Below are 94,132 nucleotides of genomic sequence, written 5' to 3'. Positions count from 1 at the left end.
GCAAGCTGCGGGCCCACAGGTGCTGCTCTTTGACAGCGCACAGATCACGAACCCGCACCGCAGCGCGACGCTCCCCCGTCACCCGACCCTCCCGCGTCATGGCCGGCCCTGTGCCGGCCATCCCGATCAGAAAAGCGCGGCTCCTCAAGCAATCGAGATCACCGGGACACGCCCGGTGATGACCGGGAGAGGGGATCGGGGCGGGCCCATCCCGATACGAAAAGGCGCGGCGCCCTACAGAAGCGGGATCACCGGGACAAGCCCGGTGATGACGCGGAGAGGATCAAGGTGGGCCATTCCGATCCGGTGAGGCGCGGCGCTCCACACATTGAGATCACCGGCACGAGGCCGGTGATGACCGTGAGGGGGCCAGGTCCCGCCATCCCGATCCGGATCAGTACAGAGTCTCACAGCAGCGGCAGCGCCGAGACACGCCGGGTGACGACGATGGAGGCCTCGCGGGCCATCGCTAGGGCTGAGTGACGCCGTCCGACGAGTGCGTGCCCAGCCGCCGGCGCAGGTCCGTCAGGACGAAGACCCGGATCGCCGAGGAAAGGTTCTGGTCGCCCCGGTCGGCATCGATGCGCCCGATCAGGGACTGGATGGACATTCTGTCCCGTTCGGCGATCTCCCTCAGCCCTTCCCAGAAGGGCTGCTCGAGGGAGATGCTCGTCCGGTGGCCGGCAATGGAGACGGATCGTTTGACGATGCCGAAGCCCATTCACGCCTTCTCGGGGTCGTCGCGCTGATGCGCATCGAGGCGGCTCTTCGCCAGATCCCGCTCGGCCTTGGTCAGGTTCTTCTCGGCCTTGGTGCGGCCGAACGCGATGCGGTTCTGGTCGGCGCGGACCTCTTTCTCGGCCCGCGCCTTGTGCTTGCGCGCCCGGCGCAGATTGATGATCTCTGCCATGGCGCGAGTGTAGCCTATTCGCCCGGCTGAAGCATCGTCTCGGGGCGCACGACGGCGTGGAAATGGTCTTCCGCGACGCCGGCCTTGAGAGCCTCTTCCTTCAGGGTCGTGCCGTTCTTGTGCGCCGACTTGGCGATGGCGGCCGCCTTGTCGTAGCCGATGGACGGAGCGAGCGCCGTCACGAGCATCAGCGAGCGCTGCATGAGCTCGTTGAGGCGCTCCCGGTTCGGCTCGATGCCCACCACGCAATTGTCGGTGAAGCTGACCGCGCCGTCCGCGATGAGCCGGATCGACTGCAGCACCGCATTGACGATCACGGGCTTGAACACGTTGAGCTCGAAATGGCCCTGGCTGCCGGCGAAGGTCACCGTGGTCTGGTTGCCGGCCACCTGGCAGCACAGCATGGTCATGGCCTCGGCCTGGGTCGGATTGACCTTGCCGGGCATGATCGACGAGCCGGGCTCGTTCTCGGGCAGCGAGATCTCGCCGATGCCCGACCGGGGACCCGAGCCCATGAGACGGATGTCGTTGGCGATCTTGAACAGGCCGGCCGCGAGGCTCGCCAGCGCGCCGTGCGTGTAGACGAGGGCGTCGTTGGACGCGAGCGCCTCGAACTTGTTGTGCGCCGAGGTGAAGGGCAGGGCGGTGAGTTCCACCACCTTCGAGGCGAAGCGGTCGGCGAATTCCGGATGGGCGTTCAGGCCCGTGCCGACAGCCGTGCCGCCCTGCGCGAGGGCGTAGATGCCGGGAAGCGTCTGCTCGACACGCGCGATGCCGAGCTGCACCTGGGCGGCATAGCCGGAGAATTCCTGGCCGAGCGTCACCGGGGTCGCGTCCTGCAGGTGGGTGCGACCGATCTTGACGATGTCCTTGAAGGCCTCGGCCTTGTCGTTCAGGGCCTTGTGCAGGTGCTTGAGGGCAGGGATCAGCCGGTCATGGACCTCGCGGGCGACCGCGATGTGCATGGCCGTGGGGAACGAGTCGTTCGACGACTGGCCCATGTTCACGTGGTCGTTGGGGTGAACCGGCTTCTTGCTGCCGCGCTCGCCGCCGAGGCGCTCGATGGCGAGGTTCGAGAGAACCTCGTTCATGTTCATGTTCGACTGGGTGCCCGAGCCGGTCTGATAGACCACGAGCGGGAACTCGTCGTCGTACTTGCCCTGCACGACGTCGCCCGCGGCCGCCGCGATGGCATCGGCCAGGCGCGGCTCCAGCTTGCCCAGATCCTTGTTCACGAGGGCGGACGCCTGCTTCACGATGGCCAGCGCATGGACCAGGGGCAGCGGCATCCGGTCGGTCCCGATGCGGAAGTTCTGGAGCGAGCGCTGCGTCTGGGCGCCCCAGAACTTGTCGGCGGGAACGTCGATGGGGCCGAAGGTATCTGTTTCGATGCGGGTTGAGGGCGACATCCTGACCTCTTTCGATGGAGTTGCGTGTTCTTATCTCAATTGATGGCGCTCGCAACCGCGAACGCGCATGGAGGCCTTGTAAAATCGCATGAGCGACATCCTGGAAGCGCCCCTGTTCCGCCCGCCTCATCCGGCACCCCGCACCGAGCCGCTCGGGATGGTGGCCTTCCTGAGGGCAGTGCGCGAAAACCCTCTGAACACTTGGATGGAGGCCCATTTCGAGGAGCCGATCATCACCGGCGAGGGGGCGCTCGGCCGCATGACCGTGGTGAACGATCCCGCGGTCGTCCGGCACATCCTCCTGGACAACGCCGCCAACTACCGGAAGGACGATCTGCAGATCCGGATCCTGGCGCCCGGCCTGGGCCGAGGGCTCGTGACCGCGGAGGGCGACGAATGGCGGCTCCAGCGCCGCACCATCGCGCCGCTCTTCACACCACGCCATGTGGGCAGCTTCTTTCCCGCGATGGTCGCGGCGGCCGACCGCCTCGTGCGTCGCTGGCAGCGGCGCCCGGAGGGGCGCGTGGTCGATGCCTCCCTGGACATGACCCGCGTGACCCTGGACGTTCTGGAGCGGACGATCTTCACGCAAGGGGTGCCGAAGGATCCCGATGCGCTGGGCCGCGCCATCACGCGCTACTTCAACAGCCTGGGCAAGGTCGACCCGCTCGACATCTTCGGGTTTCCCGATTGGGTGCCCCGGATCGGCCGCCTGCGGGCACGGCCGTCGATCCGGTTCTTCGAGGAGACGGTCAACGCGCTGATCGATGCGCGGAAAGCCCTGCTCGCCCGCGGCGAGCCGGCGCCCCGCGACCTGCTGACCCTGCTCCTGGAGGCGGCGGACCCCGAGACCGGCAAGGGGCTGAGCGACATCGAGGTGCGCACCAACATCGTCACCTTCATCGGTGCCGGACACGAGACCACGGCCAACGCCCTGACCTGGTCGCTCTATCTGCTGTCCCAGGACGAGCGGGCTCGGATCCGCCTCGAGCAGGAGGTCGACGCGGTTCTGGGGGAGGGACCTGTGGAGCCTCATCATCTGGACGGGCTCGTCTACACCCGGGCGGTGATCGACGAGGCCGTGCGCCTCTATCCGCCGGCGCCCTACATGAGCCGCACGGCGATCAACGACGATCGGATCGGAGACCTGGAGATCCCGGCGGGCTCGATGGTGGTGGTCGCCCCGTACGTGCTGCATCGTCACAAGACGCTCTGGGACGAGCCGGACGCCTTCCGGCCGGAACGCTTCCTGCCCGAGAACCGCAGCCGGATCGACCGCTTCGCCTATCTGCCGTTCGGCGCCGGGCCGAGGGTCTGCATCGGGGCGAGCTTCTCCCTGCAGGAGGCCGTGATCGTCCTGGCGACCATCGCGCGCTCCATGCGGCTCGATCTGGTGGAGGGGCACGAGGTCGCGCCCGTGCAGCGGATCACCCTGAGACCGCGGGGCGGGCTGCCGATGCGCCTCACGCGGCGCGCTCCAAGGGAGGCGCCGGCAACGGCCCGATGACGCGGGGAGGTCGGACGTTCAGTTCTTCTTGCGAAACGCGTCGAGACTGACGACCTCCGCGCTGCCCGGCGCGCCGGCCTCGGGCGTCTCGGCCTTGTCGTCGGTCTCGGCTTTCGCCTCGGGCGCGGTCTCGAGGGCTGGTTTCGCGTCCGCCGCAGACAGGGGCTTGCGGGGCTGCTTCAGCTCGACCGGCTCGGATGAGCTGCCGCGGATGGGCTGCGGCGCGGCGGGAGCCTCTTCAGTGTCGTCCTCTTCATCCTCGTCCTGGCTGTCGAACTTGAGGCCGAACTGGACCGACGGATCGAAAAAGCCCGTCAAGGCATCGAAGGGGATGAGCAGCCGCTCCGGGATGCCCGAGAAGGACAGCCCGACCTCGAAGGTATGCTCAGTGACGATGAGATCCCAGAACTGGTGCTGGAGGACGATGGTCATCTCCTGAGGATACTTCTCGCGCAGCCGGTTCGAAAGGCGCACGCCGGGGAAATCCGTCTGGAAGGAGATGTAGAAGTGATGCTCGCCCGGCAGCCCGTCCTTGGCATCGATCAGAACCTTGCGCACGACGCCTTTCAACGCGTCCTGCACCAGAAGATCGTAGCGGATCAGGTCTTTACCACCGGCCATAAGCGAGCCCTTGCAGAAACAAAAGTGGAGGCTTCTGTTGCCAGGTGCCTCCGGACCCCGCCTTACGGTGCTACCCGCAAGGGCTTTGATTCGGCTTTAGGGACCGCTTACGCAGCCACTGCAACCGGAGCATAGTTGTCGTTGGCAACTATAGATTCGGCCCGATAACGGCGGAACCATGCCGAGCGAAAGTCCACCCTTTACGCCCTCGTCGATCCTATTTCGCCCCCGCCGAAACCCAAGCTGAGCCTGGGCTTTGGTGGAGGCGCCGGGTACCGCCCCCGGGTCCGATGGGTTTATTCCGATAGCCGTTTATCGCCATAGTCGGTCTCGCGACCGACAACCCCAATATAGGTGGCGCGATCCGATTTTGAAAGAGAGGGAACGGCCGAGTCGTCCATGAAAATGTGACAGAGACACCGCCGCGTCCTCCCGTTCCCTTGTGGCGTTCACGGGGTTAACCGATTCACAGGAATGGCGAAGTCCCGACTCGGCGGCCGCGCGCCGTTGCCCTATGATCGGGCGAGGAGCACCCCATGCAAGCCTATCTCGATCTCATCCGCCGCATCATGGACGAGGGCGTCCGCAAGGACGACCGGACCGGAACCGGGACGATCTCGGTCTTCGGCCACCAGATGCGCTTCGATCTCAGCCAGGGTTTTCCGCTCGTCACCACGAAGAAGCTGCATCTGCGCTCCATCGTCCACGAACTGCTGTGGTTCCTGAAGGGCGACACCAACATCCGCTATCTCAAGGAGAACGGCGTCTCGATCTGGGATGAATGGGCCGACGAGAACGGCGATCTCGGCCCCGTCTACGGCAAGCAGTGGCGCTCCTGGGCCAAGCCGGACGGCGGAACCGTCGACCAGATCCGCTGGGTGCTCGACGAGATCCGCCGCAATCCCGACAGTCGCCGCCTGATCGTCTCCGCCTGGAACCCGGCGGATCTGGACAAGATGGCGCTCGCACCCTGCCACTGCCTGTTCCAGTTCTACGTGGCGGAGGGGCGGCTCTCCTGCCAGCTCTACCAGCGTTCGGCGGACGTGTTCCTGGGCGTTCCGTTCAACATCGCGTCCTACGCGCTGCTCACGCACATGATGGCGCAGGCCACGGGCCTGCAGCCCGGCGACTTCGTCCATTCCTTCGGGGACGCGCATCTCTATCTGAACCATCTGGAGCAGGCCCGCCTCCAACTCTCCCGCGAGCCGAGGCCTCTGCCGAAGCTGCGCCTCAATCCCTCGGTGCGCTCGCTCTTCGATTTCGCCTATGATGACATTGCGATCGAGGATTACGACCCGCATCCGGCCATCAAGGCGCCCGTCGCGGTCTGACGCGGCATGAGCCGCCGCGAGGCCATCGAAAGCGCGGTCCGCATCCTGGCCCCGCGCATTCCGCGGCACGAGTTCGAGGCCGTGACCGACCATGCCCTGGGCAGCCGCGGCCTGCACGGCGCCGCTCCCGAGACGGCCGCCTGGCTGTCCCTCACGGCGTATATCCGGCACAGGCTCACCGACTACGACGACCTGCTGAACGACGGCTACGATCAGGAGAGCGCCCGCTTCTTCGTCCTCGACGACATGAACGCCATTCTGGAGGAATGGGGCTCTCCGCGCCGTGTTCAGGCGGACGACGAAGCCGAATAAGCTCGACAGCAGCGATCACTTGCGACACAACAGCCGCATGAGTCTCGTCATCCGCAAGGCCGAAGAGCGCGATGCTCCGGCGATCTTCAGCTTCATCCGCGACCTTGCCGAATACGAGCGGCTGGCCCACGAGGTCGACGCGACGCAGGCGGATATCGCGAAAGCTCTGTTCGGTCCCGACCCGCGGGTCTTCGCGGAGATCGCCGAATGGGACGGGGAGCCGGCCGGCTTCGCAATCTGGTTCTACAACTTCTCGACCTTTCGTGGCCGGCACGGGATCTATCTAGAGGATCTCTTCGTCCGCCCTGCCTTCCGGTCCCGTGGTATCGGGAGGGCGCTGCTGAGGCGTCTCGCCCGCCGCTGCGTCGACGAGGGCCTGGCGCGCCTCGAATGGTGGGTCCTGGACTGGAACGAGCCGGCCCTGCGGGTCTATCGCTCCATCGGGGCCGTTCCCATGGACGAATGGACCGTGCAGCGGGTGACGGGCGATGCCTTGAGACGTCTGGCGGAGGAGCCATGACCCTTCCCCTCATCCTTGTCGTCGCGGTCGCCGAGAACGGTGTGATCGGGCGGGACAATCATCTCCTCTGGCGCATCAAGACCGATCTCGCGCGCTTCCGGAGGCTCACCATGGGCAAGCCGATGATCATGGGTCGGAAAACTTTCCAGTCCATCGGCAAGCCCCTGCCAGGGCGCGAGACGATCGTGCTGACCCGCGATCCCGGCTTCTCCGCCGACGGCGTGCACGTGGTCCACACGTGGGAGGCGGCGGTCGACAAAGGCGCCGAGCTTGCCGTCAGGATGGAAGCCGGGTCCATCGCCGTGGTCGGGGGCGCTGAGATCTATGCGCTGGCCCTGCCGCACGTGCAGAGCATATTCCTGACGAGGGTGCATGCCGCCCCGGAAGGCGACGCCCTCTTCCCCGATTTCGACCGATCACGGTTCCGCGAGACGAGGCGGGAGGATCACCAGAAGGCACCTGACGACGAGCATCCGTTTACCTTTATTGATCTCGAAAGGCGTCCCTGACCTTGTCCAAGGTTGACGAAGTGCCCTGCAATCCCCAAGTCGCAGGCTTGACAGGCGGAAGAGGCAACACCCACAACCGTCTCGAGATCTCAACGGCTGTGTCGGCAGACCAATAATAAGTGAGGAAAGGCGTCCTATGCCTTGGAGTAACCAAAGCGGCGGCGGCGGCCCCTGGGGGCAACGCGGCGGATCGGGAGGCGGCAAGAGCCCTTGGGGCTCGGGGCCGCAAGGCAATGGAACGCCCCCGGACCTGGAAGACATCCTGCGCCGCAGCCAGGATCGCCTGAAAGACTTCATCCCCGGCGGCTCCATGGGGGGCAGGGGGCTGATCATCCTCGTTCTCGGCGTGATCGCCGTTTGGCTGCTCACCGGATTCTACACGGTGCGGCCCAACGAGGTCGGCATCAACATGATCTTCGGGAAGTATACACGGACTTCCGGCGAAGGTCTGCGCTACAACTTTCCCTATCCGATCGGCCGGGTGCTCAAGCCGAACGTCACCGCCCAGCAGCGGGTCGAGGTGGGCTACCGCTCCACGCCGACCGGGCAGGGGCGCGCCCGTGACGTGATCGAGGAAAGCCTGATGCTGACCGCCGACGAGAACATCGTCGACATCGATTTCGACGCGGTCTGGCAGATCAATCCCGCCCGTCCGCAGGACTACGTCTTCAACCTTCAGAATCCCGACGGAACCATCAAGTCCGTGGCCGAGAGCGCCATGCGCGAGGTCATCGGCCGGCGCAACATCCAGGCGATCCTGACCACCGAGCAGGCCAGCGTCGCCCAGGAAGTGCGCCAGATCATGCAGGAGGCCCTCGACGCCTATGGCGCCGGCGTCCTGATCAACGTGGTCCAGCTTCAGGCCGTCCAGCCTCCGTCCGAGGTGCGCCAGGCCTTCTTCGACGTGAACGCCGCCCAGCAGGATGCGGTGCGCGTCCAGAACGAGGCCGGAGCCTTCGCCAGCCGGGTCGTTCCCGAAGCGCGAGGTGAGGCCTCCCGCACGGTGCAGCAGGCCGAGGCTTATCGTGAGCAGTCGGTCGCCGATGCGACCGGTCAGGCGGCGCGCTTCCGCCAGGTCTATGAAGAGTACCGCAAGGCTCCGGACGTCAGCCGCGAGCGCATCTTCCTCGAGACCATGGAGCGCGTCTTCGGCGGGATCGAGAAGATCATCGTCGACCAGAACGGCCAGGGCGTCGTGCCCTTCCTGCCTCTTACCCAGCAACCCCAGCGCCCGCAGCAGCAGGGCAATGCCGCCACCCAGCAGGGAGCCACGCGATGAACGGTTCGACTCTTCGCACGGTCGCCCTGATCGGCCTGGTCCTCGTGGCCATCGTTCTCTACAGCGCGACCTTTATCGTGCAGCAGACCCAGTATGCCCTTGTGCTGCGCTTCGGTGCGGTCCAATCCGCCATTTCGGAGCCGGGCCTGAAGTTCAAGCTGCCGCTGGTCGACACGGTGACCTATTTCGAGAAGCGCGTGCTCGATCTCGACCTGCCGGTGCAGACCGTGCTGTCGGCCGACCGGCAGAACCTGGAGGTCGACGCCTTCACGCGCTACCGGATCGTCGACCCGCTGCGCTTCTACCAGGCCGTCGGCAACATCGCGCTGGCCAACCAGCGCCTGCAGAGCTTTACCAACTCGGCCATGCGCAACACCCTGGCGAGCGCTTCCCGGGACGCCATCGTGCGCACCGAGCGCGCGGATCTCATGAACCGCATCCAAGCGGACGTGAACCGGCAGGCGGCGAGCCTTGGCATCGAGATGATTGACGTGCGCCTCACCCGCGTCGATCTGCCCGCGGCGAACAGCCAGGCCGTCTACCAGCGCATGCGCACCGAGCGCGAACGCGAGGCGGCGGACCTGCGCGCCAACGGTCAGCAGCAGGCCCAGACCATCCGGGCCAAGGCCGAGCGTGAGGCGACGATCATCCGGGCCGAGGCCAATCAGAGGGCCGAGGAGCTGCGCGGCCAGGGTGATGCGGACCGCAACCGCATCCTGGCGGAGGCCTTCGGGCAGGATCCGGAGTTCTTCTCCTTCTACCGCTCGATGCAGGCCTATGAGGCGGGTCTGAAGTCGGGCGATACCCGGCTCGTGTTGAGCCCCGATTCCGACTTCTTCCGCTATTTCAACGACCCAGCCGGTCGACGGAACGGCGGAGGCGCCACGCAGACCGCTCCCGCGCCGGCCCAGCCGGCTCCAGCCCAATGATCCCTGATGATGGACTTGATTGCAGCCCTCGGCCTCGCTCTCGCGGTCGAGGGCATCTTGTTTGCAGCCTTTCCTGACGGCATGCGCCGGGCCATGTACGAGGCGGCCCATAGCCCGAGCGATCAGATGCGGATCGTCGGGATCATATCGGCGATCATCGGGCTCGGGGTGATCTGGCTGGTGCGGCAATTCAGCTGAACGCGCATGCTGAGGCCTCTGACGCCGGCGAAACGATGCACCTCGCTTCGCGTTGGGCATCGGTTTGATCCCGAAAGTGGAATCCACTTTCGGGTCCGAGGCTTGAGGCCAAGCTTCCGCCGCAATATCCGCTTGAATGGCGGGCCCAAGTACCAATCTATATGGCTATTCTCCGAGAGAGGGTTTTCGATGAACACAGCCACGAATGCGCTGGCGCCTTCCACGACAGCGCTGCCCCAGCGTCCCCTGCGCCGGTTGGCCGCGTCCTGCTTCGCGGTCTTCACGATTGTGGCAACGGCCGCCATGCCGCTGCCCGCCTATGCGCGCTCGGCGCCCGAATCCTTTGCTGATCTCGCCGATGAGGTCACTCCGGCCGTGGTCAACATCTCGGCCTCGACCACGGTCGAAGCCCGCAACCGGACCTTGCCTCAGCTGCCGCCCGGAACCCCCTTCGAGGATCTCTTCGAGGAATTCTTCAACCGCCGTGGACAGGGGGGCAATGGCGAGAGCAGTCCCTCGCGGCCGCGCAGCTCGAACTCGCTCGGCTCCGGATTCGTGATTGATCCGTCGGGCATCGTGGTGACGAACAACCATGTGATCGGCGATGCCAACGATATCAGCGTGATCTTCCCGGACGGCACGCGGCTCAAGGCCGAGATCGTCGGCAAGGATTCCAAGGTGGATCTTGCCGTTCTGAAGGTGAAGTCCGACAAGCCCCTGAAGGCGGTGAAGTTCGGCGACTCGGAGTCCATCCGCGCCGGCGACTGGGTGATGGCCATCGGCAATCCCTTCGGCCTCGGCGGTTCGGTGACGGCCGGCATCGTATCGGCCCGTGGCCGCAACATCGAGTCCGGTCCCTACGACAACTACATCCAGACCGACGCCTCCATCAACAAGGGCAATTCCGGCGGCCCGCTCTTCAACATGAACGGCGAGGTCATCGGCATCAACACGGCCATTCTCTCGCCGACCGGCGGCTCGGTCGGTATCGGCTTCGCGGTGCCCGCCTCCACGGCCGTTCCGGTCATCGATCAGCTGCGCCAGTTCGGGGAGACCCGCCGCGGCTGGCTCGGCGTGCGCATCCAGAACGTGGATGATGCGACCGCTGAGGCGTTGAACCTCGGCACGGCCCGCGGCGCCCTGATCGCCGGCATCGACGACAAGGGACCCGCCAAGCCGGCTGGCCTCGAGGTCGGCGACGTGATCGTTCGCTTCGACGGCAAGGAGGTCAAGGATTCCCGCGACCTGCCGCGGATCGTCGCCTCGACGCCGGTCGGCAAGGCCGTCGACGTGGCCATCGTCCGCAAGGGCCAGGAGATGTCCAAGCAGGTCACCCTGGGCCGGCTCGAGGATACCGAGAAGCAGGCCAGCCTGCAGCAGCCCTCGACCGAGCCGCCGACCGCGACCCGACAGGCGCTCGGCCTCAACATGTCCGGCATGACGGACGAGCTGCGCCGCCGGTTCAGCCTGAAGGACGACCTGAAGGGCGTGGTCATCACCCGGGTCGACCCGAACTCGAATGCGTCCGACAAGCGGATCCAGGCCGGCGAGGTCATCGTCGAGGTCAATCAGGAGCCGGTGACGAGCCCGGCCGACGTGACCAGGAAGATCGACGACCTCAAGGGGCAGGGCCGCAAGTCCGCCCTGCTCCTGGTGGCGAACGCCCAGGGCGAAGTGCGCTTCGTCGCCCTGTCGATCGAATAAGACGAGGCATCCGACTTGCGAAAAGGCGGCCCTGGAGGCCGCCTTTTCATTTTGCATGACAGACTTGTTCTGAATAAAGAACAATACGGTTGACTAAACGGTCTGCCAGGAGCATCTGACGGCGACTTTCCGCTTGCCCCTGCTCTTGCCGAGCCAGAGTTCCAGAGACCAAGCCTCCGATGAGCCAGCCCGTCTTCCCCGTTCCCGCCACCCTGAAGTCGACCGCCCATGTGGATGCGCCAGCATATCAGGATATGTACCGGCGCTCCCTCGACGATCCGGAGGGCTTCTGGCGCGACCAGGCGCAGATTCTCGATTGGGCGAAGCCCTTCACGAGCGTGAAGAACACGCGTTACTCGCCGGACGACGTCACCATCGAGTGGTTCGCCGACGGCAGGCTGAACGCGTCCTTCAATTGTCTCGACCGCCACGCCCGTGACCGCGGCGGTGACGCCGCCATCCTGTGGGAGGGAGATACCCCGGGTGACAGCCGGACGGTCACCTGGAACGACCTGAAGCAGGAGGTCTCCCGCCTCGCTAACGCCCTGAAGGCGCTCGGGGTCAGGAAGGGCGATTTCGTCAGCGTCTACCTTCCCGTGGTGCCGGAGGCCATCGCTGCCATGCTGGCCTGCGCCCGGATCGGCGCCGTACACTCCGTGGTGTTCAGCGGGTTCTCGGCGCAGGCGCTGGCCGGACGCATCGAGGATTGCCGCTCGCGGGTTCTGATCACGGCCGACGAAGGCTTGCGTGCCGGCAAGCATGTCCCGCTCAAGAAGAATGTGGACGTGGCGCTCGAAAGCCTTCCCGTCGTCGAGCATGTGCTCGTGGTGCGCCGAACCGGGTGCGAGGTTCCCATGACGGCCGGCCGCGACCGCTGGTACGATGAGGCTCTTGCCGAAGTGTCGGTGGATTCTCCCCCGGTCGAGGTCGGCGCCGAGGATCCGCTCTTCGTGCTCTATACCTCCGGCTCGACGGGCAAGCCGAAGGGCATGCTCCACACCACCGGCGGCTATCTCGTCCATGCAGCCGCGAGCTTCAGGGCGATGTTCGACTACCACCCCGGCGACGTCCACTTCTGCACGGCGGATGTGGGCTGGGTGACGGCGCATACCTACCTGATCTACGGGCCGCTCGCGAACGGCGCCACCATCGTGCTGTTCGAGGGCGTCCCGACCTGGCCGGACGCGTCTCGATGGTGGCAGATCATCGAGACCTATAAGGTCAATATCTTCTACACCGCGCCGACTGCGATCCGCTCCCTCATGCGCGACGGTGAAGGCCCAGTACGCAGGCACGACCTGTCGTCCCTGCGGATCATGGGCTCGGTGGGCGAGCCGATCAATCCGGAAGCCTGGATCTGGTACCACGAGGTCGTTGGAGGAGGGCGCTGCCCGATCATCGATACCTATTGGCAGACGGAGACCGGTGCCGTTCTCCTGTGCCCGCTGCCGGGCGCCATGGACCTGAAGCCGGGCTCGGCGGCGAAGCCCTTCTTCGGCGTACGGCCTGTGCTGCTCGCCGGCGACGGGACGATCGTCGAAGGCGAGGGGGCGGGCAATCTCTGCTTTGCCGATTCCTGGCCCGGACAGGCCCGCACAATCCTGGGCGACCGAGAACGTTTCCTGAAAACCTATTTCAGCACCTTCCTGGGCTATTACTTCACCGGCGACGGCGCCCGGCGCGATGAGGACGGCTATTACTGGATCACCGGCCGCCTGGATGATGTGATCAACGTCTCAGGCCACCGGCTCGGCACAGTCGAGGTCGAGTCCGCCCTGGCGTCTCACCCGTCCGTGGCCGAGGCCGCCGTGGTGGGCATGCCGCACGAGATCAAGGGGCAGGGCATCTTCGCCTTCGTCACTCTCAAGGACGGAGTCGCCGAAAGCGACAACCTCCGTCGCGACCTCGTCCAGGTCGTGCGCACGCGAATCGGCCCGATTGCGACACCGGACAGAATCGAATGGGCACCGCAATTGCCCAAGAACCGTTCCGGAAAGATCCTGCGCCGGATCCTCACGCGTATTGCCGCCGGCGATTACGAGAACCACGGCGATACCTCGACGGTCGCCGATCCGACCGTGGTGGCGGAGATCGTACGACGGGTCCAATTGCCTAAAAGCTAAGCGGCGTCCTTCCTTGTCATAAAGGGCCCACCTTGTCAGGATAACTTATGTGAAGAATCGCCGGAGACGTTCCATCCCCCCGGCGGTCGAGTTGAGTCTTCCCGTTCCAGTTTCAGTATCCCGCATCCGGTGTGTTGCAAACGACGAGGGGCCACAGTCGCCGGCATGCTGCCGTGCGTTCTGAACGAGCACCCCAATTCGGTGGGGCGTCAGGAGCAGGCCATGAGCACGATCAAGACGAGGGACGGCACCGAAATCTTCTACAAGGACTGGGGCTCCGGACAGCCCATCGTCTTCTCGCACGGGTGGCCGCTCGATGCGGATGCCTGGGATGCGCAGATGATGTTCTTCGGCGAACGCGGCTATCGTGTCGTCGCGCATGACCGGCGTGGGCACGGGCGCTCGACCCAGACCTGGACCGGCAACGACATGGATACGTATGCGGACGATCTCGCAGCCGTCATCGAGGAGCTCAACCTGCGGGACATCATTCTGATCGGGCACTCGACCGGCGGCGGCGAGGTCACCCGTTATATCGGCCGACATGGGACCCAGCGGGTCGCCAAGATCGTGCTGGTCGGGGCTATCCCGCCCCTGATGCTGAAGACGGAGGCCAATCCGAAGGGCCTGCCGATCGAGGTCTTCGACGACATCCGCAAGAACACCTACGAGAACCGCTCGCAGTTCTTCTACGATCTCAGCCTGCCGTTCTATGGCTACAATCGCGAGGGTGCTCAGATCTCGGAGGGCATCCGCATGAACTTCTGGCTGCAGGGCATGCTGGCCGGCATCAAGCCTGCCTACGATTGCATCAAGCAATTCTCGGAAACCGACCTGACCGAGGACCTGAAGAAGTTCGATGTGCCGACGCTCATCGTCCATGGGGATGATGATCAGATCGTTCCGATCGTCGCGTCAGCGATGCTCTCGTCAAAGATCGTGTCCAATGCGACCTTGAAGGTTTATCCCGGTGGGGCCCATGGTCTGGCACAGCTCGAGGCAGACCGGTTCAACAACGACGTTCTGACTTTCATCAAGGGCTGATCCGCTCCATCGCGGCGTCGCTTCCGCGGCTCGTCGGAAACCGCCTTTCCGTTCTCCTCGGTGGAGAGGACGGGAGACGATACCTCGTCGGGCTGCTCATAGGTGGAGCGGTTCGAATACGCAAAGATGTGAGAGCGAGCCGGCGAGGCTCGCTCTCACAAGGCACGATCCATTCCGGGAGCATGATCAGATGATCATGAAGTCCGTCGCTTTCAGGTCGAGGTCTGCCTTCAACAGGGCAATCTGAACCGCGGCCTTTGACCCGCTCCCGTCCGCATCATAGTAGAGCTTGCCGTTGTCAGCATTGTAGATGATGCGATCTGCGGCGGCATGCGCTTCCGAGCCGATCCAGAACGCGCCCTTGGACAGGATGCCTTTGGGACCGGCGGCTTTGAAGATCGTGCGCGCCAGATGGATCGTGTCGTCCTTCACCGAGAAGTCCGTGATACGATCGACGTTTCCTGCGCCGGGCTTCGTGTCGAAAACAAAGACGTCCTTTCCGGCTCCGCCCGTCAGAGTATCGGCACCCAGGCCGCCGGCGATGACATCCTTGCCTTTCCCACCGAACAGCCGGTCGTTGCCATCACCCCCACTTAGGGAGTCGTTACCGGCGCCGCCGGTCAGAATGTCGTCCCCAAGACCTCCGAAGAAGACGTCGTCACCCGCGCCGCCTACGATCGTATCGTTGCCATCGGATCCCTGCGTGGACTCGTCGTCCTCGTCCTCGACGTGAATGACGAACGACTTCACGAGGCTGAGACCGTGCGAGTCGGTCACGCGCATGGTCACGACATGAGATGCTTGGATCTCATAATCCAGCTTTGCGCCGTTCTTGACTACCAGTTCATCGCCAACGATCTCAAAGCGGCCACCGGCATCGTCAAGGAGCGAATAGGTCAGGCGTTCTCCGGCGTCTTCATCCTTGCCGATCAGAAGGCCTACGATCGTGCCGTTGTCGCTATTCTCGACAACTGTGTCGTCAGACAGAATGATGTCGATCGGAGCATGGTTGTCCGGTGGCGGCGGATTCTCGTTCACATCCTTGACGGCGATGGCGAAGGTCCGTGTGTCTGAAAGACCATGGCTGTCCGTCACGCGAACCCGCACGCTATGAGAGTGGCTCGCCTCATAGTCGAGGCGGCTGCCGTCCGCCACGACGATCACGTTGTTTTCGATCCTGAAACGGCCATCGCTGTTGTCGAGGAGTTCGTAGAAGAGGGGATCCCCGTCCGGATCATAGGCGCTCACGGTCCCGACGATCGTGCCGTTCTGGGCGTTCTCCACCACCACGGATCCCATCAGATCCTCGATGATCGGGGCGTGGCTGTTCGGCGGCGTATCGGGCCTGTCGCGGACATGGATGGTAAAGATCGCTTCCTTGACGCCGCCTCGTCCGTCGCTGACCTGAACGCGGATCGGATGCTCACGGGCCGTCTCGTAGTCGAGCTTCGTTCCGTCCGCGACGACAATCCGGTTGTACTCGATCTTGAACCGGCCGTCGGCATCGTCGAGCAGGCTGAAGGTCAGTGGATCACCGTCCGGATCGACGCCATGCAGATAGCCGACGACAGCGCCCGTGGGGGCGTTTTCCAGAACCTGAACCCCGTCCAGCATCAGCATGGTCGGGGCCTGATTTTCAGGAGGTGGATTCTGATCCTCGTTCACATCGATGACGGTGATCGTAAGCCGTTCGAGCGTCATGCCTCCCCGGTGGTCCGTCGCGCGCACCCAGATGTCGTGAGCCATGGCCGTTTCGTAATCGAGCTTGGATCCGTTGAGAACGAGCAGCCGGTGACCATCGAGAGTGAACCGACCGTCCGCATCGTCGACGAGCTCCAGTTGAACGAGGTCGCCGTCCGGATCCACGACATCGATGTTGCCGACATAACTTCCGGATGGCACGTTCTCCGGAACGTAGCCGCCGATCAGGACAACCTCCGGCGCATGGTTCTGCGGCGGAGTCTCAGGCATATCCTTGACTTTGATGTCGAAGCTCCGAGTCAGCGTTCCACCACGTCCGTCAGACGCTTCAATCGTCACGATCTGAACCGGGCGTGTTTCGTAATCGAGAACGGCGCCCTCGCGCAGAAAGATCTGGTTGCCTTTCAGAACGAACGGACTGTCCTGATTGACGATACGATAGCTGAGCTGATCCCCGTCCGGGTCGTAGCCGAGGACCTGACCGACGAAGTAACCGCCGAGCGCATTCTCCGGCACGTCCTCGGCCCACACGACGAGGTCATTCGGAGCGTGGTTCTGCGGCGGCGGCGGAGGATTTCCATTGCCGTCGAGAACCCGAATCGTGAACTCCTGCTCGACGGACCAACCATGGATATCCGTGACACGAACTTTCACCGTGTGGAAAGGATTAGTTTCGTGATCGAGCCGGCTGCCATCCTTCACCCGTAGATCGTCGCCGGTCAGATAGAAGCGTCCGCCCGCGTCGTCGATCAGCTCATAAGTGAGGGGATCGCCATCCTCATCCTTCGCTTGAACCACGCCGATGATGTAATGGTCGATCGCATGCTCCATGACGTAATCGGCGGTCAGGCGACCAATGACCGGTGCATGGTTGGTAGGATACGGCACGGCAGTGCTCCCTATGCGATAGGATCATCTACCTATTAATGGTACTTAATTACATTAGTCAAATGGAATCTTGGCTGGGTTCTTGGGGGAGTGCTTACACGGCGATTTCGCCTTCCCGATACCCTTGCACGTAAAGCAGGGCGGTCAGGTCCGCATGATCAATCCGTGCATGGGCCGCTGCCGCAACGGCTGGCTTGGCGTGGAAGGCGATGCCGAGCCCGGCTTCCTCCAGCATGGCGAGGTCGTTGGCGCCGTCCCCCACCGCCATGGCCTCGTGCGGCGCCAGGCCGAAGCGGGTGCGCAGCTCGATGAGCGTCGCGAGCTTCGCCTCCCGGCCCAGGATCGGCTCCTCGACAGTGCCGGCGAGCCTCTCGCCCTCCACGATGAGGCGGTTGGAGCGGTGTTCGTTGAAGCCGATCTTGGCCCCGATCGGACCGGTGAACAGGGTGAAGCCGCCGGAGACGAGACAGGTATAGGCCCCGTTGGCGCGCATGGTCTGGACGAGCGCCCGGCCGCCGGGCGTCAGGGTGATGCGTTTCTCGATGATCTCGTCGACCACCCCGACTGGAAGGTTCTTCAACAGAGCAACCCGCTCGCGCAGGGCCGGCTCGAAGGCGATCTCGCCGCGCATGGCGCGTTCGGTGATTTCGGAGACTTCCCTTTTCAACCCGACGTAATCGGCCAGCTCGTCGATGCATTCCTGGCCGATCATGGTGGAATCCATATCCGCCAGGAACAGGCGCTTGCGGCGAGTCGCCAAGGGCTGCACCACGATATCGACGGGCCGGTCGTCGAGAGCGCGGCGCAGGGCGGCCTCGACGGCTCTGGCCTCCGCTGGAGCCGGAACAATCAGATCCGCGGCGATTCCCCTTGCCAGGACGGAGCGTTCCGTCTCTTGTCCGAGCGACGTTGCGGCGAGCGCCAGGACCTTGTCCGTCAGAGCGGGCCGGGACGGATCGGCGATCAGGGTCGCAACGAGGGCATTCGGGGAAGACGCCATTGGGAGACCTGGCTGTGAGTGGGTTGAAGGTCGGCGCGGTTCTCATCGCAGGGCCGACCGCTTCAGGCAAGTCCGCATTGGGCATCAGACTGGCCCAAGAGCTCGACGGCGTGGTGATCAACGCCGATTCCATGCAGGTCTACGGGGATCTTCGGGTGATCACGGCCCGGCCCACGCCGGAGGAGGAGGCTCAGGCGCCCCATCGGCTCTATGGTCATGTGGATGCTGGCGTGAACTTTTCCGTCGGGCGCTACGTGGCCGACGCCGTTGCGGCTCTCCAGGAGCTCAAGGGTCGGAAGCTGCCGATCGTCGTGGGCGGGACCGGGCTCTACTTCAAGGCGCTGACCGAAGGCCTGTCCGACATGCCCGCCGTGCCCGACGCCGTGCGCGAGCAGGTGCGCCGGGACAGCGAAGGACTGGATACACCCGAGCTGCATAGCCTCCTGTCGGGCCGTGACCCCGAGACGGCCCGGACCTTGCACCCCTCCGACCGCCTGCGCGTCCAGCGGGCGCTCGAGGTCTTCGCTGCGACTGGTCGGCCGCTCGTGTCGTTCCACGGAGACCGCCAGCCGGGGCCACTGGCCGGCATGCCGATCGTCAAACTCTTTCTTGCCCCCGACCGGGACGAGCTGCGTCGGCGCATCGACACGCGTTTCCTCGCCATGATGGACCAGGGCGCGCTGGATGAAGTGGAGGCCCTGGGCGAGCGGAACCTCGACCCCATGCTGCCGGCCATGCGCGCTCACGGCGTTCCGGGCCTCCTCGCCCATCTGCGCGGCGAAATACCGCTCGACGAGGCCGTCGCCAGGGGTCAGGGCGACACGCGGCGCTATGCCAAGCGTCAGTTCACCTGGTTCCGCCACCAGTTGCCCGATTGGCAATGGGTCGAGCCGGAGCGGGGCTTCGAGGCCGTGATGGCCCGGATCAATGCCCCGGAGCGCCGGTCGCCATCTGATAGAAGGTAATGACGATCTCGAACACGATCAGGAGAACGATGATCAGTTCGAGACGCAAGGACCGTTCCGTATCGATGATGTCGGTCAGGGCCTGGGCGGTGTCGCCCAGCACTTCGAGCTTACGGTGGAGCGCCGTGGCGCGCTCCTTCAACTCGTATTCGTCCTCCAGACGGGCATAGAGGCGCTCCAGGTCCGGGCGGTCCCAGAGGACATCCGGCTTTTCCTCCACGGCCACGCCGCCCGACATGCGCTGCCGGACCAGGAGCGCTTGGCCGACCTGCTTGAGGATCCGACGGCGGTCCCTGGGCCGTCGGCCCCGCTCGGCGAGGTGCTGGACCGAGGGCTCCACCAGCTCGAAGGCGGCCGTGGCCTCCCGCTCGTCCCGGGCGAGGGTCGCGCTCTTGGACAGGGCATCGGCAATCACGATCAGGCGCTCGGTCGAGAGCTGCTTGATGTAGATCGGCCCGCCCGGCGGGATCTGGTCGTCGCGGTCCGGTGTGATCTCGATGATCGCGGTCTCTTCCTCGTGCCGGGCGAACTCGCCCCGGATGCGCTGACGCAGGCTGCGGATGACCTCGTCCTCCTCCAGGGGCGTCAGTCCAACCAGCACAGCGACGCCGTAGCGGAAGAGGGCCACGAAGCCGTCCTGTCCGGCCCGGAACGCGAGGGGCGTGGTGGAGAGCACGTCGCTCCGCTCGAGCCCGGCCACGTCGAGGCGGTCGCCCAGGAGCAGGGCGCGGGCGGTGAGGCGCAGGTTCGGCGTGGGCGCGCCGGTCGATGGGATAGGATCGGACATGGTCATACAACTAAAATAGGGGGCCTGGAGCAAAAGCTAAGCCGCTTCAAAGCAAGTCCCTCCCGCTTGACCGAATGAAACGGATCGTTTAGCGTCGGCGCAACTTTTGAACCGAGAGCTGCCCCCATGCGCAAGCTTATTCTCGTAGTACGAGCGCCATCGACGGAGCGGGATTGACCCGCAGGTCCGGCGATGGCGCACAGGCCCCCTCAGGGGCCTTTTTTATTGCCCAAATTCCAAGACAGTGATGCGAAAGACCCCAGGGAGCGAGTGAGATGAGCGAGACGATGACCGGAGCCGAAATGGTGATCCGAGCCCTGCAGGATCAGGGAGTTGAGCATATCTTCGGTTATCCGGGCGGTGCGGTGCTTCCCATTTACGATGCGCTCTTTCACCAGGACAGGGTTCGCCACGTCCTCGTGCGCCATGAGCAGGGGGCGGTGCATGCGGCCGAAGGCTATGCCCGCTCGTCCGGCAAGCCCGGCGTCGTGCTGGTGACGTCCGGTCCCGGTGCGACCAACGCAATCACGGGTCTGGCGGACGCCATGATGGACTCGATCCCCCTGGTCTGCATCACCGGTCAGGTTCCGACACATCTCATCGGCTCCGATGCCTTCCAGGAATGCGATACGGTCGGCATCACCCGCCATTGCACGAAGCACAACTATCTCGTCAAAAACATCGAGGATCTGCCGCGCGTCCTCCATGAGGCCTTCTACGTGGCCCAGAACGGACGGCCGGGACCGGTCGTGGTCGACCTGCCGAAGGACATTCAGTTCAAGACCGGCTCTTACGTGCGCCCCTTGAGCAACCAGCACAAGACCTATCGGCCGACCGTCAAGGGTGACCTGGACCATATCCGCGCGGCCGTGGAGCTGATGGCCAAGGCCAAGCGTCCGGTGTTCTATACGGGCGGCGGCGTGGTCAATTCGGGTCCTCACGCTTCCGCCCTGCTGCGTGAGCTCGTGCAACTCACGGGCTTTCCCATCACCTCGACCCTGATGGGGCTTGGCGCCTTTCCGGCCTCCGACCGCCGGTGGCTCGGCATGCTCGGCATGCACGGCACTTACGAAGCCAATCTCGCGATGCACGAATGCGACGTGATGATCAATATCGGTGCACGGTTCGACGATCGCATCACGGGCCGCCTCGATGCTTTCTCACCCTTCTCCAAGCGCATTCACGTGGACATCGATCCGTCCTCCATCAACAAGACCGTGAAGGTTGATATCCCGATCGTCGGCGATTGCGCGCATGTTCTGGAGGACATGCTGCGCCTGTGGCGGCAGAATGCCCATCAGCCGGACAAGGCCGCTCTCACGGAATGGTGGGGAAAGATCGACGGCTGGCGCGCCCGCAACTGTCTGGCCTTCCGCAACTCGACTGAAACCATCAAACCGCAATACGCGATCCAGCGCCTGTATGAATTGACTAGGGATCGCGAGACCTACGTCACGACGGAAGTGGGCCAGCACCAGATGTGGGCGGCGCAATACTTCAAGTTTGAGGAGCCGAACCGCTGGATGACCTCGGGCGGCCACGGCACGATGGGGTACGGATTGCCGGCGGCGGTCGGCGCTCAGCTGGCGCATCCCGATGCTCTCGTGATCGACATTGCCGGCGAAGCCTCGATCCAGATGATGCTGCAGGAGATGTCGACGGCTTTGCAGTACAACCTGCCGGTCAAGGTCTTCATCCTCAACAACGAGTACATGGGAATGGTGCGTCAGTGGCAGGAGCTGCTGCACGGCGGGCGATACTCCCACAGCTACTCGGAATCGCTGCCCGATTTCGTTAAGCTCGCGGAGGCCTATGGGGGCGTCGGCATCCGCTGCGACAAGCCCGGCGACCTCGACGCCAAGATCCTAGAGATGATCAACGTGAACCGCCCGGTCATCTTCGACTGCATCGTCGACAAGACCGAGAACTGCTTCCCGATGATTCCTTCGGGCAAGGCGCATAACGAGATGCTGCTCAACGACTATCTCGGCGAGACCGGAGCCGATATCGGCTCCGTGATCGACGAGAAGGGCAAGATGCTGGTGTGATGCGGGAAGTCGGAACCATGCCAACTCTCGTCATCGCCAACAAGTGCTACTCGTCCTGGTCGCTACGGCCCTGGCTGCTGATGAAGCAGCTCGGGGTTACCTTCGACGAGATCACCATCCCGCTCGACCTGCCGGACACGAAGGCGCAGGTCCTGAAGCATTCGCCCGCCGGCAAGGTGCCGATCCTGATCGACGGCGATGTGACCGTATGGGAGTCCATTGCCATCATGGAATATGTGGGTGACGCCTTCGGCGCGCCGGTGTGGCCGGACGATCGGAAGGCCCGCGCCATGGCGCGCTCGATCGCAGCCGAAATGCATGCAGGTTTTTCGGCCCTGCGCTCCGCATGCCCGATGAATCTCGGCAAGAAGTTCGCCAGGAAGGATCGGAGCGAGGCCGTCGCTCGTGATGTCGCGCGTTTCAGCGAGATCGTCCGTCAGTCGCGCGAGCGTTTTGGTGCCGGCGGCCTGTTCCTGTTCGGCGCATTCTCGGCGGCCGATGCCATGTATGCGCCGCTCGTGACGCGTCTCGACACCTACTCCATCGCGCTCGATGCCACCACGCAGGCTTATGTGGACGCGATCCTGTCGCTACCGGCCTTTCAGGAATGGCGCGCTGCCGCCATGACGGAGGAATGGGTCGTCACGGCCGACGAGATCGACGAGGAAGCCATCGAAAACTACCGCAGGGCGGCTTGAGGCCAATCAGAATTCGGGAAACCAAACCATGCTGCAGATGAAAACTCATTATCCCGATGCGACCCGCGTCGAACCCTCGAGCCGGCATACGCTCGCCATCGTGGTCGACAACGAACCCGGCGTGCTTGCGCGCATTGCCGGCCTGTTCTCCGGTCGCGGCTATAACATCGAGAGCCTGACCGTCACCGAGACGGAGCACGAGGCGCATATCTCGCGCATCACCATCGTGACCACGGGCACCGACAGCATCATTCAGCAGATCAAGAGCCAACTCGAGCGCCTCGTGCCCGTTCACCGGGTCGTGGACCTCACGCTCACCGGCGAGGCCGTCGAGCGCGAGCTTTGTCTCGTCAAGGTTGTCGGCAAGGGCGATCACCGGGTGGAGGCGATGCGTCTCGCCTCGGCGTTCGGCGCCCGTACGATGGACGCAACCCTGACCTCGTTCGTGTACGAGCTGACCGGCACGACCGACGAGGTCGAGCGCTTCATCAAGCTGATGACCGCAGTCGGACTGGTCGAGGTCTCCCGCACCGGCGTCGCCGCCATGGCGCGGGGCGCGGAAGGGATTAGCTGAGGCCTCACCCCCTGAAGTCGTTCTCCTGCAGGAACGCTTCCTCCTCGGGCGTCGTCTCGCGGCCGAGAATGGCATTGCGGTGAGGGAAACGGCCGAAGCGGGCAATGATGCCGTGATGGTGGCGCGCCCACTTGATGGAGTCCTCGCCGAGGGCTTCGTTCAGGGCCACCGAGCGCTCCTGATGCCTGAGGGACTCGGAGTGCATGAAGGGAAGGTAGAAAAACCGGCGGAACTCAGGTTCCACCCGATGGTCGAATCCGCGCTCGATGGCGCGGTCAGCGGCCATCAGGGCCACCGGGTCGGCTTTGTAGGTTTCGCGCTTTCCCCGGAACATGTTCCGGGGAAATTGGTCGAGGAGGAGAATGACGGCGAGCGCGCCCTCCGGGGTGAGTTCCCACTCGTTGAGATCGCCCCGGGCGGCAGCCTCATAGGTGGGCAGGAAACGGTCGCGGCAGACCTGGTCGAAGGCTTCGTCCTTCGAAAACCATTTGTCAGGACCGGCCTCGCGCCAGAACAAGATGACTTCGGCGGGAGTGGCAAGACGCTGCATGCGGCGTTGTCCTTCTCGGCAACGGGGATCAAGGCCAATCTAGAGCATTCGAGAGCCTTTTGAACTCTCCAGGCTCGGATCGTTTGTTGACAGAAAAGGCCGGCCTTGCGCTGGGTGCAGGCAGGGTCGGCAGTTTTGCTACAAACAACACCTTGTCAGCGCAGTTTTATTCGCTAAAAGCGGCGCCTGACAAAACAAATGTTGCGCAGATCCTAAGGATCGCGCGGCGGCTACGAGGACGGGGGAAAAGCCCCCCTTTGAACTAAGGGACCCGAGGACCATGCGTGTCTATTACGATCGCGACGCGGACATCAATCTGATCAAGGGCAAGAAGGTTGCCATCGTCGGCTACGGCAGCCAGGGCCACGCCCATACCCTGAACCTGCGCGATTCCGGCGTGAAGGACATCGTCGTGGCCCTGCGTAAGGGCTCGCCCTCCGTGGCCAAGGCCGAGAAGGCCGGGCTCAAGGTCATGGACGTTGCCGAGGCCGCCAAGTGGGCCGACGTGGTCATGATGCTGACCCCCGACGAGCTCCAGGCCGACATCTACCGCAACGAGCTTCACGACAACATGAAGCAGGGCGCGGCGCTGCTCTTCGCTCACGGCCTCAACGTCCACTTCAACCTCATCGAGCCCCGCAAGGATCTGGACGTGCTCATGGTCGCCCCGAAGGGGCCGGGCCATACGGTGCGTTCCGAATACCAGCGCGGTGGCGGCGTGCCGACCCTGATCGCGATCCATCAGGACGCCACGGGCAATGCTCATGACATCGCGCTCTCCTACGCCTCCGCCAATGGCGGCGGCCGCGCCGGCATCATCGAGACGACCTTCAAGGAGGAGTGCGAGACCGATCTCTTCGGCGAGCAGGTGGTGCTCTGCGGCGGTCTCGTCGAGCTGATCAAGGCGGGCTTCGAGACCCTGGTCGAAGCGGGCTACGCCCCCGAGATGGCCTATTTCGAGTGTCTCCACGAGGTGAAGCTGATCGTCGACCTGATCTACGAGGGCGGCATCGCCAACATGAACTACTCGATTTCCAACACGGCCGAGTACGGCGAGTACGTGACCGGCCCGCGCATCATCACGGCCGAGACCAAAGCCGAGATGAAGCGGGTCCTGGAGGATATCCAGAGCGGGAAGTTCACCCGCGACTGGATGCTCGAGAACAAGGTCAACCAGACCTCCTTCAAGGCGACCCGGGCCCGCAACGCCGCGCACCCGATCGAGGATGTCGGCGGCCGCCTGCGAGACATGATGCCGTGGATCAAGGAAAAGGCCCTGGTCGACAAGAGCCGGAACTGAGCCGTTTCCGGGCGGCGCGGTTCTCCCGCGCCGCCTGAGCGACTTCGCGCTACGCCAAAAGCGGATTTGTCAGGGCGGCGGATTCCCGCTAGTGGCACCGGAACGATAACGTTACGGAATTCCATGGGCGCGACGAACTTGCTTGAAGAACTGGCGGACTTTGACCTGCCTCTGTGGGCTGGAATCGACCCGGCTGCCCGTCTCGAACTTCAGTCCAAACTCCAGCGCATCGTGCTCCCTGGCGGTGAGGTCCTCTTCGAGGAGGGCGATCCGGCCGATGCGCTCTACATGCTCGTGTCCGGGGCCCTTGGGGTGTCGGTGCAGGGCAGTCACGGCGAGCAGCAGCGCATCGCACGCATTGCGCCGCCGGAGACCATCGGCGAGATGGCCCTCATCTCCCATGCGCCGCGCTCGGCGACCGTCACGGCCTTGCGGGACTCGGTCCTCCTGACCCTGGCCCGGACGGATTTCGAGGATCTCATCGAGCGCTGGCCCGCCGTCATGCTCTATCTCTCGAAGCTGCTGGCCGAGCGGCTTCGCGCGGCGACCCGCAGCAAGCCCAGGACGTTCACGCCCACAACCTTCGCCATTGTTCCGGTCACGCATGGCGTGGCGGTTTCGGACTTTGCCCAGGCGTTCCTGGCCGAGATGCGACAGAGCCACGGGGCCGGGGTCGATCTGGTCGCGGCAATGCCCGACGAGGAGGACGAGAACTGGCTGTACCGCTTCGAGGCGAGCCGCGAGAGGGTGATCTACGTCTCGCCCGAGCCATCCGGGGCCTGGATGGAGCGCTGCATCCGCCATGCCGACCATGTCGTGCTCCTGGCGCGGCCAGGCGAGCCGCTGACCTGTGAGGCTGAGGCGCTCAGGGCGGCCGCATCCGGATGGCGTCGGCACGACCTCGTCCTGCTGCAGAAGCCAGATGCCACCCGGCCGAAACCGGCGCATCCATCGCTTCAAGGGCTTCCCGTCGACCAGCGCCTTCATGTGCGGGAAAGGAGCCGGAGCGATCTCCAGCGGCTCATCCGCACGTCGAGCGGCAGGGCCGTCGGCCTGGTCCTGGCCGGGGGCGGAGCGCGCGGCTTTGCTCATCTCGGCGCGATCCAGGCTCTGCAGGAGTGCGGCTTTCCGATCGATCTCGCCGGCGGAACCAGCATCGGTGCAGTCATGGCGGCCGTCTGCGCTCTTCAGATCAACATTGACGAGGCGCGCGAGATCATGATGGAGGCCTTCGTCCGAAGCCCGCCGCTCAACGACTACACCCTGCCGCTGATCGCCTTGATCCGTGGTCTCAAGGTCGATGCCCGGCTGAGCCAACATTTCGGGCAGCGAAACATCGAGGATCTCTGGCTACCCTTCTTCTGCGTCTCGTCGAATCTGACGACCGGAACGACCCATGTTCATCGTCAGGGTACGCTCTGGCGGGCCTTGCGGGCGAGCCTCGCCATTCCCGGGCTGCTGCCGCCCATGGTCGAGCCCGAAGGGGTGCTCGTCGACGGCGCCATGATGAATAACCTGCCGGCCGACATCATGGCCGATTTCCAGAGGGGACCTGTGCTCGGCATCGATGTGGCGCGGGATGTGGCCTTCACGTCCGCGGGCGATGAGGAGAAGAAAGCGCCGCTCCTGCGCAGACTTCTCGGACTGCCGGCCGATGCTCCTGATATCGTCAATCTGCTCTATCGCTCGGCCACCATCTCGAGCGATGCCCAAACCTTGAAAGCGCGTGCCCATGCCACACTCGTGATCCATCCGCCTCTTGCCGACGTGCCGCTCCGTGGGTGGGAGCAGTTCGAGAGAGTGGTCGAGATCGGCTACCGGCATACGAAGGAGCGCATCGACGCGGGAGATCTCGATGCATTCAGGATGACCTGAGAACGGCGGGCGAGACCACGCGGCTTATAGGTGATGCAGCACCATGGCACCTGCCACCACCGAAAGGCCCAGAACGATGCCGAGCGTCTCATGGCGGTGCTTCCAGAACCGGTAAACGGCGTAGGAGCAGACGAGGGTCGCGAGCAGCGCGGCAAGGCTCTGCATCAGCTGATTTGCCTTGGTCGGACCTCTCAGCGGCTCGGCTTGCTCCCAACTCTCCATGAGCCAGAGGACTGAGAAAACCAGGGACGCAGCGGCTGAGACCGACGGCCACCAGATGGCTGGCAGTTCTGTTCCTAGCGGATCAGCCGCCTCCAGCGAGGGCGCAGCGGGGCTGACCTCTTCGTAAGAGGCGGGAGAAGGAAGGCTCACAACGAGGAAACCGTGATGTTACAGCAATACTGTTAACATCATGGAAGAGCGCTGCCACCTCCTGGAATAGAGGGGGGTGGCGGCTCGCCCTCGAGCGAGCCGCTACTGTTACTGCTGGTTGCTCTTCGTGTTCTGAGCCTTGTTGTTGTCCTGCTTCCCGGGATCGTTCCGGTTCTTCACGGTCCCACCCGAGCCGCGGATCTCATGGCCAGGATGCTTCTTGCTTTCGGCGGAGTTGTCGCCGTTCATCTTGCCTTTTCCCATCAGGGACCTCCTTCGGTGTGGGAGGTTAATGAACCCTGGGACGCCCGGTTCCCCGCTGTGCGGACCTACCACAGCCAATACTGCGCGAGCCCCGCGCCGGGTGCCAGGATGATGAAGGCCCAGACGGAGGCTGACGCCACGTTGGCAGCCTGGAACAGCACGACCGGCATCAGGAAGATCCCGGCGATCAGGGCGATCACGGCGCGGATCGGGCCGAAGAACCGCCCGAGGAACACGGCCCAAGGTCCGAAGCGCTGAAAGAAATCTTCTCCCCGCATGATGAGCTTGGGATTGCGCGACAGGGGCCACGTTTCATAGACCGCCTTCTTGTAGCGCTGGCCGATCGCAAAGGAGACCCAATTTCCGAGAAAGGCCCCGCACGCAGCCCCTGCCCAGACCTGCCAGAAGGGGATGTCGGCAGCGGCGATCACGAAACCGACCGCGATCATGATCGTCATGGTCGGCAGGAGCAGCGACACGAAGGCGAGCGATTCGGCAAAGGTCATGAGGCCGAGGACGAAGGGGGCATAGGCCTGATGGGTCTGCACGAATCCGACGATGCTGGTCTTCAAAAACCCGATGTCCATGATGCCTGAGGCCGCCCTTTCGCAGGAGGAGCTAAGATCAATACGGATTGTCGCGGAGAGAACCAACTGCCTTTGTGATGAGTGAGATCACATCAGGCGATTTGAAGCGCGACGGCCGTTGCGCTAACGGGTAAGCGAAAGGGGCCAGATCCATGAACGTTCTCTCAATTCAATCGCATGTCGCCTACGGTCATGTGGGTAACGCCTCGGCGGTGTTTCCGATGCAGCGCCTCGGCGTCGAGGTCTGGCCCATTCACACGGTTCAGTTCTCCAACCATACCGGATACGGTTCCTGGAAGGGGCGGGTTTTCGACGGCCCTGCCATCGAGGATCTCGTCGAGGGAATCGCCGAGCGAGGCGTGCTCACCCGGTGCGACGGGGTTCTCTCAGGCTATATGGGGTCAGCCGACATCGGCAATGCGATCCTTTCGGCGGTGGCGCGGGTGCGCGTGCTCAACCCGAAGGCTCTCTATTGCTGCGACCCGGTGATCGGCGACGTGGGCCGTGGCGTCTTCGTACGGCCGGGCATTCCGGAATTCATGCGCAAGCAGGCGGTTCCCTCCGCGGACATCATCACCCCGAACCAGTTCGAGCTGGATTACCTGTCAGGCCTCGCGACCCAGACCTTGGCCGATGTGAAACAGGCCGTCTCGATCGTGCAGGGACTAGGCCCGAGGGTCATTCTCGTGACCTCGGTCGAGACGAAGGAGACCCCGGCCGACAGCGTCGATCTCGTGGCCGGTGAGAGTGGGCGCTTCTGGTGCGTCCGGACGCCTAAGCTGTCGCTGTCCGTCAACGGGGCAGGGGACGCCATCGCGGCTCTCTTCTTCGTCCATTATGCCCGCTCGCGTTCGGCCCCAACGGCTCTGGCCGCGGCTTCGGCCTCCGTCTACGGCCTGCTCAAGCGCACCGAGGAGGCGGGATCGCGCGAGATCCTGACGATCGCCGCGCAGGACGAGTTCGTCTCGCCCAGTCATCGCTTCGAGGCGGTGGAGGTCTAGGCCGACCCGCTCTCTGGGTTATGGTTCGTCATGTCGCTGACGGCGGATAGGCCGAAGGGAGAAGCCGGCTTACCTTGCGATCCTTCCGGAGGCGGTCCTAGAATGCGCCCGAATATGGGACCATGAGGATCGGAATGGATCAGGCAACCTCCCTTGCGGCGGTGGCGCTCGACGATGTCGCCATCACGTTCGGGCCGAGAGTGGGTGGCTATACGGCCGTCAGGGGCATCGATCTTGCGGTTCGTCCCGGGGAGTTCGTGGCTATCGTCGGGCCAACGGGATCCGGCAAATCCACAATCCTGAACGCGGCCGCCGGCCTGCTGAAGCCCTCGGCCGGTCGGGTCACGATATTCGGCAGCGATCTCGCCAGCCTCAATCTACGTGCCGGCTACCTCTTCCAGCAGGATGCGCTGATGCCATGGAAAACGGCCCTCGACAACGTGGCAGTCGCCCTTGAATCGAAAGGTGTGTCCCGCAGCGACGCTGTCCAGCGCGCGAGGGATTGGCTCGGACGGGTGGGCCTTGCAGCCTTCGTCGACCGCTATCCGCACATGCTCTCCGGCGGGCAGCGTAAGCGCGTGGCCCTGGCCCAGGTCCTGATCCGTGATCCCGAGATCCTTCTGATGGATGAACCTTTCGGTCCCCTCGATGCCCAAACGCGGCAGATCATGGGCAACCTGCTCCTGAGCCTGTGGGCGGCGGACCGCAAGGCGGTCCTGTTCGTCACGCACGATCTGGAGGAGGCGATTGCGCTCGCCGATCGCGTGGTTCTGATGTCGGCAGGGCCGGCTGCCGGGATCATCGGCGACTTTCCGGTCGACTTGCCCCGGCCGCGCGACATCGCCGAGGTCCGTATGGAGCGGACCTTCCACCGCATCCACAAGGAGATCTGGGCGAGCCTTCGCGTCGAGGTTCAAAAGGCCTACAGCCAAGGGGAGAATGCGTGATGCCGCGTCTGAAACTCACGGTTCTTCAGATCGGCGTGGGCCTGATCTTCCTTTTGGCATGGCACGTGCTGACCGTATATCCGATCTCCGGCACGCCCAAGCAGGTGCAGTTCTTCTTCTCGACTCCGCTCGACGTCCTGAAACGCTGCTGGACTCTCTTCGCCAGCGGCGAGATCTGGGGGCATCTCTGGATCACGCTGGTGGAAACCATCCTGGCCTTCCTGATCGGCGCCGGTGGCGGCATCATCTTCGGATTCCTCTTCGCACGCAAGGAACTGCTGGCCGCGGTCTTCGACCCCTATATCAAGGCTGCGAATGCCCTCCCGCGCGTGGTGCTCGCACCGATCTTCGCCCTGTGGTTCGGCCTCGGCATCTGGTCGAAGGTGGCGCTTGGATTCACGCTCGTGTTCTTCATCGTATTTTTCAACGTGTATCAGGGGGTGCGTGAGGTGTCGCCGGTCGTGCTCGCCAATGCCCGCATGCTGGGCATGAACGAACGCCAGCTGCTCCGGCACGTCTATTGGCCGTCAGCGCTGACCTGGGTGTTCTCGTCGCTTCACACGTCCGTAGGTTTCGCGCTCGTCGGCGCGGTCGTCGGGGAGTATCTCGGGTCCTCCGCTGGCCTGGGCTATAAGATCCACGAGGCCGAGAGCGTCTTCGACGTGACCGGCGTCTTCGCCGGCATGCTGATCCTGTCCGTGTTCGTCATCCTCATCGACATGCTCGTGACGAGGATCGAGAACGCTTTCCTCGTCTGGCGGCCGCAAGCATCGCTGGCCGCGCGAACGTAAGAGCTCCACACCGACGCCATCACAACAGGGAGAGACGCGATGGAACGCCGTACATTCTTGAAGACCGCCGGAGCGCTCGGACTGACTGCAGCTTTGGGCCCGAAGGCATTCGCGCAGGGTGCGCCTGAGAAGGCGAAAGTGACGCTCGGCGTCGGTGGCAAGCCACTGCTCTACTACCTCCCGCTCACCATCGCCGAGCGCAAGGGCTTCTTCAAAGAGCAGGGGCTCGAGGTCGAGATCAACGATTTTGGCGGTGGCGCGAAGTCGCTCCAGGCGCTTATCGGCGGCTCCGTCGACGTGGTGACCGGCGCCTACGAACACACGATCCGCATGCAGGCCAAGGGACAGGACGTCGTAGCCGTTACGGAACTCGGCCGCTTCCCCGCCATCGTGATCGCGGTCAAGAAGGACAAGGCCGGGCAGATCAGGTCGGCGGCGGACTTCAAAGGTCTGAAGATCGGCGTTACCGCACCGGGATCATCGACTGCGCTCACCGCGCAATATGCGATGGTGAAGGCTGGTTTGAAGCCGTCCGATGCCGCCATCATCGGCGTCGGGTCCGGCGCCAGTGGCGTGGCTGCGATGAAGAAGGGCGAGATCGATGTGATCTCCCATCTCGATCCGGTCATCGCCAAGCTCGAAGCCGATGGAGACATTCAGATCCTGATCGATACCCGTACGGAAGCTGGAACCCGCGCGCTCTTCGGCGGCTCCAATCCCGCGGCGACGCTCTATACGAAGAAGGATTTCATTGAGCAGAACCCGCAGACCACGCAGCGTCTCGTCAACGCCTTCGTGAAGAGCCTGAAATGGCTCCAGAGCGCAAAGCCCGAGGATATCGCCGCGACGGTCCCGGAGGAATACTACCTGGGTGACAAGCCGCTTTACCTCAAGGCGGTGCAGAACTCGCTCGAGAGCTACTCGCGCGACGGCATCGTCCAGATGACCGGCATGCAGAGCGTGCTCGACATGCTGCGCCAGCTCGATCCGGAGCTGAAGGATGCCAAGGTGGATCTCTCCGCGACCTTCAACGACCGCTTCGTGCGGCAGGCGGCTATGTAAGCTGGCCGAAGGCGCAGAGGAGATTGCGCGTTGCTGCGACCGCACCATTGACGTCATGGACGTCTCCGGACTTGATCCGGGGCGGCCATGACGTTCTGTGCCGAGTCGGAGTTTTGTTGACAGGAGAACTCCCGGCGGTGCCTCATCTGGCGCCGAAGAATCGCCATTCCCGCCCCGTTGAAGGCTCCCGAAAAGGATCGATCCGTATGTCCCGTCGTTTCGTCACTCTCGATGTCTTCACGTCCGAGCGCTTTGCCGGAAACCCTCTCGCGGTTGTCCTGGAGGCCGAGGGACTGGACACCGCGGGCATGCAGAGGATCGCCAAGGAGTTCAATCTCTCGGAGACGGTCTTCGTCCTGCCCCCGTCCGAGCCGCGCCAGCGCGCCGACATCCGCATCTTCACGCCCGCCCGTGAACTGCCGTTCGCGGGACATCCCACCGTGGGAACGGCGGTGCTTTTGGCGCTTCTCGACCAGAACGGCGAACCGGGCGCCGCAGCCTTCGGGTTGAAGGAGCAGGTCGGCATCGTTCCCTGCGCCGTCGAGGTGCAGGGTGCCACGAGCGGCACGGCGCGGTTCCGTCTGCCGCGCCTGCCCTTCGTGTGGGGCGAGGGCAAGGATTCTGCGACATGCGCTTGGGCGCTCGGTCTCGATCCGACCGACATTGGTTTCGACCGGCACGTTCCGAGCCGCCATTCGGCAGGTGTCGCCTATGATCTCGTGCCGGTTTCGTCTCTCGAAGCGCTGGCGAAGTCCAAACCGCAAGGCGAGGCTTTCGACAAGGCCTTCGGCGACAGCGATCATCCGGCGCCGTATGTCTATGCTCGGATTCCTGAGGCTGACGGCCTGCGGTTCCGCGCCCGCATGTTTGGTCTGGGAATGGGCATCGCGGAAGACCCGGCGACAGGCTCCGCGGCGGCGGCCTTCGCGGGCGCGCTCATGCAATGCGAGCCCCTGGGCGACGGCGAGCACAACATCGTCATCGAGCAGGGCGTCGAGATGGGGCGCCCGAGCGAGATCGTCCTTCAGATGGTGATCAAGGACGGTGCCCTCGCGTCGGCCGAGATCGGCGGCTCGGCCGTGATGGTGAGCCGCGGCGAGATCCTGGCGTGAACCGAGAGCCTCAGATCCGGCGCGTCTCCCGCGTCGAGGCGTTCTGCCGCCCGTTCGATTGGACATGGCCCGGGCAGAACCGGGACTTCATCACGGAGAACTGGAAGCGCCGCACCGCGGGCAAGCCGCAGATGTTCAACGGGCGGGTGCTCCTGCTTCAGGACGTCCAGTTCGAGCAGGACCTGTGCCGCAACATCTATTTCGAGGTCGACTACGCCGATTTTGTTGCCTGGATCGACAGGGGTTATCCGGACCCCGCCATCGCCAACGGCTTCGCCATGGGAGCGCTGCGCGGTTCGGACGGGGCTTTCATCTGCGGGGTGATGGGGAACGGCACCACCAATGCGGGTCGTGTCTATTTCGCCGCCGGGACACCTGATCTATCCGACTTGAGGCCTGACGGCACGGTCGATCTCGCCACAAGTCTCACGCGCGAGCTGGCCGAGGAAACGGGCCTCGCCGATGGCGATTACCGCGTGGACGACGAATGGATCATCGTCCAGCGCTGGCCGACCATCGCTCTCCTGCGGATGGTGACGCTGCCGGTCACGGCGGAGGAGGGCGCGGCGACGATCCGAGCGAACATCGCGGCCCAGCCCGAGCCCGAGCTGCAGGATGTGCGCATCGTCCGCGGGCGGGCGGATATCGACCCCGAGCGGATGCCGCTCTTCCTGCAATCCTTCTTCGGCTGGGCCTTCGATCAGAGATAGCCGTGACGGGACTTCGTGGCACGGACCAGCCGGACAGCTTCCGCATCGCGCCCGCCGACGCAGGCGGATTCCGCCTGGCGGAGCTCCCGGTCGACTTGATTGTAAACCGACTGGTTCACGTGCCCCATGGCAAGATCGTTGCTCATGACAGCGCGGTAGCGGTCGATCTCGCCCGAGCAGCCCGATCCTTGCGGCATGTGGGAACTCGACGGCGTGAGGCTGGCGCTCGCTGGGGCAGGGGCCGAAGCCGTCTGGTTGCAGGCAGCCAGCGCTAGCAAGCCGGTCAGGGACAGAGCGTGGGTCACAGTTCTCATAAAAGCACTCCTGGATCGATGACAGTCCGAGACAAAAGCCAAGCTTCACCCGATCTAGGGCGTTTTGGCTGCCGACCAGTCCTTTACGGTCCGGCGCCATAACCCATACGTTGGTCGAGCTTAGTCTTTTCGTTTGTTTCAAAGGCTTGCCATAAGGACGAAGCCCCGTTACAAACAGGCCCGTTGTTCGCGGCTTCACGTCCGCGGCCGAGGAGGATTCGGGTAGCGATGATCATCGTCTCCCCCAGCGCATGGATGAACGGACCCGCTCCCGCGGCCGATCGCGCTCGTCTTCTTGGCCTCCTTCTCCTTAGCTGCCCCTGAGGGTCGGCTGGGCGTCGCCGCCTGGGCTCTCAGGGGTTCTGGACCAGCAGAAACAACCTTGAGCGCTGAAGGCTACTCGCAAGGCCTCGCTCCCTCCGAGAAGGACTATACATGATGACCGCTTCCGTATCCGGCTCCTCCAAGGACCGCGTTCTGATCTTCGACACGACCCTGCGCGACGGCGAGCAATGCCCGGGCGCCACCATGACCCTGGAGGAGAAGCTCGAGGTTGCGGAACTGCTCGATACAATGGGGGTCGATATCATCGAGGCGGGCTTCCCCATCGCGTCCAACGGCGATTTCGAGGCCGTCGCGCTCATTGCCAAGCAGGTGAAGCGGGCCTCCGTGGCCGGACTCGCCCGCGCCATCTCGGCTGATATCGCCCGCGCTGGCGAGGCTGTGCGCCACGCGGCCCGTCCGCGGATCCATACCTTCGTATCGACCTCGCCGATCCATCTGGCGCACCAGATGCGCAAGTCGGAAGAGGAGGTCCTGGAGATCATCTCCAAGACGGTGACCCAGGCGCGCAACTTGATCGAGGACATCGAGTGGTCGGCCATGGACGCCACCCGGACGCCCATCGACTATCTGTGCCGCTGCGTGGAAGCGGCCATCAAAGCCGGCGCCACCACCATCAACCTGCCCGACACGGTGGGTTATGCGACCCCGGACGAGTACCGGGCTATGTTCCGGGCCGTACGCGAACGCGTGCCGAGCGCCGACAAGGCCATCTTCTCCGCCCATTGCCACAATGATCTGGGCCTCGCGGTCGCCAATTCCCTGGCGGCCCTGGAGGGCGGCGCCCGGCAGATCGAATGCACCCTCAACGGCATCGGCGAGCGCGCCGGCAATGCGGCCCTCGAGGAGGTCGTTATGGCGATCAAGACTCGTGGCGACGTGCTCCCGTTTGAAACGGGCATCGAGGCCACCATGCTGATGCGCGCCTCGAAGCTGGCATCGGCCGCCACGTCCTTCCCGGTGCAGTACAACAAGGCCATCGTAGGCCGGAACGCCTTCGCCCATGAGAGCGGCATCCATCAGGACGGCATGCTCAAGAACGCCCAGACCTATGAGATCATGACGCCCGAGAGCGTCGGCGTGTCAAAGACGTCCCTGATCATGGGCAAGCATTCCGGCCGGGCGGCGTTCCGCAACAAGCTGGAGGAACTGGGCTACAGCCTATCCGATAACCAGTTCCAGGATGCCTTCGAGCGGTTCAAGGAACTCGCGGACCGCAAGAAGCACGTCTATGACGAGGACATCGAGGCCCTGGTCGACCAGAACATCGCCATGGCCCACGACCGCATCAAGCTGGTCTCTCTCCACATTGTGGCCGGAACCCGTGGTCCGCAGCGCGCCACCATGCGTCTCCAGGTCGACGATCGGATCGTGATCGAGGAGCAGGAGGGCAACGGACCCGTGGATGCCACCTTTAATGCCATCAAGGCCTTGGTGCCCCACGAAGCGGTGCTGGAACTCTACCAAGTGCATGCGGTGACCGAGGGAACGGACGCCCAAGCTGAGGTCTCGGTCCGTCTCTCGGCCGACAACCGCAGCGTGACCTCCCGCGCGGCCGACCCCGACACCCTGGTCGCCTCGGCCCAAGCCTATCTGGGCGCGCTCAACAAGCTCATGAGCCGGGGGGCGCGCCTGCACGCCCAGCACGCAGCGGAGTAACATTGCATACCTGTCGCGCATCCCGGTTCAAGCCGGGTTGCGCGCTTGCTTCCATCAGTGATGACGAGCACGGCCCTTGGCGATGCGCTCGACGAGAAAAGGGTGATTCACAGGATCGATTCTGTTGTGAATGACCTGTCACGACTGTCCGCTACGCCGTCAAACACGGTTCAGCGGCCCGTTCTGCGATTCTCGATCTTGAAAAGATTGGTGGGTGTGCAAGGATTCGAACCTTGGACCCGCTGATTAAGAGTCAGCTGCTCTACCAACTGAGCTACACACCCGTCGCCGAAGCGAATTCAGCGGCGCGATGTCCGCTGAAGAGGCCGTGCGTGTAACAAACCGCTCGCCCCCTGTCTAGCCCGTTTTCGGCCTCGCGCCGCAGATTTTCGCGGGGCCCCTTTCTGGTGACCATCCTGGAACTTTTCCGGCCGGTATCCGCTCGGCCGGAACGGTCAGGCTTTCCGAACATTGACATGGGTTGCAAGGATCGCCGGGCGTGAACGGCGGCCGGCGGGAGGCTGTCCCATGAATGATGAGCCGAAGATCGAACCTTACCCCGGGCCTGCAGGGGGGTGGGGGTCCCTTAGATCCGTGGAGACGATCCTGTCCAGGGAAGGCAGGCTCCTCAGCGGCAACGCGATTCTGCTCAAGCAGAACAAGCCGGACGGCTATGCCTGCGTGAGTTGCGCCTGGGCCAAGCCCGCCGAACCCCGCACCTTCGAGTATTGCGAGAACGGTGCCAAGGCCACGGCCTGGGAGCTGACCACCAAGCGGGTAACGCCTGAGTTCTTCGCCAAGCATACCCTTTCCGAATTGAGAACCTGGAGCGATCACGACCTCGAAGAGGCCGGACGCCTGACGCACCCCATGCGCTGGGATGCGGCGTCGGATACCTACAAGCCGGTGACTTGGGCGCACGCGTTCCGCGAGATCGGCCAGGAGCTGAAAGGCTTCGATCCGCGTCAGGTGGTGCTCTATGCCTCCGGCCGCGCTTCCCTCGAGACCTCCTACATGTGGGCGCTGTTCGCTCGGCTCTACGGCACCAATAACCTGCCGGATTCCTCCAACATGTGCCACGAGAGCACCTCAGTGGCGTTGCCCCAGAGCATCGGTGTTTCGGTGGGGACCGTCATTCTCGACGATTTCGAGAAAACCGACTGCATCTTGTTCTTCGGCCAGAACGTCGGGACGAACAGTCCGCGCATGCTCCATCCGCTCCAGGAAGCGGCGAAGCGCGGGGTGCCGATTATCACCTTCAATCCTCTGAAGGAGCGCGGGCTCGAACGTTTCACCAACCCTCAGGCGCCGACTGAAATGCTGACGGGCTCGGAAACGCGGATCTCGTCGCAGTATCATCAGGTGAAGATCGGCGGGGATATCGCGGCCCTCATGGGCATGGCCAAGATCCTGATCGAAGCCGACGATCGCGCCCGGGAGGTCGGCGGCAAGCCCGTGCTCGACCATGCCTTCATCGCCGAGCATACCCATGGCTTCGAGGAGTTCGCGCGCGCTGCACGCCAGGCGTCCTGGCCTGAACTGGAGCGCCAGTCCGGCCTGCCGCAGGCGACACTGGAAGCGGCCGCAGCCGCCTATGCTCAGGCGAACGCAGTCATCGGCATCTACGGCATGGGGCTGACCCAGCACAAGGCCGGGGTCGAGAACGTGCAGATGCTCGTCAATCTGCTCCTACTGCGCGGCAATATCGGCAGGCCGGGAGCCGGGATCTGCCCGGTGCGCGGCCATTCCAACGTGCAAGGACAGCGTACGGTCGGGATTGCGGAGAAACCCGAGCTGGTGCCCCTCGACAAGCTGAAGGAGCAATATGGGTTCGAGCCGCCGCGCTGGAAGGGAACCACGACGGTCGAGGCCTGTGAAGGCATTCTCAAAGGCGAGATGAAAGCCTTTGTGGCGCTCGGCGGAAACTTCGTGCGGGCTGCGCCGGAGACGGCAGCGTTGGAGAAGGCTTGGACGCGCTTGCGCCTGTCGGTGCAGATCTCGACGAAGCTCAACCGCAACCATCTCATCCCTGGTGAGATTTCCTACATTCTCCCATGTCTCGGGCGCATCGAGATCGATGAGCAGGAGACCGGGCCCCAAGCCGTTGCCGTCGAAGACTCGACGGCCTGCATCCACGGATCGAAGGGCGTGGCGAAGCCCGCAAGCTCCGATCTCCTGTCGGAGCCGCGCATCGTCGCGGAGATTGCAAAGGCGACGCTCCCGGTGAACGACAAGGTGCCCTGGGATGAATGGGTGGCCGATTATGCCCTCGTCCGCGACGCGATAGAGGAAACCTATCCGGAGGATTTCCGCGCTTTCAACAAGCGAATGTGGAAGCCGGGCGGATTCCACCGCCCCATCGCGGCGCGCGAGAGGCGCTGGAAGACGAAGACGGGCAAGGCCAACTTCATCGTCCCTCAGAGCCTGGAGGAGGATCTCGGGACCGCCGAAAAGGATCCCGACATCTTCAAGCTTATGACCGTACGCTCCAACGATCAGTTCAACACGACCGTCTACGGCTACTACGACAGGTTCAGAGGCGTCAGGGGCACCCGCATGGTGCTCTTCATGAATCCGAATGACGTCGCCAAGTTGAAATTAAATGAGGGCGACTTGGTCACTCTCACGACGGCCGTCGATGATGGCGTCGTGCGACAGGTGAGCGGATTGCGCGTGACTCCTTACGAGATCCCGGAAGGCTGCTGTGCCGCGTACTACCCTGAGTGCAATCCGCTGATACCGGTCTGGCACCATGCGGATCACAGCAAGGTGCCGGCGGCGAAATCGATTCCGATCCGTATCGCCCCGATGCAGGAACGGCAGCCGGAGGCAGCGGAATGACGTTACACCTGTCGCCAGTCATCCGCCTGCCGCGCATGAGCGTGGCGCAGGATGCCTCCTTCCCGGGCGAACGCGTGGTGCCGGAGGAAACGCCGGTTGCCCTGACCTATAACGGTTCGACGCATGCCGTGATGATGGCGAGTCCGTCCGATCTGGAGGATTTCGCTATCGGCTTCAGCTTGTCGGAAGGGATTATTCACGATCCCGCCGATCTCCTGTCGATGGAAATGGTCGAGCACGATCTCGGATGCGAGATCAGGATGTGGCTGTCAGACCGAAGTGGCAGCTCCTACCAGATGCGCCGACGCGCCTTGGCCGGTCCAGTCGGTTGCGGATTGTGCGGCGTGGAATCCCTGGCCGAGGCCACACGGCCGGTTCAGACGGTGACGGGCTCGCTTCGCGTGCATCCGGGGGCTGTCAAAATCGCCATGACCGATCTTTCCGATGCGCAACGCCTGAACAGGGAAGCCCGCGCCATCCATGCCGCAGCCTTCTGGCGACCAAGTGAGGGCGTGATCGCTATTCGGGAGGACGTCGGACGGCACAACGCGCTCGACAAGCTCGCCGGGGCTCTGGCCAGGGCATCGGAGCCTGGTTCCGATGGTCTCGTGCTGCTGACCAGCCGCGTATCCCTCGAAATGGTGCAGAAGACGGCTCGTATGGGCGCCTCAATCCTGGTCGCCGTCTCGGCGCCGACCGCCCTTGCCGTACGGGTCGCGGAAAGCTGCGGAATCACCCTCGTGGCCGTGGCCCGAGGCGATGCCTTCGAGGTTTTCACGCACCCTGATCGCATCGACTTCCATCCAGCATGAGGGAACGAAGCTGCGCCGAGCCGATTGTGTCAACAGCGAAGCTTTATTTCGGGCGCACGGCCTGATCCAGCAAAGGGTGCGCGGCACAGGCGATGGCGCAGCTCTTCACACCGGCGGCCACCACTCTGTTTCGGGTGGTGATCGTGCTCCTAGGTCTGAGCGCCGTAGCGGCCGGCTGCATAGCCTATGTCTGGGCACGCTCCGACAGCACCTGGAATGTCGGAAAGGCGGCGCCGCAGCCGGTGCCTTTCCGGCATGATCTCCACAGCGGTTCCCTCGGCATCGACTGCCGGTATTGCCACGCGACCGTGGAGCGCGCGGCGGATGCCGGCATGCCCTCCGCCCAGACCTGCATGTCGTGCCATTCGCAGGTATGGGTGGGAGCAAGCGTCCTCGAGCCGGTCCGATCGAGCTTCGTCCTCGGTCAGCCGATCGAATGGACGTCCGTTCATCGCCTGCCGGACTACGCCTATTTCCATCACGCCGCTCACGTGACCAAGGGTGTTGCCTGCGAGACCTGCCACGGCCGCGTGGATCAGATGCCGAAGACGGTGAAGTCCCAGACCATGTCCATGGGATGGTGCCTTGATTGCCATCGCGATCCCGTGCCGAATCTGCGGCCGCGCGAGGCGGTGTTCGCGACCGGATATGAGGCGCATGGCCAGAACCTGCCCGAGGACGTGCGTACATTCTATGAGGAGGCTTCGCGACGCCTCACCAGCTGCAACACCTGCCACCGGTAGAAGCGATGCGTGAGGAACCACCATTCGATGTCGATGCCGTGCGGGTCCGCCTTGCGACGGAGAAGGGACCCACGCTCTGGCGCAGCCTGGAGGAGCTCGCCGATCGGCCGGAGGTTCGCCGGCATATCGAGGCCGAGTTTCCCGACATCGTGCGGGCCTCCGCCATCGACCGGCGGACCCTGCTCCGGCTGATGAGCGCATCCTTGGCCTTGGGAGGCCTCGCGGCCTGCAATGGCAGTGGATCCGGCAGCAACGCACCGCTCCTGTCGCTGAGCCGCAACATGCCCGGTCATACGCCCGGGGTGCCGCTCACCGTAGCCACGTCGATGGCGCTCAACGGCCTTGGTCGGGGCGTCCTCGTCAAGACCCAGGAGGGGCGGCCGATCAAGATCGAGGGCAACCCCCTACATCCGGCAAGCCTCGGCGCGACGGATGTGTTCGCCCAGGCGGAGATTCTGTCCCTCTACGACCCGGATCGATCAGACACTCCGCTCCAGAACGGCTCTGCGAGAAGCTGGGAGGAGCTCACGGGCTTCATCCGACCTGTGCGCAACGATCTCGTCGTGTCGGAGGGAGGGGGATTGCACATCCTGATGCCGCCGACCTCGTCGCCGACCCTGCACCGGCTTATGGCACAAGCGCGGCAGCTCTTTCCATTTGCGAAGTTCCATGAGTTCTCACCCGTCGACGACGGCTGCCGGCGAGACGCCGCCATAGAGTCGTTCGGCCGGGATCTGGATTTCGTTTACGATCTGACCCGGGCCGACATCATCGTGACGCTCGGGGGCGATCTGTTCGCCGAGGAGCCGGGGCACCTGCGCTATGCCGCGGATTTCCAGGCACGGCGGCGGGTGCAGGAGCGCGCTCTGCCGCGTCTCTACGCCGTCGAGACGCGGTTGAGCCTCACCGGCGCTCGCGCGGAGGAGCGCCTTCCGGTTAGGCCGAGAGATTTCCAACCCTTCGTTCAAGCTCTTGCGGCTGCTCTGGAAATCGGCGTTGCGTCGACGTCCGAAATGCATCCGGCCATCCTGAAGCTGGCGGATGCGTTGCGCCAGGCGGGATCGCGCAGCCTCGTCGTGGCAGGGCGCGAGCAGCCGACCCGGATTCATGCTCTCGTGCATGCGATCAATGCCCGGCTCGGCGCGTTCGGCACCACGATCCGCGCCATCGAACCGGTCAGGCCGGCAATGGCCGAAATGCGGACGCTGCCCGATCTGGCGCAGGCCATCGAGGCCGGCGAAGTGTCCCGTCTCGTCATTCTTGGTGGAAATCCGGTCTATGCCGCTCCAGCGGACATCGACCTGGCCTCGCTGGTGAGGCGCGTTCCGCTGTCGCTTCATCTCGGCCCGCATTGCGACGAGACGGCGGCCGTCTGCCAGTGGCATATCCCCGAGGCGCATCCGCTCGAAAGCTGGGGCGACCTGCGGGCCTTCGATGGCACGGTCGGCTTGAGGCAGCCCGCAACGATGCCGCTCAAGCCGGGGCTGAGCCAGGAAGAGTTCCTCGGCCTCATGGCTGGTCAGAACCTGACCGGTCAGGCGCTGGTCCAGGCCACGTGGCGTGAGGCCTGGGGCGAGGGCTTCGAGGAACGCTGGGCCCGCGCGCTCGAAGACGGAATGATCGAGGGCTCGGCCGCCCCGACGGTCGCATTGACCGAACGGTTCGATCTGACAGCTGAAATGGCAGTTCCTTCCATATCCAGTGGGATCGACGTGGTGTTCGCTCCCGATCCGTCCGTCTGGGACGGCACCTACGCGAATAACGGCTGGCTGCAGGAGCTGCCGAAGCCCCTGACGAAGCAGGTCTGGGGCAATGCGGCGCTTCTCGCGCCCGAGACCGCGGCCGTCTTCGGCCTGTCCTCGGGCGATGCCGTCGATCTCGCAGTCGACGGGAGGACGATCCGGGTGCCGGTGTGGATCATGCCGGGCCATGCGCCCGGCGCGGTGACGCTGACCCTGGGCTACGGCCGCCAGCGCGCCGGCAGGATCGGCGACGGCATCGGGGTTGACGCCTATGCGGTACGCCCCTCCCGGCGCCCCTGGATCGCCACCGGCGAGATCAGGAAGGCCGGCGAGCGGATCCCGGTCATCTCGACCCAGCAGCACCATTCCCTGCAGGGCCGCGACATCGTGCGGGTGGTCGCCCCCGATCAGGCGCCGGCTCGGGAGCAGGAGGCGCAGCCCTCGCTTTATCCGGAATGGCCCTACGAGGGCCATGCCTGGGGGATGGCGATCGACCTCGATGCCTGCATCGGCTGCAACGCCTGCGTCATCGCCTGCCAGGCCGAGAACAACATCGCGGTCGTCGGGCCGGACGAGGTGGCGAAGGGGCGGGAGATGCACTGGCTGCGGGTCGACCGGTACCATGCGGGCGATCCCGCCAATCCCGCGACCTATTTCCAGCCCGTGCCCTGCATGCATTGCGAGAAGGCGCCCTGCGAGGTGGTCTGCCCGGTCAACGCCACGGTGCATTCGTCGGAGGGGCTCAACGACATGGTCTACAACCGCTGCATCGGCACGAGGACCTGCTCGAACAACTGCCCCTACAAAGTGCGGCGCTTCAACTTCCTCGATTATCGGGGCACGGACTACACGGCCTCGCCCGAGGCCATGAACCCGCAGGTGACGGTCCGCGACCGCGGCGTCATGGAGAAATGCACCTATTGCGTCCAGCGCATCGGGGCGGCCCGCGCCGATGCGCGGGTCGAGGACAGGCCCCTGCGCGACGGCGAGGTGGCGACGGCCTGCCAGCAGGCCTGCCCGACGCAAGCCATCGTGTTCGGGGACGTGAACGATCCCGCAAGCGCCGTGAGCCGCCTCAAGCGGAGCCCGCGCAATTATGCCCTGCTCGGCGAGCTCAACACCAAGCCGCGCACGACCTATCTCGCCCGCATCGAGCCCTCCAGCGAGAATGGGTAGCCCAATGAGCGGTAGAGCCCAGGCGGTGACGAGCACGGTCGCGGACGTTGCGCTGTCCCGCCGGTTCGGCTGGGTCTGGTGGATCGCGCTTCTCGCCTCGGGAGCGCTCGTGCTGCTGCTGGGCTACACGCTGATCTCGGTAGCGATCCTCGGAGTCGGCGTCTGGGGGGTGAACATTCCCTTCGTCTGGGGCTTCGACCTCATCAACTATGCCTGGTGGATCGGCATCGCCAACGGGGCGAGCCTGTTCGCAGCCATCCTGGTGCTGCGTCGCCACGGTCTGCGCACGGCCGTCAACCGCTTCGCCGAAGGCGTGGCGTTCTTCGCCGTCATCTGCGCGGGCATTTTCCCGATCGTCCATCTCGGGCGTCCCTGGCTGTTCTACTGGGTGTTTCCCTATCCGGCGACGTTCCAGGTCTGGCCGCAGTTCCGCAGCACCCTGACCTGGGACTTCTGGGCCATCAGCACCCATGCCATCGTGACGAGCCTGCTCTGGTATGTCGGCCTCATTCCCGACCTCGCGACCCTGCGCGACCGCGCCCGAACCCGGGCGGCGAAGCGGGTCTATGGCGTGTTCGCCCTCGGCTGGCGCGGCTCGGTCCGCCACTGGGCCTTTCATCAGCGCGCGTACCGCCTCGTGGCCATCCTGGTGCTGCCCCTGATCCTCATCATGCAGAGCACGGTGGCGTTCGAGTTCGCCGTGACCCTGGTGCCCGACTGGCACGAGACGCGCCAGCCGCTGCATTTCGTGGCCACCGGCCTGGCTCAAGGGTTGTCGATCGTGCTGCTCGTGGCGGTTCTGCTGCGCTGGGGGCTGCGGCTGGGACGCTACATTGACGAGGAGGACGTCGATCTCCTGGGCCGGCTCGTCCTCGCGAGCGCCCTCGTGTCCGGCTATCTCTATCTCGACGAGATCGCGTCCGCGCTTCTGGCCGAGCGCATCCCGCAGGAAGCCACCTTCAACCGCATCACCGGTGATTACGCGGGCCTCTACTGGACGTCCATCGTCTACAGCATCGTGATCCCGCAGCTTCTCTGGCTCAAGGCCGCGCGTCAGAGCACCGTCGCGGGGATCTTCGTCGGAATCTCCATCGGGGTCGGAATCTGGTTCGACCGCTTCTCGATCATCATCGGCGGCCTCCAGACGGACTACCTGCCCTCCATCTGGCGAACCTACGCGCCGACGCTTCCGGAAACAGGCCTGTTCCTCGGGACCCTGGGGTTGTTCGCGGCTCTCTTGCTGCTGTTCGTGCGCTTCCTCCCCGTGGTCTCCATGTTCGAGACCCGCCACGACGAGCACGAGGAGGCCTCCTCATGACGCAGGCTCCCTACGGCGTCATGGCCGAATTCAAGACGCCCGACGCCCTTCTGGCGGCCGTCAGATCCGCCAAGCGCGCCGGCTACACGCGGTTCGATGCCTACAGTCCGTTCCCGCTGCCGGATCTCGCCGAGGAGCTCGGCGTCCGCACCACCGTCATTCCCTGGATCGCCTTCGTGGCGGGCCTGATCGGCGCCGGCCTTCAATACGGCGCCCAGTACTGGATGAACGCCGTCGACTATCCCTTGAACGTCGGCGGCCGGCCGCTGGACAGCTGGCCGGCCTTCATCCCGGCGACGCTGATCGTGGCGATCCTCTGGGCCGGGGCCGCGACCCTGATCGGGCTGCTCCTGATTCTGCGGCTGCCGCGGCTCCATCATCCCGTCTTCGCCGTTCACGGTTTCGAGCGGGCGTCCAACGACCGCTTCTTCCTCTGCATTCTCGGCGACGATCCGCTCTTCGAGGACAACGAGACCCGCGGCTTCCTGGAGGCCCAGTCGCCGATGATCGTGCGGGAGGTTCCCGCATGCGGCTGATCTTGAGCCTCGTCGGCCTGGGTCTTCTCCTGGCCGCCTGCGATACCGGCACCGAGGAGCGGAATGCCGTCGCGTCCACGCGGACCGTTCAGAGACCCTACCAGGCGCTGCCGCCGGGCACCGTCGCCCGGGGAACGGCCGCCCGGCAGGCGGCCCTGGAACCGCCCGGGCCTGAACCGACGCCACAACTCCTCGCACGGGGCGAGGAGAGGTTCCGGGTGTTCTGCTCACCCTGCCACGGGATCAGCGGGCGCGGCGACGGAACCGTGGTCTCGCGCGGCTTTGCGCCGCCGCCCTCCTATCACGAGGAGAGGCTGCGCGGCCTGACGCCCGAGCAGATCGTCCAGGTGATCACCCACGGCAAGGGCCGGATGTTTCCTTACGCGGACCGCGTGCCGCCCGAGGAGCGCTGGGCCATAGCGCATCACGTGAAGCGGTTGCAGGAGCGGGACGCCGATGCACCCGAGGCTTCGGAGGCCGGAACCCCATGAGCCTCATCGACGCCTTCTACGTCGCGTTCATCGGCCTGTCGGGGTTCGCCATGGGCAGCCTCGCGGTACTGATGATCGGCCACGTCATGAGCGAGCACTGGCTCGCCCCGGTGCGAGCCGAGGTGGAGGCCGCCGCCCTCACGATGCCGCTCCTGATGCTCCTCGGCGTGCCGCTCGCCTTCGGCCTCGGGGAGATCTTTCCCTGGGTCGGCGGGCGAGCCGGCCTGCCGCCCCTTCGGGCCGCGTTCCTGAGCCCTAGCTTCTTCCTCCTGAGGAGCGCCGCCTATCTGACAGTCTGCGCCGGGCTGGCCCTCTGGCTGATCCGCGCCCGGAACGTGCGCCGGGCGAGCGCTGTCGGGCTCGCGCTCCTGACGCCGATCATGAGCTTTGCGGCCTATGACTGGGTTCTGTCCCGGGAGCCGCATTGGTGGTCGAGCCTCTTCGGCTTCGCCTTCGGGCTGAGCCAGGCCCTGGCCGCCCTCGCACTCGCGATCCTCGTCACGCTGCTCAGGCCGGAGCCTGCCTCGCCGGCGCGCATGAAGAGCCTGGAGCGCGCCTTACTGACATTGGCGCTTGTCACCCTGTGGACATGGTTCGCGCAGTTCATCATCGTCTGGCTGGCCAACCTGCCGGATGGCGCCGCGTGGTACATGAGGCGGTCGGATGCCGGGAGTCTCACCCTTCTCAAAGGAGCCTACGGGCTGATGCTGGCCGCCATCGTGGTGCTGGTGCCGTCCGGCGTCAGCCGGGCCGGCATGATCGCCGGAAGCGCGTTGGCGCTCCTCTACCACGGCGCCCACACACTCTGGATCCTCCAGCCCGAGAAGGATCCGTCATGGGCCGATCTCGGCGTGATCCTCGGGGCTGCGATCGTCTGGTTTGCGGCATTCGCGGCCGTGATGCGACTTCGTCCGACCTACGCCGAGGAAGCGGCGGCGGAACCCTAACTTTTGGCGCCAGAGCCGATGGGGGTATTCGGGATGAGGCGGCGCGTGCGCGGCTCCGTTTCCGACGGATCGGAGGCCGGCCGCGGCGGATCGATTATCGTGTCGTCCGGCTCGCGGAGCGGGAGCGGGGGATCGGGGGGATAGACCGGCGCCCGGTCGGCGCTGCGGCTGTAGAGATAGCTTGCGATGTGGCGGGCCTCCGCCTCCGTCACGCCTTGGGCCGGCATGCCGGTGCGGGGCTTCAGGGCGACGGGGTCGACGAGCCAGGCGATCAGGTTCGGCGGGGTGTTCGGCAGGAACCCGGCGAGAAGGTGCTGGCGGGCATAATCCTTCAGCTCGGGCCCGACCCGGCCTCTCGCCCCTCTGACGCCGTCGATCGCGTGACAGGTGCCGCAGCCATAGGATTGGATCAGGGCGCGTCCCCGTTCGGGTTCGCCATCGGCGATCTTCATGGCGGACCCATCCTGCGACTCGCTGCAGGCGGCGATCCCCGCAAGAATCGGGACGAGGGAGAGGCAGGTCAGTGCGCGCCGGATCATGGGCTCTGCTTGAGAAGTTTCGGTGAGGCAACCGGCGGGCGCATTCTCCGTTCCCGGCCCGGGGCCGTCACCAGCCGGAGCGCCATGATCAGGCCGGCCAGGAGATAGATGCCGCACATGGGAAGGGACATGATCGCGCCGGCCAATTGCTGATCCTCCAGGGCGCTCAGGCCGCAGGCGGCAGTGTCGGGCGAGTGATAGAGCGCCTCGCGGGCGAAGCTGAGGAGGGCGCTCAGGAGGCCGCTCTGCAGCAGCGTGACGAAGCACGCGATCAGGGCGGCAGCCGCCCCTTGGCGCCCCGACCGGGCCTTGATGATCGCGCGCCAGAACAGGAGCGCGGTGCCGAAGAAGAGAACATGCTCGAGCCAGTGAAGCCGGTCCGACGCGAGCGCGGCGTCGAAGAGCGCCGGGCTGTGCCAGATCCACAGGGTCGCCATGTGGATCATGGCGGCCGGGATCGGTTTCGCGCAGGGCGCGAGTAGGGCGAACGCCGCTCTCGTCGGTCCGTTGCGCGCCAGCCCGCGCCGCCAGGAAGCGGGCAGGGCCCAGAGCCAGGGCACCTCCGGCTTGCCGAGCACGAGGAGCGGCGGCGCGACCGCGATCAGGAGGATGTGCTGCACCATGTGGGCCGACAGGAGCGGCTTGGAGAGCCCCTCCAGCGGTGAGAGAAGCGCGACCGCCAGCACGAGGATTCCTGCGGCGAAGGAGAGGACCTGCGCCAGGCCGAATCCCGGCAGGAACCGGCCGAGCTGCGCGCGCAGGCGCCATGTGCCGAGGACGAACAGCAGGCTCGAAGCCGCGAGCGGAATCGTGACGAGAGGATCGACCGACCAGGAATGCCAGAGATCGCCCGGGCCGTGAGGAGCCGTGCCATGGGCGAGGGCCGGGCCGCCGGACAGGAGCGCGGCCGCAACCGCGAGGCGCGGCGCGGCTTTCGGCCATTTCCGACAGGACGTTTCGCGGGAACCAAGTCTCACGGCCAAGCTTATCCGTTCAGGGCATGCAGCACCCATGTAGGGCGGATGGATCTCGAAGCGACACGGCAGGGCCCTGCGGGGCGGCTGCGCACGGCGATGGCGCGTGCGGCCGTCGTCGCGTGCGCGCTCTCCCTCATGGGTTGCGACGGGGTTCAGTCGGCGCTCGATCCAGCCGGCGGCGACGCGCTTCGGATCTACCGGCTCACGCTCGTGATGACGATCGGCGGCAGTCTGATCTTTCTTCTCGTCACCGGGCTCCTGCTCTATGCGATCTTCGCCGCGCCGGAGCGCCGGGCCTGGCTCGGCAGCCGCAGGACGGTGATCATCGGCGGGCTCGCCTTTCCCATCGTGGTTCTGTCCGGTCTTCTGCCCTATGGGCTCATCGTCATGCGCGACACGGACGTCCCGAGGTCGGGCGCGCTCCCCGTCGAGGTGATCGGCGAGCAGTACTGGTGGCGTGTGAAATATCCGGCCGAGCAGGAGAGGGCCGAGTTCTCCACGGCGAACGAGCTCGTCGTTCCCGTCGGCCGGCCCGTGACGGTGTCGGTCACCGCCGCCGACGTGATCCACAGCTTCTGGATCCCGAATTTCGGCGGCAAGGTCGACATGATCCCGGGGCGCGTCAACCGCCTCAACTTCACGGCCGAGCGACCGGGAACCTATCGCGGCGTCTGCGCCGAGTTCTGCGGCGACCAGCATGCCCGCATGGCCTTCGACGTGGTGGCGCTGGAGCCCGATGCCTTCGCGGCCTGGCGCGATGAGCAGGCCAACCCCGCCCGGGAGCCGGACCTTCCCGACCGGGCGCGGGGCCGGGAGCTGTTCCGCGCCGGAGGATGCGGCTCGTGCCATGTGGTGCGCGGGACCGAGGCCGATGGGGCGTTCGGTCCGGATCTGACCCATGTGGGCAGCCGCCGCACCATCGGGGCCGGCCAGTTTCCGAACAATGTCGGCACGCTCGCCGGCTGGATCGCCAACACGCAGCACATCAAGCCGGGCGTCAGGATGCCGTCCTACGGGTCGTTCACGGGCGAGGACCTGCGGGCGCTGGCCGGGTATCTGGAGAGCTTGAAATGAATGTGTCCGAGCGCCCCGGATCCTTCGTCCCGCGGGAGCCCGATCTCCCCAATCCGCTGCCGCGCCCGGACGGCGAGTTCGAGGCGCTCGAGAGGGCCTGGAAGGCTCCGCGCGGCCTCAGCTTCATCACGGCCGTCAACAACACCTATGTGGGCCTGTGGTATGTCGGCACGGCGTTCCTGTTCTTCATCCTGGCGGGCATCCTCGCGCTGATCATGCGCGCGCAGCTCGCGGCCCCGGAAAGCGATCTCGTCGGACACGATCTCTACAACCAGCTCTTCACCATGCACGGCACGGTGATGATGTTCCTCTTCGCGGTGCCGGCCGTCGAGGCCGCGAGCGTCTATCTCCTGCCCAACATGCAGGCGGCGCGCGACCTGCCGTTCCCGCGTCTGTCGGCCTATGCCTTCTGGGCTTATTTCGTCGGCGGGCTCGTGTTCTTCGGCACGATCTTCTTCGGCCTGTCGCCCAATGGCGGCTGGTTCATGTATCCGCCGCTCACCGGCAGCAAGTACTCGCCGGCCGAGAACGCCGACTGGTGGCTGCTCGGCATCGGCTTCATCGAGATTTCGGCCGTCGCGGGCGCCATCGAGATCATCGTGGGCGTGATGAAGACCCGGGCGGTCGGCATGAGCCTCGACAAGCTGCCGGTCTATTCCTGGGCCATGCTCGTCTTCGCCGTGATGATCGTCATCGGGTTTCCGGCGATCATCCTGGGCACGCTGCTGCTCGAGATGGAGCGCGCCTTCGACTGGCCGTTCTTCATCGCCGAGAGGGGCGGGGATCCGCTGCTGTGGCAGCACCTGTTCTGGTTCTTCGGCCACCCGGAGGTCTACATCATCTTCCTGCCGGCGACCGGCATGGTGTCGATGATCGTGCCCGCCATGGCGCAGACGCCGCTGGTCGGCTACCGCCTGATCGTGCTGGCGCTCATCGCCACGGGGTTCCTCTCCTTCGGCCTGTGGGTGCACCACATGTTCGCCACCGGCCTGCCGAAGATGTCGCTGAGCTTCTTCTCGGCGGCCAGCACGGCCGTGGCGGTGCCGAGCGGCATCCAGGTCTTCGCGTGGATCGCCACCATCGCGTCCGGGCGCATGAAGCTCACCACGCCGTCGCTCTTCATCATCGGGTTCCTGTTCATCTTCACCCTCGGCGGCCTCACCGGCGTGATGGTCGCCATGGCGCCGTTCGACTGGCAGGCGCATGACAGCTACTTCGTCGTGGCGCACCTGCATTACGTGCTCATCGGCGGCATGGTGTTCCCGCTCTTCGCCGCCTTCTATTACTGGGTGCCGGTGGCGAGCAAACGCCCCCTGTCCGAGCGGCTCGGGCGCTGGGTGTTCGGCCTGATGTTCCTCGGCGTGAACGTCACGTTCCTGCCGATGCACGTCACCGGTCTCATCGGTATGCCGCGGCGCGTCTATACCTATCCGGTCGGCATGGGATGGGACGCGCTCAACCTGGTCTCGACCGTCGGGGCCTTCATGATCGCCGCGGGCGTCGCGGTCTTCCTCGTCGATTTGGCACGCAACTTCCGCTTCGCCGGCGAGGACAATGCCGGCAACATCTGGAACGCCAGCACCCTCGAATGGCTGCCGAACGGCAACTACAACACGCGCAGCATTCCCTCGGTCGTCAGCCGCGATCCGCTCTGGGATCAGCCCAACCTGTCGAAACACGTGGAGGACGGCCGCTACTACCTGCCCGGAACCGCCACGGGCGGGCGCGAGGCGCTGGTCACGAGCCCGTTCGATGCGACGCCGCAATACATCCTGCAGGTTCCCGGCCCCGGATGGCAGCCCGTGCTGGCGGCCGTGTTCACGGCGGCGTTCTTCCTGCTCCTGACGGTGAAGTTCGTGCTCACGTCCGTGGTCTGCGGCGTGATCGCGGTCGGCTGCGTGATCTGGTGGCTGTGGGAGACCGATCCCGGCCCCGTCCGCCCACCCGCCGATATCGGCGGCGGCATCGTGGTGCCGGTCTACGTCACCGGCCCGATGAACCATTCCTGGTGGGCGATGATCGTCCTCATGGTGGTGTGCGGCATGGTGTTCACCTGCCTGATCTTCTCCTACCTGTTCCTGTGGCTCGTGAATCCCGGCGCCTGGCCACCTCAGGGCATCGAGCCCCCGGAGCGTCTCTGGCCCCTCGTGTCGGCTGCGCTCTACATCGCCAGCGCGGCACTGATCGTCGTGGCCAGCCGCATCTTGAGGGGCGACGACCGCCGCAGCCCGCGCGCCGTGCCGATCCTCATCGCGGTGGCGCTCCTGCTCGTGTCCGGCGCGTCGGCGGCGGACCTGTGGGCGCAATGGCGGACGGGCTTGAGCCCCTCGGCCCATGCCTACGGGGCCGCCGTCTACGCCATCGTGTCCCTGCAGATCTTCTTCGTGCTGACGACGCTCGTCATGGGGCTCTACACCATCGCCCGCTGGCTCGCCGGCCGGCTCGACAGCATCCGCCGGACCACCTTCGACAATACGATGCTGTTCTGGTCCTACACGGTCGGCCAGGGCCTGGTCGGCCTGGCGGTCGCCCACGGCTTCCCGCGCCTGATCGGAGGGCCCTGAGCATGATCGGCAGGCGGACCGGACAGGTCGTGCTGATGCTGGCCGGGCTCCTCGCATGGGCGGTCCAGTTCACCATCATCTACGGGGCGACGTCGACCCTCTGCGGCCTCGACCGGGCGGACGCGACGCTCCTCGGGATCGGGAATGTTCAGGCCGTCGTCCTGGCGACGACGCTCGCGGCCTTCCTGGCCGCCGCCGGTGCGCTGGCTTGGTTGCTGTGGGCTCAGAAACGAACAAGCGACCAGGCGGCCCCGGCGGATCGCTTCATGACCCAGGCGGGAGTGCTGATCGGCGGCTTCTCGCTGATCGCGATCCTGTGGCAGGGACTTCCCGCCCTCATCCTTCCGGCTTGCGCGTGAGGCGCACCATGCACGAGGCTCGACCATGATCAACTGGCAGGAGATGTTCATCCCGGTTCACTCGATCCCCGAGATCATCCTGCGCGGGACGATGACCTACATCATGCTGTTCCTGATCCTGCGGTTCCTGCTCAAGCGGCAGACCGGCGTGATCGGGGTCGCGGATCTTCTCGTGATCGTCCTCATCGCCGACGCGGCGCAGAACGCCATGGCGAACGAGTACAAGTCGATCACCGAGGGCGGCCTTCTCGTTCTCACCATCGTGTTCTGGAACTACGCGATCGACTGGCTCGGCTTCCACTTCCCGGCCTTCCAGCGTTTCACCCGGCCGTCGCCGCTCCTGCTGATCGAGAACGGCAAGATGCTGCCGAAAAACATGCGGCAGGAGATGATCACCACGGAGGAGCTCGCCAGCCAGCTGCGGGAGCAGGGCGTCGAGCACTGCTCCGACGTGAAGAAGGCCTATATCGAGGGCGACGGGACGATCAGCGTCATCCGGAAGGACAAGGGCGAGACCGGCGGCAATGACGGGTCGCTGAAGGGGATCACCTGACCCCGTCAGACGATGCCCCCGCTGCCGCCGGCGACGGCCGGTCGTTCCTTGGCGACCGTCTGGCGGTAGCCGCTCGCCCGGTAGGCGGCGATCGGGTCGATGGCGCCGCCGGCCTGCAGGCGCGCCATGGCGAGGATCGGCTCGACGTCCGTCCGGTAGGCCGCCTTCAGGGTCTCGGACGCCATCAGGGCGTCGTTGTCGTCCTGGTAGCCCTCGAGGGCCTTCCGGTTCACGAGAAGCGCCTGGGCGTAGGCGCGGCGGATCTCGTTGGCGCTGCGGATCAGGCTTTCGATCGGATCGGTCACGTTGTGCGACTGGTCGATCATGTGGGCCGGGTGGAAGTCCTGCGCCCCGCGCTGCTCGGCATCCACCAGTTCGTTGAACACCAGGAAGAGGCGGTGAGGGTCGATCGCGCCCGCATCGAGGTCGTCGTCGCCGTATTTCGAATCGTTGAAGTGGAAGCCGCCGAGCTTCCTGAACTGGATCAGGCGCGCCACGATCATCTCGATGTTGACGTTCGGCGCATGGTGGCCGAGGTCGACGAGGCAAGAGGCCTTCTCGCCGAGTTCCGTCGCGATCAGGTAGTTGGTGCCCCAATCCTGCACGACGGTGGAGTAGAAGGCCGGCTCGTACATCTTGTGCTCGGAGAAGATGCGCCAATCCTCAGGCAGCTGCTGATAGATCGTCTTCATCGAGTCGAGATAGCGCTCGAAGCTCCCGGTGAAGTTCGTCTGGCCCGGGAAGTTCGAGCCGTCGCCGATCCACACGGTCAGGGCCCTGGAGCCGATCGTCCGGCCGATCTCGATGCACTCGATGTTGTGCTCGATGGCCTGTCGGCGCGTCGCGGCGTCCGTGTGGCTCAGGGAGCCGAACTTGTAGCTCTTCTCCTGGCCCGGCGCATCCGAGAAGGTGTTGGAGTTCATCGCGTCGAAGCCGAGACCCAGGGCGTCGCCATGGGTCTTGAGCCGCCGCGGATCGTCGACCTTGTCCCACGGGATGTGGAGCGACACGGTGGGGGTCGCCCGGGTGAGCTGTTGAATGACCGCGCAATCATCGAGCTTGTCGAAGATGTTGCGCGGCTCGCCGGTGCCGGGAAAGCGCGCGAACCGCGTGCCGCCCGTGCCGACGCCCCAGGAGGGAACCGCCACGAAGAACTGCGCGACCTTGCCGGTGACGGCGTCGATGTCGAGGCCGTCGCGGGCGAGCCGGGCGCCCAGCGCCTCGTAATCCGCCTTCAAGGCGCTCATGCGGGTCTCGTTGTCGGCCGAGACGGTCCCTTGCGCGATCCTGTATTCGGTCATGGCGTTCTCCCTGGAGCATCGGACCCAAGCGTGGATCCACCCTCGGGATCCGATCCAATGCTCGATTCCTTGAGCAGCGCATCGTGCGGAGCGGCCCTCCGGGGCGGCACGATGCGCTGGTGCGGATTCTATCGCGTGAACGACGTCGCGTTGCCCGCATCCACGTTGATGATGTTGCCGGTCGACTTCGCCGACAGGTCGGATGCGAGGAAGTAGATCGCCTCGGCAATGTCCTCCGGGAAGACGTTCAGCTTCAGCAGGGAGCGCTTGCGGTAATGCTCCTCCAGCTCGTCGACGGCGAGCTTCGACGAGGCGGCGCGCTGCTCGCGCCATTCGCCGGTCCAGATCTTGGAGCCGCGCAGCACGGCGTCGGGGTTGACCGTGTTCACGCGGATGCCGGCGTCTGCCCCCTCCAGGGCCAGGCAGCGGGCGAGGTGGATCTCCGCCGCCTTTGCGGTGCAATAGGCCGAGGCGTTGGGCGAGGAGGCGAGCCCGTTCTTCGACGAGACGAAGACCACGTTGCCGCCGAGCTTCTGGCGCCGGAACAGGCGGAAGGCCTCCCGCGAGACGAGGAAATAGCCCGTCGCCAGAATGTCGATGTTGCGGTTCCACATCGCCAGATCGGTGTCCTCGACGGGCGCCGAGGAGGCGATGCCGGCATTGGACACGAGGATGTCGATGCCGCCGAATTCGACGCTGGCCTCGATGAAGGAGGACAGGACCTCCGGCTCGCTCGTGACGTTGAGCTTCACGCCGCGCACGGAATCCTGCCCGTAACGCTTGGAGAAATCCTCCACCGTGCCGGTCAGCGAGTCCTGATCGATGTCTGCCAGCACCACGCAGGCGCCCTCGGTCACCAGACGCTCGGCCGTGGCGCGGCCGATGCCGCCGGCGCCGCCGGTGATGAAGGCCACGCGGCCCGCGAGGCTCTTGGGTTTGGGCATGCGCTGGAGCTTGGCTTCCTCGAGCAGCCAGTACTCGATGTCGAAGGCTTCCTGCTCGGGAAGACCCTGGTACTCGGACACCGAGGAGGCGCCGCGCATCACGTTGATGGCATTGACGTAGAACTCGCTCGCGATGCGCGCCGTCGCCTTGTCGCGGGCGAAGGACAGCATGCCGACGCCGGGGATCAGGAAGATCACCGGGTTGGGATCGCGCATCTTCGGGCTGTTCGGGTGCCTCGACTGCTCGTAGTAGCGGGTGTAATCGGCCCGGTAGGCTTCGAGCGCCGCATCGAGACCGGCGAGAACCGCGTCGACGTCCGGCGCCTTCGGGTCGAAGTCGAGGACGAGCGGGCGGATCTTCGTGCGCAGGAAGTGGTCGGGGCAGCTTGTGCCGAGCTGGGCCAGGGGCTTCAGGTCGGCCGAGTTGACGAATTCGAGCACCGCATCCTGGTCGTCGAAATGACCGAGCTTGCGCTCCGCCTGGCCGATCCTGCCGCGGATCTCCGGCATCAGGCGCGCGGCCACCTTACGGCGCTCGTCCCGCGAGAGGCTCGACGTCACGGCGCCGCCGAAGACCGGCTTGCCGGCCGTCTTTTCGGCGAACCACTGGTTGGCCCGGTTGATGATGCGCAGGGTCAGCGCGTAGCATTCCTTGGCATCGTCCGCCCAGGTGAAGAGGCCGTGGCTCTCGAGCACCACGCCCTTGGCGTCGGGATTAGCCCTGGCGAAAGCCTCCAGATCGAGGCCGAGCTGGAATCCGGGGCGGCGCCAGGGGAGCCAGCCGATCTCGTCGCCGAAGATCTCCCGGGTCAGCTCGCGCGAATTCCTGGACGCGGCGATCGCGATGATCGCATCGGGATGCATGTGATCCACATGCTTGTAGGGCAGGAAGCCGTGGAGCGGCGTGTCGATGGACGCCGCCCGCGTGTTGAGATTGAACGTGGCATGGGGCAGGAAGCCGACCATGCGGTCCTCGTCCTCGACGCTCTTGTAGAGGGTCTTCAGGGAGCGCAGCTTGTCCATGTAGAGGGTCGCGAAGCCGTCGAGCTTGATCGTGCCCACGTCGCCGCCCGACCCCTTGACCCAGAGCACCTCGGCCTTCTCGCCCGTGAGCGGATCGGTCTCGATCACCTTGGCCGAGGTGTTGCCGCCGCCGTAATTGGTGATCCGCTTGTCGGCGCCGAGCAGATTGGAGCGGTAGAGCAGGAGGCCCGGCTCGTCGAGAGTGGCCGCCTTGGCGTCGTCCCAGTGATTGTCGAGGAGTTTGACGGCTTGGGTCGCGGTGTCCACGGTGTCCTCCTGATCGCTCGCGGGGGCGCAATCTGCCCCGATTTGAGCCGAAAGGTGGCGGGAGCCTCCGAGGATGTCAACCAGAAACGATCAAATATGATCATTTGCGATCATTATACGAATGTCCTATCACTCCATTGATTGACTGTGATCGGTTCACGGCTCAGTCTCAGTCGGAACTTGCGTGAATCTGAAAGGTCCCTGATCCTTCCGATCATCGTTGCGCCGCCCGTCGAGGAACCATGCACGAACGTGAAAGGCACCGGATCATCCTGAGCGCCGTCCAGGAGAAGCCGGTCGCGACAGTCCAGGATCTCGTGGAGCTGACCTCCGCGTCGGAGGCCACGATCCGCCGCGACATCGCGGCCCTCCATGTTCAGGGGCGCCTGCGGCGCGTCCGCGGCGGCGCGGAGGCCCTTCACCCGGCCCAGATCGGCAGCCTCGCGGCCAAGCCCTTCCGCGTCTCGGAGGCGGAGAACATCGCCAAGAAGCGCGCCATCGCCCGCGAGGCCGTGGCTTTGTGCACCGAGGGCGACGCCATCATCATCAATGGCGGCACGACCACGTTCCAGATGGTGCATTACCTGTCGGCCCGGCGGCTGCAGGTCTTCACGAATTCGTTCGCCATCGCCGAGCACCTCGTCAAGCATTCCAAGAACCAGGTGATGCTGCCAGGCGGTTCGATCTATCGCGACCAGAGCATCATCCTGTCGCCGTTCGAGAACGACGTGACGCGCAACTTCTACGCACGCCGCATGTTCATGGGCGCCCAAGGCGTCGGCACGCTGGGCGTCATGGAGCAGGACGCCCTGATCATCCAGGCCGAGCAGAAGCTCATCAATCAGGCGGACGAGCTGGTCCTGATGGTGGATTCCACCAAGTTCCAGCGCCGCTCCAGCCTCATTCTCTGTCCCCTCGACCGGGTCTCCACGCTGATCACCGACGACGCCATCCCGGATTCGGCCAGGACCATGATCGAGAATGCGGGAATCAAGCTGATCATCGCCCGAACGACGGCGGCCGATCAGTCGATGGAATCCTCATCGGCGGCCTGAGAGCCGGCGAGAGGTGCTTTGAAAGGGAGGAAGAACATGAAAGCATTTGCGAAGCTCGCCCTCGGCACGGCACTCGGTCTGGCCCTGTTCGCCGGCCAGGCCACCGCCCAGACCATGAAGATCGGCCTCGTGGCGAAATCCCTCGGCAACGGCTTCTTCGAGGCGGCCAACAAGGGCGCCCAGGAAGCCGCCAAGGAACTCGGCGGCGTCGAGGTGATCTATACCGGTCCGACCAGCACGACCGCCGAAGGCCAGATCGAGGTGATCAACGCGCTCATCGCCCAGCGAGTCGACGCGATCGCGATCTCGGCCAACGATCCGGATGCGGTCGTCCCGGCGCTGAAACGGGCCGCGCAGCGCGGCATCAAGGTGATCTCGTGGGATTCCGCCGTCGGCAAGGACGGACGCATCGTTCACCTCAACCCGTCGTCGAACGAGCTGATCGGCAACATGTGCCTGAAGCTCGCCGCGTCCCATCTGCCTGACGGCAAGGGCGACTTCGCGATCCTGTCGGCGACCTCCACCTCGACCAACCAGAACACCTGGATCGCCGAGATGAAGAAGCAGCTTCCGAAATATCCGGGGTTGAACCTCGTCACCACCGTGTACGGCGACGATCTGGCCGACAAGAGCTACCGCGAAGCGCAGGGCCTGCTGAAGTCGCATCCGAACGTGAAGGTGATCGTCGCCCCGACCACGGTGGGCGTGCTCGCCGCCTCGCAGGTGGTGAAGGATGCCGGCAAGATCGGTCAGGTCTACGTGACGGGCCTCGGCCTTCCGTCCGAAATGGCCGGAGCCGTCCATTCCGGCGCTACGAAGGAATTCGCGATCTGGAACCCGATCGACCTCGGCTACTCGGCCACGCAGATCGCCTATCGCCTCGTGAAGGGCGAGACCGACGGCAAGCCCGGTTCCGAGATCAATGCCGGTCGCATGGGCAAGATCAAGATCGGCGACAACGGCGAGGCCGCCATGGCCGACCCCTTCGTCTACAACAAGAGCAACGTCGACGAGTTCGCCAAGATCTTCTGAGATCGCTTCAAGCCACACGGGAAGGGCGCAGCGATCCGCGTCCTCCCTGCACTCATCGGCGATTGACAGGCTTTTCCATGTCCGTGGTTCAGGCGCTTCCCGAGATCCAGGTTCCGCTTCTGGAAATGCGCGGCATTTCGAAGTCGTTTCCCGGAGTCAAGGCTCTCGATCAGGTGGATGTCGCGCTCCATCCGGGAACCGTGACGGCGCTGATCGGCGAGAACGGGGCCGGCAAGTCGACCCTCGTGAAGATCCTCACCGGGATCTATCGGCCGGATGCCGGCGAGATCGTCGTCGACGGTGTTCCGGCGCATTTCGCCAATGCCGAGGCGGCGATCCGGAGCGGCATCACGGCGATCCATCAGGAGACCGTGCTCTTCGACGAGCTCTCGGTCGCCGAGAACATCTTCCTCGGGCACGCGCCGAGGAACCGCCTGGGCTTTGTCAATTGGGGCGCCATGAACGCCCGTGCGGCGGCGCTGCTCTCCTCCATCGACGCGCCGATCAGCCCCTACACGCGGCTGAAGGATCTCTCGATCGCGCATCGCCATCTCGTGGCCATCGCGCGCGCCCTGTCGGTCGAGGCTCGCGTGGTCATCATGGACGAGCCGACCGCCGCGCTCTCCTACAAGGAGGTCGAGGATCTCTTCCGGATCATCGAGCGGCTGAAGAAGCAGGGCAAGGCCATCCTGTTCATCAGCCACAAGTTCGAGGAGGTCTATCAGATCGCCGAGCGCTTCGTGGTGTTCCGCGACGGCCGCTCCATCGGGTCCGGGTTGCTGTCGCAGACCGGGCAGGACGAGATCGTGCGCATGATGGTCGGCCGTTCCGTCGACCACGTCTTTCCGAAGACCGACGTGGCGATCGGCGCAACCGTCCTGAAGGTCTCGGGCTATTCCCATCCGACCGAGTTCGACGGCATCTCGTTCGACCTGCGCCGCGGAGAAATCCTTGGGCTCTACGGCCTTGTCGGGGCAGGGCGGTCGGAACTCTGCCAAGCGCTGTTCGGCATCACCCGGCCGAGCGCCGGATCGCTCGAGCTCGAGGGACGGGCCGTCGATATCCGGTCGCCGGCGGACGCCATCGCGGCCGGCATTGTCTATGTGCCCGAGGAGCGCGGCCGTCACGGCGCCGTGCTGCAGATGCCGATCTTCCAGAACATCTCCATGGCGACGCTCGGCCGGACCACCCGGGCCGGCTTCCTCCGGCAGGCGGAGGAATTCGCCCTGGCCCGGCGCTATGCCGAGCGGCTCGATCTTCGCGCCGCCGCGCTCTCGGTCCCCGTCGGCACCCTGTCGGGCGGCAATCAGCAGAAGGTGGTGATCGGGAAATGGCTCGCCGCCAGGCCGAAGGTCATCATCCTGGACGAGCCGACCAAGGGCATCGACATCGGGTCGAAGGCCGCCGTGCACGCCTTCATGAGCGAGCTCGCCGGCGAGGGGCTGAGCGTGATCATGGTGTCGTCCGAACTGCCCGAGATCCTGGGCATGTCCGACCGTGTGATGGTGATGCGGGAGGGGCGGATGGCAGGTCTCTGGGAGCGCGGCAACCTCGATGCCGAGACGCTGGTGCGCGCCGCCACGGGCAACGTCTGACGGACAAGGAAGCTGGGACCGATCGATGAGCCGAATCCTGAAATACCGTGAACTCCTGCTGGTCGCGATCATCGCGGTCCTGATTGCGGTGTTCTCCTTCCGCGCGCCGGGCTTCGCCGCTCCGGAGAGCCTCGCCAACATCTTCAACGACACGTCCATCCTGATGATCCTGGCGCTCGGCCAGATGGCCGTGATCCTCACCAAGTCCATCGACCTGTCGGTGGCCGCCAACTTGTCCTTCACCGGCATGGCGATCGCCATGACGAACGCGGCCTTTCCGCAGATCCCGCTGCCGCTCCTCATCGCGGCCGCCATGGGACTCGGTGCGCTGCTCGGGGCGATCAACGGCTTCATGGTCTGGAGGATCGGCATCCCGTCCATCGTGGCGACGCTGGGCACGCTCACGATCTACCGCGGCATGGCGTTCGTGCTCTCGGGCGGCGCCTGGGTCAACCAGACCCAGATGACTCCGGCCTTCCTCAATACGCCGCGCGTCTCCCTGCTCGGACTCCCGCTGCTCGGCTGGACGGCCATCCTGGTAATCGCCGCCATCAGCCTCGTGTTCACCCGCACGGTGTTCGGGCGTGCGCTCTACGCCGCGGGCGGCAATCCGACGGCGGCGCTCTATGCCGGCATCGACGTGGGCCGCACGCGGTTCTTCGCCTTCGTCCTGTCGGGCGCTCTGGCGGGCCTTTGCGGCTATCTCTGGGTGTCCCGCTACGCGGTCGCCTATGTGGACATCGCGGCCGGGTTCGAGCTCGACACGGTGGCGGCCTGCGTGATCGGCGGGATCTCGACCCTCGGCGGCATCGGGTCCGTCGGCGGCGCCGTTCTCGGGGCCCTGTTCCTCGGCGTGATCAAGAACGCGCTTCCGGTGATCAACATCTCGCCGTTCTGGCAGATGGCCATCTCCGGCTTCGTGATCATCGTGGCCGTCCTCTTCAACGCCCGGCAGGAGAAGCGGAAGGGTCGCCTCATCCTGCGCGACGCCGTCAAACGCGGTCCGACGCTGTCGGAAGCGCCAGCCGAGGGAGCCGCCGCATGAGCACGCTCATTCTGGAGAAGCAGCCGGCCCGGCACATCCCCGACAAGCTCTCCACGCCCGCCGGGCGAATCCTCGGCAGCTGGGAGACCCTGCTGGCCGCGGTCGCAATCGCGATCTTCATCGCCAATTCCCTGGCGTCGCCTCACTTCCTCGATCCGTGGAATCTGTCGGACGCCACCTACAACTTCACCGAGAAGGCGATGATCGCCTTCGCCATGACGCTGCTGATCATCTCGGGCGAGATCGACCTGTCGGTGGCGGCCGTCATCGCCCTGGCGTCGACCGCCATGGGAGCCGCCGCGCAGGCGGGATTCCAGACGCCGGCGCTGGTTGGGGTCGGGCTCGGCGTCGGGCTGCTCTGCGGGGCCTTCAACGGCTTTCTGGTTGCGCGGATCGGCCTGCCCTCCATCGTCGTGACAATCGGCACCATGAGCCTGTTCCGCGGCATCGCCCAGATCGTCCTCGGCGACCAGGCCTATGGCGGCTATCCGGCGAGCTTCGCGTGGTTCGGGCAGGGCTACATGTCGGACTTCTCCTGGTGGCCGACGCTTCCCGGATTCGAGGTGGTGACCTTCGAGATGGTGGCATTCCTGATCCTCGCCGTCCTGTTCGGCATCCTGCTCCACTGGACGGTCTTCGGGCGCTGGATCTACGCCATCGGCAACAACGCCTTCGCGGCGCAGTTCTCCGGCATCCCGGTCCGGCGCACCAAGTTCACCCTGTTCCTGATGACCGGGCTCATGAGCGGGTTCGCGGCCGTATGCCTCACGTCCCGCCTGGGCTCGACGCGCCACACCATCGCGGCGGGCTGGGAGCTCGAGGTGGTCACCATGGCGGTGCTCGGCGGTGTGAGCATCCTCGGCGGCTCCGGCACGATCCCGGGCGTGGTGCTCGCCGCCATCGTCATGGGGCTCGTCACCTTCGGGCTCGGCCTTCTCAACGTTCCCGGCATCGTCATGTCGATCTTCATCGGCCTCCTGCTGATCCTCGTGATCGCGCTGCCCATCGTGTTCCGCCGCATCCGCTCGAGGACCCCCGCATGAGTGCCAGGGAAAAAGTCGCGTTCAAGATGCAGCTCAATCCCGGCATGGAGGAGGAATACCGCCACCGGCACGACGAGATCTGGCCGGAACTGGTCGAACTCCTGAAGGACGCCGGTGTCGAGGACTACTCGATCCATCTCGACCGGGAGACCGGGATCCTGTTCGGCGTTCTGTGGCGGCGGACGGATCATCGCATGGCGGATCTGCCCGGCCATCCGGTGATGAAGCGCTGGTGGGCCCACATGGCGGACATCATGGCGACCAATCCCGACAATTCGCCGCTCGACACGCCGCTCGTCACCGTCTTCCATATGGCGTGATCCCATGAAAGTCGCTGTGCTCGATGTCGGCAAGACCAATGTGAAGGCCGTCATCGTCGATGCCGACGAGAGGCGTGAAGTCGCCGCCCGCACGCGTCCCAACAGGGTGCTGACCGACGGACCCTATCCGCATTTCGACGTGGACGGGATCTTCGCGTTCTTCATGCAGTCCCTGAAGGAGCTCAACGCCGAGTGCGGGTTCGACGCCATCTCGATCACCGCCCACGGCGCGAGCGGTGCGCTTCTCGGGAAAGACGCCCTGGTGATGCCGGTCCTCGACTACGAGTTCCGCTACCCGCCGGAGATCGACGCCACGTATGACGCGATCAGGCCGCCCTTTTCGGAGACGTTCTCGCCGCGCCTGCCCGGCGGCCTCAATCTCGGAGCACAGCTGCACTATCAGAAGACCGCTTTCCCGCAGGCCTTCGAGACCACACGCACCATCGTCACCTACCCGCAATACTGGGCCTGGAGGCTCACCGGCATCGCCGCGACGGAAGTGACGTCGCTCGGCTGCCACACCGATCTCTGGCGGCCGCAGCAGGGGAGCTTCTCCTCGCTCGTCGAGCGGCTGGGGATTGCCGACAAGCTGGCTCCCGTCCAAAAGCCGTCGGACCGTCTTGGTGATGTGACGGAAGAGATCGCCGGGACGATCGGGCTCGCTCGCCCCGTGCCTGTCTATTGCGGCATCCACGACTCGAATGCGTCGCTGCTGCCCCATCTCGGTCAGCATCAGGCGCCGTTCGCCGTCGTCTCGACCGGCACATGGGTGGTGATCTTCGCGGTCGGCGGAGACCTGGATCACCTCGATCCGACGCGAGATACGCTCGCGAATGTGGACGCTCTCGGGCGCGCAGTGCCGTCGGCCCGCTTCATGGGCGGGCGTGAATTCGAGCTGCTCACAAAAGGCCAGGGGACGGCGACGCCGGACGCCATCCGCCGCATCGTGGACGAGCGCATTCTCCTGACGCCGGGCGTCGTGCCCGGATGCGGCCCGTTTCCCGCTGCACGCCATCGGGTCGTCAATGCGTCGAACGATCTGAATCCTGATGAGACCTATGTGGCGGCCTCGCTTTACGCGGCTCTCATGACGAAGGCTTGTCTCGATCTCACCCGCGCGGCAGGCCTGGTCATCGTCGAGGGTCCTTTCGCGCGCAATGCCCTCTATGTGGAAGCCCTGTCGAAAGCGGTCGGGCGCGCGGTCATTCCCGTTTCCGGCTCGACCGGGACAAGCATCGGCGCGGCGCTTCTTGCGCTTGGAACTTCAGATCCGCTCGCGGCTCGGGAACAGCCCGCGCCCGTCCTCAACCAGCTTCCGGCCGCGTTTCACGAATATTGTGCCGAGTGGGGCCTCCTTGTGGAGAAGGATGCCGTCTGAAGGTCTTTGGAGCACCCGCAGGGTTGCTGGAAGTCAGCTGACGAGCATTCGACAGAGATCAGAGTCGTCAGGCCGCGCCCGATTCAGTGAAGAAGATTGCATGTATCGTTAGAGCGTTCGCTCCGCATTAACTCGTTATAGTAAGAACAGCCATTAACCCTATCCTTAATCTGCCATATTGCAGCCGCACTGCGACGCTTACCTTAAGGCACAATGACCTTGAAACATTGGAAAAGCGAAACAGGCTGCTGATGAAATTGGAACGAAAGAACCTAACGTTTGCTGCAGACACGAACACCATCCTGTCTGAATTGGAACGCACGATGGTCGCATCGATCGCTCTGATGAAGCGCCTGCGGCGCGAGAGAAGGCGTTCGGTCCGGGTGGAACGGTCGGGCGAAGATCAGAGCGCCTGACCGAAGCGCTTTCGACGCACTCCCGAAAACGACGGCGCGGCTCTGCGCCATTCACCACGGGGGGCCAGCAGGAACCTCGATGCGTGAGCCGCGCCGATCGAAGGAAGTCGACATGGGTGACGCTCCGAAGCGGCTTCGATAATCTGTCGGGCAAATGCCCGTGTGGCGCTTGAACAGGTCTCGGAAGAAAATCACGTCGTCGTACCCGACCGCCCGGCTCACCTCCTGGATCGTCTGCTGCCCGTCCTCCAGCAATCGTTTCGCCATGGTCACGCGAACGATGTGAATGTAGCTCATCGGCGTGTGACCGGTCGCATCCTTGAAGCGGCGAATGAAGTTGCGCGGACTCATGCCGACCCTGGCTGCGATGGCATCGACGCCGATCGATTGCCGAAAATGCTGGTGCACCCAATCCTGCGCGCGCTGGATGTTCTCATCCCTGTGATCCCTGCGAAGAACGACATCGGCAAAGGCGATTTGCCAGGTTCGCGGCATCTCGATGAGCAGGGCTTTGGCGCATTGCAAGGCGATGTCGCGGCCGGCAAGCCGCTCGACCAGATAAAGGCTCAAGTCAGCGGCTGAGTTGATGCCGCCGCTGCAGGCGACGTGTCCGGCATCGGTGATCAGATAATCCGGCTGCCAGTCCACCTCCGGGAAGCGCTTGCGATAAACATCCGCCAATGCCCAATGGGTCGTTGCAGGCTCCCCGTCGAGCAGTCCCGCCTCGGCAAGCAGGGCGACCCCCGAACAGACACCGGCGATCCTCGCTCCTGCCTTGGCCCATGTCTGCAGCCAGGGGATGACGCCGGCGTTGCGCTCGATGACCGCGTCGATGGAGTAGCCCGTCTGCATCAGCGTATCGAGCGGCAGCCCGCCCGCCGGGACGAAAACGAGATCCGGTCGCTCCACCGTCTCGACGGCGCTGGAGGGGAGAAGCGAGACCAGCTGATCCGTCACGGCCGGGCCACCTCCAAGGGAGGCCGTCGTCACGCGGAATCGTGGTTCCGGTGCCTTGCCGCTGAGAAGATTCCAAAGGGTCCCGGCATTGCGGAAGATCTCCATCGGGAGCAGGGCCGTCGAGGCGCAACCGCCATTCAGGAACAGAACGACCACATGGAGCATCGCGGGTCTCCTTGGCAGTCTTGCCCCCTCACGTTGTCATGATCGCCTCTCCCGGGCAAGTAAACTTCCAGGCACAGTCGAGCAGAGTTCGCCGCGTTCGCGGCTGGTGCCGGGCGAGTGCGCCCGCCGACGCCTTTCCCTTCCATCACTCCGGGAATTCGTGCTCATGACAACCCTCATTGCCCAGCGCAACCGCCCCTCGGCGAGATCCCTGCTTCTCTCGGCAAGCGCCGCTACGATCATTCTCACGGCAGCTCCCGCGTTTGCTTGTCCGCTGGGATCTCACGACAGCCCGCGAGTGCGGATGCTCCACGCCCTGCAGATGTCGGGCGCGTCCGGCCCGGGGCATCATCGGGATGTCGCCCAGCTCCAAGCGCAGCCGAAGCGCACGGAACTCGGCAGCTACAGCCGTGACCTGCCGAAAGGCGCGGCAGCACCGCGCGCGGACGGACGACCGCCCCTCTACGACAATCTCGGCCAGCTGTCCTGGGCGGTGACCAAAGACCGGAACGGGCAGGCTCAGTCCTATTTCGATCAGGGTTATCGCCTGGGCTGGGGCTTCAATCACGCGGAGGCGGCGCGGTCCTTCCGGGCCGCGCAGGAACTCGACCCGAACTGCGCCATGTGCCTGTGGGGTGAAGCGTGGGTGCTCGGCCCGCATATCAACTATCCGATGGATGCGGACGCGAACGCGCGCGCCCTCGTCGTCCTGGAGAAGGCACGAGGCCTGGCGGCGGACAACGGAGACCTCCAGGTCGCCCTGGTGGAGGCCCTGTCGAAGCGCCACTCGTCCGATCCCAAGGCGGACCGCAAGGCCCTGGATCAGGCCTATGCGGACGCCATGGAGGAGGTGCAGGCCCGCTTCCCGCAGAACGCCCATGTGGCGCTGCTCACCGCCGACGCGCTCATGAACCTCACGCCCTGGGACTATTGGGCGGACGGGGGAAAGACGCCGAAGGGCAAGACGGAGAGGATCGTCGAACTGATCGAGGGCGTTCTCGGGACGCGTCAGGTCGGACCGCTCGAGGCGAACCCCGATCATCCCGGGGCCATTCATCTCTACATCCATGCGGTCGAAGCATCGGACCGTCTGGAGCGGGCAGTCCCGCACGCGGAGCGGCTGGAGAAGCTGATCCCGGGCGCCGGCCATCTGGTGCACATGCCGAGCCATATCTGGTATCGGCTCGGCCGCTGGCGCGACAGTCTCGACGCGAATGTCCGGGCGGAGGCGGCCGATGAGGCGTTTCTGCAGCAGGGAAGTGCGAGCCTCCTCTATTCGGAGGCCTATTACGCCCACAATGTCCATTTCGTCATGGTGTCGGCTCTGACGGGCGGTGACGGACGCACCGCGGTCGCAGCCGCGCAGAAGCTCTCCGGCATCGTGTCGGACCGAGCCAAGCGTGAGGTGCCCTGGACGCAGCCGATCGCCGCCGCACCCTACTACGCGCAGGCGCTCTTCTCGATGCCCGAGGATGTGCTGGCTCTCCCGAAGCCGGAGGGAGATTTCCCCTTCGTCGAGGCCGCTTGGCATTATGCCCGCGGCGTGGCCTTCGCGCGTCTCGGGCGGGCGGACGAAGCTCGGGTCGAGGCGGCCGCGATCGAAAGCCTGGCCAAGAAGCCGGAGATTTCCGCACTCCCGGATGCCGGTGTGCCCGGACCGGACCTCATGACCATCGCGGCCCATGAGATCGAGGCACGGATCGCGCAGGCCGCGGGAGATCAGGCGAAGGCAGCGTCGCTGTTTGCGGAGGCGGCGGCCATCCAGGATCGGCTGCCCTACATGGAACCGCCATACTGGTACTATCCGGTGCAGCAATCCCTCGGCGCGGCCCTCATGGCCCAGGGAAGGCCGATGGAGGCCGAGGCCGCGTTCCGTGCCGCGCTCCAGCGTTCGCCGAACAATGGATGGGCGGCTGCCGGTTTGCTGCGCGCCGCACAGGCGCTGAACGATCAGCAGGCAGTCGAGGAAGCTGAAGCCCTGATGCAGAAGAACTGGTTCGGCGCGGGCATGCCCGCACCTGATCGGCTCTGAATTTCGCACGTCGCATTGCAAGCGCCGGAGACGGCTCCGATGCGCCATCAGCGTCGCCTCCGTCACCTCGCCCGGGGCGGCTCTCTTCGCCAGAGCCACGCCGGGATCGCGCCTGCGCGACCGCGGATCGCGGTCGCCCGCGGTCCGTCGAGGCTTCCGGATCGAAGGACGATCCGGGCGGGCCCGGCCGCTTGAAGTAGGTCGTCGCTCATGGCGATATCGGCCTGATGCGTGGCTGCCACTTCCATCAGGCGGCTCGCGACATTGACCGTGTCGCCCGTTGCCGTGATGTGCTGATGGCTGTCCCCGCCGAGACGTGACGCGATGATGCCGCCATGATGGGCGCCGATCTTGAAGCCGATGCGCGTTGCGATCGGCTCCGGCAAGGACGCGAGCCAGATCTCCATGCGCGCGCAAAGCCCAAGGCAGGCCGCCAGAGCATTGCCGGCATCGTGGGGAGAGGGGTCCGGCAGCCCGAACAGGATCATGGCGCCATCTCCCATGAAGGATGCGACGATCCCGTGATGGGCGACCGCTTCCTCATCGACAAGGGTGTGGAAGCTTCGAAGGACTTCCCGGGTCTCGTCGATGGAGATCATTTCGGTCATGCCCGTGAAGCCCGACAGGTCGATGAAGATCACCGCCGCCTCCTGGCGGATCGGCTGCATGAGGAAAGCCGGATCCTTCGTCAGCCGCTCGGTCAGGCTCGGCGGCTGAAATCTCTGCAGGGTTTTGCTCTGCGCGCTCAGACGATCTGCCCGGCGCCGGTCGAGCCAGAGCTGCGCTGCGCCAAAGAACGTGACTGCCGGTACGGCAGCCAGGAGAGGCAGAGACGCACTGAGCCAGATCCCGCGTGTGAAGGCCACGACGGTGACGCCGATCCACCCGAGGGCACTACTGGCGATCAGTGCAAATCCCCAGGCGCTGCGCTGCCAGGAGAGCAGGAGAACGAACAGGACAGGAAGGATCACCGCCACGGCGGCATCGACGGTTCGCACGCTCCTGTCCCTGACCAGGCCGTCGCCTTCCGTCAGATGAGCGATCGCCGTGGCCAGAACCTCGACGCCCGGAAGCACCGGGTCGAAGGGGGTCGAGAAGGTGTCGCCGCCGCCCGTGACCGTCGCGCCGATCACGACGGTTCTGCCGCCAATGGCGTCCTCCGCGAGGGTGCCGTTCAGAACCTGGGCGGCGCTGACCGTGCGGATGGTTCCGCCCGGGCCGTAAAAGCGGAGCGGCAGAGCGTATCCTGTCTCGGTTCGGGTCGATGCGCCGCCGAGCTCGACGCTCTCCGAACCCAGAACCGGATCCTGCTTCACGGCCAGGGAGGCGGCCCGCAGCGGAAAGGACGGCACGATCCGGTCGCCCGATTGAAGCAGAAGCGGGACATGGCGCGGAACACCTGAAGCGTCGATCGCGATGTTGACCACACCGAGGGCCGCCGCACCTGTCAGGGAGCCGAGCGGCAGGAGCAGGCTCTCCGCCTCCGGAAGGAGGGTGTCCAGGCTGCGATCGCTCACAATGCGCGAACGGTTCTCCCCCGGCTTGAAAACACCCGCGGCGGCCACAACGCTCGGCGATTTCCGCAGCGCCTCCGCGAGCGCAAGATCGCCCTGCGGCGGACCGGGGTCGATGAACAGAATGTCGAGCGCGATGACATTGGGCTTCATGAGCGCCAGCGATGAAACCAGCTGCGCCATGGTGGCTCTCGGCAGCGGATAGGACCCAGTCGTCTGGATCGTCTGGTCGTCGATGGCCACGATGGTGATCGCGTCTGGAGCAGGACGTGGCCCCTGAATCAGGAATCGAAGATCCGCAAGCGGCGCTTCCACGCGGTCGAGGAGATCGGAGCCGCCTCGCCAATGCGGCAGGGCAAGGCCGGCGCCCCAAAGCCCAGCCAGGGCCGCGGCGATCAGGGTCGAGGCATGGCGCCGCCCCATGAGGAGATTATCGTCCGAAACGTGCCAGGAGGGCGGACGCGCGCGCGGCGGGCCATCGTCTGACGACAAGGGGCGCCGTCCCCACCTCCACGTCGACGCCTTCGCCGGGGCTGAGCGTGACGCTCCCGGGCCCGCCGCGCGTCCGCCGCACGGAGACACGGCCGGCCACCACGAAAACGGAGGTCCGGCCTCCCGCGACATCGACGGCCCATTGCGTGCCGCGCACGGCCGCGATGGCCTGCGGCGTCCGCACCTGGAAGCTCCGCCTTCCAGGTGTCGCGGGCGCGTCGACGAGAACCGCGCGACTTCTCAAATCGATCGCATCCGGACGGGCGTCGCGGTTCTGGTCGACGAGACCGAAGTCGGCCCCCGCCTCCGCCTCGACCGTGAGGCCGTCATGGCAGCGCAGAACTTGCCGCGGCGGAGCTGCCGTCGCCTGCATGACGCATCCGATGCTCTGTGCGTCGGCACGCCCGATCCCGGCAAGACAAAGGGCGAGACCGGGCAGAAGAAGCCGCGTGATAGCGGCACGCGGTGCGAAAGGACCGATCTGACACAATGCCATGCTTCAATTCCGGCGCCGGCGATAGGCAGGTTCTTGCGGGGGGACGGTTCTCGCCGCATATACTATGGAGGCCAAGAGCGGGCCAGGGATGTGCTCGACAGCACACCCCGATCCAGCCAATCCGCGCCGCTTCGAACGGACAACGCCACGGCGATGTGGCGTCACAGCTTGCGTGCGACGAAGAAGAGGCGTGGGAAGCGCAGCAGGACCTTGCCATCGTGCTGGACGGGATAGGCTCGTGCGATCTCGGCCTGGTAGCGGCGCAGAAATTCGGGGCTTTCCTCGTCGGAAAGAGCTTCGAGATACGGCTTCAATCCGGTGCTTTTGAACCATTCGACGATGGCGTCGGGGCCGTCGAGCGGATGAACATAGATCGTCTGCCAGATGTCGACCGTGCATCCGGCCTGCTGTAGCCAGCCGTAATAATCGTCGAACGATCCGATGGTCTCCCGGGCTCTGGCAACCGGCGCGAGCCGGTCGGCCCACGGTGCTTCCTGCGCAACCCGGGTCATGAGACGGTGAGAGGACTCGTCCAGATTGTTCGGCATCTGAACGGCGAGACATCCGCCCTCCGTCAGGAACGAGATCAGGCGGTTCAGGAGCCGTGCGTGATCGGGAAGCCATTGGAGGACGGCATTGGCGAAGATCAGGTCGAAGCGCTCGTCCGGATGCCAGCTTGCGATATCGCGCTCCTCGAACTGCAGATCCGGCAAGCGCTGGCGCGCCTTGGCGAGCATGTCCGGTGAATTGTCGAGGCCGAGGATCCGCGCGCTCGGATAGCGCCTGGCGATCAGCTCCGTGCTGTTTCCCGGGCCGCAGCCGATGTCCACGCACTTCGCGGCGGCCTCCAGGGGAACACGTCCGAGGAGATCGACGGAGGGCCGGGTGCGCTCGTCCTCGAATTTCAGATATTGCCCAGCGTTCCAATCTGCCAACGGAAGGTCCTCCTCGCCGCTTCGCGCAAAGCCGCAGCGCATGACCTCGTTATCTACAGCAGAAGCTCAATCAAGAGGAGCGAAAACCTGCTGCGGGCGGTCGACGCCCCGCAGGCGGTGGCGGCCGAGATCGACGAGCGGCTGACCGAGCTCCCGGGCGAAGACCCGCGACATGAGCACTTGTCGATCGAGCTGCTTGGCCAGATCCAGGAGCCTGCTGGCGCGGTTCACGGCCGGGCCGATGACCGTGAAATCGAGCCGGTGAGACGCGCCCACATTGCCGTAGGCGACCTCGCCGAAATGCAGAGCGAGGCTATGCGTCAGCGGAGCACGGCTCGCAAATCCTCGGACGCCGTTTTCGATTTCCGTTCTCGAGCAGAACTCCTGGGCGGCCGCGAGGGCGCTTCGGCACGCGGAGGTGCCGTTCTGCTCCGGCGATGTCGGGAAGATCGCCAGGACGGAATCGCCGATGAACTTGAGAACCTCGCCGCCATGCGCTTCGACGACATCGCCGATGATTCCGAACCAGAGGTTCAGATCGGCGAGCACGTCGGGGATCGGCGAGTGCTCGGACAAGGAGGTGAAGCCGCGCAGATCCGTGAACCAGATTGCGGCTTCGATGAATTCCACCGCGCCGCGATCGACCCGGCCCTCGATGATGCGCTGGCCAGTGCGAGGCCCGACATAGGTGTCGAGCAGGTCGATCGCGATCCGCCGCAGCACATGGCGCTCCAGGTAGGGGCTCAGCACCCTTGCGGCGTATCCCAGCTGGTCGATTTCGGATGGATCGAAGCCCCGGAGATCCCGTGTGGCGAAGGAGATGGCAGCGGTGCGGGTCTGATCCAAGAACGGCAATGGATACATGACGTAATCTGTCGCGCCCGACGCTCTCAGCTCCTCGAGCAGCGGCATCCGAGGGTCGGGCGCATCGAGCCTGCGGCGGAAGGGTGCACTCGTCTCATCCACGATGCGGGTCGGACTGTTGAGATAGGACGGCGATGTTGCTGCAGTGGCCCTGTCGGATTCCCGCACGGACACGCTCTCGTCCATCCACACATGCTGCCAGCCGCTGACCTCCGGATGCAGGACCTCCAGACCGAGGGATGCGCGCCAGATCGGCACGCCTGCCCGGACGAGCTCACGGCAGAAGCCGGCGAACAGGTCCCTCACATTCTCGTGCGGCGCCCGCTCGATCAGCCAGCGCGAGATCCCGTCGATGCGCTCCGAAGCGTCCATGCGTGCCTCGCCATGATGCTCCATCTGACCATTCCGGAGACGATCTGGCAAACGCCTGGGAGCATCCATACCCTTGGGGCGAACGTGAGGATTCCCCTTTTACCGATCGGGCGGAGACGGTAGAACGGCACGGCCCGCCTGGAAATCCCGTTCCGGTGCCGCGTCGACGCGGCGAGCAAAGAGGACCTTCCCGTGACAGATCATCTTCCCGCCGTCCTCGATCGGATCGACACCGACCTCGACAAGAGCCTCGAGCGTCTCTTCGAGTTCATCCGCATCCCCAGCATCTCGACGGATCCAGCCTACAAGGCGGAGTGCCGTCAGGCGGCGGAATGGCTCGCGGCCGAACTGCGGGACCTGGGCTTCGATGCCTCGGCGCGCATGACCCAGGGCCATCCCATGGTCGTCGGCCATCAGGTCGAGGCGGCCGGAGGGCCGCATGTGCTGTTCTACGGCCATTACGACGTGCAGCCTGTCGATCCCATCGAGCTGTGGACCACGCCCCCCTTCGAGCCGACCCTCGTGGCGGCTCCCAACGGCGACACCTGGATCGTCGCGCGGGGAGCCTCCGACGACAAGGGCGCCCTGATGACCTTCATCGAGGCCTGCCGGGCCTGGAAAGCGGTCTCCGGCACATTGCCGATCCGCGTCTCGATCCTCCTGGAGGGAGAAGAGGAATCCGGCAGCCCGAGCCTGAAGCCGTTCCTCGAAGCCCATCGCGAGGAACTGTCGGCGGATGTCGCTCTCGTCTGCGACACCGACATGTGGGACAACGACACGCCCGCCGTCACCACTATGCTGCGCGGTCTGGTGGGCGAAGAGATCGAGATCACCTGCGCGAGCCGGGATCTCCATTCCGGCATGTTCGGCTCGGCTGCGCGCAATCCGATCCATGTGCTGGCCGAGATCCTCGCCACGCTGCGCGACGGCGAGGGCCGGATCACGCTGCAGGGCTTCTATGACGGCGTGCAGGAACTCCCCGATGCCGTGAAGGAGCAGTGGGGCCGTCTGCCGTTCGATGAGGCAGGCTTCCTTGGTCAGGTAGGACTGAGCATTCCTGCAGGCGAGCGGGGACGCAGCGTCCTGGAGCAGATCTGGGCCCGGCCGACCTGCGAGGTCAATGGGATCGTCGGCGGCTATACGGGCGAGGGCTTCAAGACGGTCATTCCGTCGACGGCTTCGGCCAAGGTGTCCTTCCGGCTCGTGACGGGTCAGGATCCCGCCAAGGTTCGCGAGGCCTTCCGTGCGCACGTGCGCGCCCGGGTTCCGGCGGATTGCTCCGTGACGTTCAAGGAGCACGGCGGCAGCCCGGCGTTGAGCCTGCCGCTCGACGGCCCCTGGCTCAAGCCGACTCTTGATGCGCTCACGGAGGAATGGGGCCGCGAGGCGGCGCTGGCCGGCACGGGCGGGTCCATTCCGATCGTCGGCGACTTCAAGCGGATGCTCAACATGGATGCGCTCATGGTGGGCTTCGCGCGCTTCGACAACCGCGTGCACTCGCCGAACGAGAAATACGATCTGTCGAGCTTCCATCATGGCATCCGCTCATGGGCTCGGATTCTGGCCGCATTCGCGCGCTAGTCATGCATGACTGGCTTGCCGCATTCGGATCGGAGCCGCGAGGTTTCCGGTCTCGATCCGGGGCGACAGGCGGATTGTTCGGGCGTATACTCAAAGCATAGGTTACGGTTACGCGTGACCCTCCGGATGCCGCACGCACGGCCGTGATCTCAACTGCCAAGGTTTCAGCCCTGGAGGAGCGATTATGGCCAATTTCCACATTGTTGCCGGAGCAAGCGAGGTTCCGGCACATCCGGTCGTCAGAAAGATCACGCCTGCCGATTTGAAGGAAGCGCTGGCGAAGGGGTTCGATGATTTCTGGGCCATGCCGTCACACTTGGTGTTTCTCGGGCTGATCTATCCTGTCGTCGGCGTTTGCCTTGCCGCGCTCACCTTCAGCAACAATGCGCTGCCACTCCTCTATCCCTTGGCCTCGGGCTTCGCGCTGATCGGACCCATTGCCGGCATCGGTCTCTATGAGATCAGCCGCAGGCGGGAACTCGGCTTGTCGACCTCCTGGCAGGATGCGTTCAATGTTCTGAAGTCACCCTCGATCCCGTCGATCATCGCGCTCGGCATCCTGTTGCTGGTGATCTTCCTGACATGGCTGACGACGGCGCGCCTCCTCTATCAATCGATCTTCGGCTACGAGGTGCCGGCCTCCTTCGCGCAGCTCATCAGCCAGGTCCTCACCACATCCGAGGGCATGCGCTTGATCGTCCTCGGCAACATCGCCGGCTTCGTCTTCGCAGTGGCCGTGCTCAGCATCAGCGTGATTTCGTTCCCGCTCCTCCTCGATCGGGACGTCGGCGCTGCCGTTGCCGTCTACACGTCGGTCAAGGCGGTGGTGATGAACCCGCTCACCATGGCCTTATGGGGTCTCATCGTGGCGGCCGCGCTCCTCATCGGGTCGATCCCGCTCTTCGTCGGGCTCGCCATCGTGATGCCGGTGCTCGGCCATGCGACGTGGCACCTCTACCGCCGGGTCGTGGAGCCCCCGCATCCTGACGATGCCCATCCGGTGAGGTGAGGAGCCTTCATGAGCAGCGCGAGGGCGGCCCGCATTATCAGGCCGCCCTCGCGCTGCTCATGAGCCCGATCCGAAGAATGCGATTCTGGACAGGAGCGTATAATCGGATTCGAGGACCATGATGGCCACGAACACCAGGACGGCGCTGATCGGCACCAGGATGGCGTAGACCAGGGACAGCCGCTCCCATGCCATATGCATGAAGACAGCGACGATCAGCCCCGCCTTCAGCAGCATGAACAGGATGATGAGAGAATACCTGAGCAGCCCCTGGAGCTGGAAGTAGTCCACGAAATAGGAGCAGGCGCTCAGGATGAACAGCCAGGCCCAGACCACCAGGTAGAGCTTGATCGGATGCTGCTGTCCCTGCGCATGGGTTGCTGAATGTGCCATCGGGTGTTCTCACCAGAGATAGAAAAACGCGAAGATGAAGACCCAGACCAGATCGACGAAGTGCCAGTAGAGCCCCATGATCTCGACGGACTCGTAGCGACCCTTCCGGCTGGTGAAGAAGCCCCTCCGCTCATGATCGTAATCGCCGCGCCAGACCTTCCGGGCGATGACGAGGAGGAACAGCACGCCGAAGCTCACATGCGTGCCATGGAAGCCGGTGATCATGAAGAACGACGAGCCGAACTGGGCGGCGCCCCACGGGTTGCCCCAGGGGCGGACGCCTTCATGGATCAGTTTCGTCCATTCGAAAGCCTGCATGCCGACGAAGGTCGCGCCGAGCAGAGCCGTGACCAGCATCAGGACGGCCGTCTTCCTGCGATCACGGCGGTAGCCGAAGTTCACGGCCATCGCCATGGTGCCGCTGCTGCTGATCAGCACGAAGGTCATGATCGCAATCAGGATCAGGGGAAGGGACGTGCCTCCGATGGTCAGGGCGAAGACTTCGCTCGGATTGGGCCAGGGCACGGTCGTGGACATCCGGGCCGTCATGTAGGAGATCAGGAAGCAGCTGAAGACGAAGGTGTCGCTGAGAAGGAAGATCCACATCATGGCCTTGCCCCAGGACACGTTCCTGAAGGCCTGCCGGTCGGAGGAGAAGTCGGTCGCGATGCTGCGCAGCCCGGTCGCCTCGCTGTGGGTCGTCCTCAACTCCGTCAGAACCTGTTCCGCCATGTGCAGAACCCCCCTCAGGTCAGCAATTGCCGACAGATGTCCACAAAGTCTCCCGCCCAGCCGGTCATCACGCTCAGGAAGACGAGCCAGGCGAGGAACAGGAAATGCCAATAGGTGGCGCAGAGCTCCACGGACAGCCGAAGTGAGCTGTCGGCCGTCTCACGCCATGACCTTTCGATGGTCCTGCCCAGTGCGACCAATCCGCCGAGCAGATGAAGACCGTGGACGCCGGTCAGGACATAGAAGAAGGCATTGGCCGGATTTCCCGCAAGAAGGTAGCCTTCGCCGGTCAGCTGCCGCCAGGCCAGGAGTTGGCCCGAGAGAAACGCCAGGGCCGAAATGCCGGCTGCCAGGAGGCCGATCCTGAGGCCGGCCAAATCATCCCGTCGGGCAGACGTCCCGGCCCCATGCAGGGCAAGGCTGCTCAAGGCGAGCATCGCTGTGTTGAGCCACAGGATTCTCGGGATCGGTACATTGCGCCAATCCGGCAGTTGCATGCGCATCGCATAGGCGCTGATGAACAACGCGAACAGGGAGCCGATGACCGCCAGGAAGATGCCGAGCCCGATCTTGGACGGCGGGGTCGGATCCGCTTCCGGCAGGGCGCCGGTCACTTCCTGCTCCAGCCAGGGTTTCGAGGCCAGGCCTTGGCGTGCGAGCCACCAGGCGGCAATGACGGCGAGCACGCTCAGGAACAGCAGGATGCTAGCCATGGGGCGATTCCGGCGCAGTCCGCGTGATCCCGGGCTTGTTCTGCGGCAGGAAATCCTGATCGGCACCCGGGACGCTGTAATCGTAGGCCCAGCGATACACGACGGGCAGGTCCTTGCCCCAGTTGCCGTGGGGCGGCGGGGTCTCGGGCGTCTGCCATTCCAGCGTGGTGGCCCGCCAGGGATTGCCGCCGGACGGCCGCCCGTGGCGCAGGCTCCAAAACAGGTTGAACACGAAAACCAGCTGGGTCGCTCCGACGATCAGGGCCACGATGGTGATGAAGGCATTGAGGGTATGCGCCGATGGCGGGACGAAGGCCATGTCGCCCAACTCGTAGTACCGGCGCGGGATGCCCATCAGGCCGAGATAGTGCATGGGAAAGAAGATCGCATAGGCTCCCAGAAACGTGACCCAGAAGTGGATCTTGCCGAGGGTGTCGTTCAGCATGCGGCCGGTCACCTTGGGGTACCAGTGGTAGATCGCCCCGAAAATCACCAGAATGGGGGCCACGCCCATGACCATGTGGAAATGCGCGACCACGAACATCGTGTCGGAGAGGGGGACGTCGACCACCACGTTGCCGAGAAACAGGCCGGTGAGGCCTCCGTTCACGAAGGTGACGATGAACGCGAGAGCGAACAGCATCGGAACGGTCAGGTGGATGTTGCCACGCCAGAGCGTGAGGATCCAATTGTAGACCTTGATCGCCGTGGGCACGGCGATGATCAGGGTCGTGGTGGCGAAGAAGAACCCGAAATAGGGATTCATGCCGCTCACATACATGTGGTGGGCCCAAACCACGAAGCTCAGGGCCCCGATGGCCAGCAGCGCCCAGACCATCATGCGGTAGCCGAAGATGTTGCGCCGCGCATGGGTGCTGATCAGGTCCGACACGATGCCGAAGGCCGGCAGGGCGACGATGTAGACCTCGGGATGTCCGAAGAACCAGAACAGGTGCTGGAAGAGCAGGGGGGAGCCACCGTTGCGTTCCAGAGGCTGCCCCATCTCGACGATGGCCGGCATGAAGAAGCTGGTCCCGAAGATCCTGTCGAAGAGCATCATCACGGCGCCGACGAAGAGCGCCGGGAAGGCGAGCAGCGCCATGAAGCTCGCGGTGAAGATCCCCCAGACCGTGAGGGGCATGCGCATCAGGGTCATGCCACGTGCGCGCGCCTGAAGAACCGTCACCACGTAATTCAACCCGCCCATGGTGAATCCGATGATGAAGATCATCAGGGAGGCGAGCATCATGATGATGCCCCATTCCTGCCCGCCGGGGGTGCCGGAGAGGATGGCCTGCGGGGGATAGAGCGTCCATCCGGCCCCGGTCGGGCCGCCGGGCGCGAAAAAGCTCGCGACGAGAACCAGAACGGCGAGCAGATAGATCCAGAAGCTCAGCATGTTGACATAGGGAAAGACCATATCGCGCGCGCCGACCATCAGGGGGATGAGGTAGTTGCCGAAGCCGCCCAGGAACAAGGCCGTGAGCACATAGACCACCATCATCATGCCGTGCATGGTGATGAACTGGTAATAGGCGTTGGCATCGATGAAGGTGAAGACGCCGGGAAATCCGAGCTGCAACCGCATCAGCCACGACAGCACGAGTGCGATCAGCCCGACAGAGAGTGCGACGAACGAATACTGAATGGCGATGACCTTCGCATCCTGACTGAAGACGTACTTCGTCACCCAGGTATGGGGATGATAGAGTTCGACATCTTCGACATCTGCCGGGGCGACGACTCCGGCAGGACCAAGTGGCACGTCGACCATCGGCAGGCTCTCCTCGATCAGTTCCGTTCCTTCTCTCCGTGACGAAGCGGGACCGCCTCTTCAGTTGGACGCAGGAGCAAGGCGCGCGAAACTGCGCGATGCCTGATCCTGCAACCATGCCTGATAGTCGCTTGCTTCCTGAACGATCACCTTCCCGCGCATCTGCGGGTGTCCGACACCGCAGAGTTCCGCACAAAGGATTTCGTATTCCCCGGTTCGCGTTGGCGTGAACCAGATGTAGGAGATCTGACCGGGCACCAGATCCATCTTCGCGCGAAACTCCGGCACATAGAAGTTATGGAGAACATCGGCGGAGCGAAGAAGCGCCTTGACCGGCTTGCCCACCGGCAGATGCAACTCGCCGCCTTCGATGACGACGTCGTCATGCGATTTAGGGTCTTCCTTGTTCAGCCCCAGCGGATTGTCCGGGCTGATAAGGCGCGTGTCCGAGGTGGCAAGGCGGCCATCCGCACCTGGCAGACGGAAGCTCCATTGCCATTGCTGTCCGAAGACCTCGATGTCGGTTGCGTCATCCGGAACGGTGATGAACTGCCTCCAGACGAACAGGCCCGGCGCCAGCATGGCGGCCACGCCAAGTCCGGTCACAACGGTCAGCCACCATTCGAGGCGCTTGTTCTCGGGTTCGTAATGCGCCTGCCGGCCGCTCTGGTGGCGAAACCGATAGATGCAATAGGCCATGAACAGGACGACGGCGACGAAGACCGCTCCGGTGATCCAGAAGGTGATGATGATCGTGTTGTCGATATAGCGCCAGTTCGAAGCGATCGGGGTCCACCACCAGGGGCTGACGAGGTGGAATACAACCGAACCGATGGCCACCAGAACCAATATGAGCGCTACAGCCATTCTTCACCCATCCTTGCCGCGAGAGGCCTCGGATCTGAAGCAGAAGGCAATAACTCCTGTACGCCTTTACAATGATTTTGGCTGGAAAACTCTACAGGAGAATTCAACCAAAACAAAACTGTAAGCAAACCTGGCACCAAGACGGTCGCTCTACATCGGAGCAACTTGATCTTAGCCACGCGCCTGTTTCTAAAAATTACACCCGGTGGTCCGGTTGGTCAATGAGGCTTGGCTATCAGTTCCCAGTAGAGGTTAGATGAACACGAATTTTCCGAAGGGCGCCGGCAAGTTCTCATTTTCGCCACATTCGGCGAGGTCGAGCGATCATCACTCCAATTGGCTTCCGGTCTGAGTAGAATGTTATTGAATGGCCGGGCCCAAGCCGATTTGAGCCTGCGCGGCGACGGGAGAGGATGGCTTCTACTGAAAGTATATTTTCCTCAGCAGCTCCTGTGACCTTTCCTCAACTATCATTCCAAAATCGGAGCGTCAGGGTTTTGCCGTTGAGGAAACTGTGATTAGGTGCCTCCCGGTCAACTAAGCAGATCGGGGCCGGACGCCGAGTTGGGCGCGATGGGCTGAAGGACCGGAAGACGTTGATCCGAGTTGGCCAGGGAGATCGTGCCTCAATTGCGGTGGCTGAGTAACAAACGACGGATCGTGGTCCCTGTTCTCGTAGGCGTTCTGTTCAGTAGCCTGCCGATCGCGCCTGCCTTCGCTCTTGATCTCTTCGGGTGGCTTCGCGGGACGAGCGATGCGCCGCCCCCGCCGAGCCAGCAGGCTCTGCCTTACTCACTCGATATCGTCGTCGGCGGCGACAATAGCGACCTGAAGCAGACTCTGAAGGACGCCTCGACCCTCCAAAGCCTGCAATCGGATCCCCCGCCCGACGCCGCCGCGCTGGTTAGCCGTGCCGAGGCCGATCTGCCCCGTCTCATCGATGCGCTCTGGGGGGCGGGCTACTACAATGCCCGCGTCACCATCAACGTGGCCGGGGTCCCGCTGATGCTGCAGGCCTCCCGGTCGGATGCCGCGACCCGGGCGGCCTCGGGCTACCTCGCGCGCGCGCTCGTGCCCATTCACATCATCGCGGATCCGGGGCCGCAATTTGCCCTGAGGGATTTCGCCATCGTGGATGCACGGACGGGGCGTCCCTTCCCACCCGGCGAGCTTCCGCCCAGGATCGTTCAACTCAAGCCGGGCGATCCGGCGCGTTCCGCCGACATCGTCGCGGCAGAAGCGCGGATCGTTGACCATTTCCGGGCCCAGTCGCGTCCCTTCGCCAAGATCCAGCGGCAGGATCCCGTCGTGATCCATCCGGCCGCGGCCATGGATGTGACCCTCGCGGTCGAGCCCGGTCCCCGCGCCGGGATCGGGGAGATTTCGATCAGCGGAGCGGAGAACGTCGATCCGGCGGTGGTGCGCTCCTTCATCTACACGGAGCCGGGCGATCCGTATTCGCCCGCAGAACTCACGTCCATGCGCAAATCGATCTCCCAGATCGAAGCCCTGTCGTCCGTGCGGATCCGCGAGGGCACGGCCCTCGACGCCTATGGCAACCTGCCTCTCTTCGTGGAGCTGACCGAACGCCCGTTGCGGGTCATCGGCGCATCGGTTCAGTATTCGACGACGGACGGACCGGCGGTCCGAGCCTACTGGGCACATCGCAACCTGTTCGGCGGCGCCGAGCGGCTGCGGCTCGAGGGCAGCATCTTCTATCTCACCGAGGATGGGGGCGATCCCAACCGGAACCAGGATTTCACCTGGGACAACCTCGGAGGACGGTTCCGCGCGAGCTTCCTCAAGCCCGCCCTCTGGGGAACCCGCAACGACTGGCTGGTGGACGGCCTTGTCGAAAGGGACAGGACGGAGGGCTATACGAGCCGCCTCGCGAATGCGAGCACCGGCATCCGCCACCGCTTCAGCGACACCTTCTCGATCCAGGGCGGCATTGAGTACGAGAAGGGGCAGGCGACCGACATCCTCGGTCAGATCGACTACACCCTGGTCGGCCTTCCATTGTCTCTCAGCTACGACTCGACCGACAACCTCCTCAATCCCACCAAGGGCGTGCGGGTGCTCGCCTCGGTCGCCCCTTACCCGGAATTCCTGGGCTCCACGGTCCCAATCACGATCGCGCGAGGATCGGCCTCGGCTTACTTCTCCCTTGATGAGGAAGCTCGTTACATCCTCGCCGGCCGGATCGGTCTGGGCTCGATCGTCGGCGCGGATCTCGACGAGATCCCGGCCAATCGGCGCTTCTATGCCGGCGGCGGCGGTTCGGTGCGTGGCTACCGTTACCGGACGCTCGGCCCGACCTACCTCGGAGAGCCGATCGGCGGCCGTAGCCTGCTCGAAGCCTCGCTGGAAGCCCGCATCAAGATCACCAACACCATCGGCATCGTTCCCTTCGTGGACGCCGGCACCGCCTTCGAGTCGAGCTTCCCGGATTTCGACGAGACCATCCGTGTCGGGGCAGGCCTGGGCCTGCGCTATTATACGGCCATCGGCCCCATCCGCCTGGATGTCGCAATCCCGGTCAATCCGGGACCCCGCGATCCGTCCTACGCCATTTATGTCGGAATCGGACAGGCCTTCTGATGATCAAGCCAATCCGCTCCATCGCCCTCCTGTCGATCATCGCCTTACTGGCAGCTGCAGCCTTCTGGCTGGTCGGAGGCCGTCCCAGTCAGGCGCAGAGCGATCAGGGCGTTCTGGCCAACCTGATTTCACGTCTCCTGTCGACGCCGACGACTCGGGTCACCATCGGCAGCATCGAGGGCGCGCTCTCATCGAACGCGGTCATCCGGGACGTGCGCATCGCCGATCGGGACGGCGTGTGGCTGAACCTCGATCGTGCGCGTCTCGTCTGGAGCCGTACGGCGCTTCTGACCGGACGCCTTCAGGTCGACGAACTCACCATGGATCGTCTCCAAATTGCGCGCAGGCCACTGCCTGCGGAGGAGGACGCTCCCGTTTCCGACGAGCCGATCCTGCCCGACCTGCCGGTCCGGGTGATCGTGGATCGGTTCGCCCTGCAGGAACTCGCCCTTGGCCAGCCGGTGCTCGGCACGCAGGCGCGGCTCTCGGCGGCAGGCTCCGCCCAACTCGGGAATCCCTCCGAGGGACTCGACCTGACCTTCGAGGCGCAGCGCCTCGATGCCCCCGGACGGCTGTCGATCGATCTCACCTACGTGCCGCAGACGAACCGGTTGGCTCTCAACCTCACGCACCAGGAACCGGCTGGCGGTATCGCCGCCCGGTTGATGGATCTGCCCGGGCTTCCGCCCGTCGATCTGAAGCTCGCCGGCCAGGGGCCCTTGAGCGACTTCGCCGCCCGGCTGGATTTCTCCGCCGGACCGACGATCGGCGCCGCCGGGACCGCGACCGTCAAACGGGCGAATGCGGCTTACGACGCGAACCTGGATCTCGCGGCCCGCATCGAGGGTTTGCTGCCGGCGCCGGCCGCTCCGGTCTTCAGCGGGACCACCCAGCTCGTCGGCAGCGTGACGGTCGGCGATGATGGCAGCGTGAGGTTCCAGCCGATCCGCATTACGTCGAATGTCGCCCGATTCGAGATGACCGGGACGGTCAGTTCCGGCCAGGTTCTCGATCTGACCCTCAACGCGCGTGCCCTGCCGACCGACGGCGCGAAAACGCGCGCCGGAGAGGCGGAAATCGCCCGGCTCAACTTCGACGGCACCGTGCAGGGATCCTTGACGGCGCCCCGCATCAACGGCTCGCTCGAGGCCGCCGAGATCCGGCTGCCGGACGGGGCGCTGGATACGCTGACGGCCCGTATTGCGATGAATCCGGTGGAAGGCGTCTCGCCGCCTGAGCGGTTCTCTTTCGCTATCGATGCCAATGCGGCGGGGATCCGGCCGGCCGACCGGGCGCTCGCCCGCGCGGTGGGGCCTACGCTCTCGATCACCTCGCGCGGTTCCTTCGGTCTGGACGGGGTTGCCAATGTCGAGACGGCCCGGATCGAAACCTCCACGGCGCAGGCCGGATTCACGGGGCGGGTGGGGAGTACCGTTCTCGACGGCACGGTCGATGCCCGCCTTCCGGCTCTGGCTTCCTTCTCAGGCCTCGCAGGCCGGCCGCTGCAGGGGTCGGCCACCCTGACGGCGCAGCTGTCGGGCAATCCGCGTCGATACGATATGGCGGCTGTCATCGATGCCCGGCTGCACGAACTCTCGACGGGGATGCCGGCTGTCGATGGCCTTCTCGGACGGACGGTCACGGCGGCGGGCACGGTGCGGCGCATTCCCAACGGCTTCGGTTTCGAGAATTTCCGGCTCGACGGGGCACATCTCGATGCCAGGATCGACGGGCGCGCCACCCAGTCGGCGGCCGATCTCGGCCTGGACGTGACCATCGACGAGCTCAGGCGTGTGGATCCACGGATCACCGCCGGCCGGGCCAGCATCATGGCTCGTCTCGGGGGCTCCCTTGAGCGGCCAGACGTGAAAGGGGTCGCAACACTCACCGACGTACGGGCTCTCAATCGATCTGTTCCGAACCTCGGCGTCAGCCTCGATGCCAAAGATGTGACGGGCGCACTGGACGCGGCGCTCACGCTGGATGGGCAGGTGGATGGAAAGCCCGCAACCGGTTCTCTGCATCTCGCAAGGCCCGCGGCGGGCGGATGGCTCCTGGACCGGCTCGATATCGACATCGGCTCGGTGGCGCTGAACGGAAATCTCAGCCTGGGCGCCGACAATCTGGCACAGGGTGACATCAAGCTGTCCGGCAGCAACTTCGACGATCTCTCGCCGCTCGTGCTCACCAAGCTCGATGGCGCACTGGATGCCGCTGTTTCACTCAGCGTCAGCAACGGCGGTCAGAACGTTCAGGTGACCGCGCGTGGCGCGCGCTTTGCCGTGGCGGACGTGTTGGTGAGGGACGTCGACGCCAGGCTCACCCTCCAGGATCTCTATCGCCGTCCGATGATCGACGGCACGGTTTCGGCCGAGGCTCTGACGGCCGGCGGACAGACCTACCGAACCGTACGCTTTGTGGCTGCCGGTACGCCTCAGTCCTCGCAGTTCACCGCATCGGCTGTCGGCCAAGGGTTCGATCTCGATGCACAGGGTCGCGTCGTACCCGGTGACGCGACACGGATCGAGCTTGCGAGCTTCAGCGCCCGTCGGGGTGGCAGGCGCCTGGCTCTGGCGCAGCCGGCGGCCATCACGTTGCAGAACGGTGCCGTCACCCTGTCCAACCTGGTGATCGCGACGGATCAGGGACGGGTCACCGTGAACGGCACGGTGGCCGACAGGCTGGATCTGACGGTCGACATCCGCAGCCTGCCGCTTCAGGTCGCTGACATCGTGGTCCCCAATCTCGGCCTCGCCGGCACGGTCAACGGCAATGCGTCCATTGGTGGGACGGTGGCAAGTCCTACCGGAACCTACCGGGTCACCGTATCGGGTCTCGCCACGGCCGAGACGCGTCGGGCCGGCCTGCCGGCGCTCACCATCGACGCGCAGGGGCGGCTGGCCGACCAGCGCGCTGGTCTCGACGCGAGGATCGCCATCGGCCGCGGCGGAACCTTGCAGGTCTCGGGCAGCGTTCCCTTGAGCCCTGCCGACGAGCTTGCTCTGAGGGTTGCCGGGCGCACCGATCTCGCCATAGCCAACTCCTTTCTGTCCGCATCCGGTCAGCGTCTGACAGGAGCCGCCAATCTCGACCTGTCAATTGCCGGCACGTTCTCGAACCCGCGAATCGAGGGCAGCGTGACGCTCGCCAATGGCAGCTTCGTCGACTCCCTGCAGGGGATCCAGCTCAACGGCATCGCCGGACGGTTCGTCGCCCGCGGGCAGGTGCTCTCCATCGAGAACCTCACGGCCCAGACGCCCGCCGGCGGGTCCCTGGCGGCCCGCGGCCAGGTGACCATCGATCCTGCCGCGGGGCTGCCCGGCGAGATTCGCATCACGGGAACCCGGGCCCAGCTCGTCTCGAACGAGACCGTAGAGGCGAGCGCCGACCTTGACCTGACGCTTTCGGGGCCGCTCCTGAGCCGACCGCGGGCTGCGGGACGGATCAACATCATCACCATGAACGTCTCTGTGCCGGACCGGCTGCCCACCACCCTGCGGCCGCTGCCCGGCACCCGGCATGTGCGGCCGACCCCGACCGCCGCGGCGCGGCTCGCCCTCGCCAAGCGGCGGCAATCCGCTTCCGCGCGCGGCACCCCGTTCCGGGCGGAGCTCGACCTGACGCTGACGGCGCAGAACCGCATCTTCGTGCGCGGCCGCGGCATCAATGCCGAACTCGGCGGCGACCTGCGGCTCCAGGGCACGACCCAGGATCCGATCGCTATCGGGGCCTTCGAACTCCGCCGCGGCCGCTTCGACCTTCTGGGCCAGAGGCTCGATTTCACGCGCGGGCGGCTGGACTTCACCGGCGATCTCACGCCGTCGCTCGACTTCCTGGCCGAGACCCAGGCGGGCGACGTCACCGCGCGCATCGGCGTCACGGGCCCGGCCTCGAGCCCCGAATTCACGTTCAGCTCGGAGCCCGACCTGCCGCAAGACGAGGTTCTCTCGCGCATCCTGTTCCAGAGGCCGTCGGGAGGGCTTTCGGCCGGACAGGCCCTGCAGCTCGCCCAGGCGGTCGCGCAGCTCTCCGGCGGGTCCGGCAACGACGCGTTCGAGCAGCTGCGCCGGTCCCTCGGGGTCGACAGCCTTGACATCACCGTCGGGGCCGGCGGCGGTCCGGGCGTGGGTGTCTCGCGCTACATCAGCGACAACGTGCGGGTCGGCGTCAGGGCGGGCGCGCAGCCGGATGAGAGCGGCGTGACGGTCGATATCGACCTGACGCGGCGCCTGAAGGCGCAGGGCGAGATCAACGCCGAGGGCGGCAGCTCCGTGGGTCTGGGCTTCGAGATGGAGTACTAGGCGGCAGGGAGGCGCCTCAGGGCGCCTCCATACCCGATCAGTCGACCTTGGCGCCCGAGGCTTTCACGACCTTGGCCCATTTCTCGTGCTCGGTCCTCACATAGGCCATGAGCTCGTCCGGGCTCATCGTCCGGATCTCGCCGCCGAGATCCGCGAAGCGCTTCTGAAGCTCGGGGGTCTCGAGAGCCTTGCGCACCTCCTGATTCAGCCTGGATGTGATCTCGGGCGGCGTGCCCTTCGGGGCGAACAGGGCGAACCAGCTCGAGGCCTCAAAGCCGGGCAGGCCCGCCTCGGCCAGGGTCGGCTTGTCCGGGATGGCTGGAGACCGCTTCGACGAGGTGACCGCCAGCGCCCGCAGGTTGCCGCCGCGGACCTGCTCGATGGACGAGGGCAGGTTGTCGAACATCACATCCACCTGGCCGCCGATCAGGTCGTTCACCGCCGGGCCGCTGCCGCGATAGGGAACGTGGGGCATCTCGACCCCGGTCATCTGCTTGAAGAGCTCGCCCGACAGATGGATCGAGGTGCCGTTGCCCGAGGACGCCATGGTCAGCTTGCGCGGCGCCGCCTTGGCCTCGGCGATGAATTCCTGGACATTTGTCGCCTTCACGGTCTTGGGGCTGACCACCATCAGGTTCGGCACGCCGGCCACGTAGGCGACGGGTGCGAAATCGTTGAGCGCATCGTAGGGCATCTTGGCGTAGAGGCTCGGATTGATGGCGTGGGTGCCCACCGTTCCCATCACGAGGGTGTAGCCGTCGGGATCGGCCTTGGCGACCGCATCGGTCCCGATGTTTCCGCCGGCGCCGCCCCGGTTTTCGATGACGAATTGTTGCCCCAGGGATTGGGACAGCTTTTCACCCACGAGCCGGGCGAAGATGTCCGTCGTGCCGCCGGGCGTGAACGGCACGATCAGACGCACGGGCCGGGACGGATAGGCGGCCGGCTGGGCGAGCACGGCGCCGGAAGCCAGACAGACTGAGGCACTCAGAGCAAGGCCGAGCAGGGCCCGGCGCGTGGGGCTGGAGAGGATTGGCATTGCGGCTCCCTGGACGATCGATGTCGTTGGCCGCGCCGACGTGCCGGAGCGGCAACCATCATGAGAGCGCAAGGTCCCGAGAGAGGCAACGGCTTTCGCGCCGCCTCGCGATGGCGCCGAGGGCTCAGGAGCTGAAGAGTTCCGGGTTCTCCGCCTCGACCCGGGGCAGGGCGCGAAGGATCTCGGTAAGATGCCGGCGCATAGCCTCGGCCGCGGCATCCTCATCGCGGCTGTCGATGGCCGTCATGATGGCGCGGTGCTGGTCGATCAGGGGCAGCATGGCCTCCGGGCTCGGCAGCGTCAGCTGGCACACCCGGTCCATATGGGCCTTGATGTCCTGAACAGCCTCCCAGGCCAGCGGGCAGCCGGCGCCCTCAGCCAGGGCGATGTGGAACAGCTCGTCGTAGCGCTGGAAGGCATCGTGGTCGTTCCGCCGGGCCGCCTGCTCCTGCATTTCGAGAAGATTCTCGATCCGCTCGCGGCTCTGCGGGTCGAAGGACGAGCAGGCGCGGCGCACGACCGCCGTCTCAATCGCCTCCCGGACGAACCGGGCCTCCATCATCTTGCGCACCGAGATCTTTACGACCGTGGTGCCGCGCTGCGGCTGGATCTCCACCAGCCGGGTCCGCGCCAGGCCGATCAGCGCCTCCCGCACCGGCTGGCGCGACACCCCGTGCCGCTCCGCGATGTCCTGCTCGGAGAGGCGGCTTCCGGGGGGAAGCTCCAGGGCGATGATCAGGCGGCGCAACTCGCTCTCAATGCGCTGGGCGGCTGAGCCCTGGCCGACAGGAAAAGGCGTGTTCACGGCACTCTCATTCTTTTGGCGGGTTGCGTAACATATAAGTGCATACTACCATACAATCGTCGACCAGGTAAGCCGCGGCAAGCAGCGACTGGTCCCGTTCCGATGGGTGCCATGGCCCGGGGGCGCAGGACAAGCCGGCCGAAGGCTTGGTTCGAACCAATAAAGCATACGAGGAAGCCTAAGGAGGAAGATGATGTTCACCAGGAGAACTCTCGCTGCGACCGCCCTTGGCGTGTGGGCGGCATTCATGAGCGGCGCGGCCGGCGCCCAGACGACCCTTCGCTCGGCCGACATCCACCCGGACGGATATCCCACAGTCGAAGCTGTCAAATATTTCGGCTCCCTGCTCGAGAAGAAGACCAACGGCCGGTACAAGGTGCAGGTGTTCCACTCCGCGCAGCTGGGCCAAGAGAAGGATACGATCGAGCAGACCCGCTTCGGTGTGATCGACCTGAACCGGATCAACATGGGTCCGTTCAACAACCTCATTCCCGAGACGCTGGTCCCGTCGCTGCCCTTCATCTTCCGGTCGGTCGACCATATGCGCAAGACCATGGACGGTCCCGTAGGCGATCAGATCCTGAAGGCCTTCGAGCCCCATGGGCTGGTGGCGCTGGCCTTCTACGATTCGGGCGCCCGGTCGTTCTACAATTCCAAGCGCGTCATCAACACGCCGGCCGATCTCAAGGGCATGAAGGTGCGCGTGATCCAGTCGGATCTCTTCCTCGACATGGTGAACGCGCTCGGTGCGAACGCGACTCCGATGCCTCCAGGCGAGGTCTATTCGGCGCTCCAGACCGGCGTCGTGGACGGAGCCGAGAACAACTGGCCGAGCTACGATTCCTTCCGTCACTTCGAGGTGGCGAAGTTCTACTCGCTCACCGAGCATTCCATGTCGCCGGAGGTGCTGGTGATGTCGAAGAAGAGCTTCGACAAGCTCTCGCCGGACGACCAGAAGGCGGTGCGCGAGACGGCGAAGGAATCCGTCGTGAAGATGCGCGAGCTCTGGGAAGCACGCGAGAAGGAGGCCGAGAAGAAGATCCGGGCGAGCGGCAGCCAGATCAACAACGTCGACAAGCAGCCCTTCATCGACGCCATGAAGCCCGTCTATGAGAAATACGCCAAGGACGCGAAGGTGAAGGAGCTCGTCTCCCGCATCCAGGCGATGAACTGAGCGGACCTGCACGTCCGCTCCCTCGGACCGGCCGGCGCAGCGTGCGGAAAAGTAGATCCGGTTTTCCGCATAGAACGATGTGCCAGCCAAGAATGAGCATCGGTCGGATCCCAAAAGTGCAAGTCCACTCTTGGGTCCGATGCTCAAGCCGGTCCGTCCCTGTCCCCTGGAGATCTTTACCGATGCGCGCTGAACTTGCCGCGCTGTCCCGCGTCCTCGCCGTCGTCAATCGGGCGGCGCTCTGGATATCCGGGATCGGCCTCATCCTCATGACCACCTTCGTCGCCTGGCAGGTGTTCGGACGTTACGTGCTGAACGAATCGCCGAGCTGGACGGAGCCCGCCTCCCTGCTCCTCATGAGCTGGTTCATCCTGCTGGGCTCCGCCGTGGGCGTGCGCGAGGGCAACCATCTCGGATTCGAGATCGCGCTGCACTACGCCCCTCAAGGCCTGCGTCAGGTCATGCTCGCGGTCACCGAGGTGCTCGTGATGATCTTCGGTGGCGCCATGGCGTGGTACGGCACGATGCTGGCGGTCGAGACCTGGTCGGCGCTGATGCCGGGCCTGCCGATCCCGCAAGGGTTCGATTACGTCCCTCTCGCCGTAGGCGGCGTTCTGATCGCGCTCTTTTCCCTGGAAAAGCTCGTGCGCCTGCTTCTCGTCGGCGAGGATGTCCCGATGGTGCGCGTGGACGAGCCGCATCTCGTTGCCGTGAAGGATTAAGTCCATGGAGATCTGGGTTCTTTTCGGCGTCTTCACGCTCCTGCTCATCATCGGAACGCCGGTCGCGTTCTGCCTCGGCATCGCATCGTTGGCCACCGTGCTCTACATGCAGCTGCCGCCGGTCGTGGTGTTCCAGCAGCTCAATTCCGGCATGAACGCCTTCGCCATGATGGCGATCCCGTTCTTCATCTATGCGGGCGATCTCATGATGCGCGGCGGCATCGCGGATCGCCTGATCCGTCTGGCAGCCGGCTTCGTCGGCCACCTGCGGGGCGGTCTCGGGCAGGTGAACGTGGTGGCCTCGACCCTGTTCGGCGGCATCTCGGGCTCCGCCATCGCGGATGCCTCCGCCATCGGCGGCATCATGATCCCGCAGATGGAGAAGCGAGGTTATGCAAAGGATTACAGCGTCAACGTGACGGTGAACTCCGCCATCATCGCGCTGCTCATCCCGCCGTCGCACAACATGATCATCTATTCGATCGCGGCCGGGGGAACGATCTCGGTGGCGGATCTGTTCACGGCGGGTGTCCTGCCGGGTCTTCTTCTGGCCGCCGCCCTAATGATCACCGCCTATGTGGTGGCCGTCCGCCGCGGCTATCCGGCCGATCCGTTCCCCGGCTTCCGGATGCTGGCCTATTTCCTGGTCTCCGCCGTGCCGGGCATCCTGCTGATCTTCATCATCTTCGGCGGCGTCCGCTCTGGCGTCTTCACGGCGGCGGAGAGTTCGTGCATCGCCGTCGTCTATGCGCTGCTCGTCACGCTCTTCGTCTACCGCGAGATGAACTGGGAGAGCTTCGTCGAGGCGACGCTCGGGGCCGTACGCACCACCGCCATGGTGCTGCTCGTCATCGGGACGGCGAGCGCCTTCGGCTGGCTTATGGCCTTCCTGCAGGTGCCGCAGGCGACGATCGAGCTGATGCGGACCGTATCCGACAATCCGATCGTCGTGCTCCTGCTCATCAACGTGATCCTGCTGGTGCTCGGCACCTTCATGGACATGGCGCCGATGATCATCATCTGCACGCCGATTTTCCTGCCCGTCATCAAGGCCTTCGGCATTGATCCGGTGCATTTCGGCGTGATCCTGATCCTCAATGCCGGTATCGGGCTCAACACGCCGCCGGTGGGCTCGGTGCTCTTCGTCGGTTGTGCGGTCGGCAAGATCACCATCGGCGAGGCCATGAAGACGATCTGGCCCTTCCTGGGCGCAAGCGTCTTCGTCCTGCTGCTCGTCACCTACATTCCGGGCCTGTCGCTCTGGCTCCCGGCCCTGTTCCGCTGATCCCACGTATTCACGAGGTAACGATGACCATCGAAATCCGGCAGGTATGCCACCCCGAGGCCGTGCGCCATTTCAGCTCGGCCGAGTTGCGCCGCCATTTCCTGATCGAGACGCTGTTCGTTCCAGGCGCGGTGAAACTGACCTACAGTCATATCGACCGGCTCGTGGTCGGTGGTGCGACCCCCACCGCCGGGGCGATCCGGCTGGAATCGCACAAGCAGATCGGCTCGCCGAACTTCCTGGACCGGCGTGAGCTCGGAATCGTCAATCTCGGCGGCGCGGGGCGCGTTCATACCGATGGAGAGATTCACGATCTTGCTCCGCGCGATGCGCTCTATGTCGCCATGGGCACGAAGGATGTCGTCTTCGAGAGCCTCGACGAGGCTACGCCAGCGAAGTTCTACCTCGTCAGCACGCCCGCCCATGCGCGCTTCGAGACGGTGAAGATCGGCCTCGACCGGGCCCGCCGGGTCGATCTGGGCGATGCCGCGAACGGCAATGTCCGGACGATCTTCCAGATGATCCACCCGGAGGTGTGCCGCTCGGCCCAACTCGTCCTCGGCATGACCCAGCTGAAGCCCGGCAGCATGTGGAACACCATGCCGGCGCATCTGCACGACCGCCGCTCGGAGGTTTATGTCTATTTCGACATGCAGCCCGACACGCGCGTGTTCCACTTCATGGGCGAGCCCGACGAGACGAAGCATCTCGTGGTCGCCAACGAGCAGGCGATCCTGTCTCCCGGCTGGTCGATCCATTCCGGCGTCGGCACCAGCAACTACACCTTCGTGTGGGCCATGGGCGGCGACAACCAGGACTTCACCGATATGGATATGGTGCCCATGGAGTCGCTGCGGTGACGGCCTCGTTCGATCTGACCGGCAAGACGGCGATCGTGACCGGGGCCAATACCGGCCTGGGCCAGGCCATTGCCGTGGCCCTGGCGCAGGCCGGCGCCTCCCTCGTGGCCGTCGGCCGCTCCGCCATGGACGAGACCGAGCGCCTGTGCCGCGAGGCCGGCGCGGGCTTCCATGCCGTCCAGGCGGACCTGTCGAGCCTGGAGCCCATCGAACGGATCGTCGCCGAAGCGGTCTCGGTGACCGGACGGATCGACGTCCTCGTCAACAATGCCGGCATCATCCGCCGGGCGGATGCCATCGAGTTCACGGAGAAGGACTGGGACGACGTGATGAACGTCAATCTCAAATCGACTTTCTTCCTATCGCAGGCGGTCGCCCGCACCATGCTGGCGGATGGGCACGGCGGCAAGATCATCAACATCGCGTCGCTGCTGTCGTTCCAGGGCGGCATCCGCATCCCGTCCTATACGGCGAGCAAGAGCGGTCTGGCCGGTCTCACGCGGCTCCTCGCCTGCGAATGGGCCGCGAAGGGCATCAACGTGAATGCCATCGCGCCGGGCTATTTCGTCACCAACAACACCGAGGCGCTCCGCGGCGATCCGAAGCGAAGCGCCGACATTCTCGCGCGGATCCCGGCCGGACGGTGGGGGGATCCGACGGACCTCGCCGGCGCCGCTGTCTTCCTGGCATCGCCCGCGGCAAACTACGTCCACGGCATCGTCCTGCCGGTGGACGGCGGCTGGCTGGCACGCTGACCCATTCTGGAGGAACCATGAACCGTATCAACGAACCTTTCGCCTTCGACAGCACCATCAACTGGGAGCCCGCAGGCGAGGGTATCCGCCGCAAGGTCCTCACGTACAATGCGGAGGTCATGATGGTGCGCGTGGCCTTCCAGGCCGGGGCCGTGGGCACGCCCCACTCGCATCCGCACATCCAGTGCAGCCTCGTCGAGGCGGGCGTCTTCGACGTGACCATCGCGGGCCGGACCGAGCGGCTGAAGCAGGGCGACAGCTTCCTCGTGCCGCCGAACGCGATCCACGGGGCGGTGTCCATCGAGGCCGGCGTGCTGCTCGACGTCTTCACCCCGATGCGCGAGGATTTTGTCTAGCCGGCCCCGAAGCCTGCGCTTCCTGGTCACGTCTCAAGCCGCAACAAACATGTTGCGGCTTGTTTTGCTTTGGGCTCTATGCAAGGCCCGAAATCATTAACTGCCGCAGCGTCAATCTAGGCGTAGAGGCCAGAAAACATGCCGAGACGTTCAGGTCGGGGCGTGATGATGCCGATTGGCCCGGACGACGGTGACGTCTCCCGGATCCACAAGTTCGCCCTATCCTAATACAACATTACGATTAACCGAACTGGCACAAAATTGTCTCGGGGCGGAACTCTCGCGCTTGAAAAGCGTTAAACGGGGTCGAATTCCATCCGAAGACGAACACAATAGCTTTGGGACGTCGGCACATGGGGATCCAGGTTGAGGGTTTGAGCCTGGAACAGCGTAACGGGGGGCCTTATGTCACAAGTCGAAACCACCACTTCGCAGCTTGATCCCAGGCTGCTGCTCAAAACCTTGCGCGCCTTCAGGAAAGGCGATTTCTCGGCCCGTCTGCCGTCCGATCTGACCGGCATCGACGGCGAGATCGCGGAGGCTTTCAACGATATCGCGGAGCTGAACCACGGCCTCGCCCAGGAACTGGAACGGGTCGCCAAGGTCGTCGGTAAGGAAGGACGGATCGAGGAGCGCGGGCGGCTGGCGGGGGCGACCGGCTGCTGGAGCGAATGCGTCGATTCCGTCAACGCGATGATCGGCGACATCGTGCAGCCGACCGTCGAGGTTGCGCGTGTCATCGGGGCTGTCGCGAAGGGCGACCTGAGCCAGACGATCGACCTCGCGACGGACGGACGTCCGCTCCGCGGCGAATTCCTGCGCATCGGCAAGGTGGTCAACACCATGGTGGGGCAGCTCGGCAGCTTCGCCTCCGAGGTGACCCGCGTGGCCCGCGAGGTGGGATCGGAAGGCAAGCTCGGCGGCCAGGCGAAGGTGAAGGGTGTCGCCGGCACCTGGAAGGATCTGACCGAGAACGTGAACCTGATGGCGGCCAATCTGACTGGCCAGGTCCGCAACATCGCCGAGGTCACTACCGCGGTGGCGAACGGGGATCTCTCCAAGAAGATTACTGTGGACGTAAAGGGCGAGATCCTGGAGCTGAAGGACACCATCAACACCATGGTGGACCAGCTGAACTCGTTCGCGTCCGAGGTGACCCGCGTGGCGAAGGAGGTGGGCTCCGAAGGCAAGCTCGGTGGCCAGGCCCAGGTGCGTGGGGTCGGCGGCGTCTGGAAGGATCTGACCGACAACGTGAACATGATGGCGGCCAACCTGACCGGCCAAGTCCGCAACATCGCGGAAGT

At 64.9% G+C, this 94,132-nt stretch carries 83 protein-coding genes, 1 tRNA gene and 1 other RNA gene; 55 read left to right on the top strand and 30 right to left on the bottom strand.

Features of this window, described 5'->3' with window-relative positions; translation table 11 throughout:
- Positions 1–469: 469 nt before the first annotated feature.
- From KBI52_RS24755 to fumC, 3 genes are read right to left on the bottom strand one after another with little or no spacing between them, the layout of a single operon-like run.
- Positions 470–721, bottom strand: a complete 252-nt coding sequence (locus tag KBI52_RS24755; protein WP_173948333.1) for a ribbon-helix-helix domain-containing protein — start codon at positions 719–721, stop codon at positions 470–472.
- Complete coding sequence (locus KBI52_RS24750; protein ID WP_173948334.1) at positions 722–910, bottom strand: DUF4169 family protein; 189 nt, start codon at positions 908–910, stop codon at positions 722–724. It abuts the gene before it with no gap.
- 14 nt (positions 911–924) lie between these two features.
- Positions 925–2,319: a class II fumarate hydratase gene (gene fumC / locus KBI52_RS24745; protein ID WP_173948335.1), complete on the bottom strand. Its 1,395-nt coding sequence runs from the start codon at positions 2,317–2,319 to the stop codon at positions 925–927.
- A gap of 88 nt (positions 2,320–2,407) precedes the next feature.
- Here fumC and KBI52_RS24740 point away from each other — a divergent pair, with 88 nt between their 5' ends.
- Complete coding sequence (locus tag KBI52_RS24740; protein WP_210812058.1) at positions 2,408–3,826, top strand: cytochrome P450; 1,419 nt, start codon at positions 2,408–2,410, stop codon at positions 3,824–3,826.
- Positions 3,827–3,844: 18 nt separating this feature from the next.
- Here KBI52_RS24740 and KBI52_RS24735 read toward each other — a convergent pair whose 3' ends face one another.
- Positions 3,845–4,447: an SspB family protein gene (locus KBI52_RS24735; protein ID WP_210812057.1), complete on the bottom strand. Its 603-nt coding sequence runs from the start codon at positions 4,445–4,447 to the stop codon at positions 3,845–3,847.
- 23 nt (positions 4,448–4,470) lie between these two features.
- Positions 4,471–4,827, bottom strand: a transfer-messenger RNA (tmRNA) gene (ssrA, locus tag KBI52_RS24730).
- 156 nt (positions 4,828–4,983) lie between these two features.
- Here ssrA and KBI52_RS24725 point away from each other — a divergent pair.
- The 10 genes from KBI52_RS24725 to KBI52_RS24680 all read left to right on the top strand — a co-directional run bounded on the left by KBI52_RS24725 (position 4,984) and on the right by KBI52_RS24680 (position 14,396).
- On the top strand, positions 4,984–5,778 hold the full coding sequence (locus KBI52_RS24725) for a thymidylate synthase (protein ID WP_210812056.1): 795 nt from the start codon (positions 4,984–4,986) through the stop codon (positions 5,776–5,778).
- A 6-nt stretch (positions 5,779–5,784) separates the two neighbouring features.
- Positions 5,785–6,090: a DUF2293 domain-containing protein gene (locus tag KBI52_RS24720; RefSeq protein ID WP_173948339.1), complete on the top strand. Its 306-nt coding sequence runs from the start codon at positions 5,785–5,787 to the stop codon at positions 6,088–6,090.
- Positions 6,091–6,127: 37 nt separating this feature from the next.
- Positions 6,128–6,610 carry a GNAT family N-acetyltransferase gene (locus KBI52_RS24715; RefSeq protein WP_210812055.1) on the top strand — a complete coding sequence of 161 codons (483 nt, stop codon included), beginning with the start codon at positions 6,128–6,130 and terminating at the stop codon, positions 6,608–6,610.
- Complete coding sequence (locus KBI52_RS24710) at positions 6,607–7,119, top strand: dihydrofolate reductase (protein WP_173948341.1); 513 nt, start codon at positions 6,607–6,609, stop codon at positions 7,117–7,119. The genes KBI52_RS24715 and KBI52_RS24710 overlap by 4 nt, the downstream gene beginning before the upstream one ends.
- 136 nt (positions 7,120–7,255) lie before the next feature.
- Entirely contained in the window at positions 7,256–8,398 is a 1,143-nt protein-coding gene (gene hflK / locus KBI52_RS24705; RefSeq protein WP_210812054.1) for an FtsH protease activity modulator HflK, read from the top strand.
- On the top strand, positions 8,395–9,327 hold the full coding sequence (gene hflC, locus KBI52_RS24700; RefSeq protein ID WP_210812053.1) for a protease modulator HflC: 933 nt from the start codon (positions 8,395–8,397) through the stop codon (positions 9,325–9,327). Before hflK ends, hflC begins: the two co-directional genes overlap by 4 nt.
- Positions 9,328–9,333: 6 nt before the next feature.
- Positions 9,334–9,525 carry a DUF2065 domain-containing protein gene (locus tag KBI52_RS24695; protein ID WP_173948344.1) on the top strand — a complete coding sequence of 64 codons (192 nt, stop codon included), beginning with the start codon at positions 9,334–9,336 and terminating at the stop codon, positions 9,523–9,525.
- Positions 9,526–9,714: 189 nt separating this feature from the next.
- The gene (locus KBI52_RS24690; RefSeq protein WP_210812052.1) at positions 9,715–11,229 is read left to right on the top strand and encodes a DegQ family serine endoprotease; all 1,515 of its coding nucleotides are present in this window, start codon (positions 9,715–9,717) and stop codon (positions 11,227–11,229) included.
- 179 nt (positions 11,230–11,408) lie between these two features.
- Positions 11,409–13,352 (top strand): acetate--CoA ligase, encoded by a 1,944-nt coding sequence (gene acs / locus KBI52_RS24685; RefSeq protein ID WP_210812051.1) that lies wholly within the window; start codon positions 11,409–11,411, stop codon positions 13,350–13,352.
- A 222-nt stretch (positions 13,353–13,574) separates the two neighbouring features.
- Positions 13,575–14,396, top strand: a complete 822-nt coding sequence (locus KBI52_RS24680) for an alpha/beta fold hydrolase (protein ID WP_210812050.1) — start codon at positions 13,575–13,577, stop codon at positions 14,394–14,396.
- A gap of 186 nt (positions 14,397–14,582) precedes the next feature.
- On the opposite strand, the gene KBI52_RS34290 is transcribed toward KBI52_RS24680, so the two are convergent.
- Both KBI52_RS34290 and serB read right to left on the bottom strand, forming a co-directional pair.
- Positions 14,583–16,985 (bottom strand): cadherin domain-containing protein, encoded by a 2,403-nt coding sequence (locus KBI52_RS34290; protein WP_210812049.1) that lies wholly within the window; start codon positions 16,983–16,985, stop codon positions 14,583–14,585.
- Between the two features lie 94 nt (positions 16,986–17,079).
- Positions 17,080–17,985: a phosphoserine phosphatase SerB gene (serB, locus tag KBI52_RS24670; protein WP_173948349.1), complete on the bottom strand. Its 906-nt coding sequence runs from the start codon at positions 17,983–17,985 to the stop codon at positions 17,080–17,082.
- Between the two features lie 14 nt (positions 17,986–17,999).
- Between serB and miaA the strand changes: the two genes are divergently transcribed.
- The gene (gene miaA / locus KBI52_RS24665) at positions 18,000–18,950 is read left to right on the top strand and encodes a tRNA (adenosine(37)-N6)-dimethylallyltransferase MiaA (RefSeq protein WP_371823209.1); all 951 of its coding nucleotides are present in this window, start codon (positions 18,000–18,002) and stop codon (positions 18,948–18,950) included.
- On the opposite strand, the gene KBI52_RS24660 is transcribed toward miaA, so the two are convergent.
- Positions 18,910–19,737: an RMD1 family protein gene (locus KBI52_RS24660; protein ID WP_173948350.1), complete on the bottom strand. Its 828-nt coding sequence runs from the start codon at positions 19,735–19,737 to the stop codon at positions 18,910–18,912. The genes miaA and KBI52_RS24660 overlap by 41 nt on opposite strands.
- Positions 19,738–20,012: 275 nt before the next feature.
- On the opposite strand from KBI52_RS24660, the gene KBI52_RS24655 reads away from it, so the two are divergent.
- Genes KBI52_RS24655 through ilvN form a run of 3 tightly spaced genes read left to right on the top strand, consistent with a single transcriptional unit; the run spans position 20,013 to position 23,057 of the window.
- On the top strand, positions 20,013–21,785 hold the full coding sequence (locus KBI52_RS24655; RefSeq protein WP_173948351.1) for an acetolactate synthase 3 large subunit: 1,773 nt from the start codon (positions 20,013–20,015) through the stop codon (positions 21,783–21,785).
- Positions 21,786–21,802: 17 nt separating this feature from the next.
- On the top strand, positions 21,803–22,483 hold the full coding sequence (locus KBI52_RS24650; RefSeq protein ID WP_173948352.1) for a glutathione S-transferase family protein: 681 nt from the start codon (positions 21,803–21,805) through the stop codon (positions 22,481–22,483).
- Between the two features lie 28 nt (positions 22,484–22,511).
- The gene (gene ilvN, locus KBI52_RS24645; protein ID WP_173948353.1) at positions 22,512–23,057 is read left to right on the top strand and encodes an acetolactate synthase small subunit; all 546 of its coding nucleotides are present in this window, start codon (positions 22,512–22,514) and stop codon (positions 23,055–23,057) included.
- Positions 23,058–23,061: 4 nt separating this feature from the next.
- On the opposite strand, the gene KBI52_RS24640 is transcribed toward ilvN, so the two are convergent.
- On the bottom strand, positions 23,062–23,607 hold the full coding sequence (locus tag KBI52_RS24640) for a DUF924 family protein (protein ID WP_173948354.1): 546 nt from the start codon (positions 23,605–23,607) through the stop codon (positions 23,062–23,064).
- 280 nt (positions 23,608–23,887) lie between these two features.
- On the opposite strand from KBI52_RS24640, the gene ilvC reads away from it, so the two are divergent.
- Together ilvC and KBI52_RS24630 are read left to right on the top strand one after the other, a co-directional pair.
- Positions 23,888–24,907, top strand: coding sequence for a ketol-acid reductoisomerase (gene ilvC / locus KBI52_RS24635; protein ID WP_173948355.1), 1,020 nt, complete (start codon positions 23,888–23,890; stop codon positions 24,905–24,907).
- A gap of 123 nt (positions 24,908–25,030) precedes the next feature.
- Entirely contained in the window at positions 25,031–26,782 is a 1,752-nt protein-coding gene (locus tag KBI52_RS24630) for a patatin-like phospholipase family protein (RefSeq protein ID WP_210812048.1), read from the top strand.
- 24 nt (positions 26,783–26,806) lie between these two features.
- Here KBI52_RS24630 and KBI52_RS24625 read toward each other — a convergent pair whose 3' ends face one another.
- From KBI52_RS24625 to KBI52_RS24615, 3 genes are all read right to left on the bottom strand, one after another.
- Entirely contained in the window at positions 26,807–26,947 is a 141-nt protein-coding gene (locus KBI52_RS24625) for a hypothetical protein (RefSeq protein ID WP_173948357.1), read from the bottom strand.
- A gap of 315 nt (positions 26,948–27,262) precedes the next feature.
- Positions 27,263–27,418 (bottom strand): hypothetical protein, encoded by a 156-nt coding sequence (locus tag KBI52_RS24620; protein ID WP_173948358.1) that lies wholly within the window; start codon positions 27,416–27,418, stop codon positions 27,263–27,265.
- Positions 27,419–27,483: 65 nt separating this feature from the next.
- Positions 27,484–27,990 carry a DedA family protein gene (locus KBI52_RS24615; protein ID WP_247654632.1) on the bottom strand — a complete coding sequence of 169 codons (507 nt, stop codon included), beginning with the start codon at positions 27,988–27,990 and terminating at the stop codon, positions 27,484–27,486.
- 167 nt (positions 27,991–28,157) lie between these two features.
- On the opposite strand from KBI52_RS24615, the gene pdxY reads away from it, so the two are divergent.
- From pdxY to KBI52_RS24585, 6 genes are all read left to right on the top strand, one after another.
- On the top strand, positions 28,158–29,006 hold the full coding sequence (gene pdxY, locus KBI52_RS24610; RefSeq protein ID WP_210812047.1) for a pyridoxal kinase PdxY: 849 nt from the start codon (positions 28,158–28,160) through the stop codon (positions 29,004–29,006).
- A 134-nt stretch (positions 29,007–29,140) separates the two neighbouring features.
- The gene (locus KBI52_RS24605) at positions 29,141–29,953 is read left to right on the top strand and encodes an ABC transporter ATP-binding protein (RefSeq protein WP_173948361.1); all 813 of its coding nucleotides are present in this window, start codon (positions 29,141–29,143) and stop codon (positions 29,951–29,953) included.
- A complete protein-coding gene (locus KBI52_RS24600; protein WP_173948362.1) occupies positions 29,953–30,744 on the top strand; it encodes an ABC transporter permease in 792 nt (263 codons plus the stop codon). Before KBI52_RS24605 ends, KBI52_RS24600 begins: the two co-directional genes overlap by 1 nt.
- A 39-nt stretch (positions 30,745–30,783) precedes the next feature.
- Positions 30,784–31,806: an ABC transporter substrate-binding protein gene (locus KBI52_RS24595; protein WP_173948363.1), complete on the top strand. Its 1,023-nt coding sequence runs from the start codon at positions 30,784–30,786 to the stop codon at positions 31,804–31,806.
- 206 nt (positions 31,807–32,012) lie between these two features.
- Complete coding sequence (locus tag KBI52_RS24590; protein ID WP_173948364.1) at positions 32,013–32,918, top strand: PhzF family phenazine biosynthesis protein; 906 nt, start codon at positions 32,013–32,015, stop codon at positions 32,916–32,918.
- Entirely contained in the window at positions 32,915–33,628 is a 714-nt protein-coding gene (locus tag KBI52_RS24585) for an NUDIX hydrolase (RefSeq protein ID WP_210812046.1), read from the top strand. Before KBI52_RS24590 ends, KBI52_RS24585 begins: the two co-directional genes overlap by 4 nt.
- On the opposite strand, the gene KBI52_RS24580 is transcribed toward KBI52_RS24585, so the two are convergent.
- The gene (locus tag KBI52_RS24580) at positions 33,619–33,942 is read right to left on the bottom strand and encodes a hypothetical protein (protein WP_173948366.1); all 324 of its coding nucleotides are present in this window, start codon (positions 33,940–33,942) and stop codon (positions 33,619–33,621) included. The two genes, KBI52_RS24585 and KBI52_RS24580, sit on opposite strands and share 10 nt — an antisense overlap.
- A 438-nt stretch (positions 33,943–34,380) precedes the next feature.
- On the opposite strand from KBI52_RS24580, the gene KBI52_RS24575 reads away from it, so the two are divergent.
- Positions 34,381–35,943: a 2-isopropylmalate synthase gene (locus KBI52_RS24575; protein WP_210812060.1), complete on the top strand. Its 1,563-nt coding sequence runs from the start codon at positions 34,381–34,383 to the stop codon at positions 35,941–35,943.
- 208 nt (positions 35,944–36,151) lie between these two features.
- Here the strand turns inward: KBI52_RS24575 and KBI52_RS24570 are convergent.
- Positions 36,152–36,227 (bottom strand) — tRNA-Lys (locus KBI52_RS24570).
- Between the two features lie 244 nt (positions 36,228–36,471).
- Between KBI52_RS24570 and KBI52_RS24565 the strand changes: the two genes are divergently transcribed.
- From KBI52_RS24565 to KBI52_RS24530, 8 genes are all read left to right on the top strand, one after another.
- Positions 36,472–38,784, top strand: a complete 2,313-nt coding sequence (locus KBI52_RS24565; protein ID WP_173948367.1) for an FdhF/YdeP family oxidoreductase — start codon at positions 36,472–36,474, stop codon at positions 38,782–38,784.
- Positions 38,781–39,596 carry a formate dehydrogenase accessory sulfurtransferase FdhD gene (gene fdhD, locus KBI52_RS24560; protein WP_173948368.1) on the top strand — a complete coding sequence of 272 codons (816 nt, stop codon included), beginning with the start codon at positions 38,781–38,783 and terminating at the stop codon, positions 39,594–39,596. Before KBI52_RS24565 ends, fdhD begins: the two co-directional genes overlap by 4 nt.
- A gap of 92 nt (positions 39,597–39,688) precedes the next feature.
- A complete protein-coding gene (locus tag KBI52_RS24555; RefSeq protein WP_173948369.1) occupies positions 39,689–40,339 on the top strand; it encodes a cytochrome c3 family protein in 651 nt (216 codons plus the stop codon).
- Between the two features lie 5 nt (positions 40,340–40,344).
- Positions 40,345–43,257 (top strand): TAT-variant-translocated molybdopterin oxidoreductase, encoded by a 2,913-nt coding sequence (locus tag KBI52_RS24550; RefSeq protein ID WP_210812045.1) that lies wholly within the window; start codon positions 40,345–40,347, stop codon positions 43,255–43,257.
- 4 nt (positions 43,258–43,261) lie between these two features.
- Positions 43,262–44,575, top strand: coding sequence for an NrfD/PsrC family molybdoenzyme membrane anchor subunit (nrfD, locus tag KBI52_RS24545; RefSeq protein ID WP_210812044.1), 1,314 nt, complete (start codon positions 43,262–43,264; stop codon positions 44,573–44,575).
- On the top strand, positions 44,572–45,111 hold the full coding sequence (locus KBI52_RS24540) for a DUF3341 domain-containing protein (protein WP_173948372.1): 540 nt from the start codon (positions 44,572–44,574) through the stop codon (positions 45,109–45,111). Before nrfD ends, KBI52_RS24540 begins: the two co-directional genes overlap by 4 nt.
- Positions 45,102–45,602 (top strand): cytochrome c, encoded by a 501-nt coding sequence (locus tag KBI52_RS24535; RefSeq protein WP_173948373.1) that lies wholly within the window; start codon positions 45,102–45,104, stop codon positions 45,600–45,602. Before KBI52_RS24540 ends, KBI52_RS24535 begins: the two co-directional genes overlap by 10 nt.
- Positions 45,599–46,549 carry a hypothetical protein gene (locus KBI52_RS24530; RefSeq protein ID WP_210812043.1) on the top strand — a complete coding sequence of 317 codons (951 nt, stop codon included), beginning with the start codon at positions 45,599–45,601 and terminating at the stop codon, positions 46,547–46,549. Before KBI52_RS24535 ends, KBI52_RS24530 begins: the two co-directional genes overlap by 4 nt.
- Here KBI52_RS24530 and KBI52_RS24525 read toward each other — a convergent pair.
- Positions 46,546–47,088, bottom strand: coding sequence for a cytochrome c family protein (locus tag KBI52_RS24525; RefSeq protein WP_210812042.1), 543 nt, complete (start codon positions 47,086–47,088; stop codon positions 46,546–46,548). The genes KBI52_RS24530 and KBI52_RS24525 overlap by 4 nt on opposite strands.
- Complete coding sequence (locus tag KBI52_RS24520) at positions 47,085–48,065, bottom strand: cytochrome c oxidase assembly protein (RefSeq protein ID WP_210812041.1); 981 nt, start codon at positions 48,063–48,065, stop codon at positions 47,085–47,087. Before KBI52_RS24520 ends, KBI52_RS24525 begins: the two co-directional genes overlap by 4 nt.
- Before the next feature lie 45 nt (positions 48,066–48,110).
- Here KBI52_RS24520 and coxB (KBI52_RS24515) point away from each other — a divergent pair, with 45 nt between their 5' ends.
- Genes coxB (KBI52_RS24515) through KBI52_RS24500 form a run of 4 tightly spaced genes read left to right on the top strand, consistent with a single transcriptional unit; the run spans position 48,111 to position 52,615 of the window.
- On the top strand, positions 48,111–49,139 hold the full coding sequence (gene coxB, locus KBI52_RS24515; RefSeq protein ID WP_247654628.1) for a cytochrome c oxidase subunit II: 1,029 nt from the start codon (positions 48,111–48,113) through the stop codon (positions 49,137–49,139).
- Positions 49,136–51,703 carry a cbb3-type cytochrome c oxidase subunit I gene (locus KBI52_RS24510; RefSeq protein WP_210812039.1) on the top strand — a complete coding sequence of 856 codons (2,568 nt, stop codon included), beginning with the start codon at positions 49,136–49,138 and terminating at the stop codon, positions 51,701–51,703. The genes coxB (KBI52_RS24515) and KBI52_RS24510 overlap by 4 nt, the downstream gene beginning before the upstream one ends.
- 2 nt (positions 51,704–51,705) lie before the next feature.
- Positions 51,706–52,062 carry a hypothetical protein gene (locus tag KBI52_RS24505; RefSeq protein WP_210812038.1) on the top strand — a complete coding sequence of 119 codons (357 nt, stop codon included), beginning with the start codon at positions 51,706–51,708 and terminating at the stop codon, positions 52,060–52,062.
- A gap of 25 nt (positions 52,063–52,087) precedes the next feature.
- Positions 52,088–52,615 (top strand): DUF421 domain-containing protein, encoded by a 528-nt coding sequence (locus KBI52_RS24500; RefSeq protein ID WP_210812037.1) that lies wholly within the window; start codon positions 52,088–52,090, stop codon positions 52,613–52,615.
- 5 nt (positions 52,616–52,620) lie between these two features.
- On the opposite strand, the gene rhaI is transcribed toward KBI52_RS24500, so the two are convergent.
- Positions 52,621–53,916: an L-rhamnose catabolism isomerase gene (rhaI, locus tag KBI52_RS24495; protein WP_210812036.1), complete on the bottom strand. Its 1,296-nt coding sequence runs from the start codon at positions 53,914–53,916 to the stop codon at positions 52,621–52,623.
- A 128-nt stretch (positions 53,917–54,044) separates the two neighbouring features.
- Positions 54,045–56,150, bottom strand: a complete 2,106-nt coding sequence (locus KBI52_RS24490) for a bifunctional rhamnulose-1-phosphate aldolase/short-chain dehydrogenase (RefSeq protein ID WP_210812035.1) — start codon at positions 56,148–56,150, stop codon at positions 54,045–54,047.
- 242 nt (positions 56,151–56,392) lie between these two features.
- Here KBI52_RS24490 and KBI52_RS24485 point away from each other — a divergent pair, with 242 nt between their 5' ends.
- From KBI52_RS24485 to KBI52_RS24455, 7 genes are all read left to right on the top strand, one after another.
- A complete protein-coding gene (locus KBI52_RS24485; protein ID WP_173948383.1) occupies positions 56,393–57,205 on the top strand; it encodes a DeoR/GlpR family DNA-binding transcription regulator in 813 nt (270 codons plus the stop codon).
- A gap of 36 nt (positions 57,206–57,241) precedes the next feature.
- Positions 57,242–58,237, top strand: coding sequence for a rhamnose ABC transporter substrate-binding protein (gene rhaS / locus KBI52_RS24480; protein ID WP_210812034.1), 996 nt, complete (start codon positions 57,242–57,244; stop codon positions 58,235–58,237).
- 77 nt (positions 58,238–58,314) lie between these two features.
- A complete protein-coding gene (locus KBI52_RS24475) occupies positions 58,315–59,832 on the top strand; it encodes a sugar ABC transporter ATP-binding protein (RefSeq protein ID WP_210812033.1) in 1,518 nt (505 codons plus the stop codon).
- A gap of 25 nt (positions 59,833–59,857) precedes the next feature.
- Positions 59,858–60,877: an ABC transporter permease gene (locus KBI52_RS24470; RefSeq protein ID WP_210812032.1), complete on the top strand. Its 1,020-nt coding sequence runs from the start codon at positions 59,858–59,860 to the stop codon at positions 60,875–60,877.
- Positions 60,874–61,920, top strand: coding sequence for an ABC transporter permease (locus tag KBI52_RS24465; protein ID WP_210812031.1), 1,047 nt, complete (start codon positions 60,874–60,876; stop codon positions 61,918–61,920). The genes KBI52_RS24470 and KBI52_RS24465 overlap by 4 nt, the downstream gene beginning before the upstream one ends.
- Entirely contained in the window at positions 61,917–62,240 is a 324-nt protein-coding gene (rhaM, locus tag KBI52_RS24460; protein ID WP_210812030.1) for an L-rhamnose mutarotase, read from the top strand. Before KBI52_RS24465 ends, rhaM begins: the two co-directional genes overlap by 4 nt.
- A gap of 4 nt (positions 62,241–62,244) precedes the next feature.
- Positions 62,245–63,618, top strand: a complete 1,374-nt coding sequence (locus tag KBI52_RS24455; RefSeq protein WP_210812029.1) for an FGGY-family carbohydrate kinase — start codon at positions 62,245–62,247, stop codon at positions 63,616–63,618.
- A gap of 467 nt (positions 63,619–64,085) precedes the next feature.
- Here the strand turns inward: KBI52_RS24455 and KBI52_RS24450 are convergent, their stop codons facing one another.
- Positions 64,086–65,156: a GlxA family transcriptional regulator gene (locus KBI52_RS24450; protein WP_210812028.1), complete on the bottom strand. Its 1,071-nt coding sequence runs from the start codon at positions 65,154–65,156 to the stop codon at positions 64,086–64,088.
- 166 nt (positions 65,157–65,322) lie between these two features.
- On the opposite strand from KBI52_RS24450, the gene KBI52_RS24445 reads away from it, so the two are divergent.
- The gene (locus KBI52_RS24445; protein ID WP_210812027.1) at positions 65,323–67,188 is read left to right on the top strand and encodes a hypothetical protein; all 1,866 of its coding nucleotides are present in this window, start codon (positions 65,323–65,325) and stop codon (positions 67,186–67,188) included.
- Between the two features lie 62 nt (positions 67,189–67,250).
- Here KBI52_RS24445 and KBI52_RS24440 read toward each other — a convergent pair whose 3' ends face one another.
- From KBI52_RS24440 to KBI52_RS24425, 4 genes are all read right to left on the bottom strand, one after another.
- Positions 67,251–69,125: a CHASE2 domain-containing protein gene (locus tag KBI52_RS24440; protein WP_210812026.1), complete on the bottom strand. Its 1,875-nt coding sequence runs from the start codon at positions 69,123–69,125 to the stop codon at positions 67,251–67,253.
- Positions 69,126–69,132: 7 nt separating this feature from the next.
- On the bottom strand, positions 69,133–69,690 hold the full coding sequence (locus tag KBI52_RS24435) for a FecR family protein (protein WP_247654626.1): 558 nt from the start codon (positions 69,688–69,690) through the stop codon (positions 69,133–69,135).
- A 161-nt stretch (positions 69,691–69,851) separates the two neighbouring features.
- The gene (tam, locus tag KBI52_RS24430) at positions 69,852–70,625 is read right to left on the bottom strand and encodes a trans-aconitate 2-methyltransferase (RefSeq protein WP_210812025.1); all 774 of its coding nucleotides are present in this window, start codon (positions 70,623–70,625) and stop codon (positions 69,852–69,854) included.
- A 66-nt stretch (positions 70,626–70,691) separates the two neighbouring features.
- On the bottom strand, positions 70,692–71,861 hold the full coding sequence (locus KBI52_RS24425; RefSeq protein WP_210812024.1) for an adenylate/guanylate cyclase domain-containing protein: 1,170 nt from the start codon (positions 71,859–71,861) through the stop codon (positions 70,692–70,694).
- A 192-nt stretch (positions 71,862–72,053) separates the two neighbouring features.
- On the opposite strand from KBI52_RS24425, the gene KBI52_RS24420 reads away from it, so the two are divergent.
- A complete protein-coding gene (locus KBI52_RS24420; RefSeq protein WP_210812023.1) occupies positions 72,054–73,442 on the top strand; it encodes a dipeptidase in 1,389 nt (462 codons plus the stop codon).
- Between the two features lie 184 nt (positions 73,443–73,626).
- Complete coding sequence (locus KBI52_RS24415; RefSeq protein WP_173948396.1) at positions 73,627–74,451, top strand: DUF2189 domain-containing protein; 825 nt, start codon at positions 73,627–73,629, stop codon at positions 74,449–74,451.
- Between the two features lie 57 nt (positions 74,452–74,508).
- Here KBI52_RS24415 and KBI52_RS24410 read toward each other — a convergent pair whose 3' ends face one another.
- Genes KBI52_RS24410 through coxB (KBI52_RS24390) form a run of 5 tightly spaced genes read right to left on the bottom strand, consistent with a single transcriptional unit; the run spans position 74,509 to position 78,930 of the window.
- Positions 74,509–74,844: a cytochrome C oxidase subunit IV family protein gene (locus KBI52_RS24410; protein ID WP_173948397.1), complete on the bottom strand. Its 336-nt coding sequence runs from the start codon at positions 74,842–74,844 to the stop codon at positions 74,509–74,511.
- A gap of 9 nt (positions 74,845–74,853) precedes the next feature.
- On the bottom strand, positions 74,854–75,576 hold the full coding sequence (locus KBI52_RS24405) for a heme-copper oxidase subunit III family protein (protein WP_173948398.1): 723 nt from the start codon (positions 75,574–75,576) through the stop codon (positions 74,854–74,856).
- 14 nt (positions 75,577–75,590) lie between these two features.
- Positions 75,591–76,289, bottom strand: a complete 699-nt coding sequence (locus tag KBI52_RS24400) for a cytochrome c oxidase subunit 3 (RefSeq protein ID WP_173948399.1) — start codon at positions 76,287–76,289, stop codon at positions 75,591–75,593.
- On the bottom strand, positions 76,282–78,063 hold the full coding sequence (ctaD, locus tag KBI52_RS24395; protein ID WP_210812022.1) for a cytochrome c oxidase subunit I: 1,782 nt from the start codon (positions 78,061–78,063) through the stop codon (positions 76,282–76,284). The genes KBI52_RS24400 and ctaD overlap by 8 nt, the downstream gene beginning before the upstream one ends.
- 60 nt (positions 78,064–78,123) lie before the next feature.
- Positions 78,124–78,930, bottom strand: a complete 807-nt coding sequence (coxB, locus tag KBI52_RS24390) for a cytochrome c oxidase subunit II (RefSeq protein ID WP_173948401.1) — start codon at positions 78,928–78,930, stop codon at positions 78,124–78,126.
- Between the two features lie 657 nt (positions 78,931–79,587).
- Here coxB (KBI52_RS24390) and KBI52_RS24385 point away from each other — a divergent pair.
- Both KBI52_RS24385 and KBI52_RS24380 read left to right on the top strand, forming a co-directional pair.
- A complete protein-coding gene (locus KBI52_RS24385; protein WP_262265554.1) occupies positions 79,588–81,531 on the top strand; it encodes an autotransporter assembly complex family protein in 1,944 nt (647 codons plus the stop codon).
- Complete coding sequence (locus tag KBI52_RS24380) at positions 81,531–85,832, top strand: translocation/assembly module TamB domain-containing protein (RefSeq protein ID WP_210812020.1); 4,302 nt, start codon at positions 81,531–81,533, stop codon at positions 85,830–85,832. Before KBI52_RS24385 ends, KBI52_RS24380 begins: the two co-directional genes overlap by 1 nt.
- A gap of 37 nt (positions 85,833–85,869) precedes the next feature.
- On the opposite strand, the gene KBI52_RS24375 is transcribed toward KBI52_RS24380, so the two are convergent.
- Entirely contained in the window at positions 85,870–86,871 is a 1,002-nt protein-coding gene (locus tag KBI52_RS24375) for a tripartite tricarboxylate transporter substrate binding protein (RefSeq protein ID WP_173948403.1), read from the bottom strand.
- 124 nt (positions 86,872–86,995) lie between these two features.
- Complete coding sequence (locus KBI52_RS24370; protein WP_173948404.1) at positions 86,996–87,676, bottom strand: GntR family transcriptional regulator; 681 nt, start codon at positions 87,674–87,676, stop codon at positions 86,996–86,998.
- A 193-nt stretch (positions 87,677–87,869) separates the two neighbouring features.
- Here KBI52_RS24370 and KBI52_RS24365 point away from each other — a divergent pair, with 193 nt between their 5' ends.
- The 7 genes from KBI52_RS24365 to KBI52_RS24335 form a co-directional block, all read left to right on the top strand.
- Positions 87,870–88,850 carry a TRAP transporter substrate-binding protein gene (locus KBI52_RS24365; RefSeq protein WP_173948405.1) on the top strand — a complete coding sequence of 327 codons (981 nt, stop codon included), beginning with the start codon at positions 87,870–87,872 and terminating at the stop codon, positions 88,848–88,850.
- A gap of 182 nt (positions 88,851–89,032) precedes the next feature.
- Positions 89,033–89,572 (top strand): TRAP transporter small permease, encoded by a 540-nt coding sequence (locus KBI52_RS24360; protein WP_210812019.1) that lies wholly within the window; start codon positions 89,033–89,035, stop codon positions 89,570–89,572.
- A gap of 4 nt (positions 89,573–89,576) precedes the next feature.
- The gene (locus KBI52_RS24355) at positions 89,577–90,857 is read left to right on the top strand and encodes a TRAP transporter large permease (RefSeq protein ID WP_210812018.1); all 1,281 of its coding nucleotides are present in this window, start codon (positions 89,577–89,579) and stop codon (positions 90,855–90,857) included.
- Positions 90,858–90,880: 23 nt separating this feature from the next.
- Positions 90,881–91,717, top strand: a complete 837-nt coding sequence (gene kduI / locus KBI52_RS24350) for a 5-dehydro-4-deoxy-D-glucuronate isomerase (RefSeq protein ID WP_173948408.1) — start codon at positions 90,881–90,883, stop codon at positions 91,715–91,717.
- Positions 91,714–92,472 carry a 2-dehydro-3-deoxy-D-gluconate 5-dehydrogenase KduD gene (kduD, locus tag KBI52_RS24345; protein WP_210812017.1) on the top strand — a complete coding sequence of 253 codons (759 nt, stop codon included), beginning with the start codon at positions 91,714–91,716 and terminating at the stop codon, positions 92,470–92,472. Before kduI ends, kduD begins: the two co-directional genes overlap by 4 nt.
- Before the next feature lie 17 nt (positions 92,473–92,489).
- The gene (locus KBI52_RS24340; RefSeq protein ID WP_247654624.1) at positions 92,490–92,828 is read left to right on the top strand and encodes a cupin domain-containing protein; all 339 of its coding nucleotides are present in this window, start codon (positions 92,490–92,492) and stop codon (positions 92,826–92,828) included.
- Between the two features lie 405 nt (positions 92,829–93,233).
- Positions 93,234–94,132: HAMP domain-containing protein (locus KBI52_RS24335; RefSeq protein WP_210812016.1), on the top strand; the 899-nt coding region annotated here is incomplete at its 3' end.

Origin of the sequence: Microvirga sp. HBU67558 (assembly GCF_018069605.1) — a bacterium.
GTDB lineage: Bacteria > Pseudomonadota > Alphaproteobacteria > Rhizobiales > Beijerinckiaceae > Microvirga > Microvirga terrae.
This window is presented reverse-complemented; position numbering and strand designations above follow the sequence as displayed.

Excerpts from the sequence above, each read along its gene's own strand:
- KBI52_RS24755 (WP_173948333.1), bottom strand. The coding sequence starts at position 721 with ATGGGCTTCGGCATCGTCAAACGATCCGTCTCCATTGCCGGCCACCGG.
- KBI52_RS24750 (WP_173948334.1), bottom strand. The coding sequence starts at position 910 with ATGGCAGAGATCATCAATCTGCGCCGGGCGCGCAAGCACAAGGCGCGG.
- fumC (WP_173948335.1), bottom strand. The coding sequence starts at position 2,319 with ATGTCGCCCTCAACCCGCATCGAAACAGATACCTTCGGCCCCATCGAC.
- KBI52_RS24740 (WP_210812058.1), top strand. The coding sequence starts at position 2,408 with ATGAGCGACATCCTGGAAGCGCCCCTGTTCCGCCCGCCTCATCCGGCA.
- KBI52_RS24735 (WP_210812057.1), bottom strand. The coding sequence starts at position 4,447 with ATGGCCGGTGGTAAAGACCTGATCCGCTACGATCTTCTGGTGCAGGAC.
- KBI52_RS24725 (WP_210812056.1), top strand. The coding sequence starts at position 4,984 with ATGCAAGCCTATCTCGATCTCATCCGCCGCATCATGGACGAGGGCGTC.
- KBI52_RS24720 (WP_173948339.1), top strand. The coding sequence starts at position 5,785 with ATGAGCCGCCGCGAGGCCATCGAAAGCGCGGTCCGCATCCTGGCCCCG.
- KBI52_RS24715 (WP_210812055.1), top strand. The coding sequence starts at position 6,128 with ATGAGTCTCGTCATCCGCAAGGCCGAAGAGCGCGATGCTCCGGCGATC.
- KBI52_RS24710 (WP_173948341.1), top strand. The coding sequence starts at position 6,607 with ATGACCCTTCCCCTCATCCTTGTCGTCGCGGTCGCCGAGAACGGTGTG.
- hflK (WP_210812054.1), top strand. The coding sequence starts at position 7,256 with ATGCCTTGGAGTAACCAAAGCGGCGGCGGCGGCCCCTGGGGGCAACGC.
- hflC (WP_210812053.1), top strand. The coding sequence starts at position 8,395 with ATGAACGGTTCGACTCTTCGCACGGTCGCCCTGATCGGCCTGGTCCTC.
- KBI52_RS24695 (WP_173948344.1), top strand. The coding sequence starts at position 9,334 with ATGATGGACTTGATTGCAGCCCTCGGCCTCGCTCTCGCGGTCGAGGGC.
- KBI52_RS24690 (WP_210812052.1), top strand. The coding sequence starts at position 9,715 with ATGAACACAGCCACGAATGCGCTGGCGCCTTCCACGACAGCGCTGCCC.
- acs (WP_210812051.1), top strand. The coding sequence starts at position 11,409 with ATGAGCCAGCCCGTCTTCCCCGTTCCCGCCACCCTGAAGTCGACCGCC.
- KBI52_RS24680 (WP_210812050.1), top strand. The coding sequence starts at position 13,575 with ATGAGCACGATCAAGACGAGGGACGGCACCGAAATCTTCTACAAGGAC.
- serB (WP_173948349.1), bottom strand. The coding sequence starts at position 17,985 with ATGGCGTCTTCCCCGAATGCCCTCGTTGCGACCCTGATCGCCGATCCG.
- KBI52_RS24660 (WP_173948350.1), bottom strand. The coding sequence starts at position 19,737 with ATGTCCGATCCTATCCCATCGACCGGCGCGCCCACGCCGAACCTGCGC.
- KBI52_RS24655 (WP_173948351.1), top strand. The coding sequence starts at position 20,013 with ATGAGCGAGACGATGACCGGAGCCGAAATGGTGATCCGAGCCCTGCAG.
- KBI52_RS24650 (WP_173948352.1), top strand. The coding sequence starts at position 21,803 with ATGCCAACTCTCGTCATCGCCAACAAGTGCTACTCGTCCTGGTCGCTA.
- ilvN (WP_173948353.1), top strand. The coding sequence starts at position 22,512 with ATGCTGCAGATGAAAACTCATTATCCCGATGCGACCCGCGTCGAACCC.
- KBI52_RS24640 (WP_173948354.1), bottom strand. The coding sequence starts at position 23,607 with ATGCAGCGTCTTGCCACTCCCGCCGAAGTCATCTTGTTCTGGCGCGAG.
- ilvC (WP_173948355.1), top strand. The coding sequence starts at position 23,888 with ATGCGTGTCTATTACGATCGCGACGCGGACATCAATCTGATCAAGGGC.
- KBI52_RS24630 (WP_210812048.1), top strand. The coding sequence starts at position 25,031 with ATGGGCGCGACGAACTTGCTTGAAGAACTGGCGGACTTTGACCTGCCT.
- KBI52_RS24625 (WP_173948357.1), bottom strand. The coding sequence starts at position 26,947 with ATGCAGAGCCTTGCCGCGCTGCTCGCGACCCTCGTCTGCTCCTACGCC.
- KBI52_RS24620 (WP_173948358.1), bottom strand. The coding sequence starts at position 27,418 with ATGGGAAAAGGCAAGATGAACGGCGACAACTCCGCCGAAAGCAAGAAG.
- pdxY (WP_210812047.1), top strand. The coding sequence starts at position 28,158 with ATGAACGTTCTCTCAATTCAATCGCATGTCGCCTACGGTCATGTGGGT.
- KBI52_RS24605 (WP_173948361.1), top strand. The coding sequence starts at position 29,141 with ATGGATCAGGCAACCTCCCTTGCGGCGGTGGCGCTCGACGATGTCGCC.
- KBI52_RS24600 (WP_173948362.1), top strand. The coding sequence starts at position 29,953 with ATGCCGCGTCTGAAACTCACGGTTCTTCAGATCGGCGTGGGCCTGATC.
- KBI52_RS24595 (WP_173948363.1), top strand. The coding sequence starts at position 30,784 with ATGGAACGCCGTACATTCTTGAAGACCGCCGGAGCGCTCGGACTGACT.
- KBI52_RS24590 (WP_173948364.1), top strand. The coding sequence starts at position 32,013 with ATGTCCCGTCGTTTCGTCACTCTCGATGTCTTCACGTCCGAGCGCTTT.
- KBI52_RS24580 (WP_173948366.1), bottom strand. The coding sequence starts at position 33,942 with ATGAGAACTGTGACCCACGCTCTGTCCCTGACCGGCTTGCTAGCGCTG.
- KBI52_RS24575 (WP_210812060.1), top strand. The coding sequence starts at position 34,381 with ATGACCGCTTCCGTATCCGGCTCCTCCAAGGACCGCGTTCTGATCTTC.
- KBI52_RS24565 (WP_173948367.1), top strand. The coding sequence starts at position 36,472 with ATGAATGATGAGCCGAAGATCGAACCTTACCCCGGGCCTGCAGGGGGG.
- fdhD (WP_173948368.1), top strand. The coding sequence starts at position 38,781 with ATGACGTTACACCTGTCGCCAGTCATCCGCCTGCCGCGCATGAGCGTG.
- KBI52_RS24555 (WP_173948369.1), top strand. The coding sequence starts at position 39,689 with ATGGCGCAGCTCTTCACACCGGCGGCCACCACTCTGTTTCGGGTGGTG.
- KBI52_RS24550 (WP_210812045.1), top strand. The coding sequence starts at position 40,345 with ATGCGTGAGGAACCACCATTCGATGTCGATGCCGTGCGGGTCCGCCTT.
- nrfD (WP_210812044.1), top strand. The coding sequence starts at position 43,262 with ATGAGCGGTAGAGCCCAGGCGGTGACGAGCACGGTCGCGGACGTTGCG.
- KBI52_RS24540 (WP_173948372.1), top strand. The coding sequence starts at position 44,572 with ATGACGCAGGCTCCCTACGGCGTCATGGCCGAATTCAAGACGCCCGAC.
- KBI52_RS24535 (WP_173948373.1), top strand. The coding sequence starts at position 45,102 with ATGCGGCTGATCTTGAGCCTCGTCGGCCTGGGTCTTCTCCTGGCCGCC.
- KBI52_RS24530 (WP_210812043.1), top strand. The coding sequence starts at position 45,599 with ATGAGCCTCATCGACGCCTTCTACGTCGCGTTCATCGGCCTGTCGGGG.
- KBI52_RS24525 (WP_210812042.1), bottom strand. The coding sequence starts at position 47,088 with ATGATCCGGCGCGCACTGACCTGCCTCTCCCTCGTCCCGATTCTTGCG.
- coxB (WP_247654628.1), top strand. The coding sequence starts at position 48,111 with ATGGATCTCGAAGCGACACGGCAGGGCCCTGCGGGGCGGCTGCGCACG.
- KBI52_RS24510 (WP_210812039.1), top strand. The coding sequence starts at position 49,136 with ATGAATGTGTCCGAGCGCCCCGGATCCTTCGTCCCGCGGGAGCCCGAT.
- KBI52_RS24505 (WP_210812038.1), top strand. The coding sequence starts at position 51,706 with ATGATCGGCAGGCGGACCGGACAGGTCGTGCTGATGCTGGCCGGGCTC.
- KBI52_RS24500 (WP_210812037.1), top strand. The coding sequence starts at position 52,088 with ATGATCAACTGGCAGGAGATGTTCATCCCGGTTCACTCGATCCCCGAG.
- rhaI (WP_210812036.1), bottom strand. The coding sequence starts at position 53,916 with ATGACCGAATACAGGATCGCGCAAGGGACCGTCTCGGCCGACAACGAG.
- KBI52_RS24485 (WP_173948383.1), top strand. The coding sequence starts at position 56,393 with ATGCACGAACGTGAAAGGCACCGGATCATCCTGAGCGCCGTCCAGGAG.
- rhaS (WP_210812034.1), top strand. The coding sequence starts at position 57,242 with ATGAAAGCATTTGCGAAGCTCGCCCTCGGCACGGCACTCGGTCTGGCC.
- KBI52_RS24475 (WP_210812033.1), top strand. The coding sequence starts at position 58,315 with ATGTCCGTGGTTCAGGCGCTTCCCGAGATCCAGGTTCCGCTTCTGGAA.
- KBI52_RS24470 (WP_210812032.1), top strand. The coding sequence starts at position 59,858 with ATGAGCCGAATCCTGAAATACCGTGAACTCCTGCTGGTCGCGATCATC.
- KBI52_RS24465 (WP_210812031.1), top strand. The coding sequence starts at position 60,874 with ATGAGCACGCTCATTCTGGAGAAGCAGCCGGCCCGGCACATCCCCGAC.
- rhaM (WP_210812030.1), top strand. The coding sequence starts at position 61,917 with ATGAGTGCCAGGGAAAAAGTCGCGTTCAAGATGCAGCTCAATCCCGGC.
- KBI52_RS24455 (WP_210812029.1), top strand. The coding sequence starts at position 62,245 with ATGAAAGTCGCTGTGCTCGATGTCGGCAAGACCAATGTGAAGGCCGTC.
- KBI52_RS24450 (WP_210812028.1), bottom strand. The coding sequence starts at position 65,156 with ATGCTCCATGTGGTCGTTCTGTTCCTGAATGGCGGTTGCGCCTCGACG.
- KBI52_RS24445 (WP_210812027.1), top strand. The coding sequence starts at position 65,323 with ATGACAACCCTCATTGCCCAGCGCAACCGCCCCTCGGCGAGATCCCTG.
- KBI52_RS24440 (WP_210812026.1), bottom strand. The coding sequence starts at position 69,125 with ATGGGGCGGCGCCATGCCTCGACCCTGATCGCCGCGGCCCTGGCTGGG.
- KBI52_RS24435 (WP_247654626.1), bottom strand. The coding sequence starts at position 69,690 with ATGGCATTGTGTCAGATCGGTCCTTTCGCACCGCGTGCCGCTATCACG.
- KBI52_RS24425 (WP_210812024.1), bottom strand. The coding sequence starts at position 71,861 with ATGGACGCTTCGGAGCGCATCGACGGGATCTCGCGCTGGCTGATCGAG.
- KBI52_RS24415 (WP_173948396.1), top strand. The coding sequence starts at position 73,627 with ATGGCCAATTTCCACATTGTTGCCGGAGCAAGCGAGGTTCCGGCACAT.
- KBI52_RS24410 (WP_173948397.1), bottom strand. The coding sequence starts at position 74,844 with ATGGCACATTCAGCAACCCATGCGCAGGGACAGCAGCATCCGATCAAG.
- KBI52_RS24405 (WP_173948398.1), bottom strand. The coding sequence starts at position 75,576 with ATGGCGGAACAGGTTCTGACGGAGTTGAGGACGACCCACAGCGAGGCG.
- KBI52_RS24400 (WP_173948399.1), bottom strand. The coding sequence starts at position 76,289 with ATGGCTAGCATCCTGCTGTTCCTGAGCGTGCTCGCCGTCATTGCCGCC.
- ctaD (WP_210812022.1), bottom strand. The coding sequence starts at position 78,063 with ATGGTCGACGTGCCACTTGGTCCTGCCGGAGTCGTCGCCCCGGCAGAT.
- coxB (WP_173948401.1), bottom strand. The coding sequence starts at position 78,930 with ATGGCTGTAGCGCTCATATTGGTTCTGGTGGCCATCGGTTCGGTTGTA.
- KBI52_RS24380 (WP_210812020.1), top strand. The coding sequence starts at position 81,531 with ATGATCAAGCCAATCCGCTCCATCGCCCTCCTGTCGATCATCGCCTTA.
- KBI52_RS24375 (WP_173948403.1), bottom strand. The coding sequence starts at position 86,871 with ATGCCAATCCTCTCCAGCCCCACGCGCCGGGCCCTGCTCGGCCTTGCT.
- KBI52_RS24365 (WP_173948405.1), top strand. The coding sequence starts at position 87,870 with ATGTTCACCAGGAGAACTCTCGCTGCGACCGCCCTTGGCGTGTGGGCG.
- KBI52_RS24360 (WP_210812019.1), top strand. The coding sequence starts at position 89,033 with ATGCGCGCTGAACTTGCCGCGCTGTCCCGCGTCCTCGCCGTCGTCAAT.
- KBI52_RS24355 (WP_210812018.1), top strand. The coding sequence starts at position 89,577 with ATGGAGATCTGGGTTCTTTTCGGCGTCTTCACGCTCCTGCTCATCATC.
- kduI (WP_173948408.1), top strand. The coding sequence starts at position 90,881 with ATGACCATCGAAATCCGGCAGGTATGCCACCCCGAGGCCGTGCGCCAT.
- KBI52_RS24340 (WP_247654624.1), top strand. The coding sequence starts at position 92,490 with ATGAACCGTATCAACGAACCTTTCGCCTTCGACAGCACCATCAACTGG.